The organism is Aeromonas sp. R7-1, from assembly GCF_040908115.1.
Taxonomy (GTDB): domain Bacteria; phylum Pseudomonadota; class Gammaproteobacteria; order Enterobacterales; family Aeromonadaceae; genus Aeromonas; species Aeromonas caviae.
Map to the genome: position 1 here is coordinate 81,688 of NZ_JBFODD010000053.1, position 102,328 is coordinate 184,015.

The window sequence follows — 102,328 nt, forward strand, 5'->3', positions numbered from 1 at the left end:
TTGTCCCGCTGGGCGGGGGGCAGTTTTTTCACCAGGATGGCGATGAAGACCAGGTTGTCTATCCCGAGAACGATTTCCAGGATGATCAGGGTAAGCAGACCGACCCAGATTGACGGGTCCAGCAAGAATTCCATGTGATTGACCTCAATGAAGACAGATGCAGTGAATCGTGGTCACGGCGTGGCCGTGGTGACGGAGACGATCGCTTCAGAGGCGTTGGTTGAGCAGGTACAGATAGGCTTTGATGGGAAAAGACGAAGGGCTACTTCGGGGATTGTCCATGATGGGCAATAAAACCTCGGGTCAAAAGTGAGCCCTGATGATAACGACTCGCCGCCATTTGGCAAGGGGGCTGTCAGGGGGACGCGACGAGGGGATTGCCGACGGGAGAGGCAAGGGAAAGGGGCATTGATGCGAAGCCAAGTTTGGCTGGAGATAAAAGAGCGACACATTGACACGACCACAAACATAGGTGCTGAACAAGGAAAATAAACGATCTGATACCAACAACCGGATTCATCAGGCTCATATATATCCATTATTTTTGTAATAATTTGTTTCAGGGGGAAATATTTCGGCGGTGTCATGGGAGAAAGAAGAAATAGAGGGGGTTATGGTGTTTGATATGGAGTTATTATTCTAAATTCAACTTGTTCGCCACCAACTAATTCACATGAATCATATATTCAGCGTATAAAAAGCAAGGAGACCCAGGCCTCCTCGTTTGCGCTCACACGGGTTGTTTCAGGGGACGTTAACCCTGGTCGTCAGGTCAATTGCCGGTATAGGCCGCACCCTGAACATGCCCTTTTTTGTCGCTCAGACAGGACCAGGGGGCATCGGCACCCGGCACCTTGATGGTCACGCCCACCCCTGCCTCGGAGTCCATCACATCGGTCACCTGGAGCTGCTGCTGTGCCACGTCTGTCTTGTCGGAGACCGCCTTGAGACAGGCTTTCTCTGCGGGGCTGGCCTTGTGGGCAGGGGCTGAGGAAATGGCTGCAGCAGGGGCCGCAGAGGAGCCTGGCTGGCAGGTACCCGAGCCTTTCTTGCTGGTGTAGGAGACATCGTACTGGCCCCCGGTGTTGCTGATGGAGAGGGTGACGCCGACGCCCTTGGCCTCGTAGAACTCCTCGCTGTACTTCTTGAGTTTGGCCTCCTTGCCATTGATATAGACGGGGCCACCTTCATCGCTGTGCATCTGGATTTGACCCGGGCACTCATAATTCAACTGGGGAATGGCGGCGCTTGCCGCACCCGCCATGGCCAGGGTTATGGCAGCGATCAGTACTTTCTTCATGGACATTACCTCAACTGTTTAATGATACGAGATTTATTATTTTATTTTTCCGGTTAACAACAATTCCATTGCCAGGCAGGAAATAGCCTTCATCCCTGATCGGAATAAATAGCGGCGGCACTTTATTTTAGCAACGAATTTTTATTCTTTTTCCCTGGGATGAAAGTGAATCTTGATCCGGAAGGGGTGGCAAACGTTTTCCCCTTGCGGGCTGAACGGGACAGGGGGAAGGCGCGAGGAGTGAGGGGGCAAGCAGGATGGGGCCTCGACAGAGGAGGGAACTTGGCGGCGGTTGCGCCGGGAGTCATGACGCGGGGCGACTGGGCCCCGCGTTGCAGCGCGATGACGAGCGCCGGGTCAGAGCCAGCGTTTTTCCCGGGTGAAGCAGACCGAGAGCCAGGCATCCCCCAGGGTATCGCCGAGGCGGGACCAGAGCTCCTGGCGCAGGGCATCCTGGCGTTCGACGGGCCACTCCTGGCCGGGGGCCACCAGGATGTTGAGCTCGAGATCGAAGCGGCGGCCGCTTTTTGCCAGGTGGCTGTAGCACTCGACCCCATGGCGCAGGCGCAGGGCCTCGACTTCGCTGGCCACCAGCCGGGAGACATCCCCCTTGGGGGCAATCTTCAGCACTTCCCGCAGGTTGCGACCGAGCACCTTGATGGGAATAAGGGTGGCACACAGGGCCAGCAGCGAGACCAGCACCGGGTCTATGTAGCGGTTGTAGTGGCCGTAACCCAGGGTATCGAGCCCGATGGCGACCAGAAAGCCGATGAGCAGGGTGGCGCTGAGCAGGGTATCCACCAGCCACTCCTTGGAGTCCACCCGCACCAGCTCGGAGTTGACCCGCTCGGCCACGTCGGCCTCGATGAGATAGAGGATGCCGCAGAAGAAGGTGGAGACGACGGCATAGATGAGGGCGTGGCCGAGATCGATCTCCCGTCCTCCTGCCAGCAGGGAGGTGATGCCGCCATAGAGGGCGCCGAGGCAGAGCAGCAGAATGATGGCGCCGTTGATGACGTTGGCGATGGGTTCGAAGTGGGCGTAGCCGTATTGGAAACGGGCGTCGGAGGGGCGGGTAACCAGGTAGGCGGTGATGAGCCCAAGGCCCGTCATGCCCATGCTGAACAGGGTGAAGATGCCGTCCAGCATGATGGCGTTGGAACCGACGAACAGACCATAGCCGATCCCGAAAATGGCAAAGGTGATGCAACCAAACAGCGACAGGGTCAGCGCCTGTTTTTCGGTGCGAATAAGCGTACTGATAACATGGCTGTAGTGAGCCATAAAAGTCCTCCTTTCAAATGGTGAAGATTGCGCGCGCAAGCGGTTTTCTAGCTGATATACTGCCCGCTCACATGTGAGCGGACTGGTTCGGACACCCGCAAAGAGGCAGGTCCGAACGGTCGTTGTCGCCGGAATGCCGGCATCAAGCAAAGGATGGGAACAAGGATTCATGATCCCGAGACTCGATTACCAGGACAGTTTGTCACCTACAACCCTGCAGTTTCTTGAGTTGCTGGCGCGATCAGCATTTCGTGGTGATATCGAAAAGTCTTATGCAAGCCGGTTGGCGATGGCGACGGATAACAGCGTCTATCAGGTCGTACCTCAGGCGGTTCTCTATCCGCGCAGTGCGGACGATATTGCGGTGATGCTCAAGCTGGCCCAGGGGCCCGAGTACGCAACCTTGAGTTTCTTCCCTCGTGGTGGCGGTACCGGCACCAATGGCCAATCCTTGGGCGGCGGCATTATCGTCGATCTCTCGCGCCATATGAACCAGATCATGGAAATTAATCTGGAAGAGGGCTGGGTGCGGGCCCAGGCCGGGGTGGTCAAGGATCAGCTCAACGCCTTTTTGAAGCCCCACGGCTACTTCTTCTCGCCGGATCTCTCCACTTCCAACCGGGCCACCTTAGGGGGCATGGTCAACACCGATGCCTCGGGGCAGGGCTCCTTGGTGTACGGCAAGACCTCGGATCATGTGCTCGGCCTCAAGGCCGTGCTGGAAAACGGTGATATCATGGCCACCGAGCCGGTGACCGGCCAGCGTCTGGCGGACAAGCTGGCGCTGGAGAACCGGGAGGGGGAGATCTATCGCACCCTCTATCGCATCGGCCGCGAGCGGCGCGCCGACATTGAGGCCACCTTCCCCAAGCTCAACCGCTTTCTGACCGGTTACGATCTCAAGCACCTTTATATCCCCGAGAGCGACACCCTGGACGTCAGCCGTGTGCTGTGCGGTTCGGAAGGCTCCTTGGGTTTTATCACCGAAGCTAGGCTCAACATCACCCCTATCCCGCACTACCGCACACTTGTCAACGTCAAGTACGACAGCTTCCCCTCCGCGCTCAGAAACGCCCCCTTTATGGTACAGGCCCATGCGCTGTCGGTGGAAACGGTGGACTCCCGGGTGCTGGGACTGGCCCGCGCCGACATCATCTGGCACTCGGTAAAGGATCTCATCCAGGATGTGCCGGGCAAGGATCTGCAGGGGCTCAACATCGTCGAGTTTGCCGACACCGACGAGAATGAGCACAAGGCCAAGGTGGCGGAGCTGTGCCGGCGCATCGACGGCCTGCTGGCGCGTGGTGAAGCCGGGGTCATTGGCTATCAGGTGTGCGACCACCTGCCGAGCATCGAGACCATCTATGGCATGCGCAAGAAGTCGGTGGGGCTGCTCGGCAACGCCGAGGGGCGCAAAAAGCCGGTGGCCTTCACCGAAGACACCGCCGTGCCGCCGGAATCCCTGGCGGACTTCATCATGGAGTTTCGCGCCCTGCTGGACGCCCATGGCCTTGACTACGGCATGTTCGGCCACGTCGACGCCGGGGTGCTGCACGTGCGCCCGGCGCTGGACTTGTGCGATCCGGAGCAGGAGGTGCTGCTGCGGCGCATCTCGGATCAGGTGGTGGCGCTCACCGCCAAATACGGCGGCCTGATGTGGGGGGAGCACGGCAAGGGCTTTCGCTCCGAATACAGCCCCGCCTTCTTCGGCGAGCTGTGGGAAGAGCTGCAACGGGTCAAGGGGGCATTTGACCCGGCCAACCGCATCAACCCGGGCAAGATCTGCATGCCTTATGGCAGCGGCGCCGAACTGGTGTCGGTGGACGGGCCCAAGCGCGGCACGTTCGACCGCCAGATCCCGATTGCCGTGCGCGAGAGCTATACCCGGGCCCTCGATTGCAACGGCAATGGCCTCTGTTTCACCTTCGAGACCGACTCCCCCATGTGCCCCTCGGTCAAGATCAGCCGCGACCGCCGGCACTCCCCCAAGGGGCGGGCTGGCCTGATGCGTGAATGGCTGCGCCAGTTGTCGGAGCAGGGCTTCGATCCCCTTGCCGAAGAGGTGGCGCTGCAAAGCGGCGGTCTGCGCTTCAAGCAGATTGTCGACAAGTTCCGCAACACAGTGGCCCGCGCCCGGGGCGAGTATGACTTCTCCCACGAGGTGATGGAGGCGATGGAGGGGTGCCTTGCGTGCAAGGCATGCACCAGCCAGTGCCCCATCAAGGTGGATGTACCCACCTTCCGCGCCCGCTTCATGCAGCTCTATCACAGCCGATATCTGCGCGGCCCCAAGGATTACTTCGTGGGCACGGTAGAAAGCTATGCGCCCCTGCTGGCCAAGGCGCCGAAACTGGTCAACTTCTTCCTCGAAAAAGAGTGGGCCCAGAAGGCGACCGAGAAGAGCATCGGCATGGTGGATGTGCCGCTGCTCTCCGTGCCGACCCTGGCCGAGGAGCTGCGGGATCACCGCGCCCGCTATTTCGATCTGCCAGGCCTCGAGGCCATGAGCCCCGAGCAGCGCCAAAAAGTGGTGCTCATCGTGCAGGATCCCTTCACCAGCTACTACGACGCCCCCGTGGTGCGTGACCTGGTGAAGCTGGCCAGCAAGCTGGGTTATCAGCCCTACCTGCTGCCGTTCAAACCCAACGGCAAGCCTCAGCACGTGAAGGGATTCCTGCGCGCCTTCGCCCGCACTGCTGCCAGCAGCGCCCAGTTCCTCAACAAGGTGGCGGCCCTCGGCATCCCCATGGTGGGGGTGGACCCCTCTCTGGTGCTCTGCTACAGGGACGAGTACGTGAAGGCGCTCGGCCCCGCCCGCGGTGATTTCCAGGTGCTGCTGCCCCAGGAGTGGCTGCTCTCCCTGCCTGACGAGGCGCTGCCGCTGCGGGAAGAGGCTGGCACCGACCCCTGGTATCTGTTTGCCCACTGCACCGAGAAGACCGCCAAGCCCACCACCCACGGTGACTGGAGCACCCTGTTCGGCCGCTTCGGTGCGCGTTTGCAGCCGGTGTCGGTGGGTTGCTGCGGCATGGCGGGCACCTATGGTCACGACGCCAAACAGGTGGAGAACTCCAAGGGGATCTACGGTCTGAGCTGGGCCGAGCCCCTGGCTCGCCTGCCGCAAGCCCGTTGTCTGGCCACCGGTTATTCGTGCCGCAGCCAGGTCAAGCGGATGGAGGGGGAGAAGCTCAAGCACCCGCTGCAGGCCCTGCTGGAACTGCTCTGATGCTCCACTTTCCCAAGGGATTCCGGGTGCCGAAGGCCTATCGGCACCCGCATTTTCTGTTGCTCCCCACCACGCCGTCCCAGGCCGTGGTGGAGTTTGTCGCCATCCTGCGCGAGCGGGAGCAGCTCCATCAGCTGTTTCGCCCGGACGATGTGTGGCCCTCCGCCCATTTCAGCCTGAGTCAGCACGAGGCCGATTTGGAGTGGCAGCACTCCGAGTTTCTGGCCAAGCGCTCCTTTGCCTATGGCCTCTGGAGCCCGGACAGGGAGCCCCGCTTCTGGGGCGGGGTTTACCTCTATCCGTCGGTGCTGCCGGAGGTGCAGGTGGAGCTCTTCTTCTGGAAGGTGGTCGAGGCGCCGCTCACGGACAGCGAACTCGAAGCCGAACTGCGCGCCTGGCTCGGCAAGGTATGGCGCTGGTCCGAGCCGCGCCTGCCGGGGCGGGACGGCCCTTGGGCCGAGTGGCCAGGGGTGACCTATCCCTGGTGAGGGTCAATCTCGATGCAAGATGCCCCGGCGTGGGCATCTTTTTTTTTGCGCCCTTTTCGCCGACACTGCTGGCTTACCGCTACAGCGCAGCGATAACCCGTTGATCACGCAAGGAGTCCGCTCACCATGAGTCAAGAAAGCAGCCCCATCTGGCGCAAACCCATGAGCCTGGAGGGGCTCAATGCCAGCTCCCGCAACACCCTGATGGCCCACCTCGACATCGTCTACACCGCCTTTGGCCCCGACTGGCTGGAGGCCACCATGCCGGTGGATCACCGCACCCATCAACCGCTCGGCATGCTGCACGGCGGCGCCTCCGTGGTGCTGGCGGAAACGCTGGGATCGCTTGCGGCCAACATGGCGGTGGGGGAGGAGAGTTATTGCGTGGGGCTGGAGGTCAATGCCAATCACCTACGGGCCAAGCGGGAAGGGGTGGTGACGGGGCGCTGCGCGCCGCTGCATCTGGGGGCGACGACTCAGGTGTGGCAGATCGAGATTCGCGATGAACGTGGTCGTTTATTGTGCACCAGCCGATTGACCATGGCGGTGCTCAAGCACAAGCGGGACAAGGACTCTGGCGAAGCGTGATCCGCAATAACGCATCATGAGTGAAAAATAAGCAAGCCATAGTCGCGAGATCCCTCTATAATTGCCAACGTCTTGAGACACCTATCACATTTTTCAAGACAGCAGAACAAAGTGGCGCTATAATCGCCGCCTTTTTGCTATTCCGCGGTGTTAGCCGCCTGCCTTAATCTGGAAGAATCTATGTCTGATACCGAACAACTGCCCCTTTTTAGTGAGCTTGGACTGGCCGCGCCTGTATTGAAAGCGCTGCAGGACGTGGGCTATGAGCGCCCGTCTCCCATCCAGGCCGCAGCAATTCCCCACCTGATGGCGGGACACGATCTGCTGGGGCAGGCACAAACCGGTACAGGGAAGACCGCTGCTTTTGCCTTGCCTCTGTTGTCTCGTCTGGAAGCTGGTAACCGCAACACCCAGATCCTGGTGCTGGCCCCGACCCGCGAGCTGGCCCTGCAGGTGGCAGAGGCGTGTCAACGCTATGCCCACCACATGCCCGATTTCCACGTGCTGCCCATCTACGGCGGCGCTTCCTACGAAACCCAGACCCGCGCCCTGCGCCGCGGTGCCCAGGTTGTCGTGGGTACCCCGGGCCGCGTGATGGACCTGATCCGCCGCAAGAACCTGGACCTCTCCGGTCTGAAAGCCCTGGTGCTGGACGAAGCGGACGAAATGCTGCGCATGGGCTTCATCGACGACGTGGACTGGATCATGGATCAGTGCCCGGCCGGTCGTCAGGTTGCCCTGTTCTCTGCCACCATGCCGGAGCAGATCCGTCGTGTTGCCCAGAAGCACCTGAAGCAGCCCAAAGAGATCAAGATCGCCTCCAAGACCGCGACCGCCACCACCATTCGTCAGCGTTACTGGCAGGTGACCGGTCTGCACAAGCTGGACGCCATGACCCGTCTGCTGGAAGTGGAATCCTACGAAGCCCTGCTGGTGTTCGTGCGTACCAAGAACGCCGCCGAAGAGCTGGCAGGCAAGCTGGCTGCCCGTGGTCACGCCTGTGAAGCGCTGCACGGTGACATCCCGCAGAAGCTGCGTGAGCGTACCGTTGACAAGCTGCGTCAGGGCCAGCTGGACATTCTGATCGCCACCGACGTGGTCGCCCGCGGTCTGGACGTTGAGCGCATCACCCACGTGGTGAACTACGACATTCCCTACGACACCGAATCCTACGTTCACCGTATCGGCCGTACCGGCCGTGCCGGTCGCAAGGGTGAAGCCATCCTGTTCGTGGCGCCGCGCGAGCGTCGCATGCTGCGTGCCATCGAGCACGCCACTCGTCAAGCCATCGAGCCGATGAAGATGCCGAGCACCGAGGACATCAACCAGCACCGTCTGGCCAAGTTCAAGGAGCGCATCCGCGAAACCATGATGGGCGAAGAGCTCGAGATCTACCACAACCTGGTGAACGAGCTGATCGAAGAAGATTCTGCCGATCCGCTGGAGCTGGCTGCCGCACTGGCCAAGCTGGTACAGGGCGATCAACCGCTGCTGCTGGATGACTCCATTCCGGATCCGGTGTTCAACGCTGGTAACGATCGCGGTGGCTTCGAGCGTCGTGAGTTCAACGACCGTGGCGGTCGTGACTTCGGTGACCGTGGCGATCGTCCGGCCCGTCGCATGCCGTCCCTCGAACCGCGTCCGCTGAAAGACAACCCGGACGTGGAGATGGAGCGTTACCGTGTCGACGTGGGCGCCCATCACGGCGTCAAGCCGGGCCAGATCGTGGGTGCCATCGCCAACGAAGCGAACATCGAGAGCCGCTTCATCGGCAACATCGACATCGCCGATGACTTCTCCACCGTCGATCTGCCCAAGGGCATGAGCGCCGAGGTGCTGGAAGTGATCAAGAAGGCCCGTGTCTGCCAGCGTCCGCTGCAGATCACCCGTTACACCGAAGTGCCGGCCGGTGGCAACACTGCTCCCCGTCCGCCCCGTGGTGATCGTCCGTTCCGTGGCGACCGTCCTTTCAACAAGGATCGCCGTCCCCAGGGTGACCGTCCCTTCAACAAGGATCGCCGTGAAGGCGGTTTCGACAAGGGTCGCAAATTCGGTGGCAACAAGCGCCGCGACAGCTAAACCCTGACTGCACTGATGAGAAGGCCGCTCCATGGAGCGGCCTTTTTTGTGTCTGTTTTTCAGATGCCTAGCGAAGATTGTCACCTTTTCCGGCCGGGGTGGGCACCTGGCTTTATGAGGAGCCAGTGAAAAGAAAATGGTGCAATCCATTTGCCTGGGGGTGGCGCCTGGTGTCATTCTTTGGGAAGCGATTGGGTACTTTTGGAAGGGGCAGAGATAGTTGCTGGTTGCAAACGACTGCGACTTTGGTCTGAAGGTGCATTCTGTTGTTTGCATATGAGTCAGCAGAGTGAGATGAATAAATAAACCGTATGACAGGGAGGTGCGTGATGGGCAAGTGGCTTGGCAAGGTGTTGCTGATATCTGGATGGCTCGTGTCGGGTATGGTGTTGGCGGAGGAGCCCTTCTTCAGAATTGCGGGGGCGGGGTGCTGCAATGGCAAGGGGGAGGTGGTGCTGACCCGTGCAGAGTTTGAGGCCTTGCCGCAGACGGAGGTTAAGACAGGGACGCCCTGGACCGAGGGGGAGCACCTCTATCGCGGGGTGTTGCTGCGGGACCTGGTCAGGATCTACGGTCTCAAGAGCCAGGAGGTCAAGGCCCTCGCGGTCAATGAATACTGGGCCGCACTGCCGCTGGAAGACGGGGAGAAGTACCCGGTGCTGGTGGCCGAGAAGCAGGATGGCAAGGCGCTGACTCTGCGCAACAAGGGGCCGCTCTGGGTCATTTATCCCCTCACCGACCATCCCGAACTCAACAAGGAGCTCTATCACAGCCGAATGGTGTGGCAGCTGACGGCGCTGGAGAGCAAATAAGATGCTGCGCGGCAAGTTCTTGAGCCTGATCCTGATGGTGACCACCTTTTTGGGGGTGACCCTCTGGTCGGTCTGGAACTATGACCGCGCGTTCAATGCGGTGACGCGCTACACCCAGCTCTCCGCCTGGGCATTGGCCCAGCTCGAGCTGGAGATCCACGCCTTCGAGGAGGGCTTGCAGCTCTATCGTGCCGGTGCCGCCAGCCGGGAGGAGATGAACAAGCGCTTTGACATTGCCTGGAACCGGCTCGATGTCTTCCTGCACGGGGAGGAGGCAAAGTCGGTCAGGGCCCGATTCGGTGCGGACAAGGCGGTCGGCAAGATCCTCGCTCTCTTCGAACATTATGAGCAGGATGTGGTGCATGGGGAGCCGGATTCCCCCGCACTCAAGATGTTCACGGCCGCGCTCGATGACGAGATGCGCGGGGTGCGGGACGTGATGGTGAAAAACTTCACTGGGCCCTCTGCCATCGCCCAGCGCGAGCTGCTCAACGAGTCGAAAACCCAGAACTTCTTCATCCTGGGATTTCTGATGCTGGCGACCATGGTGATGTTGATGGTGCTGTTTCGCGAAGTGCGTCGCCAGCATTTTCTGGCGTGGAACGACCCTCTCACCCGTCTCCCCAACCGGGCGGCGCTCATCAAGCACCTCCAACAGTGGACCAGCCATCCCGGTCGGCGCAGCAGCATCACAGTCTGTCTCATGGATCTGGGGCATTTCAGGGAGGTCAATGACAGTCTGGGTTACGAAGTGGGGGACGCCTTGCTCAAACGGCTTGCGGCGCGGATCAAGGCCACCTCTGGCCAGGGGATCTTCGCTGCCCGTACCGGCAGTGACGAGTTCACCCTCATCATCACCGGCACCATGCCCACCTATCTGCGCTTCCCGTTTCTGGAGCAACTGCGCAGCGAGCTGGCGGATCTGGTGTTTGCTGCCGATCCGGCGCACCGGGTCCGGGTCTTCATGGGCACCAGCCAGTACGTGAAACCGGATCATTCACCGGAAGAGATGCTGTTGTTTGCCGATATCGCCCTCGACAGCGCCAAGCGCAAGCGGCTGAATCGCAATGTGCTCTTCTCCAGCAGCATGTATCAGCACTATCAGCGCAAACGCCGGCTGTCGACCGAGCTGCGGGAGCTTATCCACTGCCCGCAATGCCCGCAACTGGCCCTTTACTATCAGCCCATCGTACGCGGCCAGAGTGTGGTGAGGCTGGGGGCCGAGGCGCTGATCCGCTGGCATCATCCTGAATATGGCTTTATTGCCCCCCTCGACATCATCTCGCTGGCAGAAGAGAACGGGTTGGGCGAGGCGCTCGGGGGCTGGATCATCCGGCGCATGCAGCTCGATCTGTCCGGCTTCCCGAAGGAGGTACTAGAACCGCTCGAGATCTCCATCAACCTCTCCAACTCCATGTTCAACATGGGGTTGGCCAGGGAGATTGAAGAGAAGGTGGGTGATGGTCCGTTGGGATTGCACCAGTTGATAGTGGAGCTGACCGAAACCATCGCCCTCGATGACATCGCCCTGAGCAAGCAGATCATTCACTCCCTGCGCCAGATTGGGGTGCGGGTGGCCCTCGATGACTTCGGGACCGGCTGGTCCTCGTTCTCTTACCTGCGTGAACTCTATTTCGACAAGCTCAAGATAGACAGATCCTTTATCACCGCGATCGACAGTGACACCCGGCAGGCGCTCTTCGTCGAGACCATCACCACCCTCTCTCATCAGTTGGGGGTGCGCGTCGTGGCGGAAGGGGTGGAAAACAGCGATGAGCTCAAGGCGGTGCTCACCATAGGGGTGGATGAGATCCAGGGTTATTTCTACTCGCGTCCCTTGCCGCTGCCGGAGTTCATGCAGTTCTGTCACCGCTATTTCGCCCACAGCGCCGCCATTCAGGAAGTGGCACTGGGCTAGCCTTGGGGCAATCGAGCTCCTGTAGCCTTGTCTTCGAGTCCCTCTGTTCGATTGTTCCTGGTTGATATTTCATCCCGACACCTTTCTCCCATGGCAGTACCTCCCATTACGCGGTTTTCTTGTGCCTCCTGCCAGAACGAGGGTGCGAGAGGGCAGGCCCGGTGCTACCTTGTGCCACGAACAGTGCCACAGGGCAGAGGAGCCATAAATGGATCGCTTGGGGGTGATGGAGGTGTTCGTGCTGGCGGTGGAGACCGGCTCGTTTTCGGCGGTGGCCCGCCGACTGGGGATGGGGCAACCCACGGTTTCCAGATTGATTGCCCAGCTTGAGGCGCACCTTGGCAGCCGCCTGTTGCTGCGTTCGACCCGGGGGCTGGCGCCCACCGAGGCCGGAGAGGCCTACTATCTGCGGGCGAGAGAGATCCTGGCCCAGGTCAACGAGGCCGATGCCATGGTGCAGCAATGCCGGGCCGGGCTGAGCGGGCGTCTGCGGGTGAGCGCTCCCGTCACCTTCGCCCGCCTGCATATCATTCCCCATCTTGCCGGTTTTCTGGCGGCTCACCCGGGACTGGATCTGGAGATCCTGCTGGATGATGGCAATGTGGATCTCATTTCGGCGGGCATCGAGGTGGCTCTGCGGATCGGCAAACAGGCCGACTCGTCGCTGGTCGCCCGCTGCCTCGCCCGAAGCGACATGCGGGTGCTGGCGACGCCGGCCTATCTGGCCGCCAAAGGAGAGCCTGAGACCCCTCAGGCCCTGCAACAGCATGATCTGGTGCTTTACAGTCCACGGCCCGGGGTGGGGCAGCAGTGGCGATTTCGCCGCGGCGTCGAAGAGAAGGTGGTTTCCGGAGAAGGCAGGCTGACGGTCTCGGCGGCCGAAGGCATGCGCGCCGCCGTGCTGGCAGGACTGGGGCTCGGTATCGCCTCGGAGTGGATGTTTGCCCCCGAGCTTGCCCGCGGCGAGGTGGTGGCGGTGCTGCCCGAGTGGCAACTGCCCATGCAGGAGCTCTGGACCCTGCTCCCGGCAGGTCGCCAGCCCGGTGCCAAGGCGAGCGCCTTTCTGGCATTCGTGACCGGCCTGCCCGGCGTGGGGCATGCACCAGCGGAATAACTGTTATGGTCCCCACCGCTCTACTGGTGGCGACGCTCCCCGGGTAGGCTGTGCGCATGGGGCCCGTATCCTGGCGGGAGCCCTTCTACCACGAGGAGAAGATCATGAGTACATCGCCTTCTGCCGGAGGGGCCGCAATCCCCGGCCCCTCCCTGCTCTTCGCCATGGCCCTGTCATGCGGCCTGGCAGTTGCCAACATCTACTACAACCAGCCCATGCTGGCGGTGATGGCGCAGGACTTTCCCGGGCACTCGGGCATGCCATTGATCGCCATGCTGACCCAGCTTGGCTATGCCATGGGTCTGCTTTTGCTGGTGCCGCTTGGCGATGTGGTCGAGCGCCGCTGGCTCATTCCGGGGCAGTTTGCATTGATCGCGCTGGCCTCCCTGCTGGCGGCCACGGCCACGAGTGCCACCACCTTGATGCTGGCCTCCGTCCTGCTCGGCATCGGGGCCACGGCGGCCCAGCAGATAGTCCCGGTGGCGGCGACCCTGGCAGATCCCGCCCGCCGGGGTGCAGTGGTCGGCAGCGTGATGAGCGGCCTGCTGGCCGGAATACTGCTCAGCCGCACCGTCGCTGGCCTGGTCACCGCCTATGGCAGTTGGCGCGCCATGTTCTGGCTGGCCATTCCCCTGGCCCTGTCGGGGGCTCTGCTGATGGCCAGGATGATACCGTCCGGATTGCCGCGCTCTCCCCTCGGTTATGGCCGTCTGCTTCACTCTCTGGTCGGTCTGTGGCGCGAGGAGCCCGCCTTGCGCCGCGCGACCCTGACCCAGGCCTTGCTGTTTGCCTCCTTCAGCGCCTTCTGGACCGTGCTGGCGTTCTACCTGGCCGAACCTGCCTATGGGTTGGGGGCCGACATGGCGGGTCTGTTCGGCGTCATCGGGGTGGCTGGGGTGGTGGCGGCCCCTCTGGCAGGCCGGATGGCGGATCGGTTGGGGGCCAGACCAGTGGTATTGGCCGGTGCCGTGCTGGTGGTGCTTGCCTGGATCTGCTTCGAGCTGTGGCTCTCTCTGGCCGGGCTGGCGTGCGGGGTCATCTTGCTGGATCTCGGAGTGCAGAGCGCACTCATCGCCCATCAGCAGCGCATCTATGGTCTGAGACCTGAGGCCAGGGGGCGCATCAATACCCTCTTCATGACCGGCATGTTCCTGGGGGGAACCCTCGGCTCCAGCCTGGGGATGCTGGTCTGGCAACAGGGACACTGGCTCGGGGTGGGAGCAGCCGGCATGGGGTTGGCCCTGGTTGCCTGTCTCTGCGCCCTGGCCGGCAGGCGGGGGCTGCAACCGGCCATCTGAGGCATGTGCAAGACAAGAAAGGCGACCCCGGGGTCGCCTTTTGTCTGTCTGCTCGGCATGGACTCAGAGCACCATGGCGGCAATCCAGCCGAAGATCACCAGGGGGATGTTGTAGTGGATGAAGGTTGGCACCACGCTGTCCCAGATGTGGTCGTGCTGACCGTCCGCATTGAGGCCCGATGTGGGGCCGAGCGTCGAGTCGGAGGCGGGGGAGCCCGCGTCCCCCAGCGCGCCCGCGGTGCCCACCAGGGCGATGGTCGCCATGGGCGAGAAGCCGAGGTGGATGCACAGGGGCACATAGATGGTGGCGATGATGGGCACGGTGGAGAAGGAGGAGCCGATCCCCATGGTGATGAGCAGGCCCACCAGCAGCATCAGGAAGGCCGCCAGTCCCTTGTGACCTGCCATCATGGTTGAGACGGACTGCACCAGACTCTCCACCCCGTGGGTCTCCTTCATGACGGCGGCGAAGCCTGCGGCCGAGATCATGATAAAGCCGATGAGGGACATCATGCGCACACCCTGGGTGAAGGCATCCTGGCTCTCGCGGAATTTGATGACGCCGCCGCAGGTGAAGATGATGAAGCCTGCGAGCGCCCCCAGCACGATGCTGTTGGTCATCAGTTGCAGACCGAGTGCCACGGCGATGGCCAGCAGGGCGACCCAGATGTGGTTGAGATTGAGCTCGACCGTCTCGGGTTCGGCGGCCAGGATCTTCTCCAGATCATACTGACGCGGCTTGCGGTAGCTGAAGAAGACGGCGATGAGCAGGCCGAGGAACATGCCGAATACCGGGATGGCCATCGCCAGGGGCAACTGGCTGAATTCCACCGGTACGCCGTTGTCGACGAGATTCTTGGCCAGGATGTTGTTCAGGAAGATGCCGCCAAAGCCCACCGGCAGCAGCATGTAGGTAGCGGTCAGGCCGAAGGTGATGACGCAGGCCACCTGACGGCGGTCTATCTGCATCTGGGCCATGACATGCAGCAGCGGCGGGATCAGGATGGGAATGAAGGCGATGTGCACCGGGATCAGGTTCTGGGAGGAGATGGAGACCGCGAGCACCGAGGTGAGCAGCAGGCTCTTGACCCAGAGAATGCGGGTGCTGCTGGCATCCTTGCCGAGCTGGTTGATGACCTTGCGGGCCAGCAGATCGGTGATGCCGGAGCGGGAGATGGCTACCGCGAAAGCCCCCAGCATAGCGTAGGAGAGGGCGATTTCTGCACCGCCGCCCAGGCCGCCGGTGAAGGTGCTGAGGGTCTGCTCGAGGGAGAGTCCGCCGAGCAGGCCACCCACGATGGCACCGATGGCGAGGGAGACCACCACATTGATCCGCAGCAGGCTGAGCACCAGCATCAGCGCCACCGCGATAACAACAGGATTCATTTGATTTCCTTATGGATTGTGTTGCTGTCAGTCGTGTGAAAGCCAGCTAGTTTGCGAAAAACAGGCTAAATGTCGAGAAAAAAATCGGCAGATCCCGGCCAAGGGACGCATCTTCTGCTGGCGGTGAACGGGAACCGGGAAAATGGCCCTTCTTCCTTGCCCAGACAGGTCCCCTCATGCAGACAGGCTGCCATGGGCAGCCTGTCTGGGCAGGGGCTGGGAGTGTTCAGCCCTCGTCTTCGGTGTCCGTCGTTTCATCCGGGTTGGCCAGAGGCCAGCCTCCCAGGCTCTTCCAGCGATTGACGATGTGGCAGAAGAGCTCTGTGGTGCGCTCGGTATCGTAGAGGGCCGAGTGGGCCTCTTTGTTGTCAAAGGGAATATTGGCGCTCTGACAGGCCTTGGCCAGCACCGTCTGTCCCAGGGCAAGACCCGAGAGGGCGGCGGTGTCGAAGGTGGCGAAGGGGTGGAACGGATTGCGCTTGAGGCCGGCCCGCTCGGCGGCGGCCATCACGAAGCCGTGGTCGAAGGTGGCGTTGTGGGCCACTATGATGGCGCGACCACAATCCTGCTCCTTCATGCCCTTGCGCACCCCCTTGAAGATCTCGGTGAGTGCTTCCTTCTCGTCCACCGCGCCCCGCAGCGGGTTGAAGGGGTCGATGCCGGTGAACTCCAGCGCCGCTTTCTCCAGATTGGCGCCCTCAAAAGGCTGGACATGAAAATGGAAGATCTGGTCAGGGACGAGCCAGCCCTGCTCATCCATCTTGAGGGTGTGGGCGGCTATTTCCAGCAGGGCATCGGTCTTGGCATTGAATCCGGCGGTTTCAACATCGATGACGACGGGGTAAAAGCCGCGAAAACGGCCCTTGAGGGTGTGAACGGCGTCGGTCATGGTATCTCGGTCGGCGTGAAAGGAGGCGGCATTATGGCAAAAAAGCGTGCCCTTGTCCCTTATCTGCCGCCATGGGACGGCAAGAGGGCCATTTTGAAACACCTGTGCTTATAATGGGCGACGTCAACCATGGAGGGAGAGGACGATGAAGAAGCTGGGATTGGCACACAAGATGATGTTGGTGGTCTGTCTGCCGCTGTTGGCCCTGCTGTTTTTCTCCGGCCGGTACGTCTATGAACGTTATCGGGTCGAACAGGAGATGAGCGGCGCCCTGGTCGCGCTGGCGGTGGTGAAGGAGGCGGCGCAGCTGGCCCATGAGCTGCAACGGGAGCGCGGCATGTCGGCCGGTTTCCTCGGCTCTGGCGGCAACAAGTTTCGCGATGCGCTGCCTGCCCAGCGCAAGGTGGTGGACAGCCTGTTGCAGCGTTTTCATCAGGATCCTGCCTTGCTGGCGCTGACCGAGGTGCAGCAGGGAGTGGCCGGACTCACCGCCATGCGTGAGCGGGTCAGCGCCCTGGGGGTCGAGGTGGCAGAACAGGTCGGCTTCTATACCCGCCTCGTGACCGCCTTGCTGGCGGTGGTGGACAAGATAAGCGTCGACAGCATGGATGCCACCATCGCCCTGCAGACCAATGCCTACGCCGCCTTCCTGCAGAGCAAGGAGCGTGCGGGGCTGGAGCGGGCGACGCTCAGCAACGTCTTTGGCCGTGACAGCTTCACGCCAGCGCTGTTGCAGCAGTTCATCTCCCTGCTGGCGGCCCAGAATACCTATCTCGAACGTTTCCAGGCGGTGGCGAGTCCAGCCCAGCGTCAGTTGCTGAACGACAGCCTCGCCTCACCCGTGGTGGCCAAGGTGGCCGCCATGGAGAAACTGGCCCTGGACAAGGCGGCAAGCGGCGGTTTTGGTGTCGATGCAGAGGCCTGGTTTGCCTTGAGTACCGACAAGATAGGCCTGCTCAAGGAGATAGAAGACAGCCTCTATCAGCAGCTCTTCGAGCGGGTTGAACAGATGCGGGTCGGGAGTGCCAGTGACTTCTGGTGGGGGGCGGCTGGCGTGTTGCTGTGCATCGTCCTGACCACCTTCGTCTGCTGGCGGGTGGTGCGGGATCTGCATCTGGGCTTCATGGCCCTGCACCAGACCTTCAAGCGCCTGGTGCAGGAGAACGACCTGACCGTGCGGGTCGACTGGCGATCCGGGGATGAGCTGGGGGCCCTGGCGCGGGATCTGAACCATTTCCTCGGGCACCTGGAGAGTTTGCTGCTGGCTGTGCGCCACTCCTGTGACGTGCTGATACGCAGCGCCGCCAGCTCGGCCGAGGTCATTGCCGAGGTGAATGCCGGCGTAGTCAGGGGATGCGGGCAGGTGGATCTGGTGGCGACTGCCGCCACCGAGATGGCATCGACTGTCGCGGAGATTGCCCGTAACGCCACCCAGACCTCCCAGGCGACCCAGCAGGCCATCGGCCGGGCGAAGCAGGGTGACAAGGAGGTGGATCAGACCATCCACACTATCCAGCAGGTGGCGGGTACCCTGAGTGATACCCAGCAACTGGTGGACAGCCTGCATCAGGATACCGAGTCGGTGGGCGAAGCGCTCAACCTCATCAAGCAGATCTCGGACAGAACCAACCTGCTGGCCCTCAATGCCGCCATCGAGGCGGCCCGTGCCGGTGAATCCGGGCGCGGCTTTGCGGTGGTGGCCGACGAGGTGAGAGCGCTTGCCTCCCGTACCCAGCAGGCGGCGGACGACATAGAGCGGATGCTGGGCCGTTTGCGCCAGGGGGCCAACGAGGCGGTGGCTGCCATGCACACGGGCACCGAACAGGCCAGCCTTAGCGTGACGGAGGCCAAGCGGGCGGGGAGCGAGCTGACCGACATCGTCAACGAGGTGCGCAAGGTGAGCGACATGACGGCCCAGGTGGCCACCGCCACCGAGGAGCAGCGTTACGTGACCGACGACATCCAGCAAAACGTGATGACCATCCGTGACGTGTATGAAGCCCATCGCCAGCACTCCCATACCCTGCAACAACACAGTGCCGAACTGGATGCCCTGGCCCGGGATCTGGCGGGACGCATCGCCAGCTTCAAGCTGATGGCCCCTTCTTCCCCCCACTGAGCGTTTTGACCTAAAGCTTGTCCTGCCGCTGCCGATAGATAATTCGAGATAGTGTGGAGGACAAGCCGTTGAATGCTTGGGTGTTGGGGTTGATCAGCATATCAGTGAGTATGCAGTTGCAGGCGGGCGTGACCGAATTTGGCGCCGGTCTGGATCAATCCGTCTGGCGCCTGACCTCTGATACCCAGGTGGAGTGCAGGCTGGAGCATCCTATTCCCCGCTGGGGAACCGGCGCCTTTGTCAGCCGGGCCGGGCGCAAGATCAATCTGGATTTCGAGCTCAAGGGGCAGCGACCCCAGGCGCGTACCCAGACAGTGAGCCTCGGGATCATGCCCCCCAGCTGGCGTCCCGGGGTGGCCGGGCGACAGATCAGCCAGTTGCAGTTCTATCAGCAGTTTGACGGCCTGGTGGCGGGGCAGACCGCCTGGACCATGCTGGACGAGCTGGAAGGAGGGCGTATGCCGACTTTCCAGTATCGCGACTGGTATCGTCAGGACAGGCCGGTGCGGGTATCGCTTTCGTCGGTCAATTTCAGGGTCAAGTACCAGGCGTTCATGGACTGCCTGAGTGGCTTGCTGCCCTACAGCTTCAACGATATCGCCTTCAGCGTGCTCTCCTATGACAAGAACAGCGATCAGTTGTCACCGGCCTCCAAGCGGCGGCTGGCGATGATCGGTGACTATGTGAAGGCAGACAAGAGCATCGATGTGGTGGTGATCGACGCCTATAGCGACAGCTATGGCGGCCGCTGGCCAAACCAGAAGCTCTCCGAGAAGCGGGCGGATGCCATCAAGCAGGTGTTTGTGGATCTCGGCATCGAGGAGGGCAAGATCTCGGTGGAAGGGCACGGTGAGAAACAGCACGTGGCCTCCAACGAAACGGAAGCTGGCCGAGCCAAGAACCGCCGGGTGGTGATCAACATGGGACGCAACGGCACTATCTGATCCCGTTGAGTCATCGAGAGGGGCGGGATTTTCGCTGTAGTCAGGAATAAAAAATGCCAGTCGGCGAACCGACTGGCATTTTTTTCACGGGTATCAGGGATTACTTGGCCAGGGATTCCGGCAGGTTTTCGCGGATCTTGCCGAGCATCTCTTTCAGCACGCGGGGGTTGGCCACCACGATATTGCCGGAGTTTTCGTAGTTGTGACCACCGACGAAGTCGGTGACGATGGCGCCGGCTTCTTTGGCCAGCAGCTCACCGGCGGCGGTGTCCCAGGGTTTCAGGCCGATTTCCCAGAAACCGTCGACGCGGCCAGCGGCCACATAGGCGAGATCCAGCGCGGCGGAGCCAGCACGACGGATATCGGCACACTCGATGAACATGCTCTGGAACATCTTCAGGTAGGGTTCGATGTGGTGCTTCTGCTTGAACGGGAACCCGGTGGCCAGGATAGTGCCGGAGAGCTCTTTGGCCTTGCCGACACGGATGCGGTAGCCGTTCAGCTGGGCGCCGCTGCCGCGGGTGGCAGTGAACAGCTCGTCACGGATGGGATCGTAGACAACGGCTTGTTCGGTCTTGCCCTTGACGCGCAGAGCGATGGAAACGGCAAAGTGCGGAATGCCTTTGACCAGGTTGGTCGTGCCATCCAGTGGGTCGATGATCCATTGGTAGTCCGGATTGGTACCGGCAATCTCGCCAGACTCTTCAGCAACGATGCTGTGTTCCGGGTAAGATTTTTTGATGGTGTGAATGATGGCCGCTTCGGCGTCACGGTCAACGTTGGTCACGAAGTCATTGCTGCCTTTCTGGATAACCTCGATGTTCTCGGGTTGAGAAAAGGCTTTTACTACTACTTGACCGGCGTTGCGCGCAGCGCGCACGGCGATATTCAGCATCGGATGCATAGGTTCACCACTGGATGTTAAAGAACGGGGGATAAAAGGACGCGACATCTTACCAAGATATTCGGGAATAGCAACTGCTATGCCCTCATTCGGTCAGGGTGGTGACTGACAGATCTGACGGCTCCAATAAAGACCTGTAATCAACTAGTCTTATCGCGACAGCCGGATAACAGGCTGTGGTGAGCATAGGGATATGAGCCATGAATCTGTCATTAGTCAGTCAGAAACCGTCGTCGCCGACGACTCTGGGTGTGTTGGCCGCACTGCGTGCCGCCAGCGAAGAGAGCGATTATGTCACCGAGGTCCGGGTGGCGCAGCCCCAGCAGTGGCAACCGTCGAAGGACGAAGCGGCGATCCTGCTGCTGGAAGAAGAGGGGGCTGCCTGGCCTGTTCCGCTCTGGCCGGCAGGAGGCAGTGCACTGGGATTGCCGGTGCTTCCCCTGTTGGTGCATCGACAGTATGAACATCCTCCACAGGGGCCGGATGTCAGGGATCCGCATTTTTATTTCGTCTCCAACGGTATTCTGCTGGATGAGGCCGAACTGGCGGATCCTGCCTGCAGCCTGGTGCTGCAAAGCAAGTTTGAATCCTATTTTCCGCTGCTTTCCCGTCTTATTTTGCTGCGCCAGCGCCAACCAGGGGTACTGAGCAGCTAATCATCTCCCCCTCGATGCGGGCTGTTCAAGGGGCACAATATTTGTCATAACTGACCGATATTGTGCCGCTTTGCTATGGCCTGCGCAGCGGCTCACTGTGTGTTCGTCGACGGAGGTGACATGAAGGTTTATGAGCTGAGACGAGCCCCCAATGCCCGTCGGGTCAGAATGTTTCTGGCGGAGAAGGGGATCGAGATGGAATATCAACAGGTCGATCTGGGGGCGGGGGAAAACCTGGCGCCCGCCTTTTTGACCAAGAACCCGGCCGGGCGCATTCCTGTGCTGGAACTCGATGACGGAACCTGTCTGAGTGAAACCCTGGCCATCTGCCGCTATTTTGAAGAGCTCCACCCCGAGCCGAACCTGTTTGGCAGCACCGCGCTGGAGCGCGCCACCATAGAGATGTGGAGTCGCTTCATCGAGTTCAACCTCTGGTTGCCGACCGGTATGGCGTTTCGTCATATCACCGGTTTTTACAAAGACCGGGAGCGGGTCTTCCCCGAATGGGGGGAGGAGTGCAAGCAACAGGCTCAGATCTGGTTTGACAAGCTTGATGCCCGTCTTGCCGAGGTGCCCTATATTGCGGGGGAACGCTTCACCATCGCCGACATTCTTGCCCTCTGTACCATTGATTTTGGCAAGGTGGTCGGCCTGCGTATCACCCCCGAACAGCCCCGTTTGCAGGACTGGCATGAACGGGTGAGTGCCCGGTCCAGCGCCCAGGCCTGATCCTTTCCCCTGAACGTTCAAGGAGTCCAAGATGATAGAGTTGTACACTGCCGCCACGCCCAACGGGTTCAAGGTGTCGATCGCCCTCGAAGAGCTGGGGCTGCCCTACAAGGTCATTCCCCTTGATTTCGCGACCATGGAGCAGAAGAAGCCCGAGTTCCTGGCCATCAACCCCAATGGCCGCATCCCGGCCATCGTCGATCGGGACAATGGTGACTTCGCAGTGTTCGAGTCCGGCGCCATCCTTCTCTATCTGGCGGAAAAAACCGGCAAGTTGCTGCCACAGGATCCCAAGCGCCGCTCCCAGGCCATCCAGTGGCTGATGTTCCAGATGGGGGGCGTCGGTCCCATGATGGGGCAGGCCAACGTCTTCTATCGCTATTTCCCCGAGAAGATCCCGGCCGCCATCGAGCGTTACCAGAAGGAGGGGCGACGCCTGTTCGAGGTGCTCGACGGTCATCTGGCACACCATGAGTATCTGGCGGACGAGTACAGCATCGCCGACATCGCTACCTGGCCCTGGGTGCGCATCCACGACTGGAGTGGTATCTCCATCGAGGGGTTGGTGCATTTGCAGGCCTGGATGGCACGCATGGAAGCCAGGCCCGCCTGCCAGAAGGGCATCACCATTCCACCGCGCAATGAGAGCCCCGAGGATCAGGTCAAGCGGGCGCAGCAGATGGTGACTCGCTGACGCCATCATGATGGCCCTGACGGGCCATCTTTTTTATTCCCCTTTGACTCCCCGTTGTTTGACGATCTGCATCGCAGTCGCTTTTTGTCTTTCAAATAAGCCATTTATCAAAAATCAAAAGTCATTCTTCCCGATTAATTGTTATGTTATAACGCCATCTCTTTGGTTGATGAACATGAAGCTTGGATGGAAAGAATGACAAAAAAATGCACCGCAGCCGGGTGGTTCGCCCTGGCTCTGATGGCAGGAACGACTGCAGCCGACGGCAAACCGCTTGCCATGGTGGGGCCCTGGGAGATCCACAGTGTCGACCCCGCCAGCAACGGGGTCTTCTTTACTCGCATGCAGGTGGCGGAGACCCTGGTAGATGTCGATGGGAAAGGCAATCTGCAACCCGGGCTTGCCAGTGAGTGGTCGCGTAGCGATGACGGTCTGCAGTGGCGATTCACGTTGCGCCCCGGGGCCCGTTTTCACGATGGCAGCGAGGTGAGCGCCGAGCAGGCCGCTTTTGCCCTGCAACAGGCCTGGCGCAAGCCCGGCGTGATGACCAGCGCTCCCATTGCGTCCATCGGATCTGGAGATGGCGTCTTGAAGGTCACCCTGAGCGAACCCTTCGCCTCCCTGCCCGCCGTGCTGGCCCACCCCAGCACCCAGATCCTGGCGAAGGCCGCCTACGATGCCAAGGGCGAGGTAACCCAGGTGATAGGCTCTGGCCCCTACCGCATCACCCGCCTGCAACAACCCCAGCGGATAGAGACTGTGCGTTTCGACGGCTGGCAGGGGGCCAGGCCCGCAATCGAGGAGGTCAGCTACCTGACGGTGGGGCGTGCAGAGAGCCGCACCCTGATGGCCGAGAGCGGTCAGGCCGACATCGCCTGGGGGCTGGATCCGGTCAGCATCCGCCGCTTGCAGCAGGCGTCACGGGTCTCCATCGCCTCGGTTACCCTGCCACGGACCATCCAGCTCAAGCTCAATGGCGCCGATCCTCGTCTGAGCGATCCGGTGGTGCGCCGTGCCCTGAGTCTCGCCATCGATCGTCGTGGTATGGCAGCCGCCCTGCTGCGGGATCCCGAGATGGCGGCAACCCAGCTCTTTCCTCCCACTCTGGGGGAGTGGCACCAGCTCGGGTTGACGCCGCTTGCCTATGACGTCAAGGCGGCCCGGGCGGCCTTCGCGGCGGCAGGCTGGCAGCCGGGGGAGGACGGTGTGCTGCGCAAGGGGGAAGAGCGCTTCGCCCTGACCCTGCGCACCTTCCCTGACCGTCCGGAGCTGACGCTCCTTGCCACGGCACTGCAGGCGCAGTGGAAGGCGGTAGGGGTGGAGCTCAAGGTGGCGGTGGGCAACTCGAGCGAGATCCCGGCGGGCCATCAGGACGGCTCCCTCCAGCTTGGTCTCTACGCCCGCAATTATGCCCTGGTACCGGATCCCCTGGTCACTTTGCTGGGGGACTTGGCCCCTGCCGGTGCGGACTGGGGGGTGATGAACTGGCACTCCCCGGCCATGACGCAAACACTGACCCGCCTTGCCACGCAAGCCTTGTCGCCCACAGACGCCGCCGCGGCTCGCCGGGAGATAGCCACGACATTGCAACAGGAGTTGCCGCTCCTGCCCATCGCCTGGTACCGCCAGAGCGCGGCGGTCAGTCGGGGGCTGGAGGGGTTTGAACTCGATCCCCAGGAGCGCAGCTATGGTCTGGACAAGTTGACATGGAGCGCACGATGACAGCGACACCCTTGTCTCGCGTCATGGGGATACTGGGTCAGCGTCTGGTGCAGGCGCTGGTGGTTGCCCTGCTGGTGGCCGGACTCTGTTTTCTGATGGTGCAGTCCCTGCCCGGAGACATCGCCTTTCGCATCGCGGCGGGTCGTTATGGCTATGACTATGTCACCGCCGAGGCGGCCAACGCGGTGCGCAGTGAGCTGGGGCTGGCCGGCTCGGCCCTTGCCCGTTTTGGCGACTGGCTGTGGGCCTTGCTGCAAGGGGATCTCGGCAGCTCCCTGGTGACGGGCGCACCGGTCGCCACCGACGTGGGTCATCACCTGGGCGCCACCCTGACGCTCGCGAGCGCCTCCGTGGTGCTGGCGCTGGTGGTGGCGCTGCCGCTTGGCAGCCTGAGTGCGCTGCGCCCGGGGGGATGGTGTGATCGCCTGACCCTGGGCTGGAGCGTGCTGATGCGTGCGTTGCCCCCCTTCTTGCTCGGCCTGGTGCTCATGGTGATGCTCTCGGTGGAGCTGGGTTGGGTCAGTGCGGCAGGGCACGGGGAGGGGAGCAACCTGCTGCTGCCCGCCCTGACCCTGGGATTGGGGCTCTCCGGCGTGCTCTCCCGGGTGGTGCGTGAAAGCGTGCTCACCGTGGTGCAGTCCGGTTATTACCGATTTGCCCTCACCAAGGGGCTTTCGCCGGCCCGGGTTTTCTGGCGTCACGGTCTGCGCAACACCGGGGTCAGCATCATCGCCTATACCAGCGTGCAACTGGTGCTGCTCATCGAGGGGGTCGTGGTGGTCGAGAGCCTGTTTGCCTGGCCCGGGATCGGCCATGCGCTGGTGCACGCCATCTTCTGGCGCGACATCCCCATGGTTCAGGGGACAGTGCTGGTGCTGGCGGTGCTCTTCGTGCTGCTCAATACCCTCACCGATCTGCTTTGTCTTGCCATTGACCCCCGCGGTCCCAAGGAGTCCTGATCATGTCGTTGTCTGTCAAAACGGGGCTGGGCCTGCTCCTGCTGGTGGTGCTGTTTGCCCTGCTGGGCCCCGTGCTCTGGCCCGATCCGGCGGCTCAGGATCTGGCACAGTTTCTGGCTGATCCCTCCTGGCAGGAGCCCCTCGGGCGGGATCAGATGGGGCGCAGCCTGATGGCGCGCCTCGCGGCGGCGACCCGGCTCTCCCTGCTGCTGGGACTGCTGTGCGTCATCACGGCGGCGCTGCTGGGCTCATTGCTGGGCTGGCTTTCGGCCTGGCGCGGCGGCTGGGTCGACGGTCTGTTGCGCAGCCTGGCCGACGGCGTGCTGGCCCTGCCAGGCCTGTTGCTGGTGCTGCTCTTCTCCGCCATGGCCCAGGGTGGCTTTGCCATCCTCTATCTCGGGTTGGCCATGGCCCAGTGGGTGGAGTATTACCGGGTGGTGCGTGCCCGCAGCCGGGGGCTGCTCGCCTCGCCCCAGGTGGAGGCGTCCCGTTTGCTGGGATTCGGCCATGCCCATGTGGTGCGGCGCCATCTCTGGCCCGAGCTCGCCCCCCAGTTGCTCACCATGATGGCCTTCGGCCTAGCGGGTGCCATTCTAACCCTCTCTACCCTGGGCTTTGTCGGCGTCGGCATTCAGCCGCCAACGCCCGAGCTGGGGCTGATGATGACGGAGGCGCTGCCCCACTATCAGGAGGCTCCCCGTCTGCTACTGGCCCCCATTCTTGTCATGGGGCTGATGTTGCTGGCTCTGGTGCTGCTTCATCAGACGCGCGGCCTTGACATGCCATCTTCACAAGGAGCCACCTCATGACGGCCATTCATATCAAGGGGTTGCAGGTCGATGATGGCCAGAAAACCCTGTTGCAGGCGCTGGATTTCACCATTCATCCCGGCACCGCCGTGACCCTGATCGGGGAGAGCGGTTCGGGCAAATCCCTGTTGGCTCATGCCCTGATGGGGACCTTGCCAGCCCCTCTGACAGGCCGGGGTGAGATGGTGTCGGGTGGCCGCCATCACAACCTGGCCGACACGCCTCGCCTGCGTACTCTCTGGGGGAGGGAGCTGGCGATGCTACCCCAGGAGCCGGTGCTGGCGCTGGATCCCACCATGGGGTTGCTTGCCCAGGTGGAGGAAGGGTGGTTGCCAGGGGGCAAGGAGGCCCGATCGCGGGCCCGCGCCGCCCTCGAGCGGCTTGGACTGGCCGGGCGGGAGGGCGCCTTTGTACACCAGCTCTCGGGAGGCATGGCCCAGCGCGCGGCCTTTGCCGCCGCCACCCTGGGGGAGGCCCGTCTGCTGGTGGCCGACGAGCCCACCAAGGGGCTCGACAGCCGGGCCGCAGCCAGGCTGGGTGCCTTGTTGCTGGGCTACCTGGCCCGTGGACGCCATCTGCTGACCATCACCCATGATCTCTCCCTGGCTCGCGCATTGGGGGGCTGGGTGCTGGTGGTCAAGGGAGGAGAGATCGTGGAGCAGGGGCCCGCCGAGCGTGTGCTGCACACGCCATCCCATGCCTATACCCGGGCCCTGCTGGCGGCGGAGCCCTCCGCCTGGCCCGAGGCGGTCGTCCCTCCTACCGGTGACTGGCTCATCCGCGGGAAGGGGCTTGCCATGGGATATGGGGATCAACCCCTGTTCACGGGGCTCGACCTTGCCCTGGCGCAAGGGGAGCGAATGGCCATCATGGCGCCGAGCGGCGCGGGCAAGAGCACCCTCGGCAACGTGCTGCTGGGTCTGCAACGCCCCCTGCAAGGGGAGGTGCTGCGCCGGGAAGGGATAGCCCCCTGCCGCTGGCAGAAGCTCTATCAGGATCCGGTGCAGGCCTTTGCAAGCCGAGTGCGCCTCGCCACCCAGTTCGATGATGTGCTGCGTCTGCACAGGCTGCCTCGCCATCGGCTTGTCGACTATCTGGCCCGGTTGGGGCTGGATGAACGGCTGCTGACGCGCCTGCCAAACCAGGTCTCGGGAGGGGAGTTGCAGCGGCTGTCGCTTATCCGGGCCCTGCTGCTGCGCCCCGTGCTGCTGTTCGCCGATGAGCCCACGTCCCGGCTCGATCCCTTGAGCCAGCAACAGACCATTGCCTGTCTGCTGGAGGAATTGGGAGAGATAGGCTGCGCCCTGCTGCTGGTGACCCATGACGAGGGGCTGGCCGGCAAGGTTGCCCCTCGTTGTCTGAGACTGGGGGAGGTAGGTTCCCCCATGTTCGAAGGCGCGTCGGCCGAGGTGAGAAGAGTGGGGTAAAGAGGGGACAGGATGAATCCTTCCCCCATGATGAGATGACAGTGACGGGGCCTTGGGCCCCGTCGCATTAGAAAAACTTGGGTAAGCAGATTATAAAGTTTCGTTCGTTTTTTGTGATATGAATCACTAAGATTGTCGCAAGCCAGAGAGCGTCCTGCTGCTGGCGGGTGCGGGTCCTCCGCCTTGTTCCTCTTCAACGACCTATGTCAGACACCTCCTGCAGATCCCTGCCCGGAGGGTGGCGGCTTTTTGATCTTTTTCGGACGAGATATGTATCGGCACAGCTTCTATCCCCTGTTTTTCCTGACCATTCTAATGGTCGCCGTGGGTCAGATGACCCAGACCCTCTATGTGCCCTCCATTCCCATGATGGCGGGGGACTTCCATGTGGCCTCCGGCCAGCTGCAGGCGGTGATGGCCTGCTACCTCATTCCCTACGGCCTCTCCCAGTTCGTTTATGGCCCCTTGTCGGATCGCATCGGTCGTCGTCCTGTGCTCATCATCGGCATGATGATCTTCCTGGTCGGCACCCTCACCATCCAGCTGATCCCAAGCTTCACCGCCTTGCTGGCGGGCAGCCTGATCCAGGGGCTGGGCACCGGGGCAGGGGGCGCCATGAGCCGGACCGTGATGCGCGACCGTTACAGTGGCGCCGAGCTCAACCGTGCCAACAGCCTGGTGAGCATGGGGGTCATCTTCTCCCCTTTGCTGGCACCTGTGCTGGGCGGCTGGCTCACCGAGCTGTTCAACTGGCGTGCCGGCTACTGGTTCCTGTTCGGTTTTGGTGCCCTGACCACCCTGGCGCTGCTGGCCTGGTTTGGCGAGACGCTGCCAGCATCCGCCCGCCAGCATTCGCTGCGGGTGGGCGCCGCCTATCGTCATGTGCTCGGCAACCCGCGCTTTCAGGGCAACCTGCTCTGTCTGATGGCCACCTTTGCCGGCCTCGCGGTGTTCGAGGCGGCGGCCGGGGTGTTGTTGGGGGACGTGCTCAAGCTGAGTGCCCGCACCGTCAGCGTGCTGTTCGTGCTGCCGCTGCCCGGTTATCTTTTCGGCGCCTGGCTCTCCGCCAGACTGAGTTTTCGCCTGAGCCAGGGCAAGCTGATGCGCCTTGGCATCGCCTTCCTGGCCCTGGGGTCGCTCATCATCCTGGTACCCGGGCTGCTCGGCATGGTGAGCGCTGCCTCCCTGGTGGGCGGGGCTGCGGTCTACTTCATTGGCAGCGGCATCCTCTATCCGACCGCCACCTCCTGTGCCATCGAGCCCTTCCCGGGCCAGGCGGGCACCGCGGGAGCCGTGCTCGGGGGCATGCAGAATCTGGGGGCTGGCGTGGTAACCCTGCTGGCCGCCAGCTTCCCGATGACGGGGCAGGTGACCCTGGGGGCCATCATGACGGTGATGGTGCTGATCGTGGCCTTGAGCTTTGTGTGGCTGCGCCACCACGGTGCGCCCCACGAGCAGATGGCCGTCTGACACGGCCAAGAGCCCGCCCCGTTGGCGGGCTTTTTACTGCCTCCTGCCGGGTGGGGAGACGCCGCAGGCGAGTGGAAGGGGGTTGCCGCGCAGGCAAAGAAAAAGCCCGTCATGATGACGGGCTTTTTTGGGTAGGTACCCCGGAGATGCCGTTGCCGGTTTGGGCCCTTGAACCGTCGGTTCAAGGCGGAGATCTAATCTGGCCGCAGGCTTCTCGGTCGGGCCGAGCATGCTCAATAGCCAGAAGGCAGACCCCCTGTTTGGTATGAATATCGGCTCGGGGACTTGAACCGGCTGACAAACACTCCAGGGAATTTCAAAACTCGGTGCGATTAGGGCTGTTGCGCCTCTTCGCTGGATTCACCGTATTGTCCGTGCTCGATCAAGGCGGCTTCGATGGTGCGTTGCAGCATCTTGATCCGCTTGTCCATGGTCTCAGAGTATTGGTGGTTTTTCTCTTTTTCAAGGCAGAGCTCATGACAGAAATTGAGCGCTGCCATGACGGCCAGCTGTTCGTTGCTGGAGACCTTGGAACGTTGACGAAGCTCGATGAGCTTGTCGGTCAGCTGGTCGGCGGCCTGGCGCAGGGCATCTTGTTGTCCCAGGGGACAGGACACCTTGTAGGGACGTCCCAGAATGACGATTTCTACGGCCTCTATGCTCATGCCTTCCTCAATACGGCGGGGCTGATTTCCGCCTTTATCCACGTGGACAACTGGGCGGGACTATATAGCGCAGATGCAGAAGTTTCAAGGCCTTGCTGGCTCTGGCAGGGGGAGAATGCTAGGATCTCGGCCATAAATTCTGCATATTTGCCTGAACTTTGAGCGGATCCTAGATGAGCAAAACAAACCCCCTGAAATATGCCGCCGTGGCGGACCTGATGGCACAGCACGACCTCATGGCGACGGCCGTCGAGGCCCATGGCGTGATCTGCGGCCTGGTGTGCGGTGGCGTGGCCCTGGACGACAAAAGCTGGCAGCCCCATTTCAATGATCTGATCAACGACGGTTTCGGTCTGCCGGCACCGGTGCGCCAGGTGATGACCGACCTCTATCACGAGGTGATCGAGAGCCTGATGGCACAAAAGGGCGTCGAGCTGCTGCTGCCAAGCGACGAGGCGCCGCTCGATGAGCGCATCGACTCGCTGGTGGACTGGTCCCAGGCCTTCCTGGCCGGCTTTGGTGTGGTGCAACAGGAGCTCTCCAAGGCATCCGAAGAGCTGCAGGAGATGATTCAGGACATCGCCAGCATCACCCAGGTCTCTGCCGAGTTCGATCAGGAAGATGAAGAGAACGAAGCCTCCTTCCTGGTGCTCTATGAACACGTGCGCCTCGGAGTCATGATGGCGTTCGAGGAGTTTGGCAAGCGCCCGGCCGCGCCGAGCACGCCGCCGACCCTGCACTGATCTGCCCGCCCAGCGGGTCAATGAAAGAGCGCATCACGGCGCTCTTTCTGTTTTACAAGGGGTGAGAGCAGGGGAGGCACTCTGCTAACCCATGGTGCCAAAGCGGTTTTTTGCCCGTGGCTTCGCATCCCGTCCGCCACCTTTGTGGTAGGATTGGCCCACGTTTTTTCGCCTATGCCCTCTTCTCATGTCTCAATCTGATCTGGTTCACGTCGACGTGGCTATCGTCGGCGGTGGTATGAGCGGTGCCGTGCTGGCCCTCTCCCTTGCCGCCCTGAAAGGACAGGATGGCGCCCCCCTGCAGATCCTGCTGCTGGAGGCGAGTGCGCCCGAGCTCAATGCTCATCCCGGTTTCGATGCCCGTGCCATCGCGCTTTCCGCCGGTACCTGCGAGGCGCTGGCCCGTCACGGCCTCTGGCCGCACCTGGCGCCCCACTGCTCCCCCATCACCCATATCCATGTGTCGGATCGGGGCCACTGCGGCCAGACCCGGCTGTCGGCGGCGGAGTATGGCCTGCCCGCCCTCGGTCAGGTGATCGAGCTGTCGGCGGCGGGCATCGTGCTGCAAGAGGCGATCGCCGCCTGCCCGCAGATCCGTATGTTGTGCCCGGCCAGGCTTGAGGCCATCGACCCCGACGAGGGGGGAGTGACGCTCGCCCTGGAGGGGCGCGCGCGCTACCGCACCCGGCTGCTGGTGGCGGCCGACGGGGGCCACTCCTTCGTGCGCCAGCATTTCAAGATGCCGGTCAGTCGCCACGATTATGGCCAGAGCGCCATCATCGCCACCGTCAAGACCGCCGAGGATCCCGCCGGACGGGCCTTCGAGCGCTTTACCGACGGAGGGCCGCTGGCCCTGCTGCCCATGCAGGACGGCCTCTCCTCCCTGGTGTGGAGCGTCCCGCGGGACGAGGCACAGGGGCTGCTTGCACTGGATGACGCCGCCTTTCTCGCCCGTCTGCAGCAGGCTTTTGGCTGGCGCCTCGGGCGCATCGAGCGTACCGGCGTGCGCCACCTCTATCCGCTGGTGCTGACGGTGGCCGACTATCCCCTGGCCCAGCGTACCGTGCTGGTGGGCAACGCCGCTCACCTGCTGCATCCCATCGCCGGTCAGGGGTTCAACCTCGGCATGCGGGATCTGGACGTGCTGACCCGGACCCTGGCCCGTGCGCTTGCGGCGGGGGAAGACATCGGCGGCTTTGAGGTGCTAAGCGGCTACTGGCAGCAGCGGCGGGACGATCAGGCCCAGACCGTCTGGCTCACATCCTCCCTGGCCCAGCTCTTCTCAAACCATCACGCTCCCCTGGTGGTGGGCCGCAATCTGGCGCTCTCCCTGATGGGCAGAGTGCCCTGGCTCAAGGCACCGCTCGCCTCCCGCACCCTGGGATTCGTGGGCGAGGTGTGCGGCCAATAAGCGCTGTCGCCCTGGGCGGCAAAGACGATTTCGAGCAAGAGGCACGCCTGTGGGCGTCGCCTCGCAGATCCTGGCGACTCGCCCGGAAAGGACACAAGAGAATGCAGATGCAAGATGTGGATGTGGTGATCGTGGGGGGGGGCATGGTGGGCCTGGGGCTCGCTGCCGCCCTCAAGAACCGGGCGATCAAGGTGGCCATCGTGGAAGGCCTGCTGCCCGATGCAACGCTCGGTGAGACGCCGGACAACAGGGTCAGTGCCCTGAGCCTCGCGAGTCAGCACATCCTGCAAGGGGTCGGCGCCTGGGACGGCATAGTGGCGCGCCGCCTGCAGCCCTACGAGAAGATGCAGGTGTGGGAGCAGGACAGTTTCGGCCACATCGATTTCGATGCCGCCAGCCTGCGTCAGGGGGCCCTTGGCCACATCGTCGAGAACCGGGTGATCCAGCTTGCGCTGCTGGACGCCATCGCGGGGGCCAGCAATATCCAGATGCTGAGCCCGGCCCGGGCCACCAGCCTGCAGTGCGGGCCCGCGGGCGCCCTGCTGCTGCTGGAAGATGGCCGGGCCCTCTCGGCCAAGCTGGTGGTGGCCGCCGACGGCGCCCACTCCTGGGTGCGCCGTCAGGCAGACATTCCCCTCACCAGCTGGGATTACGGTCATCACGCCCTGGTGGCGACGGTGCGTTGTGCCGAGCCCCATGAGGCGGTGGCGCGCCAGATCTTCACCCCCCAGGGGCCGCTCGCCTTCCTGCCCCTGTGGCAGCCCGACCTCTGCTCCATCGTGTGGTCTGTGCCCGCGGCCCGCGCCGAGGCGCTCTGCGCCCTGGATGACGACGGCTTCAACCGCCAGCTCACCGCCGCCTTTGATGGGCGTCTCGGGCTGTGCAAGGTGGAGGGGGCTCGCAGCGCCATTCCGCTCACCGCCCGCTACGCCCGCGACTTTGCCCGCGAGCGCCTGGTGCTGGTGGGGGATGCGGCCCACACCATCCACCCGCTGGCGGGGCAGGGGGTGAATCTGGGCTTGCTGGATGCCGCCGCCCTGGCGGAGCAGATCCTCATTCATCACGGCAAGGGCGCGGACATCGGCCTGCTCGCCAACCTGCGGGGCTACGAGCGCTGGCGCAAGAGCGAGGCGGCGCGCATGCTGGCGGCCATGGAGGGGCTCAAGCGACTGTTTGCGGGCAGCAACCCCCTCAAGAAGCTGGTGCGCGGGGTGGGGCTTCGCGCCGTCGACGGTCTTGGTCCCCTCAAGCAGGGCATGATCCGGGCCGCCATGGGGCTGGATGGGGAGCTGCCCACCCTGGCCAAAGGTGAAAAAATCTAATATTACCCCGGGGTTTTAACAAAAAAACTAATCTGACAGGGCGAGATGCCCCTTCGGGGTGTCAGCCTTTAATGTTGGCGAGAAGCGAAACGTTTTTCTGTAAATTGTGACGGGACGGTAAAAATCAACATTAAATCCCGCAGTGGCGTGGTTTTGGCTGTTTTTATCACTGTTTTTGCCTTAGTGTCTGGTGTCAGTGAGTTGGGTGAGGATTAGTTTTTTTTGAGCGGTGCCCCGGCACGCTTGTCATATAATCCGCTCCGTTCAAGGAATCACTCCTGCCCGCCCGGGCGGGAACGAGCACAGAGCTTGTGGTCCGTAGTTCCCGACGAGCCGGGGCGGATTGCGAGTGTTGTCGCGAACGCTTAAGGAAACACAGCGATGATCCAGACTACTGTATTGCATCCGAAACACCTGGAAGCGGGTGCCAAGATGGTGGACTTCCACGGTTGGGAGATGCCCATCAACTACGGTTCCCAGTTGGAAGAGCACCATGTGGTGCGCACCGATGCAGGCATGTTCGATGTCTCCCACATGACCATCGTCGATTTGACCGGCGAGCGGGTCAAAGCCTTCCTGCAACACCTGCTGGCCAACGACGTGGCCAAACTCACCGTCCCCGGCAAGGCCCTCTACAGCGGCATGCTCAATCCGGAAGGCGGCGTCATCGATGACCTCATCACCTACTTCCTGACCGATACCTTCTACCGCCTGGTGGTGAACTCCGCCACCCGCGAGAAGGATCTGGCCTGGATCCGCCATCACGCCATCGACTTTGCCGTGAGCGTGACCGAGCGCCCCGAGCTTGCCATGATCGCGGTGCAGGGCCCCCACGCCAAGGCCAAGGCGGCCAAGGTGTTCACCCCCGAGCAGAATGCGGCGGTCGAAGGCATGAAGCCCTTCTTCGGTGTGCAGGCCGGGGATCTCTTCATCGCCACCACCGGCTACACCGGCGAAGATGGCTACGAGATCGTGGTCCCCCAAGAGAAGGCATGCGATCTGTGGCAGGCCCTGCTGGACAACGGCGTGGCCCCTTGTGGCCTGGGTGCCCGTGATACCCTGCGCCTGGAAGCGGGCATGAACCTCTACGGTCAGGACATGGACGAGTCAATCTCTCCGCTTGCCGCCAACATGGCCTGGACCCTGGCCTGGGAGCCTGCCTCCCGCCAATTCATCGGCCGCGCCGCCCTGGAAGCCCAGAAGGCCGCCGGCAACCAGCCCAAGCTGGTGGGTCTGGTGATGGAAGAAAAGGGCGTGCTGCGTGCCGGCATGCCGGTCACTTTCACCAGCGAGAGCGGCGAGACACGGGAAGGGGTGATCACCTCCGGCTCCTTCTCGCCCACCCTGGGTTACAGCATTGCCCTGGCGCGGGTGCCCCGCGATATCGGCGAGCAGGCCCAGGTGGAGATCCGCAAGAAGCAGGTCACCGTGAAAGTCACCAAGCCGGCCTTCGTGCGCAACGGCCAGCCGCTGGTGTAATCATTGATTGCGGCGAGGGTTGACCTTCGCCGCCCCATTTTTGTTGAAGCGATCCAAGAGCATAAAGGAAGCACAAATGAGCCATATCCCGAGCGAACTGAAATATGCCACCTCCCACGAGTGGGTCCGTGTTGAAGCCAACGGCGAAGCCGTGGTCGGCATCACCGAGCACGCCCAGGATCTGCTGGGGGACATGGTGTTCGTCGATCTGCCGGAAGTGGGCAAGCAGGTGAGCGCCGGTGAAGATTGCGCCGTGGCGGAGTCCGTCAAGGCCGCCTCCGACATCTACAGCCCGGTGAGCGGCGAGATCCTGGCCGTCAACGAAGAGCTGGAAGGCAGCCCCGAGCTGGTCAACTCCGACCCCTACGGCGCCGGCTGGCTGTTCCGCATCAAGCTGGACGACGCGGGCGAGCTCGCCAACCTGCTGGATGCCGAAGGCTACCAGAACGTGGTGGACGAAGAGTAATGCCCCCGGGCCCTGCCAACACAGCAGGGCCCACTTGTATGACTGCCATCCTGCGGCCATGGCGGTTGCAGGATGGGCGCAGCCTTTGCGCCTTCGGGATGCCTTGCCGCATTCCCCGTCTGCCCGCGGCGGACACAGAACATGAGTGGAGCCGGTATCGACCGGCTACAGGAACATCAGGTCTTGGTTATCAGGATGTCATGCCAGGACCTATTACCAGGAAATAGGGAAATGACCCAGTCACTGTTTGAACTCGAGCAAAAAACCGATTTCATCCGCCGTCACATCGGCCCGGGTGAGGAAGAACTGCGGGCCCTGCTCGCCACCGTGGGGGCCGAGAGCCTGGACGATCTGATTGAGCAGACGGTCCCCGCCGCCATCCGTCGTCCGGGGCCGCTTGGTATCGGCGCCCCCATGACCGAAGTGGAGGCCCTGGCCAAGCTCAAGGGCTATGCGGCCAAGAACCAGATCGCCAAGAGCTACATCGGCATGGGCTACCACGACACCCACGTGCCCCACGTCATCCTGCGCAACGTGCTGGAAAACCCGGGCTGGTACACCGCCTACACCCCCTATCAGCCCGAGCTGGCCCAGGGCCGTCTCGAAGCCCTGCTCAACTTCCAGCAGCTCACCCTGGATCTCACCGGCATGGATCTGGCGAGCGCCTCCCTGCTCGATGAAGCCACCGCCGCCGCCGAAGCCATGGCGCTGGCCAAGCGCATGGCCAAATCCAAATCCAACCTCTTCTTCGTGGCCGACGACGTTCACCCCCAGGTGATCGACGTGGTCAAGGAGCGCGCGGTCCACTTCGGTTTCGATGTGGTGGTCGGCCCTGCGGGCGAGGCCGTGAGCGAAGAGGTATTCGGTGCCATGTTCCAGTACCCGGGCACCACCGGCAATGTGACCGATCTGCGTTCCCTCATTGCCGCCGTCCAGGCCCAGAAGGGGCTGGCCTGCGTCGGGACCGACATGCTCTCCCTGCTGCTGCTCAAATCCCCGGGTGAACTGGGTGCCGACGTGGTGTTCGGCAGTGCCCAGCGCTTCGGTGTGCCCATGGGTTACGGTGGCCCCCACGCCGCCTTCTTCGCCACCCGCGACGCCTACAAGCGCTCCATGCCGGGTCGCATCATCGGCGTCTCCAAGGATGCCCGTGGCAAGAGCGCCCTGCGCATGGCCATGCAGACCCGCGAGCAGCACATCCGCCGCGAGAAGGCCAACTCCAACATCTGTACCGCCCAGGTGCTGCTGGCCAACATGGCGAGCTTCTACGCCGTTTACCACGGCCCGGTGGGGCTCAAGACCATCGCCTCCCGCGTGCACCGTCTGACCACCATCCTGGCGCTCGGCCTCACCGCCAAGGGCGTGGCCCTCAAGCACGGAAGCTGGTTCGATACCCTCACAGTACTGACGTCGGACAAGGCTGCACTCATTGCCAAGGCCGAAGGGCTCGGCATCAACTTGCGCGCGGATCTCGATGGTGCGGTCGGTGTGTCCCTCTCTGAAACCACCACCCGAGGCGACGTGGCCGAGCTGTTCGACCTGTTCCTTGGGGCGGGTCACGGCCTCGATGTGGAGACCCTCGACCAGGCCGCCCAGACTCATCACGCCATTCCGCAAGACCTGCTGCGCACCGACGCCGTGCTGACCCACGAGGTATTCAACAAGTACCACTCCGAGACCGAGATGCTGCGCTACATCCACCGTCTCGAAGCGAAAGATCTGGCCCTGAACTACGCCATGATTTCTCTCGGCTCCTGCACCATGAAGCTCAACGCCACCGCCGAGATGATCCCGGTGACCTGGCCTGAATTCGGCAAGCTGCACCCCTTCGCGCCGCTCAAGCAGACCCAGGGCTACCAGCTGCTGCTGGCAGATCTGGAAGACTGGCTGGTGAAGGTGACCGGCTACGATGCGGTCTGCATGCAGCCCAACTCCGGCGCGCAGGGGGAATACGCGGGCCTGCTCGCCATCAAAAAGTACCACGAGTCTCGCGGAGAGGGGCATCGCGATGTCTGCCTCATCCCGGCCTCTGCCCACGGCACCAACCCGGCCTCCGCCCAGATGGCGGGCCTCAAGGTCATCGTCACCGCCTGTGACAAGGCCGGCAACGTGGATCTGGACGACCTGCGCGCCAAGGCCGCCGAGGTCGGAGACCAGCTCTCCTGCCTGATGGTGACCTACCCCTCCACCCACGGGGTGTACGAGGAGACCATCAAGGAGGTGTGCGACATCGTTCACCAGTATGGTGGTCAGGTGTACCTCGACGGCGCCAACATGAACGCGCAGGTCGGGCTGACGGCACCAGGCTTTATCGGCGCGGACGTCTCTCACCTCAACCTGCACAAGACCTTCGCCATTCCTCATGGCGGTGGCGGTCCGGGCATGGGCCCCATCGGTGTGAAGAAACACCTGGCACCGTTTGTAGCCGGTCACGCCGTGGTCAAGACCGACAAGGAGAGCCGTGACAACGGCGCCGTGTCTGCCGCTCCGTTCGGTTCGGCCAGCATCCTGCCCATCAGCTGGATGTACATCGCCATGCTGGGGGACGAGGGGCTCAAGAAATCCACCCAGGTGGCCATCCTCAACGCCAACTACCTGGCCAAGAAGCTCGGCGAGTCCTTCCCCGTGCTCTATACAGGTCGCAACGGCCGGGTGGCCCACGAGTGCATCCTGGACATCCGCCCGCTCAAAGAAGCCAGTGGCATCAGCGAGATGGACGTGGCCAAGCGCCTGATGGACTACGGCTTCCACGCGCCGACCATGAGCTTCCCGGTAGCGGGCACCCTGATGGTCGAGCCGACCGAATCCGAATCCAAGCGCGAGCTGGATCGCTTCGTGGAAGCCATGACCGCCATCCGCGCCGAGATTGCCCGGGTGCAGGACGGCCACTGGAGTCTCGCCGACAACCCCCTGGTCCATGCGCCGCACACCCAGGACGACGTGATGGATGCAGAGTGGAACCGTGGCTACAGCCGCGCCGAGGCGGTCTTCCCGTCCGACGCGGTGCGCGCCAGCAAGTTGTGGCCGTCGGTCAACCGCATCGACGACGTCTATGGCGATCGCAACCTGTTCTGCTCCTGTATCCCGACTGAGGATTACGCCAAGTAAGTGGCGTTTAGGAGCTACAGTTAAGCCTTATAAACAACAGGGCCACCCAGACGGGTGGCCCTTTTTTCATGTAAATAACTCATTGCTTACGTTTTTGCTTTGAATCAATAGGTTATTGATTTAGCTATCGGTTATTCGAGATTTATTGCCCTCATCTTTCGTAAGATACGCTTGATACCGCCAGTGGCAATTTGAAGTTCTTTTCTCCGGTTATCACTGTCATCCATCTAGCAGCACTCAGCGAGTAGTCATGATCGAACGCACTTTCAAAGATATTGATGAACAACAAATATTTGATGCTGATAAGCAGAATTTTCTGACTCAGCTAGGTTGGTCTGACGGTCTCACATGGGAGGCGTTGTTACGCTCGAAACGTATCCTGCTTATTTCCGAGGCGGGGTCAGGCAAGACCCATGAGTGTCGCGAGCAGGCCTGTCTTTTGGCTGCAAAGGGCGAAGCCGCATTCTTTGTTGAGTTGGCCAGTCTGGCATCCACCCATTTGCGAGATCTGCTGGGTTATGAGGAGGAGACGCGTTTTGATCTATGGCTGGCCTCACAGTCTGAGATAGCCACCTTTTTTCTGGACTCTATCGACGAATTACAGCTGACCAGAGGCAGCTTCCGACAAGCGTTGGATCGTTTCGTAAGGGGTATTGAAAATAACTTGGGAAGGGTGCGTGTGGTGGTGACGACTCGCCCCATCCCTTTTGATATGCAACTTGTTCGCAGCAAACTGCCGGTACCGCTTCAGATAAAGCCTCGGTCGACGGAAGAAAAGGAAAGAGAATTTGCCAGCATGGCATTGGGCGAGCATATGCCTATCTCCTCTGGGCAATCGAATGAAAAGCCCATTCCCGATTGGCGCACTGTTGCGCTGATGCCGCTTTCTAATCCACAGATTGCCGAGTTAGCCGAGCTGAAAGGGGTCAAAAATACAGCCGAATTGCTTAGTGACATTGAGAGGCAAAACGCCTTTGAGTTTGCCAGACGTCCTCAAGATCTTATTGAACTCTGCGCTGATTGGCAGGCGGGATTTCAGCTTCGAACCCACCGCCAGCAAGTTGAAGCCAGTATTCGAATCAAACTTAAGCCCCGAGATAGGGAAGAGCGGCATGAGCTTGCCGAACTTTCTATAGATAAAGCTATCGAGGGGGCGAGCAGGCTAGCTCTGGCCATGTGGCTGACCCGTCGTTTGACGATTAGGCACAGCGCCAAATCGGATAATGGTCAACAGGGTGAGGCTGCGCTTGATCCGTCGATAATCCTGTCAGACTGGACACAAGAGGAACGACAAACGTTATTGGAGCGCCCCCTGTTTGGGTTTGCCTCCTATGGGCGAGTACGTTTTCACCATCGTTCAGTGTCAGAATTTCTTGCCGCAAAAAAATTGCAGGAAATGAGGGATAAAGGCATGTCGCTTCGTGCCCTCAAGCGGCTGCTCCTTATTGAGACCAAGGGTAATACCATTGTACTTCCTTCCAAACGGGCGATTGCGGGCTGGTTGGCAGCATTGAATGACGACATTTTTCAAGCAATTCGTGATCATGAGCCGACGCTGCTACTGGATGAAGGTGATCCTGCATCATTGACTCTTGCTCAGCGTAAACAAGCTCTTGGTGCATATATTCAGCGTTATGGAAAAGGAGGGAGGCGTGGTTTACACACTCCATCTATCCAAATTAAACGCTTTGCGACTCCTGAGTTGACTGATGAGATTAATCTGCAGTGGCAGCAAGATATCGATAATCAGGAAGTGCGATGTGTTTTGCTGGAGCTCATTGAGCGAGGAGTGATTTGTGGCTGTTCTGATCTTGTATATTCAGTTGCCACTGATTCAATGCTTGTTGAGGTGGAGCGTATTTATGCAATTCATGCACTGCAAGCGCTGAACGACCCAAGATTGGGTGAAATAGCTGCACTTATGGTTTCTCAACATCCTGACTGGCCTGATGAAATAGTGCGTGAAGCAATTCTTGCTCTGTTTCCAAGTTATCTTTCTGTGTCACAGCTCTGTCAGTCATTAGGCTGGCTGCAATGGAAAAAGCTGTCAGTTAGCAACCTGAGTTGGCGACTGCCATCGCTAATCAAAAATGCACCACTAGTCATGTCACAACTGGAGGAGCTGCGGGACAAATTAGTAACCCTCATCTCGGATGGGTTGCAATGGCGGCAAGAGCAATGGCCACATATGGTGTCTCCTCGCCAGTACCTGAGCAGTACATTAGCTGCTGTTTGTATTCGCGGACTCGATCACCAGTGTTCCGAACAATGGATTCATGCTTGCGTACTTGCATTGCGTCTGCGTCAAAATGAATACGATGATGACAAAATTCATAATGAGTTGTCACAGCGAATAAATGAACTTGATAGCAAAAATAGAAAGCAGGTTTTTTGGGCAATAGATGCCTTGGTGCAATCTTTATGTCCAATCGATGATATATGGAAACGTGTGGTTGAAATCATTCCTTATGATTCGCTTATTAAGCTCACGGTACAGCTGGATCAGGCTTGGGTAGTCAATGAGCTTCAAGATAAAAATAAGCCATCTTTTGAGCATCAGATACTCATGCATATTGCGATCTATCGATTGCGAATCCCATTATCAGATTTGCGAGAGTTAGTTGCAGACCAACCAGATTTGCTCTCATTACTTGATGAAGCAATAAAGCCCTCCGAGCATGATAAAGCCAGTGAAGAGTTACAGCGCCAAGATGCGGAACTGCGTAAACAGCAAGAGATGGATGCAGCAGAGATTCGAGCCAGTTGGATGATGTTGCATCGTGAGATCTCAGAATATACTGATAATGTATTCTCAGATGAACATTATAAAAATATGGTGTGGGACTTATTCAGGGTAATGATAATAACCGCTGATGATAATAATTTATCTGGTTGGAACCGTCCCTTCCTTGAATCTCATTTTGGAGGCATAGTCACCGACCGGCTTCGTACGCTTTTTATGGCTTCTTGGCGAGAGCATCGCCCGACGCTGATTTGTGAGAGACCAGAAGATCAGCGAAGCACATATCTGGAGATATGGCGACTCGGCTTGGCCGGACTCTATGCAGAAGCAGAGGATACTGACTGGGCGAGCCCGCTGACTCAGGAGGAGGCAATGCTAGCCGCACGTTATTCATTACTTGAACTGAATAAATTACCGGACTGGATTAATGACTTGGTGAGGTATCACCCATCTGCTGTCAGTGATATTTTTGGTAAAGAACTTGAGTGGGTACTATCTACCTCTACCCATGAACTTCATCACTCCATGCTGTTGCAACGCCTCCATCATGCCCCCAACTCAGTGACTATGCTTTTTGTTCCTCGCCTTGTTACATGGTTGAGTGAAATTGGACTTCTGATCGATGATGAACCGCAATCATCAGGTTTTATATCTCGTTATTCTCGAGTGATTGAATTAATTTTAATCCACGGTGATGTTGACCACCAAGCCAAGTTATGTTTCATGGCTAAGGAATATGTAAGTAAAGAGCTGGCGGAGCCGGTTATGCTGATCTGGTTATCAACCTTGATACGTTTAAATCCTGAGTCGGGTGTTGATGTACTTGAAGGGAAATTACGAGATATTGAACCTGAACCCTTAAGCAAGCCCGTGGAATGGTTTACAAAATTATTTAATGAACGCCATGATGGCATTAATATAAGAAATACTGGTTTCACACCTATGTTATTGCTCAGGCTAGCCCGCCTGGCTTACCAACATATAAGGCGTCAGGATGATGCTGAACATGAAGGCTGCTATACACCGGATATGCGTGATAATGCCGAATATGCACGCAATGCAATTCTGACTGCATTATTGGAGTCACAAGGAGAAGAGGGATGGCAAGTTAAACATGATATGGCCATTGACCCCCTATTTTCTCATTTTAAAGATCGTATTCTGGCATTGGCTCAGGAAGCATGGGCCAAAGAAATTGATTCGGTACTCTTGGATGAGCAGCAATGTCGTGAACTCGAACATAAAGGTGAACTTCCACTGACTACTAATACGGCTATGTTCACCTTGCTGCGTGATCGCTTGGCTGATCTTGATGAATTATTAAATAGCGATGAGTCGCCACGTGAACTGTGGGCTGAAATACATCAAGAAAAGTTAATGCGGCGTGCAATCGCACAGGAATTACAGCATGTTGCCAATGGGCTTTATAAGGTTGTTCAAGAAGCAGTAACTGCAGATGAAAAAGAGACCGATATTCGTCTTTGCTCACTTGCATCCAATTATGAAGCTGTAATCGAGTTAAAAATTGAGGATGGTAACAGGTGGTCAGCCAACGTCTTACGAGAAACTATTGGGGAGCAGTTGGCAATTAAATACCTTTCTCTGGAGACCCGTTGCTCAGGTGCCTTAGTTATAACTATATCCAAGAATCGGTATTGGCAGCATCCTGATAGCGGGGAAAGAATCGGCTTAGAAGAGCTCAAGGAGCTGTTGGATGATGAAGCCAGACGTGTAGAGCGGGAAATGGGAGGTGCAGTTTCATTGACCATACATGTGCTGGATCTTAGACCGAGGCTGCTGACAGAAAAGCAGTCTCGGTCTGGGGTGATGAAGAAAAGGGTTAATCCTGCGTAAAGTTGCCAGTCTTTTGAACAGGATTTATCTCAGGCTGCAGTGAGAAATAGCTTCCAACCAGTACCTTTGGTAGGGTTTTTTCAGCACAATCTCCCACGGTGTTAGCTTTTGATCAATTAGCGAGATGTCGATGGTTATGGTCACTTCAACCACGGCGCGCCGCCTCGATGGTGGCAATGTCAATCTTGTCCATCTGCATCATGGCCTCGAAGACGCGTCTCGCTGCCTCGGGGTCGGGATCGCTTATCGCCTCGATGAGGACCTGAGGGGTGATCTGCCAGGAGATGCCCCACTTGTCCTGGCACCAGCCGCACTCGCTCGCCTGACCGCCGTTGTCGATGATGGCGTGCCAGTAGCGATCCGTCTCGGCCTGGTCCTGGGTAGCCACCTGAAACGAGAACGCCCAGTTGTGGCGGACCCCGGGCCCGCCGTTGAGGCCGAGGCAGGGGATCCCCATCACCCTGAACTCGACCGTCAGCACATCCCCTTCCTTGCCGGCGGGATAGTCGGCCGGGGCCCGGTGTACGGCACCGACGGCGGAGTCGGGGAAGAGGCTGGCGTAAAACCGTGCAGCCTCCTCGGCATCCCCGTCATACCAGAGGCAAATCCTGTTCTTGACTGGTCTCATTGTGTCGCAGCTCCATCCTGGTGTTTGTCCTTCGACGCCCGTGAGCGGGCGCCCCGATGGGTATCCTGCCGCCCGCAGCGCTTGCTGCTTCGCTGGGTGACAAGCCAGCCTGTACGCCGTTTGCCACCCGCTTGGGGCTTGCATGATGGGGTCAAGTGTAGTGGCATGGGGATCCTGGTCACCAGGCCGGGAGCCGGCATGAAGGCCGCATCAAGAGAGGAGTCTGCCATGGACAGTACCCAGCGATTCTCGACCCGGGTCGAAGCCTATGTGAAATATCGACCCGGTTATCCCGTCGCCATGCTGGATTTTCTGGCAAGGGAGCTGGCCATGGGGCCAGAGGCTCAGGTGGCTGACATCGGCGCGGGCACCGGCATCCTGACCGCCCTGCTGGCCCCCCGGGTCGCGCGGGTCTGGGCGGTGGAGCCCAATGACGATATGCGGGCTGCCGCCAAACGGCTGCTCGCTCAGGTGGGGAACATCGGCTGGCTGCACGGCAGTGCGGAAGCCACGGGCCTGCCCACGGGGGCGATGGATCTGGTGACGGTCGCCCAGGCGTTTCACTGGTTCGATCGCGCGGCTTTTCGGCAGGAGTGCCAGCGGCTGCTCAAGCCCGGTGGCCAGGTCGCCCTCATCTGGAATGACAGGCTGACGAACACCCCGTTTCTCAAGGCCTATGAAGAGGGGCTGCACGCCTACTCGGGGGATTACGAGGAGGTCAATCATCGCAACCTCGGCGAGGCGGATTTTCGCGCCTTCTTCACCGGGGAGTACCGGCTCGATCGCTTCGAGAACAGCCAGCTGTTCGATCTTGACGGGGTGCTTGGACGGCTCAACTCCTCCTCCTATGCGCCTGTGGCGGGCACGCCGGCCCACGATCAGATGACGGCGCTCGTTCGCCGCGAGTTTGCTCGCCATGCCGTTGACGGCAAGATAGCCTTCAACTATTGCACCCTGGTCTACAGTGGCCGGGTGTAGCCCCGTTCAGCGCTGACATCCGCAGTGAAAAGGCCCCCGCCAGTGATGGTGAGGGCCTTGTTTCATTTTGGCGGTCTGTATCCGGGCGATGCGAAAGAGACCGTCGCGCGGCGAAGGGGCGGTATCAGCCCTGATCGATGCCGAGAATGGCCATGGCCTTGGCCAGTGTATCGACCGATTCCTGATGCTTGCCCGCGTTGTGCAGGGTCTCTCCGTCCGCTCTCAACTGTTTTACCTCGGCCAGTTGCTCGGCACTGAGGGCGGGGCCTGCGGCCAGGGCGTCGTCTATCTTCTTCATGTCCATGGGGCAGTGGAAGGCGAGGGCGCTGCCGCAAAAGAGCAGGGCGGACAACAACAGCATGAGTCTCATCTTTCGGATCTCCATGTGGGGTTCCCGTCAAGCATAGCCCCGCAGGGGGAGGGCATTCGGGTTGAAGGGGGCGGGAGGCAGGGGCTACCATGACCCTTTTGTTGCGAGGAGGCTCCATGGCACTGACAAGGTTGCTGTCCCCCCTGACCAGTCTGGTGATCTTCATTCTGGGTCACGGTCTGTTCAATACCCTGCTGACGGTGCGTCTCTCCGCCGAGCAGGTGTCCGCCCAGGCCATCGGTCTGGTGTCGGCTGCCTATTTCGGCGGCCTGGTGCTGGGGACCTTCATCAATGCCCGACTCATCATCCGGGTGGGTCATATCCGGGCCTATGCGGCTTACGCCTCCCTGCTCTGTTTTCTGTTTCTGCTGCACGGCATGGTGGTGGAGCCTGTCACCTGGGCGGCGCTGCGGCTGATCGGGGGGTTTGCCACCGGCGGCCTGTTCGTGGTGCTGGAGTCCTGGATGCTGGTCTCAAGCACCCCGGCGAACCGGGGGCGGTTGATGTCCCTCTACATGATCCTGCTGTACGGCTCACTCGCCCTGGGCCAGCTGCTGCTCAAGCAGGTGGACCCCATGGTGCTGACGCCGTTCGCCCTGTGCGCCATGGCGGCGACCCTCTCCGTGGTGCCTCTGGCTCTCTCCCGGGTGGCGACGCCGGCCATGGTGGCTCCCCAGCCGGTGGGAGTGCTGGAGCTGGTGCGCCTCACTCCGGCGGGAATGGGCAGCAGCTTTACCTCGGGCCTCATCCTCGGGGCCATCTATGGGCTGTTGCCGCTCTATTTCACCGACAGCGGCGCCTCCCTTTCCCAGGTGGCGGACATGATGGCGCTGGTGATCCTGGGGGGGATGTGTCTGCAATATCCCATCGGGCGTGCATCTGATCGTTACGACAGACGGTTGGTGATCCTGCTGCTCTGCGCCCTGCTGACCCTGATCGCGTTGCTGATGGTGCTGCTGCCGGAGCCCTGGCGCGAGCCAATCGAGGGGACTCTTGTCTTCCTGCTGGGGGGCATGGCGTTCTCCATCTATCCCTTGAGCCTCAGCCATGCTTGCGATGAACTGCGCCCGGATCAGGTGCTGGGGGCAAACCAGGGGCTGCTGCTTGCCTACAGCCTGGGAGCCATGACGGGTCCGCTGCTGGCCCCCTTTACCATGGCGACGTTCGGACCACAGGGGCTGTTCGTCTACTTTGCCCTGTGCGGTCTGCTGCTGTCGGCCTATCTCGGCTGGCGCAGGCGTAAGCGAGCCCCCATTCCGTTGACGGAGCACCAGGTCTTCATGCCGGTGCCCCCCAACACCCCCATGACGGCGGAGCTGGAGCCAAGAACGGATCTGGAAGGGGAGACAGTGCCGGCGAGCTATGCCGCGCCTGACGCAGAAGAGAGAGCGGTGAGTGAAGAGGGGCAGGAGAGGGACGCGCCGCAAGGACGTTGAAGGCTGCCGACCCAACGACAGGGATAAAAAAACCGACTCCAGGGAGTCGGTTTTTTGTTGGGCGGTTATCAGGCGGTCACGGCATCGGCCTGGGTAGCTTGTGCTTCCGGCGCCGGGTTGCGAATGAGGTAATCAAACGCACCCAGGGCGGCGGTGGCACCTGCCCCCATGGAAATGATGATCTGCTTGAACGGTACCGTGGTGGCATCCCCTGCGGCATAGACGCCGGGCAGGGAGGTGGCACCCTTGGTGTCGATCTCGATTTCGCCAAAGCGGGTCAGGGCCACTTCGCTCCCCTTGAGGAACTCGGTGTTCGGCACCAGACCGATCTGGACGAAGATGCCGGCCACCGCCAGATGCTTGATCTCGCCGGTAGTGCGATCTTCGTAGTCCATGCCCACCACCTTGCTGCCGTCGCCGATCACTTCGGTGGTGCGGGCGCTCATGATGATGTCGATATTGCCCATGGAACGGGCCTTCTTCTGCAGCACGTCGTCGGCACGCAGGGTATCGGCGAACTCCACCACGGTGACGTGCTCGACGATGCCGGCCAGATCGATGGCCGCCTCGATGCCGGAGTTGCCGCCACCGATCACCGCCACGCGCTTGCCCTTGAAGAAGGGGCCGTCACAGTGGGGGCAGTAGGCCACACCCTTGGTACGGTACTCGAGTTCACCCGGCACGTTCAGGTCGCGCCAGCGGGCACCGGTCGCCAGGATCACGGCGCGGCTCTTCAAGGTGGCACCGGAGGCGAGGTCCACGTTGACGTAACCATCCTTGCTGATGGCGGCGGCACGCTGCTCGGTGATCACTTCCACGCCGTACTGCTTGACGTGCTGCTCCAGGCTGGCGGCCAGCTTGGGGCCCTCGGTGTAGGGCACGGAGATGAAGTTCTCGATGCCGACGGTGTCCATCACCTGGCCACCGAAACGTTCGGCGACAATGGCAGTGCGAATGCCTTTGCGGGCGGCATAGATGGCCGCGGCGGCGCCGGCTGGGCCACCGCCCACCACCAGCACGTCATAAGGCGCTTTTTCGCTCAGCTCTTGCGCCTTGCGCTCGGCAGCGCCGGTGTCGAGTTTGGCGACGATCTCTTCCAGCGAGATGCGGCCCTGGCTGAACGGCTGACCGTTCAGGTAGACGTTCGGGACCGCCATGATTTGACGCTCGTTCACCTCATCCTGGAACAGGGCTCCGTCGATCATGGTGTGGGTGATGCCGGGGTTCAGGGTGGACATCAGGTTCAGGGCCTGTACCACGTCCGGACAGTTGTGGCAGGAGAGGGAAATATAGGTCTCGAAGTGGAACTCGCCCTTGAGGTTCTTCACCTGCTCCAGCACGGCCGGATCGGCCTTGGAGGGGTGACCGCCGCTTTGCAGCAGGGCGAGCACCAGGGAGGTGAATTCATGACCCATGGGAATGCCGGCAAAGTGCACGCGCGGGGCCTGGCCCTGGGGCGCGATGCTCATGGAAGGCTTGCGGGCATTGGTGCCATCGGTCAGGGAAATTTTGGGGGACATCTCGGCAATCTCGCTGGCCAATGCCAGGAGTTCGGCGGATTTGTCGCTGTCATTGCCGGACACGCTGATCTCGATGGGATTGACGATGTACTGCAAGTAACCGTTGAGTTGTTGTTTGAGGTTGGTATCTAACATGGTCGAATTCCTTCTTGCTGAATGCGGGTCGGCACGATGACCGGATACAGAAAACAGAGGTCCACACAGCAGACCGGCGCATTTTCTGAGGGCCGTAAACAAGACCGGCCCTTGAACGGGCCGGTCTTCAGAGCGGGGAGGCTTAGATTTTGCCTACCAGATCCAGGGACGGGGCCAGGGTGGCGTCGCCTTCTTTCCACTTGGCCGGGCACACTTCACCCGGGTGGGAAGCAACGTACTGGGCAGCCTTGACCTTGCGCAGCAGTTCCAGTGCGTCACGGCCGATGCCGCCAGCGTTGATTTCAACGATCTGGATGACGCCTTGCGGGTCGATGACGAAGGTACCGCGGTCAGCCAGGCCAGCTTCTTCGATCATCACGCCGAAGTTGCGAGTGATGGTGCCGGTGGGGTCGCCGATCATCGGGTACTGGATCTTCTGGATGGTGTCAGAAGTGTCGTGCCAGGCCTTGTGGGTGAAGTGGGTGTCGGTGGAGACGGCGTAGATCTCGACGCCCAGCTTCTGGAATTCGGCGTAGTTGTCGGCCAGGTCGCCCAGCTCGGTCGGGCAGACGAAGGTGAAATCAGCCGGGTAGAAGAACACCACGGACCACTTGCCTTTCAGGTCAGCGTCAGACACCTGAACGAATTTGCCATTGTGGTAGGCGGTGGCGTTGAACGGCTTGATTTCAGTGTTGATGTAGGTAGACATGTATTTGCTCCTTGGTGATGTACATATGCCTGTCTGGTGTTGAAGAGTCGTGCCAGACGAGGCGCTTAACTTTCGATGGAGTCATCATAGTGACTTTTTCTAATCGGTCAAAGCCACAATTTTGAATCACATAAATCTATTTATTAGATAGACCATCACAACTGTACCTAACATGAATATCTCAGGCCTTCGGAGATAACTCATTGTCGAAGTTCAATTTCTGTCCTGCATGTCACATTTTCAAGGGCTGGGCCGGATTTGTTTTCATTGCGTGAGCAGAGAAGGGGGCAGACGAGGCGGCGCAGTAGAAAAAAGAGGGATAAAAAAATCCCGGCACCGTCGCACAGACAGAGCCGGGTCATCAAACAAGGAATGGCGATAAATATGCTTTACAGCAAAGACTAACTACGGGGTGTGCAAACTTGCAGACATATGAAGAGAAGATGGCGGGTGCACAATCCTCATCTCCTCTTCGGCAACCATTGCATGGTGGGCATCATAGTGTGATGAATGTCACAACGCAAGTTTTGTGGTGTAATTTTACAGTCAAATTGAAAGTGTTTCACTTGAATAGCCGTTTAATTAGACTGAAAACGCTTTTATTGTAATTTTATTACATAATTTCAAGATCAAAAGTCGGTTGGGGGCTCCTGCTCCTCCATCAGCTCCAGCAGATTGATGGCCACGGCGATGAAGTCCGACTCGGTGACGATGCCAACCAGCTTGCGCCCCTTGAGTACCGGCAGACAGCCATATTTGTGGCGCTGCAGATACAGAGCTGCCTCCTTGATGCCGGCGTGGGGATCCACGCTCGCCACCTGACGGGTCATGATCTCGTCGAGCTGGACGCTGTCGGTGAACTCCGCCTCCCGCTCGGGGTTGATCAGCAGCAGCTTGGACTCGCGGGTGGCCAGGATGTCCGAGAGGGTGACCAGACCGAGCAGATGCTGGTGTTCATCGACGATGGGAACGTGACGGATCCGCTCCTGCTGCATCAGCTCCATCGCCTGCTTGACGCTGTTTTCCGGACCCAGGGTAAAGGGGTGTTCAGTCATGATCTCGGAGAGGGTCATCATGGTGGGCCTCCTTGTGTGTCTGCTTCCACCCTAGCCCAGCCCCCGTCGCCAGAACATGATCGGGGTCAATACAAAACCTTAAAGGTTTTTTAACGGGCCCAGCCTCACAAAATGGCCCGCTATCCCTTGTCTTCCTTGGGTTTTTAGTCTTTTGGGTTGCCTTGGAAGAGGGGGATAACTAGACTAGCCGCCGATTCCCCCGAGGTGAAAGATGCAAGTATCCGATTTTCATTTTGATCTGCCAGACGAGCTGATTGCCCGCTATCCCATGGCGGAGCGTACCGCCAGCCGCCTGCTGCAGCTCGATGGTCAAACCGGCGCCCTGCGCCACGGTCATTTTGTCGATGTGCTTGACCAGCTCAACCCCGGCGATCTGCTGGTGTTCAACAATACCCGGGTCATTCCGGCCCGCATGTTTGGCCAGAAGGCCAGCGGCGGCAAGCTGGAGGTGCTGGTGGAGCGCATTCTGGACGAGCACAGCGTGCTGGCGCACGTCCGCTCGTCCAAGTCCCCCAAGCCAGGTGCCCGTCTCCTTCTGGATGGCGGTGCCGACGGCGTGCCCGTCGAGGCCGAGATGCGTGCCCGCCACGACGCTCTGTTCGAGATCCACTTCCTGGACCCGCGCCCTGTGCTGACCATTCTGGATGCCATCGGCCACATGCCGCTGCCTCCTTACATCGACCGTCCCGACGAGGATGCCGACAAGGAGCGCTACCAGACCGTCTACAACCAGAAGCCGGGTGCCGTGGCGGCGCCGACTGCCGGTCTGCACTTCGACGAGCCGTTGCTCGAGCAGATCCGTGCCAAGGGCGTGGAGATGGCCTTCGTGACCCTGCACGTGGGGGCGGGCACCTTCCAGCCGGTGCGCGTCGACAAGATTGAAGATCACCACATGCACTCGGAATACGCCGAAGTGCCCCAGGAGGTGGTGGATGCCATCGCGGCGACCCGCGCCCGCGGCGGTCGTGTGGTTGCGGTGGGGACCACGTCGGTACGATCCCTCGAGAGCGCAGCCAAGGCGACCCTGGCCCAGGGCAAGCCGCTGGCGCCCTTCTTCGATGACACCGACATCTTCATCTTCCCCGGTTACGAGTTCCAGGTGGTCGATGCCATGATCACCAACTTTCACCTGCCCGAATCCACCCTGATCATGCTGGTCAGCGCCTTTGCCGGCTATGACAACGTGATGGCCGCCTATCAGGCCGCCGTGGCGGGACAGTACCGTTTCTTCAGCTACGGGGACGCCATGTTCGTCACCCGTCGCCGGGTGCAGGGTTAAGCCTTGCCCTTCAGAAGTCGTTCAGGCTCTGCTTGTCAGTATGCCGGCCGGCTTCATATTACCGGGCCCCTCGGGCCCTTTGTTGTCAGACTGTTTCTCTGACTGAATAGAGGTAGCAATGAAATTTGAATTGAAAACCACCGATGGGCGTGCCCGTCGCGGTCAACTGGTGTTCGAGCGTGGCGTGGTCCAGACCCCGGCCTTCATGCCGGTCGGCACCTACGGCACCGTCAAGGGGATGACACCGGAAGAGGTACGTGAGACCGGTGCCCAGATCCTGCTTGGTAACACCTTCCACCTCTGGCTGCGCCCGGGTCAGGAAGTGATGCGCGCCCACGGCGATCTGCACGACTTCATGAACTGGCAGGGGCCGATCCTGACCGACTCCGGTGGTTTCCAGGTGTTCAGTCTGGGGCACATCCGCAAGATCACCGAGGAGGGGGTGCACTTCCGTCATCCCATCAACGGCGAGAAGATCTTCCTCGACCCCGAGAAGTCCATGGAGATCCAGTACGATCTGGGTTCCGACATCGTGATGATCTTCGACGAGTGCACCCCGTACCCGGCCACCTACGAGGAAGCGCGCAAGTCCATGGAGATGTCCCTGCGCTGGGCCAAGCGCTCCCGTGACAAGTTCGATGCGCTGGGCAACAAGAACGCCCTGTTCGGCATCATCCAGGGTTCTGTCTACGAACCGCTGCGGGATGTGTCGCTGGACGGTCTCCTTGAGATCGGCTTCGACGGTTACGCGGTCGGCGGTCTCGCCGTGGGTGAGCCCAAAGAGGACATGCATCGCATCCTTGACCATGTCTGCCCGAAAATTCCGGCCGACAAGCCGCGCTACCTGATGGGGGTGGGCAAGCCGGAGGATCTGGTGGAAGGGGTGCGCCGCGGTATCGACATGTTCGACTGCGTGATGCCGACCCGCAACGCCCGCAACGGTCATCTCTTTACCACCGATGGCGTGGTCAAGATCCGCAACGCCAAGTACCGGGAAGACACCAGCACCCTGGATGCGGACTGCGATTGCTACACCTGCAAGAACTACACCCGCAGCTATCTGTACCATCTGGACAAGTGCAACGAGATCCTCGGTGCCCGTCTGAATACCATCCACAACCTGCGTTATTACCAGCGCGTGATGCAGGGTTTGCGGGACGCGATCGAGCAGGGTAAATTAGACGACTTTGTAACTGAGTTTTACCGTCGGCAAGGGAAGCCTGTGCCTCCACTGGCTGAAAATGACGTGAAATAACAACGACATATAAGTTAGTATTCAAATTTACATCAATAAGAGGTTGTTAAATGAGCATTATCTCCAAGGCGTATGCAGAAGGCGCGGCTCCGGCAGCACAGGGTGGTGGCATGGAAATGATCATCATGCTGGCCGTGTTCGGTCTCATCTTCTACTTCATGATCTACCGTCCCCAGGCCAAGCGTGCCAAGGAGCATCGCAATCTGATGAGCTCCCTCTCCAAGGGCGACGAAGTGCTCACTTCCGGTGGCCTGGTCGGCAAGATCGCCAAGGTTTCCGCCGACAGCGACTACATTGTGCTGGCCCTGAACGATCAGACCCAGGTCACCATCAAGCGTGACTTCGTCTCTGCCGTTCTGCCCAAGGGTTCTATCCAGTCCCTCTAATCTCCCGAGGAGCACAGCGTGTTAAATCGCTATCCGCTGTGGAAATACCTGATGGTGATCGTCGTGATCGCCATCGGTTTTCTATATGCAGCCCCCAATCTTTACGGCGAAGACCCGGCCTTGCAGGTCTCTGCCAGCCGTGGTGCCGAAGTCAAACTAGAAACCCTCGATCAGGTGAAGGAAACCCTCGACGAGGCGAAGATCCCGGTCAAGCATGCGGCGTTCGAGCACGGCTTCATCCTGATCCGTTTCAACAACACCGAAGACCAGCTCAAGGCGCGCGACATCGTGGCCAACAAGCTGGGCGACAATTTCATCACCGCCCTCAACCTGGCACCCTCCACCCCCGCCTGGCTTGAGGCCATCGGCGCGGCGCCCCTGAAGCTCGGTCTTGACCTGCGGGGCGGTGTGCACTTCCTGATGGAAGTGGACATGGCCGAAGCGCTGGCCAAGCAGCAGGAACAGATGGTGCAGGATTTCCGCGCCGAGCTGCGCACCCAGAAGATCCGCTACTCCGGTGTACGCCGGGTCGGGGAACAGGTGCAGGTGGTCTTCCGTGACGAGGCCGATCAGGCCAAGGCACTCTCCTTCCTGCGTCGCCAGAATGCGGATCTTGTCTTCACCACCGACCAGAAAGGGGATGACTTCATCCTGCTGGCCAGTCTGAGCGAAGCCAAGGTCAAAGAGGTGAAGAAGTATGCCCTCGAGCAGAACATCACCATCATCCGCAACCGGGTGAACGAACTGGGTGTGGCCGAGCCGCTGGTCCAGCAGCAGGGCGGTGAGCGTATCATCGTCGAGCTGCCAGGGATCCAGGACACCGCCCGTGCCAAGGAGATCCTGGGTGCCACCGCGACCCTGGAGTTCCACATGGTCGATGAGGCTGCCGATATCCAGGCCGCTGCCGCAGGCCGCGTGCCGCCGAGCTCCAAGGTCTACAACGATCGCAACGGTCGTCCCGTGGTACTGCAAAAGCGCGTGATCCTGACCGGTGACCACATCGTGGGTGCCCAGTCCGGTTTCGATGAATACAGCCGTCCCCAGGTCAACATCAAGCTCGATGGTCAGGGTGGCAACAAGATGGCCAACTTTACCAAGGACAACGTTGGCAAAGGCATGGCGACCGTCTTCATCGAGTACAAGCCGGTGGGTCAGCCTGGTCCGGACGGCAAGCGCAAGTTCCGCAAGCAGGAGGAGGTGATCAACGTCGCCACCATCCAGTCTCGCCTGGGTAGCCAGTTCCGCATCACCGGGATCGACAACGCCAACGAAGCCCACAACCTGGCGCTGCTGCTGCGTGCCGGTGCCCTGATTGCCCCCATCCAGATCGTCGAAGAGCGCACCATAGGCCCGAGCCTGGGTCAGCAGAACATCGACAGCGGGATGGAAGCCATCGGCTGGGCCATGCTGGTGATCGTGCTCTTCATGGGGATCTACTACCGTGCCTTCGGCTGGGTGGCCAATCTGGCGCTGACCATGAACCTGGTGCTCATCGTCGGTATCATGTCGATGATCCCGGGGGCCACCATGACCCTGCCGGGCATCGCCGGTATCGTGTTGACGCTGGGCATGGCGGTGGATGCGAACGTGCTGATCTACGAGCGTATTCGTGAAGAGATCCGCAATGGTCGCGGGGTGCAGCAAGCCATTCACCTGGGCTTTGATCGCGCCTTCTCCACCATCGCCGACTCCAACGTGACCTCGCTCATCACCTGCGTGATCCTGTTCGGTATCGGTACCGGTGCCATCAAGGGCTTCGCCCTGACCCTCGGGATCGGCCTGACGGCGTCCATGTTCACTGCCATCACGGTATCCCGCGCCATCATCAACCTGGCCTGGGGTGGACGGCGCATCGACAAGCTGCCGATCTAAGGAAGAGACATGTTTCAAATTCTACATTTTGAAAAGCCCATCCCCTTCATGCGTTTCGCCAAGCTGGGTATGGTCCTCTCTGCTCTGGTGACGGTGCTCGCCCTCTACGTTCTGTACGATCGTGGCCTGAACTGGGGGCTGGACTTCACCGGCGGTACCACCATCGAGGTGGGGTTCCAGCAGTCGGTGAGCCTGGACAAGATGCACGAGGCGCTGGATCAGCAGAAGATTGACGGGGCGACCCTGCAGTTCTTCGGCTCCAGCCGTGATGTGCTGGTGCGCATGGCCCCGCAAGAGGGCGTCAAGGTCGAGCAGCAGGGCAACGAGGTCCTGGCGGCCGCCAAGTTGGTCGACGAGAGCGCCGTGCTCAAGCGTGTCGAGTTCGTCGGTCCCTCCGTGGGTGACGAGCTGGCCACCGACGGTGCCCTGGCCATGCTGGCCTCCATCCTCTGTATCCTGATCTACGTGGCGGTGCGCTTCGAGTGGCGTCTGGCCACGGGGGGCATCCTCTCCCTGGCTCACGACGTGATCATCACCCTCGGCATCTTCGCCTACTTCCAGTACGAGTTCGACCTGACCGTGCTGGCGGCGCTGATGACGCTGGTGGGGTACTCCCTGAACGACACCATCGTTGTGTTCGACCGGGTGCGGGAGAATTTCCGCAAGGTACGCCGTGGGGACACCGCGGAGATCATGGATCTCTCCATGACCGAGACCCTGAGCCGGACCATCATCACCTCGGGGTTGACCTTCGTGGTGGTGGTGGCGCTGCTGCTCAAGGGCGGACCTCTGATCCACGGTTTCTCCATCGCCATGGTGATCGGGGTGGCCTTCGGGACCTACTCCTCCATCTATGTGGCGAGCGCCTCAGCCATGTTCCTCGGGATCAAGCGGGAGCACATGCTGCCGACCCAGGTGGAAAAAGAGGGCGCGGATCAGCAAGAGATCCTGCCGTAACAGACAAGGGCGCCGCAAGGCGCCCTTTCTCTTGTGGCCGGGGTGAGTCATGATGCTCCCCACAACCCAGCATCCATTACCCAAAGCAAGGAGCAAGCCCATGCAACACAATCCCCGTTTTTTGGCCCTGGTAGAGGCCATCCGCCCGCAGGTGCAGGAAACCGATGTGCACCAGATCAAGCGCTGGCAGGATGAGGGCCGAGCATTTCATCTGATCGACGTGCGCGAAGAGAGCGAGTGGGCCAGGGGCCATCTGCCGGGGGCCACCTATCTCGGGCGCGGGGTGATAGAGCGTGACATCGAGACCCGGTATCCGGATCCCGACACCGAACTCTACCTCTATTGTGGTGGGGGATTTCGCTCCATCCTGGTGGCGGATAACCTGCAGAAGATGGGTTATTCCCGGGTCGTCAGCGTCGATGGAGGCTTTCGCGGCTGGAGCGATGCCGGATACCCTGTCGAATCCTGATTTATTTGAGGGAGAGGGGCTGCGCCACATGACAAACGGCCCCGTGATCTTTACCATATGCGGGGTCAAGCGTAAGCGTCGGAGTGTTCATTGAACGTCAGGATAGGGATTGGATACCTCACGGGTATCCTGTTGTTGCTCCCCTTGTGGGGTTGCAGCAGTAGCAGTCAGGTAAAAGCGCCTCAAGTTCCCAAGCCGCAACCCGCTTCACTGGTATTGGCGACCCCCTTGCAGGTCTCCTACCAGAGCGAGTTGGCGTTGGCGCGACTCGGGCAGATGCTCAGTGAAATGGAATTGACGACCGAACAGCGGGCAGAACTCTTCTATGAGCGTGCCGTGGTGTTTGACCGGGTGGGCTTGCGTTCCCTGGCGCGACTCGACTTCAACCGCGCCCTGCGGGAGAAGCCGGATTTTGCCGAGGCCTACAACTTCATCGGTGTCTATCTGGTTCAACAGCAGAACTACGACGAGGCCTATGAGGCGTTCGACTCCGCCCTGGAGCTCGCCCCGGATTACGACTACGCCTATCTCAACCGGGGAATCGCGCTCTATTACGGCAATCGCCCCGAGCTTGCCGCGGCGGATATGAAGCGCTTCTACGAGGCGCAACCGGAAGACCCTTATCGGGTGATCTGGCTCTATCTGGCCGAGCAGAAGCTCAACGGACCGGCGGCCATGAGCCGGATGCGCGAGCGGCTCAACAAGTATGACGACGACGCCTGGAACTGGGATCTGGTGCGCCTCTATACGGGCGACATCAATGCCACCCAGTTGATGAGCAACGTGGTGAAAGGGGTCAAGGACAACAGGGAGCTCGCCGAGCGCCTGTGCGAGACCTACTTCTACCTCGGCAAGTTCGAGCTGGCCAAGGGTAACCGCAAGGAAGCCATCAGCTACTTCAAGCTGGCGCTGGCCAACAACGTCTATGACTTCATCGAGCATCGCTATGCCTTGCTGGAGCTGGAACTGATGGCGCGCAAGCCCCAGCCACCCGGAGCCCAGGGCAAGAGCGGCAAAGCGTGACTAAACGGGTTTGAACCCCATGAAAAAGGCCTCTTGACGAGGCCTTTTTGCTGTCCGGTGACACGGGGTGTACCGCTACTCCACCAGGCTCATGCCGGGGATCTGGCGCCAGTAACCGTTGCAGTCCCGCTCCTGCTGCAGGGGCAGGGGGGCCATCCCCTGTTCGTTGGCCTTGAAGCGCTCCAGCATCGTCAGGGTCTCCATGCCTTCGGGCGAGAGGCGCACCACATCCACCAGGCCCTCCATCCCCTTGAGCTCGTTACCCAGGTTGTAGCAGTAACCGGACTGGGTCTGGATGCCGTTGAGGTTGAACACCTTCTGCCCCTCGCGACTGCTGGCAAGTCGCCCGGTGGGGTAGTCGATGCAGGCCAGTTCGCAGTTGTCCTTGGGCCGGTCGAGGGAGCGGGCGGTGAAGCAGCGTGCCGAGTAGGCGAGCGGCAGATGACCATAGGCGAACACCTCCACCTCGAACTGCTGGCGCTCCCTGCCCAGATCCTGATTGAGCTGCATCAGCCAGTCGCGGGAGAGCTCCACCGGCATCACCCAGCGCTGCATCCCCTGTTGAAGCAGCATGCGCAGCACGTCGGCGTTGTAGGCGTTGATGGCGGGGCCGCAGACGAACGGCAGCCCGGCTTCACTGGCGAGCTGGACCGCCCCCAGATCGTTGGCCTCGATCATCAGCTCGCCGTTGTCGACCAGCCGCTTTACCTCCTTGAGCTCGGAGGGGGCTGAGATCAGCGCCAGCGTGGAGAGTACCGCCTGCTTGCCGGAGCCCGCCACCTGACGGGCGAGGGCAATCCAGTCATCCACTTTCAGTTCGCGCCGCTTGCTGCAGACGGTTTCCCCCAGATAGACGATGTCGGCCTGGCTGGCGGCCGCCGCCTGATAGAAGGCCTGGGTGTCGGCCTTGGGCCAGTAGAAGAGCAGGGGGCCGAGAGAGAATTTCATGAACAGGGCTCCTTATTGCCACTGGCGATGATAGGCACCGAGGGTGGTCTGGCTCCCCTCGGAGACACGGGCGAGCTGGGCATCCCACTCAGCCTTGACCTGATAGGCCTCGGGGTTGGCCTGATAGGCGTCGATGGCGGCGCGCCAGACCCGTGTCACCTGCTCCACATAGGCGGGGCTGCGCTGGCGTCCCTCGATCTTGACTGACTGGATACCGGTCTGGAACAGCTCGGGCAGTAGGCCGAGGGTGTTGAGGCTGGTGGGCTCCTCCAGCGCGTGATAGGTCTGGCCATCCACCTCGAAGCGCCCCTTGCACAGGGTCGGGTAGCCGGCGTTTTCCCCCGGGCCGTAACGATCGATCAGCACCTCGTTGAGGCGGGATTCGAGGCCGCTCGGGGTCTCTTCCCAGCGCACGAACTTGGCCGGTGAACAGGCGCCGACGGTGTTGGGGCTCTCGCCGGTCATGTAGGAGGAGAGGTAGCAGCGCCCTTCCGCCATGATGCAGAGGCTGCCGAAGGCGAACACCTCGAGGCCGACGTCGGTCTCGCGGGCAAGCTGCTTCACCTGATGCATGGAGAGCACCCGCGGCAGCACCACCCGGCCGACGTTGAAGTGCTGTTGGTAGAAGCGGATGGCGGCGGCGTTGGTGGCGCTGGCCTGGACCGAGACATGCAGCTCCATGTCGGGATGGCGGCGGCTGGCATAATCGAGCACGGCGAGATCGGCGATGATCAGGGCATCGGCACCGAGCGCCACCCCTTTGTCCACGGCCTGCTTCCAACGGGCATCGGAGCCCGGGTGGGCAAAGGTATTGATGGCGATGTGCAGCTTGCGGCCATGCTGGTGCACGTAGTCAACCGCTCTTTCCAGCTTGCTGTCGGTGAAGTTGAGCCCGGCGAAGTGGCGGGCATTGGTGTCATCCTTGAAGCCGATGTAGACCGCATCGGCCCCGTTATCCACGGCTGTCTTCAGTGCCGGCAGGCTGCCTGCCGGGCAGAGTAATTCCATCGGGTACGCTCCGAGAGGGCAAAAATGCAAAAGTGGCCCGATTGTATGCATGCTTGCCCTCCCGCTTTTTGACCTGAGGCAGCTTTAGGTGGCTTTACCCTTCTTGAGGTAAGTGGGCACAAGTTTGATTTTCAACAGGATCTTGCCGAAGGGGCTGTGCTTGAATGCGCAAAAAACTGGGAGTTTATCGTGTTTCAACATCTGCAACGTCGCCTGGTTGAACAGGCACCCCGTCTCTTGCGCCACCCCCTCAAGCTGGTGCCCTTCCCGCTGCAACAAAACCTGATGGAGGCCCTGCTGGGCAGGGTATTCCGGGAGGCCATCGAAGAGGGGGAATTTGCGTTTCTTGCGGGCAAGTGGCTGAAAGTGGAAGTCAGCGATCTGGGGCTATGCTGGTTTATCAGCGAGCGGGAGGGCAAATTGGTGGTGGCAAGGAAGAGTGAGCACGCCGATGTCTGTTTCAGCGGCAATAGCCAGGATCTTGTTCTGATCGCCGGGCGCCGTGAAGACCCGGATTCCCTCTTTTTCCAGCGCCGGCTGAAGATAGAGGGGGATACCGAGCTGGGCCTGGAGGTGAAAAATCTGATGGACAGCCTGGATCTGGACGGGCTGGGATTGATGAAATTCCCCCTGATGGATCTGGCGACCTTTATCGAGCGGGCCCGCGAGACGCACGTGCCCACTGCCGCGACAATGAGCTGAGCCGTTTTCTTGCCCGAGTGCTGCGGAACAAGTGAACTTGAGCCGCAGTACCCCATTGTCAGCGTGACCACGCAGGGTGGGGATGTATCATCTGCCTGTTTGTGCAGAAATGCCTAGTCGGAAGCGGTGCCAAAATAGCGATTGGTTATGTTACAATTGCGCGCCATTTTTGACTGAAGATTGACTGGGCATGTTGGATCAGATTCGTATCGTGTTGGTAAACACCTCTCACACCGGCAACATGGGATCCGCGGCGCGGGCCATGAAGACCATGGGGCTGACTCAACTGGTGCTGGTCGATCCCCAGGCCCAGCCTGATGAGGAGGCCGTCGCCCTGGCGGCGGGGGCCAGCGATATCCTGGCTCGCGCTCGAATCGTGCCGACCCTGGACGAGGCCATTGCCGACTGTGGTCTGGTCATCGGCACCAGTGCCCGTTCCCGGACCTTGAGCTGGCCCATGCTGGATCCCCGTGAAGCGGGCGAGAAGCTGGTTGCCGAGGGCATGGAGCACCCGGTCGCGCTGGTGTTTGGCCGTGAACGCACCGGCCTCACCAATGACGAACTGCAAAAATGCCACTTCCATGTGGCCATTCCCGCCAATCCAGAATACAGCTCCCTCAATCTGGCCATGGCAGTGCAGACCCTTTGTTACGAGGTGCGGATGCGCTGGCTGGAAGTACAGAACCAGGAGCATTCGGCCCCGGAGGATGAGCGGGTCGAGTACCCCAGCGCCCAGCAACTGGAAGGGTTTTATCAGCATCTGGAGCAGACGTTGCAAAAGACGGGATTCATTGCCGATGACCACCCAGGCCATGTGATGAGCAAACTGCGTCGTCTGTTCAATCGGGCCAGACCCGAAGCGGTGGAGTTGAACATCCTGCGGGGCATTCTCACCTCTGTCCAGAAGTCCAGGGCACAGGATTAATCCCGACTGATTTACTCAAGCATATACTTGACTGATTTAGTCGGGTATGTGACCATATGCCACATATTGATTGGTTCGCAAGACGGTAAGGCATATGAGACTGACCTCAAAAGGACGTTACGCGGTGACAGCCATGCTCGACGTGGCGTTGCATGCAGAGCAGGGGCCCGTGCCCCTGGCTGATATTTCAGAGCGCCAGGGCATCTCCTTGTCCTATCTGGAACAACTGTTTGCTCGTCTGCGCAAACATGGTCTGGTGAGCAGCGTACGTGGCCCCGGTGGCGGCTATCGCCTCGGTCTGGCCCCTGGCGAGATTTCGGTCGGTCAGGTGATCACCGCGGTCGATGAATCGGTCGATGCGACCAAGTGCCTCGGCAAAGGGGGCTGCCACGGTGGTACCCAGTGCCTGACCCACTCCTTGTGGCGGGATCTGAGCGAACGCATCTCCAGTTTCCTGGGGGATATCACCCTGGCCGAGCTGGTTGGTCAGGCCGATGTGCGCCGTATCGCCGGCAAGCAAGATGAACAAATGAAGACCGTGTTGTCCCTGGTTGATCGGGCCGAACGCGGTGATGTGAGCTTGAAAGTCCAACTATAAACGTGCTTTCCACGACGAGTCGCTGTGTGACCCCGTCGTAACGGAGAAAAAGATGAAACTGCCTATTTACCTTGATTATTCGGCAACCTGTCCGGTGGACCCGCGTGTCGCAGAAAAAATGATGCAGTGCCTCACCATGGACGGCCTGTTCGGCAACCCAGCCTCCCGTTCCCACCGTTTCGGCTGGCAGGCCGAAGAGGCGGTGGATCTGGCCCGTAATCAAGTGGCAGAGCTGATCGGCGCGGATCCGCGCGAGATCGTCTTTACCTCCGGTGCGACCGAGTCAAACAACCTGGCCATCAAGGGCATCGCCCATTTCTACGCCGGCAAGGGCAAGCACATCGTCACCTCCAAGACCGAGCACAAAGCCGTGCTGGATACCTGCCGCCAACTGGAGCGTGAAGGCTATGAGGTGACCTACCTCGAGCCCATGCCCAACGGCCTGTTCACTCTTGAGCAGATCGAAGGCGCCCTGCGTGATGACACCATCCTGGTCAGCATCATGCACGCCAACAACGAGATCGGGGTGGTGCAAGACATCGCTGCCATCGGCGAGCTGTGCCGTTCCCGCAAGATCCTGCTGCACGTGGACGCCGTCCAGAGCGTGGGCAAGATCCCGGTCGACGTGGAAGCACTCAAGGTTGATCTGCTCTCCATGTCCGCCCACAAGGTATACGGCCCGAAAGGCATTGGCGCCCTGTATGTACGCCGCAAGCCCCGTGTGCGCCTGGAAGCCCAGATGCACGGCGGTGGTCACGAGCGCGGCATGCGCTCCGGCACCCTGGCAACCCACCAGATCGTCGGCATGGGTGAAGCCTTCCGCATCGCCAAGGAAGAGATGGCGAGCGAGAGCCAGCACATCATGGCCCTGCGCCAGCGTCTGTGGGATGGCATCAAGAACATCGAAGAAGTCTATATCAACGGGGATCTGGACCAGCGTGTACCGGGCAACCTGAACGTGAGCTTCGCCTATGTGGAAGGGGAATCCCTCATCATGGCACTGAAGGATCTGGCGGTCTCTTCCGGTTCTGCCTGTACTTCGGCCAGCCTGGAACCTTCCTACGTGCTGCGCGCCCTGGGTCTGAACGACGAGCTGGCACACAGCTCCATCCGTTTCAGCATCGGTCGCTTCACCACCGAAGAAGAGATCGACTACGCAATCAAGCTCATCTGCGACTCCATCGGTCGTCTGCGCGAGATGTCCCCCCTGTGGGAGATGTTCAAGGATGGCGTCGATCTGAACACGGTCGAATGGGCACATCACTGATCCTTGCCAGCATGGCAAGGATCTGGTGAACAACGGAATTAGCAGGAGTTAGATATGGCTTACAGTGAAAAAGTAATCGACCACTACGAGAATCCCCGCAACGTCGGTGGTTTTGACAAGAACGATCCCAGCGTCGCCACCGGTATGGTCGGTGCACCGGCCTGTGGTGACGTCATGAAGCTGCAACTGAAAATCAGCGACGATGGCATCATCGAAGATGCCAAGTTCAAGACCTACGGCTGTGGTTCCGCCATCGCCTCCAGCTCCCTGGTGACCGAGTGGGTCAAGGGCAAGACCCTGGACGAAGCGGCCGGTATCAAGAACACCGACATCGCCGAAGAGCTGGCGCTGCCGCCGGTGAAGATCCACTGCTCCATTCTGGCGGAGGATGCCATCAAGGCCGCCATCGCCGATTACAAGCAGAAGAAAGGTCTTTAAGGTCCGGAGAGCAGTATGGCCATAACCATGACAGATGCCGCAGCGGCGCGGGTTTCCTCCTTCATGATCAACCGGGGCAAGGGCATCGGCCTGCGCCTCGGCGTCAAGACGACCGGCTGTTCTGGCCTTGCCTATGTGCTCGAGTTCGTGGATGAGCTGGCTGCCGAGGATCAGGTATTCGAGCAGAAAGGCGTCAAGATCATTGTGGATGCCAAGAGCCTGATCCACCTGGATGGCACCGAGCTGGACTTCGTTAAGGAAGGCCTCAACGAGGGCTTCCAGTTCAACAACCCGAATGCCAAGGGCGAATGTGGTTGTGGCGAAAGCTTCAGCGTGTAAGTGGTTCGATTGACCGATCGCCCATGTTTACAACGCCTCGCAGCCCCAAGGGTGAGCCCTGTTGCGGCGAGTCTCTTGTGATCAACACCTTGCTCATCAACACAGTGGTGTGGACGCCAGTCCATGCCACTGCTCTCAAGTTCAAGACGAGTGTGGTTGCACTCCCAGCGCTATTGTCTGAGGACGAAGGATGAATCATTTCGAGCTGTTCGGGCTAGCTGAGGGCTTCGAGCTCGATACTCGCCAACTGGCTGACACCTATCGTCAGCTGCAGACCCAGTTCCATCCCGATCGTTTTGCGACTGCCCCCGAGCGGGAGCAGCTTGCTGCCGTGCAGCGTGCTGCCCAGATCAACGATGCGTTTACCACCCTCAAGGCCCCCTTGCGCCGAGCCGAGTACCTGCTCTTCTTGCGGGGCACCGATATTCGCGGCGAGCAGCAGACATTGCAAGATCCTGCCTTTCTGATGCAACAGCTGGAGTGGCGAGAGCGGCTGGCTGATCTCAAGGGCGACGCCGACCCTGAGGGGGCCATCAAGGATTTTCGCCAGGAGATCAGGCATGATCACCAGGCGTTGATGCAACGGCTGACCGACTCTCTCACCAGGGGTGAGGATCTGCAGGCGGCGGATTGCGTTCGCAAGCTCAAATTTGTCGACAAGCTTCTCGAGGAGCTGGAACGATTCGAAGACTCGCTGTTCGAGTCTTGACCCTCTAACGCAGGAATTGTGATTACCCATGGCATTACTGCAAATTGCCGAGCCAGGCCAGAGCGCCGCGCCTCACCAGCATAAACGTGCCGTCGGCATCGATCTTGGCACCACCAACTCCCTGGTCGCCGCCGTGCGCAGCGGCCAGGCCGACACCCTCTGTGACGAGCAGGGGCGTGATCTGCTGCCTTCCGTGGTCCATTACCAGGCCGATACCATCCGGGTTGGCTTCGATGCCAAGCGTGAGGCGGCCCTCGATCCCCACAACACCATCGTCTCGGTCAAGCGGATGATGGGCAAGGCGCTGGCCGACATCGATACCCGCCAGCAGCCTTACGAGTTCGTAGCTACCGAGACGGGTATGCCTCAGTTGCGGACCCGCCAGGGGCTGGTCAATCCGGTGCAGGTCTCGGCCGAGATCCTGAAAAAACTGGCCGACCGCGGTGCCGCGTCCCTCGGGGGAGACCTCGACGGCGTGGTCATCACGGTGCCCGCCTATTTTGACGATGCCCAGCGTCAGGGTACCAAGGACGCGGCCAGACTGGCCGGTCTGCATGTGCTGCGCCTGCTGAACGAGCCCACCGCGGCGGCCATCGCCTATGGCCTCGACTCCGGTCAGGAAGGGGTGATCGCCGTCTATGACCTGGGTGGCGGAACCTTCGATATCTCCATCCTGCGTCTGCATCGCGGGGTGTTTGAGGTGATGGCCACCGGTGGCGACTCGGCACTCGGTGGTGACGATTTTGACCATCTGCTGGCGGACTGGCTCAAAGAGCAAGCCGGGTTGTCCGGTCAGCTCGATGCCCGTACCCAGCGCGAGTTACTGGATGCGGCGGCCAGCATCAAGCACGGCCTCACCGATGCCGATGCCGTTACCTGCACCTTTGCCGGCTGGCAGGGTACCGTCACCCGCAGCCAGTTTGACGAGCTGATCCAGCCCCTGGTCAAACGCACCCTGCAGGCCTGTCGGCGCGCCCTGCGCGATGCGGGTCTCGAGCAGGAAGAGGTGCTGGAAGTGGTGATGGTCGGCGGCTCGACCCGGGTGCCGCTGGTGCGCGAGCGGGTGGGCGAGTTCTTCGGCCGCACCCCCTTGACCAGCATCGACCCTGACAAGGTGGTGGCCATCGGTGCCGCCATCCAGGCCGACATCCTGGTGGGCAACAAGCCCGATGCCGAGATGCTGCTGCTGGACGTCATCCCGCTTTCCTTAGGGTTAGAGACCATGGGCGGCCTCGCCGAGAAGGTGATCCCGCGTAATACCACCATTCCGGTGGCCCGCGCCCAGGAGTTCACCACCTTCAAGGATGGCCAGACCGCGATGGCCATCCACGTGGTGCAGGGGGAGCGCGAGCTGGTGGCGGATTGCCGCTCCCTGGCCCGCTTCACCCTGACCGGCATTCCGCCCATGGCGGCCGGCGCCGCCCACATTCGCGTCACCTTCCAGGTGGATGCGGACGGTCTGCTGTCGGTCAGCGCCATGGAGAAATCCTCCGGCGTGCAGGCCGAGATCCAGGTCAAGCCCTCCTACGGGCTGGGTGAGGATGACATCCTCAACATGCTGAGCGCCTCCATCGCCAATGCCCAGCAGGACATGGACGCCCGCATGCTGGCGGAGCAGCAGGTGGAGGCTGACCGGGTGGTCGAGAGCCTCAACGCCGCCCTGGCCGCCGATGGCGAGGCGTTGCTGAGCCCCGCCGAGCGGGCCGAGCTGGATGCCGCCATTGCCCATCTGCTGACCATGCGCAGCACGGGCACCACCAACCAGATCAAAGAGGCCATCGAGGCGGCGGACGCTGCCAGTGGCGAATTTGCAGCCCGCCGGATGGATGCCTCCATCCGCAAGGTGCTGACCGGACAAAACGTCAACAAGGTGTGATATGCCAAAACTGATTATTCTGCCCCATCCCGAGCTCTGTCCGGACGGCGCGGCCCTCGAAGGTGCGACCGGTGAAACCATTCTGGATATCGCGCTGCGCAACGGCATCGAGATCGAGCACGCTTGCGAGAAGTCCTGTGCTTGTACTACCTGCCACTGCGTGGTGCGGGAAGGGTTCGACTCCCTCGAGCCGAGCGACGAGCTGGAAGACGACATGCTGGACAAGGCGTGGGGGCTGGAGCCGGAATCCCGTCTCAGCTGCCAGGCCAGACTGGCGGACGAGGATCTGGTGGTGGAACTGCCCAAGTACACCCTGAATCTGGCGTCCGAGCGCCACTGATGACCCCTTAATTACACATGAGTGAATTGCGCGTGCAGCATCTCATGGTGCAGTAATGATATGGTGAAGGCCGTGACCCTTGAGGGAGCGGCCTTTTTTGTGCCCGTGATTTCCCTATTCGTTGATGAAAGTGCCAATAAAAAGGAAGCAAGAGAACATGGCTGACATGATGAACGTAAGGTTGTCGTCCCAGGCTGCCGCCGCCCAGTGGGGTGAGGGTGCCCTGCTCAGTTTCAACGGGGACGAGGCCCATCTCCATCTGGCCGCTGGCCAGGAGAAGGAGGCGCTGCGCGCCATCCAGCGCGGGGCCAGACGCCTCGAGTCGAGCGGCATCAAGCGCATCAAGCTGGTGGGCGAGGGGTGGAATGGGGAGCGTCGTTACGCCTTTGCCCAGGGCTTCTATGCCGCCAAGGGGGTTCGCGAGCTCGATTTTGGTGAACAGAGCGAGCAGGAAGCGGCCGAACTCGCCGCCTTGCTCAAGGCGACCCACTGGGTGCGCGAGGTGACCAACGGCTGCCCGGAAGCCATCTACCCCATGAGCCTGGCGGAGTCCGCTCTGCTGCTCATTCGCAGCCTCGGCGGTGACAAGGTGACCGCCCGCATCACCGCTGGCGAAGCCTTGCGTGAATCGGGTCATATCGGGATCTGGTCGGTGGGCCGTGGCAGCGAGCGCGAGCCGGTGCTGCTGGAGCTCGACTACAACCCGACCGGGGATGCCAACGCCCCTGTGGTCGCGGCGCTGGTGGGCAAGGGGATCACTTTTGATTCCGGCGGCTACTCCATGAAGTCCTCCGACAACATGCTGCCGATGAAATCCGACATGGGCGGCGCCGCCATGGTGACCGGCGCCCTGGCGCTGGCCATCAGCCGTGGCCTGAACAAGCGGGTCAAGCTCATCCTCTGCTGCGCCGAGAACCTGGTCTCCGGCCATGCCTTCAAGCTCGGCGACATACTCACCTATCGCAACGGCATCTCGGTCGAGATCCAGAACACCGATGCGGAAGGTCGCCTGGTGTTGGCAGACGGCCTGCTGGCTGCGAGCGAAAGCGGGGCTGCCTACATCCTCGACGCTGCCACCCTGACCGGCGCCGCCAAGACCGCGCTGGGCCGCGACTACAATGCCGTGTTTGCCCTCGATGAGGCGGAGCAGGTGCGCGCGCTGGCTGCCGCCAACGCCGAAAACGAGAAGGCCTGGCCGCTGCCGCTCGAACCCTGGCACGCAGGCCAGCTCACCTCGGCCTTTGCCGAGCTGGGCAACGTGGCGTCCGCCGAAGGCACTGCCGGTGCCACCACCGCAGCGGCTTTCCTGTCGTGCTTTGTCCGTGACGAAGGCAAGGGCTGGGTGCACCTGGATCTGGCCGCTTCCTATCAGAAGTCGGGCAATGAGCTCTGGGCGACCGGTGCCAAGGGCCATGGTCTTCGCACGATTGCCCGCTGGTTGCAGGAGGTGTGCGCATGAACGTCTGGTTGAGCCGAGAGTTTGCACCGGCCGAGTGGGGGGAGGGGGCACTGCTCTCCCACCGTGCCGACGGCATGGTGATCCATCTGGTGAGCGCCACTCCCTTGCTGGATATCCAGCAGGCGGCGCGGCGCCTGTGCAGCCAGGGGATCCAGCAGGTGGTCCTGGCTGGCCACTGGGAGCGGGAGCAGCAGTGGGCCTTTGCCCAGGGGCTGCAGACGCCCAAGGCGGAAGTGGGGTTGCAGTGGGCCACTTCGTCCGAGGAGGACAGGGAGGAGCTGGAGGCGCGCTGGCTGTGCGGGCGTTGGGTGCGGGAGATGACCAACGCCACCCCGGAGCAGCTGGGGCCGCTGGAGTTGGCGGTCGAAGCCGCTGCCTTCCTCACCGAGCTGGCACCGGACCGGATCAGCCATCGCATCCTCAAGGGAGAGGCGCTGCAACAGGCGGGCTGGGTCGGTCTCTATCAAGTGGGTCGTGGCAGTGACCGCGAGCCCGTGATGCTGGAGCTGGATTTCAATCCGGGCAAGGATCCCAAGGCGCCGGTAGCTGCCGCCCTGGTGGGCAAGGGGATCACCTTCGATTCCGGCGGCTACTCCATGAAGACCTCCCAGGGCATGCTGACCATGAAACACGACATGGGCGGTGCCGCCATCGTCACCGGCGCGCTGGCGCTGGCCATTCTGCGTGGCCTCGACAAGCGGGTGAAGCTCATCCTCTGCTGCGCCGAGAACCTGGTATCCGGCCATGCCTACAAGCTGGGTGACATCCTCACCTACAAGAACGGCACCACGGTGGAGGTGGTCAATACCGACGCCGAAGGGCGTCTGATCCTGGCCGACGGCTTGCAACTGGCCGGCGAGTCTGGTGCGCCGCTCATCATCGACGCCGCCACCCTCACCGGGGCGGCCGTGATGGCGCTGGGAGGGCGTTACAACGCCCTGTTTGGCCTCGACAAGGGGCTGGTGAGCCGCGCCATGGCCTATTCGGATGCGGAACAGGAGCCAGCATGGCCGCTGCCGCTGGAGCCCTGGCATCGCCAGCAGTGCCCGTCCCACTATGCCGACACCGCCAACAGCCGCCCCGTGCCGGGCGGCGGACCGGGGGGCGCCTCCAACGCGGCGGGCTTCCTCTCCCGCTTTGTCCCTGATGAGGGAAGAGGGTGGCTGCATGTCGATCTCGCCGCCTGCTTCAGCGAAAACGGCGATAGTCTGTGGGCGCCCGGGGCCAATACCCTGGGGATGCGCACCATCGCCCATACCCTGCTGGCGGAGACGCGCTGAGTCAGTGAGCGGCATCACAAGGGCACCTCAGGGTGCCCTTTCCAGTGCTGCTTTGCTGAGCAATTGATACGGTTTTGAGGCATTAGCATGCCGATCGTGCGCAAGCGCACATTTTTTCTCTCTGCCCTGGCACAAGATGAGTCACCATGTTGTTTCAAGGATTCTTTTGTTTAACAAAAAGTTGATTTTTTGTGTGTTATTTCGTTTTTTGTTTACGTATAATCGCCGCCGAACATGGATTCCTACAATAAAACTCTGTAGTTAAGGAAAGAACTCAATGGCTATCGAACGTACCTTCTCCATCGTCAAGCCGGATGCGGTCAGCAAGAACCTGATTGGTGCCATTTACAGCCGCTTCGAAAGCGCCGGCCTGAAAGTGGTTGCCGCCAAGATGCTGCACCTGACCAGCGAACAGGCCGCCGGTTTCTACGCCGAGCACCAGGGCAAGCCGTTTTATGATGCTCTGGTCGGTTTCATGACCTCTGGCCCCGTCATGGTACAGGTGCTGGAAGGTGAAGACGCCATCCGCCGTCACCGTGAAATCATGGGCGCCACCAACCCGAAAGAGGCTCTGGCCGGCACCCTGCGCGCCTGCTACGCCGAGAGCATCGATCGCAACGCCGTCCACGGCTCCGATGCCCCGGCCTCTGCCGCCCGTGAAATCGCCTACTTCTTCTCCGACGACGAGATCTGCCCGCGCGGCTAATGTTGTCTGCTGGTGACCAAGGGAGCTTCGGCTCCCTTTTGTTTTTTGGTCATCCTGCCAATATCCACTTATTCTCCAGGTGGAAAGCCAGACCCATTATTTGTACAATGCCGCCCCCTGACGTAGGTCAGCCGATAATTTATGAAGTGTGTGAGCTGAGGCCCCTGATGAGCGAAACAAAAACCAACCTGCTGGATCTCGACCGGGATGCCATGCGTGCCTTCTTCGTCGAGTTGGGCGAGAAGCCGTTCCGGGCAGACCAGATAATGAAGTGGATCTATCACTTCGGTTGTGATGATTTCGATCAGATGAGCAACGTCAACAAGGCGCTGCGCGAGCGGCTCAAGGCCATTGCCGAGATCCGTGCCCCCGAGATCAGCCGTGAACAGCGCTCCGCCGATGGCACCATCAAATGGGCGCTGCAGGTGGGCGATCAGGAGGTGGAGACCGTCTACATTCCGGAAGCGGACCGCGCTACCCTGTGCGTCTCCTCTCAGGTGGGCTGCGCCCTGGCGTGCACCTTCTGCTCCACCGCCCAGCAAGGCTTCAACCGCAACCTGAAAGTCTCCGAGATCATCGGCCAGGTGTGGCGTGCCGCCAAAGTGGTGGGCGGCAAGCGCCCCATCACCAACGTGGTGATGATGGGCATGGGTGAGCCGCTGCTCAACCTCGCCAACGTGGTACCCGCCATGAAGCTGATGATGGATGACTTCGGCTTCAGCATCTCCAAGCGCCGCGTCACTCTCTCCACCTCCGGTGTGGTGCCGGCGCTGGATATGCTGGGGGACCAGATCGACGTTGCCCTGGCCATCTCCCTGCATGCGCCGAACGATGCGCTTCGCTCCGAGATCATGCCGATCAACGACAAGTACAACATCGAGTCCTTCCTTGCCGGGGTACGCCGCTATCTGGCCAAGTCCAACGCCAACGGCGGCCGGGTGACCGTGGAGTATGTGCTGCTCGATCACATCAACGACGACATGCAGCATGCCCATGAGCTGGCCAAGGTCCTCAAGGAAACCCCTTGCAAGATCAACCTGATCCCGTTCAACCCCTTCCCGGGCAACCCGTTTGGCAAGCCGAGCAACAGCCGTATCGACCGTTTCTCCAAGGTGTTGATGGAATACGGCCTGACCGTCATCGTGCGCAAGACCCGTGGTGACGACATCGACGCCGCCTGTGGGCAGCTGGTGGGGGAGGTGATCGACCGCACCAAGCGCACCATGAAAAATCGGATGCAACAGGATGGGATTTCCGTCAAAATGGTTTAACTCCTAAGCCATTGTATAGACAGGAAATGGATATCCGTACATTGATCGTAGTGGCAGCGCTCTGTGCGCTGCCAGGCTGTGTCACAGAGACCACTTACGCTGGCCAGAATTCGACCCAGCGTGAAGTGGGTCCCGACCTCAAGGCTGCCGCCCAGACTCGTCTCGATCTGGGTATCCAGTATCTGCGCCAGGGCAATGCCGAGCAGGCCAAATTCAACCTCGACCGCGCCCTTCAGTACGATCCCAACAATCCTCAGGTCTACATCGGTTTTGCCTATTTCTATCAGCAGGTGTCGGATTTCAAGGCCGCCGAGGCGAGCTACAAGAAAGCGCTGGCCATGGATCCGTCCAATGCTGACGCGATGAACAACTATGGCGCCTTCCTCTGCAACCGTGGCCGCTTCGACGAAGCGGAAAAGGCGTTCTTGCAGGCCGTCAGCCAGCCCGATTACGTGAAGATCGCCGATACCTACGAGAATGCGGCGCTCTGCTCGATGCAAAATCACAGAAATGACAAGGCCGGCGAGTATTATCGTCTGGCCTTGGGGTATAATCCCCGCAATCCTAGGTTATTGCTGGACATGGCCGAGCTTTCCATGAAAGATGGCAAGCTTCCTGATGTCCAGTCTTACCTCGCGCGCTTTGCCGACGTGGCAGAGGAGAACGAGGAGAGCCTCTGGCTCCGGCTGCGGCTGGCCCAGGCCATGGACAAACCGGCATTACTTCACCAATTCGGGACTGAGCTGGTAAGGCAATATCCCACTTCGCAACAAGCCAAGCGTTACTTAGCCAATGACTACTGAACAGCCACACGATTTCCAAGACGACTCCCAGGCAGCGGGCCCAGGCCAGCTGCTGCGCAACGCCCGTGAACAGCTCGGCTGGACCCGGGAACAGGTTGCGTCCCGCATTCACCTTCGTCTGACCCTGATCGCCGCCATCGAAGCGGATACCTATGACAAGCACACGTCCCATACCTTCATTCGTGGCTATCTGCGGGCCTATGCCAAGCTCGTGGGCATTCCCGAGGAGACCATCCTCGCCGCCTACGAGAAGCTGGGACTGACTCCCCCCGACAACATCGACATGCAGAGCTTCTCCCGTCGCTCCCGCCAGCAGGCCAATGACAGCCGGCTCAAGGTGGTGACCTGGCTTGTGATCCTGGTGCTGATCGGGCTCTCCGTCGCCTGGTGGTGGCAGAGCACGGCGCGCCGCTCCGCCGGTGACGACGCCCTGGCGGCGACCGAGATGAGCGCGACCGTCAATACGCCGGAAGCGAATGTTGCCCCCGCCGTGGAGGTCGCCGAGCCCGTGCTGCCCGCAGCGTCCGATGCCGTGTCCACCCAGGTTGTGGTGAGCGGTGCCACCGCGACCCTGCCTGTGGTCGCTACGGATGCCAGCGCAGCCGTCCCGACGAACGTTTCCGGTGCGGTCTCGACTGCCGAGAGCACGACCACCGAGCCCGCCAAGGCGCCCCAGCTCAAGATGAGCTTCACCGCCGATTGCTGGCTGGACGTCAAGGATGCCAACGGCAAGACCCTGTTCAGCGGTCTGAAGAAGGCGAACGACGAACTGGTACTGGAAGGACCCGAGCCACTCAGATTCATCATTGGCGCGCCCATGGCGGTCAATCTCGAATATCAGGGCAAGTCCTTCGACATGAGCCGTTACAACAACGGCCGGACTGCCCGCTTCTCACTGCCGCAGGAGTAATCAGTCCGCCATGTCTGTTCACGAAAAGCCCGCACACGAATCACCCATCGTTCGTCGCAAATCCAGACAGATCATGGTCGGCAACGTGCCGGTTGGGGGCGATGCCCCCATCACGGTACAGACCATGACCAACACCAAGACCACTGACGTGGCCGCTACCGTCGAGCAGATCCAGCGGATCGAGCGGGTCGGCGCCGACATCGTCCGGGTCTCCGTCCCCACCATGGAGGCGGCGGAAGCGTTCAAGCTCATCAAGCAGCAGACCCGCATCCCCATCGTGGCCGACATCCACTTCGACTACCGCATCGCCCTCAAAGTGGCCGAGTACGGGGCCGACTGCCTGCGCATCAACCCGGGCAACATCGGCAACGAGGAGCGGGTGCGTGCGGTGGTGGATTGCGCCCGTCACTACAACATCCCCATCCGCATCGGCGTCAACGGCGGTTCCCTTGAGCGTGATCTCCAGGAGAAATACGGCGAGCCGACCCCGGAGGCGCTGCTGGAGTCCGCCATGCGCCACGTGGATTACCTGGATCGCCTCGACTTCCAGAACTTCAAGGTGAGCGTCAAGGCGTCCGATGTCTTCCTGGCGGTCGGTGCCTATCGCCTGCTGGCCAAGCAGATCGATCAACCCCTGCATCTGGGCATCACGGAAGCGGGCGGTTTTCGCGCCGGCGCGGTCAAGTCCGCCATCGGCCTTGGCATGTTGCTGAGCGAAGGGATTGGCGACACCCTGCGCATCTCCCTGGCCGCCGATCCGGTGGAAGAGGTGAAGGTGGGCTTCGACATCCTCAAATCCCTGCGCATCCGTTCCCGCGGCATCAACTTCATCGCCTGTCCCTCCTGCTCCCGTCAGGAGTTCGACGTCATCGGCACGGTCAATGCCCTGGAAGAGCGGCTCGAAGACATCATCACCCCGATGGATGTCTCCATCATCGGCTGTGTGGTGAACGGTCCGGGGGAGGCGCTGGTCTCCGATCTCGGCCTTGCGGGCGCCGCCAACAAGAGTGCCTTCTACGAGGGGGGTCAGCGGGTCGACCGGCTCGACAACAAGGATTTGATCCCGACCCTGGAGCGTCGCATCCGTGCCCGGGCTGCCATGCTGGATCCGGCCAACCAGATCCAGGTGGACAAAGGTTGAACCATGACGGGGCCACCTGGGGTGGCCCCGGCTTTAGGTTGTTGATTTTACATCCCGCATCCGGGCACCCGATTTTACCTCGGGGTCGAAAATCCCTATAATGCGGCCAAATTTTACCTCTTTTTCTCGAGTATCAACGTGGCAAAACAGATCCAAGCTATTCGCGGTATGAATGATTGCCTGCCGGAGCAGAGCCCGGTATGGCAGAAAGTAGAACAGATCCTGCGCCAGGTCGTTGCCAGCTATGGCTACAGCGAAGTGCGCATGCCCATCGTCGAGCAGACCCATCTGTTCAAGCGCGCCATCGGTGAAGTGACCGACGTGGTCGAAAAAGAGATGTACACCTTTGAAGACCGCAACGGCGACAGCCTGAGCCTGCGTCCGGAAGGGACCGCCAGTTGCGTGCGTGCCGGCATCGAGCACGGTCTGCTTTACAACCAGGAACGCCGGATGTGGTACATGGGCCCCATGTTCCGCCACGAGCGTCCCCAGAAAGGTCGCTATCGCCAGTTCCACCAGTTCGGGGTCGAGCTGTTCGGCATCAACGGGCCGGACATCGATGCCGAGCTCATCATGCTGACCCACCGCCTGTGGCGTCTGTTCGGCATCAGCGATCACGTCACCCTGCAGCTCAACACCCTCGGCCAGAGCAGCGAACGTGCCGCCTATCGCGATGCGCTGGTGGCCTATCTGGAACAGTACAAGAGCGAGCTGGACGAAGAGAGCCAGCGCCGCATGTACAGCAACCCCCTGCGGGTGCTCGACTCCAAGGACGAGAAAGTGCAGGCCATCCTGGCAGGTGCCCCCCGTCTGTTCGACCACCTGGGCGAAGAGAGCCTGGCTCACTTTGAAGGGCTCAAGCGCCTGCTCACGGCGGCCGGCATCCAGTTCGAGGTGAACGAGCGTCTGGTGCGCGGCCTCGACTACTACAACCTGACCGTGTTCGAGTGGGTGACCAACAGCCTGGGGGCCCAGGGCACCGTCTGTGCCGGTGGTCGCTACGACGGCCTGGTGGAGCAGCTCGGTGGCCAGCCGACGCCAGCGGTCGGGTTTGCCATGGGCATGGAGCGTCTGGTGCTGATGCTTGAAACCCTCGAACTCAATGCTGACATCCGCCCGGCGGTGGATGTCTATCTCTGCATGGTGGGTGAGGGGACCGAGCAGGCTGGTTTTGCCCTGGCAGAGCGCCTGCGCGATGCCCTGCCGGACTTGCGCCTCATGAGCCACTGCGGCGGCGGCAACTTCAAGAAACAACTCAAGCGTGCCGACAAGAGCGGCGCGGCCATTGCCCTGATCCTTGGGGAGACCGAGGTGCAAAGCGGGGAGATCACCATCAAATATCTGCGTGGCCAGGCCGAGCAACAGACCGTCTCGGTCGATGCCGCCATCGCCCTGCTGGCAGCGAAAGGAGAGTAAGCTGTGGAAGTGTATACCACTGAAGAACAACAGGTTGAGGTCATCAAGAGCTGGTGGAAAGAGAACGGTACCTCGGTGATCGCCGGGACCGTGATCGGTCTGGTCGGCCTCTTTGGCTGGCGCTACTACAACGAGATGCAGCAGAACAACCAGGAAGCCGCCTCCCAGGCTTACAACGAGATGACCGCCCAGCTCGCCAAGGGGGACGACGCCGCCCTGGAGCTGGCAAAGAGCTTCATTACCGCCCACAAGGGTGACGCCTATGCCGAGCTGGCCGCTCTGCAACTGGCTGCGGCCGCCGTCAAGGCGGGCAAGCTGGATCTGGCTGCCGAGCAGCTGACCCAGGTGGCCGCCAGTGGCGACGACAGCATCAAGCCTATCGCCGCCCTGCGTCTGGCCCGGGTCCTGAGCGATCAGGGCAAGGCAGACGAGGCCCTGGCCCAGCTTGGCAAGATCAACAACGACGCCTTCAAGGCCCAGGTGGCGGAAGTGCGCGGCGACATCCTGCAAAAGCAGGGCAAGGCCGAAGAAGCGCGCGATGCCTATCAGGCGGCGGCGGATGCCGGCGGCCTGCAGAGCAGCGCCGAACTCAAGCTGAAAATGGATGATCTGGCGCTGCCAGCCGTCACTGCGGGCGAGGCTCCGGATGCGTAATCTGTACAAGCGAATGGCGCTGGGGGTGGCTGTCTCCTTCGCCTTGCAGGGCTGCTCCCTGTTCAGTTCGGAAGAAGATCTCAACCCCATGGCGCCCCTGCCCAAGGTCGAGTCCGCGTTCACTGCCGATACCGCCTGGTCCTCCTCGGTCGGGGATGGCATCGGCGACTTCTACTCCCAGCTCAAGCCGGTGGTGGAAGAGGACCGCATCTATGCAGCGGCCCGCGATGGCGATGTGACCGCCTTCGAGCGCGAGAGCGGCAAGGAGCTGTGGAGCGTGGATCTGGCGGATCTGCCCATCAACGCCGACAAGCGCAGTGCCCGTCTCTCCGGTGGTCTGGTCTCCCGCTACGGCAAGCTGTTCCTCGGGTCCGAAAACGGGGTGGTCTACGCCCTGAACGAGGCCAACGGCGAAGTGCTGTGGCAGACCACGGTGCCGGGTGAAGTGGTGGCGAGCCCCGCCGTCGAGGATGGCCGCGTGGTGGTGCTGACCACCTCCGGTCGTCTGGTGGCGCTCGATACCGACGAGGGCAAGCTGCAGTGGACCCTGTCCGAAGAGCAGCCGCCCCTGACCCTGCGCAGTGCCGGCGCCCCCATCATCACCAACGGTGCCGTCATCTATGGTCGCGCCGATGGCAAGGTGGGCATCGCTCTGCTGAGCAACGGCCAGCCGGTGCGTCAATCCAAGGTGGCTGACCCGCGCGGCGCCACCGAACTGGATCGGATGGTGGACGTCGATGCCAGCCCGCTGATTGCCGGTGATGAGCTCTACGCCATCGCCTACAACGGCCAGTTGATGGCGCGCAAGCTGATGAGCGGCGACGAAGTGTGGAAGCGCAAGTATTCCGGTTATCGCGATATGGCGGTGACCGGCAATGCCATCGTGCTGACCGACAGCCGCAGCCATCTGTTTGCGGTCGATCGTCGCAACGGTCTCGAGCTGTGGTCCAACACCCAGCTGGAAAACCGCACTGTGACCGCCCCCGTCATCCTGGGTGACTATGTGGTGGTCGGCGATGTGGAAGGTTACCTGTATTGGCTGGACCGTACCGACGGGACCATCAAGGCCATGCAGCAGCTCGACAGCAGTGGTCTCTATGCCGCTCCGCTGGTGGAGGGTGACACCCTGTATGTGCAGAGCCGTGACGGCAAGTTGTACGCCCTCAAGCGTCCTTGATCGTCCGATAATGTGAATATCCGGCTCCTGGTCTTCGGACCCGGAGCCTTTGTCGTCTTGAGAATGAGGCTTTTATGACTCCTGTAGTTGCCCTGGTGGGCCGCCCCAACGTGGGGAAATCCACCCTGTTTAACCGCCTGACCCGTACCCGGGATGCCCTGGTTGCCGACTTCCCCGGCCTGACCCGGGACCGCAAATATGGCCAGGCGAAGCTGGGCGAGCTGGAATTTATCGTGGTCGATACCGGCGGTATCGATGGCACCGAGGAGGGGATCGAGCTGAAGATGGCCGAGCAGTCCCTGCTGGCCATCGAAGAGGCCGATGTGGTGCTCTTCATGGTGGATGCGCGCGCCGGTCTCACCGCGGCGGATCAGGCCATCGCCGAGCACCTGCGCAAGACCCACAAGAAGGTGTTTCTGGTGGCCAACAAGACCGACGGCATCGACGGTGACTCCGCGGTGTCCGAGTTCTACGGTCTGGCCCTGGGCGAGGTCTACCAGATGGCGGCCGCCCACGGCCGTGGCGTACTGAGCCTGCTGGAGCTGGCCTTGGCCCCCCACCTCGAGACTCTGGTCGGCTCTGCCACCGAGGCACAAGAGGAAGAGGAGCTGGAGGAGTTCGACGAAGAGGCCCTGCTGCGCATGGTGGCTGCCGGTGAGCTCGACACCCGGGAAGACACCAAGGAGACGCCGTTCGCCGACCTGCCCATCAAGTTCGCCATCGTCGGTCGTCCCAACGTTGGCAAATCCACCCTGACCAACCGCATGCTGGGTGAAGATCGGGTCATCGTCTACGACATGCCGGGTACCACCCGCGACTCCGTCTACATCCCCATGGAGCGCGACGATCAGAAATACGTGGTCATCGACACCGCCGGCGTGCGTCGCCGTGGCAAGGTGCACGAGACGGTGGAGAAGTTCTCCGTCATCAAGACGCTCAAGGCGATTGAAGATGCCAACGTCTGCCTGCTGGTCATTGACGCCCGGGAGACCATCACCGATCAGGACTTGAGCATCCTCGGCTTCGTGCTCAACAGCGGCCGCTCCGTGGTACTGGTGGTCAACAAGTGGGACGGTCTGGATCAGAAGGTGAAAGAGGACGTCAAGAACGAGCTGGACAGACGTCTGGGCTTCATCGACTTCGCCCGGGTGCACTTCATCTCCGCCCTGCACGGCAGTGGCGTCGGTCACCTGTTCGAATCCATCAACGAGGCTTACGAGTCCGCGACCCGCCGCACCAGCACCGCCATGCTGACCCGCATCATGCAGATGGCCCAGGAAGATCACCAGCCGCCCATGGTGAACGGTCGCCGGGTCAAGCTGAAGTATGCCCACGCCGGTGGTTACAACCCGCCGCGCATCGTGATCCACGGCAACCAGCTCAACGACCTGCCGGACTCCTACAAGCGCTACCTCATCAACTACTTCCGCAAGTCGTTGAAGATCATGGGGACGCCGATCCGGGTGGAGTTCCAGGAGTCGGTCAACCCGTTCGAGGGCAAGAAGAACACCCTGACCCTGAGCCAGGAGCGCCAGCGCAAGCGCCTGCTCAAGGCCAAAGCGAAGAAATAAAGCCCTGCGGCTGCCCTTACCGGCAGCCGTTTTTCTTGGTGGCCCTCCTCAGGGCAGACAAACCGGGGGAGGGGCTGCGGGTAATGCCGGTGCACAGTGACGTAAAGAGGAGAAGAGAATGAACACGCTGACCTGCCCTGCCTGTCAGGGCGAACTGGACAGCCGCAGCCGCGAGACGACGTGTGGCCAGTGTCAGGCCCGTTATCGCATCCGGGCCCTGTGTCCTGCCTGCGGGCAGGAGCTGGAGCGGCTTCGGGCTTGCGGCGCGGTGGATTATTTTTGCAACCACTGCAACACCCTGGTCTCCAAACGCACCGTTCTGTTTGAGGTGCAGCCTGACAAGGCATAAAAAAACCCGGCTGATGCCGGGTTTATACTGTGTGCTCCGCTATCAGCAGCGTGAAGGAGCGGTTTCTGTGCCAGATCTTGCGTTTCATGTCGGCCAGCTTGAGCTTGCGTCTCGGGCTCCAGGCACATTTGGTTTTTCGGGCCAACATGGCTCTTCTGCGTGCTCGCATCCTGTTCTCCTCCCTGGTCTTGCGTGGGGCCGAAAGGGCCCTTGGCAGGAACTGCAACGCAATGAATACATTGCAATAAGTTCGCTCCAGCGCCCTTCGTATACCCAAGGATGGTAACAGAGAACAGGGCAGGAAAACACACCCCCGGCGAGGCTAGGGGGTGATGATCTGTTTGACCACTTCGGCGATGATGGCCGGACGCTGTGCCGGCACGTCCGGCTCGCTGCTGTCGTCCTCGTCCAGCTCCTCCCGACGATGGGCCTTCTGCTGTTCGTTGTCGAGCCAGAGCAGGCTCTGGTAGTACTGGCGCACGTTGTTGACATAGTTGCGCGCCTCGCCGCCACGGGCATAGCCATAGCGTACCTTGCGATGCCAGCGTGACTGCTGCAGCAGCGGCAACACCTCTTTCACGTCGCTCCAGGCGTCCGGGTTCTTGCCCAGCTCTTTGGTCAGGCGGCGGGCATCCATCATGTGGCCGTAGCCGATGTTGTAGGCGGTGAGGGCAAACCACACTTTCTCGTCCGCCGGGACCGAGTCGGGCACCTTCGCCATCATCTCCTGCAGGTAGCGGGCGCCCCCCTTGATGCTCTCTTCCGGGTGGGTGCGATCGTTTACCCCCATCGCCTTGGCGGTCGGACCGGTGAGCATCATCATGCCGCGCACCCCGGTGTAGGAGCGTGCCTGGGGATCCCAGTGGGATTCCTGATAGCTGATGGCGGCCAGCAGCCGCCAGTCGATATCCTTGGCGTGGGTCTGGAACAGCGCCTGGTACTTGGGCAGCAGGCTCTTGGCCCGTTGCAGGAAGGTACGGGTGTCGACGAAGTCGAAGTTCTGCACGTGGCCGAAGTACTTCTCGTCGAGCTTGGCGATGGCGCCATCCATGAAGCGCTGACCGAAGAAGTCGATGATGCTGGCGTAGAGGCTGTCGTCGGGCAGCTTGGTCATGGCCCAGGCCACGGTCTGCTTGCTGGCGAGGGTCAAGCCTTCGGTGAGTTCGGGGTAGTAGCGCTGGGTACGGGCCAGTATGGTGTCCTGCACCACCGTGTAGTCCACCTTGCCGTCGGCGACCTGCTTGAGCAGCTCCTCCACGTCCGCATCCCGATTGGTGCTCCACTTCAGGTTGGGGTACTGCTTGGCCAGCTCCTTCATCAGGTCCTCGCCGGTAGAGCCCGCCGGCACCACTATGTTGCCCTTGATGTCACCGAGGTTCTTGGGCCTGGAGGAGCCGTTGCGATAGACCAGCTTGGGGGAGACCTGGTAGAAGCCAGGGCCGAAGCGGAACAGCTTGCGCCGCTCCGGGGTCACGACGATGGCGGCGGCGGCGAGATCCAGCTTGCCCTTTTGCAGTTGCTCGACCAGCTCGGCGGTGCTGTAGGCCGGTACTATGGTCAGCTTGACCCCCAGCCAGTCGGCGTAAAGCTGCGCCAGCTCGTAGTCGAACCCCAGTGCGGTGTCGTCACGCTGGTAATAGGAAGTGGGGCCATAGAGGGTGCCAACCCGGATCTCGCCTCGCTGGCGGATCTGCTCCAGTTGGCTGGAGGGGTGGTAGAAGTCGCAACCGGCCAGGGCCAGCGTCAACATCATCCCGATGAACAGTCGAAAAATGCAGCGCAAGTAGGTGAGTACCCTTGTTGAAAAAATCGGCATTTGTCAAAAAAGAGGCACCTTTATACCAGAGAGTATGAAGGGAGTCACACCGCGCGAGATGAGAAAAACGTTTGTTCAGGATGGGCCTGATCCCTATAATACGCGCGTCTCAAATCCCCCCACACTCTAAAACTTGGTGAGAAAGGTATATGGAAATCTTGCGTGGTGCCCCAGCACTGTCTGAGTTTCGTGTCCACAAGCTGCTGCAGAGCTGCGCACAGAGAGGAGTAGAGATAGCAAGCGTCTATGCGGAATACGTGCATTTTGCCGAGCTGACGAGCCCGCTGTCGCCCCCCGAGCGAGCGACCTTGGGCCAGCTTCTGCGCTACGGCCCGACCATCCCGGAACACACCCCCAGCGGTCAGCTGTTCCTCGTTACCCCCCGCCCCGGCACTATCTCCCCCTGGTCTTCCAAAGCAACCGACATCGCCCACAACTGCGGCCTGAAACAGGTCAAGCGGCTGGAGCGCGGCATTGCCTATTACGTGCAGGCCAAGGGTGAGCTGAGCGTGGCCCAGCGCAGCGAGATCGCGGCCCTGCTGCACGATCGCATGATGGAAGTGGTCTTTGCCGAGATGAACGAGGCCGCCGCCCTGTTTGCTCACCACGAGCCGCGCCCCTTTACCCAGGTAGATGTGCTGGGTGGTGGTCGCGCCGCCCTGGAAGAGGCCAACGTGACCCTGGGTCTGGCCCTGGCCGATGACGAAATAGATTACCTGGTGACCAACTTCACCCGGTTGGGTCGCAATCCCAACGACATCGAGCTCTACATGTTTGCCCAGGCGAACTCCGAGCACTGCCGTCACAAGATCTTCAACGCCGACTGGACCATCGACGGGCAGCAGCAGCCCAAGTCGCTGTTCAAGATGATCAAGAACACCTTCGAGCAGACGCCGGATCATGTCCTGTCTGCCTACAAAGACAACGCCGCGGTGATGGAAGGCAGCCAGGGTGGCCGCTTCTTCCCGAGCCCCGCCAACGGTGAGTACCAGTATCACCAGGAGCGCGTCGACATCCTGATGAAGGTGGAGACCCACAACCACCCGACCGCCATCTCTCCCTTCCCGGGTGCCGCCACCGGCTCCGGCGGCGAAATCCGCGACGAGGGTGCGACAGGCCGTGGCGCCAAACCCAAGGCGGGCCTGGTGGGCTTCTCCGTCTCCAACCTGCGCATCCCCGGTTTCGAGCAGCCCTGGGAGCAGGACTTCGGCAAGCCGAGCCGCATCGTCAGCGCCTTTGACATCATGCAGGAAGGGCCCCTTGGCGGCGCCGCCTTCAACAACGAATTCGGTCGCCCTGCCATCCTGGGTTACTTCCGTACCTTCGAAGAGCAGGTGCCGAGCCACAACGGCGTCGAGGTGCGCGGCTACCACAAGCCCATCATGCTGGCGGGTGGTATCGGCAACATCCGCAGCGAGCACGTTCAGAAAGGGGAGATCCCGGTGGGGGCGGCCCTCATCGTGCTGGGTGGTCCGGCCATGAACATCGGCCTGGGTGGCGGCGCAGCCTCCTCCATGGCTTCCGGTCAGTCTGCCGAAGATCTCGACTTCGCCTCCGTGCAGCGTGACAACCCCGAGATGGAGCGTCGTTGCCAGGAAGTGATTGACCGCTGCTGGCAACTGGGGGACGACAACCCCATTGTCTTCATCCACGACGTGGGCGCCGGTGGGCTCTCCAACGCCATGCCGGAGCTGGTGAGCGACGGGGAGCGCGGTGGTCGCTTCGACTTGCGTGCCATTCCGAACGACGAGCCGGGCATGAGCCCGCTGGAAGTCTGGTGCAACGAATCCCAGGAGCGCTATGTGCTGGCCGTGGCCCAGGACAAGCTGCCTCTGTTCAAGGCCTTGTGCGAGCGCGAACGCGCCCCCTATGCCGTCATCGGCACCGCCACCGAAGAGAAGCATCTCACTCTCTCTGATGATCACTTTGACAACCAGCCCATCGATCTGCCGCTGGACGTGCTGCTTGGCAAGGCGCCCAAGATGCACCGCGACGTGCAGAGCCTGCCCGCCCAGGGCAAGGCGCTGCAACTGGACGGCATCACCCTCAGCGACGCCGCCGAGCGCGTGCTGCGCCTGCCGACCGTGGCGGAGAAGTCCTTCCTCATCACCATCGGCGATCGCACCGTAACGGGCCTCGTCAACCGCGACCAGATGGTCGGCCCCTGGCAGATCCCGGTGGCTGACTGCGCCGTCACCGCCGCGACCTACGACAGCTACCACGGTGAAGCCATGTCCATGGGCGAGCGCACCCCGGTGGCGCTGCTCTCTCATGCCGCCTCCGCCCGCATGGCGGTGGCCGAGGCCCTGACCAACCTGGCACCGGCCAATATCGGCTCCCTCAAGCGGGTCAAGCTCTCCGCCAACTGGATGTCCGCAGCCGGGCACCCGGGGGAAGATGCGGGTCTCTACGAAGCCGTGAAAGCGGTGGGCGAAGAGCTCTGCCCGGCCCTTGGCATCACCATCCCGGTGGGCAAGGACTCCATGTCCATGAAGACCCGCTGGCAGCAGGACGGCGAGGAGCGCAGCGTCACCTCGCCGCTCTCCCTGCTCATCTCGGCGTTTGCCCGGGTCGAGGACGTGCGCAATACCGTGACGCCGCAACTGCGTACCGATCTCGGTGAGACTGACCTTATCCTGATCGACCTTGGCAACGGCAAGCAGCGCCTCGGCGCCTCCGCCCTGGCCCAGGTCTATCGCCAGCTTGGGCAAAGCGCCCCGGATCTGGACAACCCGGTCCAGCTCAAGGGCTTCTTCAACGCCATCCAGGCGCTGGTGGCGGATCGCAAGCTGATTGCCTACCACGACCGCTCCGACGGCGGCCTCTTCGTCACCCTGACCGAGATGGCGTTTGCCGGTCACTGCGGCCTCGACATCCAGCTCGATCGCGTGGGTGGCGACCTGCTGCCGGCCCTGTTCAACGAGGAGCTGGGTGCCGTCATCCAGGTTCGTCGCGAAGACAAGGAAGCGGTGCTGACCCTGCTGGCCGGTCACGGTCTGGCAGCCTGCTCCCACGTGCTGGGCACGGTGCGCGAAGACGACCTCATCCTGTTCCAGCGCGCCGGCAGCGAGGTTTATCGCGCTAGCCGCACCGCCCTTCGCACCATCTGGGGCGAGACCAGCTGGCAGATGCAGCGCCTGCGGGACAACCCGGAGTGCGCCGATCAGGAGCATGCCGCCCGCCAGGACGCCACTGATCCGGGTCTGCAGGCCAGGCTCACCTATAACCCGTCCGACGACGTGGCCGCGCCCTATATCGCTCGCGGGGTTTCTCCCCGTCTGGCGGTGCTGCGCGAGCAGGGGGTCAACTCCCACGTGGAGATGGCGGCCGCCTTTGACCGCGCCGGCTTCACCGCTGTCGACGTGCACATGAGCGACATCCTCGAGGGGCGTATCAAGCTGGAAGATTTCCAGACCCTGGTGGCCTGTGGCGGCTTCTCCTACGGCGACGTGCTGGGGGCGGGGGAAGGCTGGGCCAAGTCCATCCTGTTCAACGACAACGCCCGTGAGCAGTTCCAGCGCTTCTTCGAGCGCGGCGATACCCTCTCCCTGGGGGTGTGCAACGGCTGCCAGATGATGTCCAACCTGCGTGACCTCATCCCGGGGGCGGATCTCTGGCCGCGCTTCGTGCGCAACCGCTCCGAGCGCTTCGAGGCGCGCTTCAGCCTGGTGGAAGTGCAGGACTCCCCGTCCGCCTTCTTCGCCGGGATGGCGGGCTCCGTGATGCCGATTGCCGTCTCCCACGGGGAAGGGCGCGTGGAAGTGCGCGATGCCGCTCACCTGGCTGCGCTGCAACAGAGCGGTCTGGTGGGGCTGCGTTTCGTGGACAACCGCGGCAACGTCACCGTGCAATACCCGGCCAACCCCAACGGCTCCCCTGACGGTATCACCGCGGTGACCAGTGCGGACGGCCGCGCCACCATCATGATGCCGCACCCGGAGCGGGTGTTCCGCACCGTGGCCAACTCCTGGCACCCGGACAACTGGGGTGAGGATGGCGCCTGGATGCGCATGTTCAGAAACGCGAGAGTCCGTCTGGGCTAAGCGCCAGCAAGAAACCAAAAACCGGCCCTTGTGGCCGGTTTTTTTATGGGCGTGGATCTGAGAATAGGGAGGGCAGGAGGAGACGAGCACGATGGGGGCGAGGCCGTCTTCAGCTCGCTGCTCCGCCAGCCGCTTGCTGGAGGATAGGGGATGGATTGAGGGGAGGGATCTGGTATCGCCTGCCAGACGGGCAAGCCGGAGCGGGCCTTGGCGGACATAAAAAAACCGGCCACGGAGGCCGGTTTTGCTGTGTGAGCTGAACCTGAGGCTAGCGCAGCACCACGTGCTGGAAGCCCTGCACCAGGCTGATGACAGGCTGGGGGTAGATGCCGAGCAATACCACCAGAATGGCGGAGAGCAGCACCACCAAGCCCCCGGAGGAGAAGGCCCAGTCGGCCCTGGCATCGCGCAGTTGCATGCCGGGTTCACGCAGGTAGAGGGTGACCATGACCCGCAGGTAGTAGTAGAGCCCCAGGGCACTGCCGAGCACGATGGCGCCACTGAGCCACCACAGCTTGGCATCGACGGTGACACCGATGAGGTAGAACTTGCCGATGAAGCCCAGCGTCATGGGGATACCCGCGAGGGAGAGCATCATCACCGTCATCACGGCCGTCAGATAGGGGCGCTTCCAGAACAGACCGCGATAACTGTGCAGGGAGTCCGCATCCTTGCCGCGATAGGGGCTGGACATCATGCTGATGACGCCGAAGGCCCCCAGGCTGGTGAACAGGTACATCAGCAGGTAGACACCCGCCGCTTCCACCGGCATCTCGCCGAGGCGGCTTGCCACCACCACTGCCAGCAGATAGCCGAAGTGAGAGATGGAGGAGTAACCCATCATCCGCTTGATGTTGGTCTGGATCAGCGCCAGGAGGTTGCCGACCACGATGGAGATGACTGCCATGGCCGCCAGCAGCCAGTGGATCATGGGATCCGAGGTGGCGGGTACCGCCAGGTAGAAGCGCAGCAGCACGCAGAACACGGCTATCTTGCTCACGGTGGCGAGGAAGGTGGCCACCGGTGCCGGCGCCCCTTCATAGACGTCCGGGGTCCAGAGGTGGAAGGGGGCGAGGGACAGCTTGAACGCAAAGCCGACCAGCATCAGGCCAAAGCCCCCCATCAGCAGCGGATGGTGAGCCGGGCTCTGGGCCAGGGTCACACCGAGATCGCTGAAGCTCAGGCTTCCGGCCTGGGCGTAGAGCAGTGCCATGCCGAACAGCAGGAAGGCGGTGGCACTGGCGGAGAGCACCATGTACTTGATGCTGGCTTCCAGCGAGTGCCGCTCGCGATAGGCATACCCCACCAGACCGAACATGGGCAGGGTCAGCATCTCGATCCCGATGAAGAGCGAGGCGAGGTGACGGGAGGCCGCCAGCACCAGACCACCGGCGGTGGCGATGAGCAGCAGCAGGTAGAACTCTTCCCGGTTGTCCGGATAGCCCTTGAGCCAGGTGCGACCGAAGGTGCAGGTGGCCAGGGCCCCGATGAGCACCAGCCCCATGTAGAAGACCGCGTAAGCGTCCACTTGCAGCAGGGGAGTGACCCCCTGATCCCCCTGGGCCATCACGATGGGCAGGGAGAAGAGCGCGAGGTTGAGGCCGATGATGGTGACCACGAAGGCGGTGTCGTCACAGCGCTTCCAGGCGATGGCCAGCATCAGGGCCACCATGGCCCCCGTGGTCAGCAACAGGGGCAGCAGGGCCAGCAGTTGAGAAACAGTAAACGTCATGACAGTGCTCCCGACATGGACAAGGAAGGCGAAAGAGAAAGCATCATTGCAGCGCCCCCGTGCCCGGCAGCGCGTACCAGTGCAGCACGCTCAGGAGGCTGCTGCTGGCGGTGTCGAGCACCGGCTGGGGATAGAGACCGAGCAGCACCAAGAGGCCGGCGATGGTCAGCATCATGGTGAGTTCCCGGGTATCGAGCCCCTTGAGCATGCTCTCCTCCCGGGGCGTCCCGAAGCAGGCCCGTTGCAGCATGATGAGGGAGTAGACCGAGGCCAGCACCAGCCCGAAGGTGGCGATGACGGTGATGACGGGGGCCACCTGGAAGCTGCCGATGAGGATCAGGAACTCGCCGACGAAGTTGCCGGTCCCCGGCATCCCGAGGGATGCAACGGAGAAGAACAGCATCACGCCGGGCAGGTAGCGCAGCCGTCCCCAGAGACCGCCCATCTGGCGCAGATCCCGGGTGTGCAGACGCTCGTAGAGCTGACCGCACAGGATGAAGAGGCCAGCGGCCGAGAGCCCGTGGGCAATCATCTGTACTACTGCCCCTTGCAGGGCCAGCTCGCTGCCCGAGTAGATGGCGATCATCACGAAGCCCATGTGGGAGATGCTGGTGTAGGCAACCAGCCGCTTGATGTCGGTCTGGGCAAAGGCCAGCAGGGCGCCATAGACGATGCCGATGAGGCCGAGCACCATGGCGTAGGGGGCAAACTCGGCGGACGCCTCGGGGAAGAGCGGCAGGGTAAAGCGCAGCAGGCCGTAGGCCGCGGTTTTCAGCAAGATGCCCGCGAGATCCACGGAGCCTGCGGTGGGCGCCTGGCTGTGGGCATCAGGGAGCCAGCCATGGAGCGGCACCAGGGGCATCTTGACCGCGAAGGCGATGAAGAAGCCCAGCATCAGCAGCCACTGTACCGTGCTGCTCATGGGGGTGTTGAGCAGTTCCTGATAGTTGAAGGTGAAGACTCCGGTGGCGGCGTGGTGGGTCAGTACCAGGCCCAGGATGGCCACCAGCATGATGAGGCCGCTCGCCTGGGTGTAGATGAAGAACTTGGTGGCGGCGTTGATGCGCGACTTGCCATCGGTGACCGAGTGGCCCCAGAGCGCGATCAGGAAGTACATCGGCACCAGCATCATCTCCCAGAAGAAGAAGAAGAGGAACAGATCCACCGCCATGAAGACGCCGAGCACGCCCCCCAGGATCCACAGCAGGTTGAGGTGGAAGAAGCCGATGCGCTGGACGATCTCCTTCCAGGAACAGAGGATGGCCAGCACGCCGATGAAGCTGGTGAGGATCACCATCAGGAGCGACAGCCCGTCCACGGCGAGGTGCAGGGAGATGCCGAAGCGGGGGATCCAGGGTTGTTGCCACTCGGCTGCCCAGACGGGGAGGCCGGGGTTGGCGAGGGTGAAGTCACCACCGAGCCAGATGGCGCTGGAGAGCACCAGACAGGCGCTCATGGAGGCGAGGGCCACCCAGCGGACAAACTGTCCGCCGAGCCGCTCCATCTGCCAGCAGAGCAAGCCGCCGATGAAGGGAATTAGCAAGATCCAGAGTAAGGTCACGATATCAGCTCTCATCTAGGTTCTAGTCGGGCAGGCGCTGAGCCTGCCACACAATATTGGGCTCATGGATCAGCCGAGCAGCAGCAGGGCCAGGATCAGGGCGGCGCCCATCCCCATGGAGGCCGCGTACCAGCGCAACTTGCCGGAGACGGTCCAGGCCAGCAGCTGATGCCCCCCCTGGGCCAGCACGGCGGGCAGGTTCATCATCCTGTCCAGCGGATCCTTGCCGAGCAGGCGAGTCGCCAGCAGGTAGGGCTTGACCCAAATCAGGTCATAAAGCCAGTCAAAGCCCCAGGCATTGAACCAGAGGGTGGACAGAGCCCGCCCCGGCGCACTCTGTGCGATCCCCTTCGCCAGGCGACGTTCGCCGAGGAAGAGGAAGGCGGCCAGCGCAATGCCTGCCACGGCGATGACGCCGGAGAGGATCTCGAGGCCATGGCGTCCCTCTTCGATGTGATCCCCGGGGCCGGCCGGCAGCACTCCTGCCAGCGGTGGCACGATGAGGGCGCCGACTCCGGTGGAGAGCACCAGCAGCACCAGCAGTGGCAAATGGTGGGCCAGGCCGTGTCCGGCGTGAGCCTGGGTCTGCTCCTTGCCGTGGAAGGCGATGAAGATGAGGCGGAAGGTGTAGAGGGAGGTGAGGAAGGCACCACCCAGACCGGCCCACAGCAGGGCGCTCTGGCCGCTGGCCTGCACCTGCCAGAGGATGGCGTCTTTACTGTAGAAACCGGCGGTCACCAGCGGCAGCGCGGCCAGGGCCGAGCCCCCCACCAGGAAGCAGGCATAGACCAGTGGCAGCGATTTGCGCAGCCCCCCCATCTTGAAGATGTTCTGCTCGTGGTGGGTCGCAACAATGACGGCCCCGGCGGAGAGGAACAACAGCGCCTTGAAGAAGGCGTGGGTCATCAAGTGGAAGATGGCCCCTTCCCAGGCGCCGACCCCCAGGGCCAGGAACATGTAGCCTATCTGGCTCATGGTGGAGTAGGCCAGGATCCGCTTGATGTCGGTCTGCACCAGCGCCGCAAAGCCTGCCAGCACTAGCGTGATGGCACCGACCAGCGCCACCAGATGGAGGATCTCCGGGGCCAGCAGGAAGAGGCCGTGGGTGCGGGCTATCAGGTAGACGCCGGCAGTCACCATGGTGGCCGCGTGGATCAGCGCCGAAACCGGGGTCGGACCCGCCATGGCGTCCGCCAGCCAGGTCTGCAGCGGCAGCTGGGCTGACTTGCCGACCGCGCCGCCGAGCAGCATCAGGCAGGCAAACGACAGGGCAGGGGAGCCGTCGGCAAACATCGCAGGGGCGCGCACCAGCAGCTCGTGAATGTTGAGGGTGCCGAGCTCGCGGTAGAGCACGAAGAGCCCGATGGCGAGGAAGACGTCGCCGACCCGGGTCACCACGAACGCCTTGAGGGCGGCGGCGCCGTTGTTGCGATCCTTGTAGTAGAAGCCGATCAGCAGGTAGCTGCACAGCCCCACTCCTTCCCAGCCCAGATAGACGAACAGCAGGTCATCGGCCAGCACCAGGAACAGCATGCTGGCGATGAAGAGGTTGGTGTAGGTGAAGAAGCGCGAATACCCCTCTTCCCCGCGCATGTACCAGGAGGCGAACAGGTGGATGAAGAAGCCCACCCCGGTCACGACCCCCAGCATGGTCAGCGACAGCCCATCCAGGGAGAGACGGAAGGCGGGCTGGAACTCGCCCACCGTCATCCACTGCCACAGGGTCTGGGTATAGACGCCGCCTTCCGGCATGGTATTGAGAAAATCGATGCCGACCCACAGGGTAGTGAGGGCCGAGAGACCGATGCTGCCGACACCGATGAGCGCCGAGGTGCGCTCGCCGAGGCGGCCGAGGGAGAAGGCCAGCAGCAGCCATCCCAGCAGCGGGAACAGGAAAGTCAGATATAGGAGGCTCATCCGCGCATCTCGCTCACAGTGTCCACGTTCAGGGTGTGGTAACGACGATAGAGCAGCAGTAACAGGGCGAGGCCGATACTGGCCTCCGCTGCCGCCAGAGAAATCACCAGTATGTACATGATCTGGCCGTCGGCCTGGGCCCAGCGGCTACCCGCCACCACGAACGCCAGGGCGGACGCGTTCATCATGATTTCGATACTCATGAGGATAAACAACAGGTTGCGGCGTATCAGCAGGCCGCACAGGCCGATGGCAAACAAAATGGCCGCCAGCAGGAGGCCGTGCTCCATGGGAATTCCACTCATCGCCATGCTCCTTGTGCTTGCTGGATGGAAAGGGGGCGGGCTGCCGGCAGCGAGCCATGCATCACCACGGGGATGTCGCTCATTGCTGACCTCCTTCCTGTGTGGTGCGAGGCACGGAGAGCACTTCCCCGCTCTTGTCCTCGCGGCCCAGGTGATAGGCGGTGACCAGACCCGCCAGCAGCAGGATGGAGGCGAGCTCCACCGCCAGCACATAGGGGCCGAACAGGGCAATACCGACCTCCTTGGCGCTGACCTCGGTCAGACCCAGTTCACCGCCGGTCACGCCGAGAATGCCGTGGGCCAGAAAGCCCAGCAAAATGAGGGAGAGCAGGGCCGGGCCACCCCAGGTCATCGGGGTGAGCCACTTCTTCTCCTGATCCTGGGCGCTCCCCAGGTTCAGCATCATCACCACGAACACGAACAGCACCATGATGGCGCCAGCGTAGACGATCACCTGCAGGGCCCCCGCAAAGGCGGCGCCCAGGCAGAAGAAGATCATGGCCACGGCGATGAGGGAGATGATGAGATTGAGCAGCGCATGCATGGGGTTGCTGGTGCTGATCACCCGCAGCGTGCTGTAAACGGCGACCAGGGCCGCGGCATAGAATGCCAGTTCCATGATTGACTCCTAGGGCAGCAGGCTCTTGACATCGATGGGCTTGGCTTCGTTCTCGGCATCCCCTTTGGGTTTGCCGTCGATGGCCATCCCGCTCATGCGGTAGAAGTTGTAGTCCGGGTATTTGCCGGGGCCGCTTATCAGCAGATCTTCCTTCTCGTACACCAGATCCTGGCGACGATACTCCCCCATCTCGAAATCCGGCGTCAGCTGGATGGCGGTGGTGGGGCAGGCCTCCTCGCACAGGCCGCAGAAGATGCAGCGGGAGAAGTTGATGCGAAAGAACTCCGGGTACCAGCGACCATCTTCCCGCTCCGACTTCTGCAAGGAGATGCAACCGACCGGGCAGGCGACCGCACACAGGTTGCACGCCACGCAGCGTTCGTCCCCATCGGGATCCCGGGTCAGTACGATGCGACCGCGAAAACGGGGGGCGGCGTAGACCGGCTGCTCCGGGTAGCTCAAGGTTTCACGGGGGCGCCAGGCATGGGAGAAGACCATCCCAAGACTGCGCAACTGGGTGCCAACACCCTTGATAATGCTCGTAATTTTCATAGGTGCCTCACTGCACATTTATCAGCACTGGCGTCTGGGCGTTTCCTTGCCGCAGACCGCCGAATCATCGTCATGTCCATCTCGTTTTGCTTACGCATTCATCAGCACCACGGCAGCGGTGACCAGCATGTTGAGCAGGGTCAGGGGCAGGCACACTTTCCAGCCAAAGGACATCACCTGGTCGAAGCGCGGGCGGGGCAGGGAGGCCCGCAGCAGGATGAAGAACACCATGAAACAGGCGGTCTTCAGGGCGAACCAGATGAAGGGCGGCAGCCAGGGGCCGTGCCAGCCACCGAAGAAGAGGGTCACGATGAGGGAAGAGATCAGCACGATGCCGATGTACTCGCCCACGAAGAAGAGACCCCACTTCATGCCCGCGTACTCGATGTGATAACCGTCGGCGAGCTCCTGCTCGGCCTCCGGCTGGTCAAACGGGTGGCGGTGGGTGACGGCGACCCCGGCAAACAGGAAGGTGACGAAGCCCAGGATCTGGGGGATCACGTTCCACATGCCGGCCTGGGCCTCGACGATGTCACGCAGGTTGAAACTGCCGGTCTGGATGACGATGCCCATGAGCGAGAGGCCAAGGAACACCTCGTAGGAGAGGGTCTGGGCCGAGGCGCGCAGGCTGCCGAGCAGGGAGTACTTGTTGTTGCTCGACCAGCCGGCGAACAGCACGGCATAGACCGCCAGCCCGGCGATCGCCAGGATATAGAGCAGCCCCACGTTGAGATCCGCCACGCCCCAGGTGGGGGTGATGGGCACCACCGCAAACGCCAGGATGAAGGCGGTGAAGGCGATGATGGGGGCCAGCACGAAGATCCGGCGATCCGCAAAGGGCGGGATCCAGTCCTCCTTGAAGAACATCTTGACCATGTCGGCGGCCAGTTGCAGCAGGCCGAAGGGGCCAACCCGGTTGGGGCCGTAACGGTCCTGCCACAGTGCCAGCAGTCGGCGCTCGATGAAGCTCATGAAGGCACCAGCCCCCACGATCCCCACGAGCACGACCAGGGCCTTGCCGACCTCGATCAGCAGATCCATCAGAGAGTCGCTCATGCGATGACCTCCTGCAGGTTATCGATCAGGGCGTGGTGCAGGGCGGTCGGCAGGCCGTTCACCCCGAGTGGTAACCCTGCCAGGCCCGGAGCCAGCGCATCGCTCAGGCGCAGACGCAGGCGCCAGTGGTTGCCACCCCAGGAGAAGGCCACCAGCGCGTCAGGGGACAGTGCCAGGCGCGCGGCATCCGCCGGGTTCAGTACCAGGGTGGGTTCCCCCATGCGAGCCTGGATGACCGGGCTTCTGGCGGAGAGCTCCTCGCCACCGAACAGCTGGTCATAGCTCACCACCTGCAGGGATGCGGCGGGCTGGAAGGGGGCCGGGATGGCGCCAAACCAGCCCAGGTTGCCTTCGCCCGGCTCCAGCAGGCGGCGACCGGGATCCCCGGCACGCAGGTTGCCACCCACCTCGTCCTGGAACTTGTTCCAGGCGGAGGGGGAGTTCCAGCCCGGCGCCCAGGCAAACGGTACCTGGGAGAGGGGCTGGCGGGCACCGGCGTAGCCTTCCATGGAGAAGGCGAACGGCGAATCGGGATCCTGGGCGACTCTGGGCTCGCTCACGTTCTGGTTCGCCAGCATGGAGGTGCGACCACTGTAGCGGTGCGGCTCCCGGGCGAGCTTCATGCCGCGAATGCGCAGGCCGGCGTTGGGTGCAGCTTCACCCATGGTGGTGAGCAGCGGGGCGCTGGCGGCACAATCGCGACTCACATCGTCGAAGGTGCTCCAGCGAACCGAACGCGGTTGCTGGCTCCCTTGCAGGGCATCCAGCCAGCGCCAGCTTTCGCGCACCTGGATATCGGCGTTGTAGAAGGCGGGAGCATAGACCTGGAAGAAGCGCTGGGCGCGGCCTTCCATGTTGACCAGGGTGCCATCGCCTTCGGCAAAACTGGCGGCAGGCAGCACCAGATCCGCCTTCTTCGCGGTGGCCGTCTCCTGATGGTCGATGACCAGCAGGTGTTGCAGGCGATCCAGGGCGGCGTCCACTCGGCTGCGGGGGGCTCGGCGGTAGAGGTCGTTCTCAAGAACGACCAGGGCAAGCCTCTCTTCCCCTTCCATGCGCTCGAGGGCTGCCTCCAGCGGGGCGGCATGCCGGGCCAGCATGGCCAGTCCCAGGCTGTTGGCTTCCTGAGCCACCAGGGCAAGCTCCGCGGCCTGGCCACGGCCCTTGAGGGCGCGGGCGATGTTGCTGGCCGCTTCGATCAGCGCCTCGTTGCGGGCACCATTGCCTGCGATGATGAGGGGCTTTTTGGCGTTGCCAAGCAGATCGGCCCATTGGGCGGCGAGGGCCTGCTGTTCGGGGGAGAGAGCCGTTGGCGCCGGTGCACTGGCATCCAGCAGGTGGGCGATGGCAAACCCGAGGCGCGCCTGATCCGCGTGGGGGGCGTGCAGGGTGCTGCTCGCCACGTCATCCAGGCGGGTGGCATCCAGACTGGTGATGAGCAAGGGGTAGCGCTGGTTCTGGGCCAGGGTCTGCACGGCGGCGACCTGCCAGAGATCCACCTTCAGCTTGCGGGCAATTTCGCGCCCCTTGCCTTTCACCGCCTGGCGCAGGGCCAGGGCGATGCGTGCGGCGGTCTGGGTGACATCTTCCCCGAGCACCAGCACGGCGTCGGCCTCTTCCATGTCGCGCAGGCTGGGAGTACGCACGCCGCCGTGCTCCAGAATGTCCAGCATCTTCTGCAGGCATTTCCATTCGCTCTGCTCGACCCCGGAGTAGAAGTTGGCGGCCCCCACCAGTTCGCGCAGGGCGAAGTTGCTCTCCAAGGAGGCGCGGGGTGAGCCGATGCCGATGACGCCGCTGGCGGTGCGCAGCGCATCCGCGGCCCGGTTCAGGGCACCATCCACCGTGATGGCCAGCTTGTCACTGCCATCTTGCAGCAGGGGTTGGCGCGGGCGGTCGGTCAGATTGACGTGACCGTAGCCAAAGCGGCCGCGATCGCAGAGGAAATAGTGGTTCAGGGCGCCGTGGAAACGGTTCTCGATGCGGCGCAGCTCGCCGTAGCGCTCACCCGGGCTGATGTTGCAGCCGACCGAGCACCCCTGGCAGATACTGGGGGCGAACTGCATGTCCCACTTGCGGTTGTAACGCTCGGAGTGGGTCTTGTCGGTGAAGACGCCGGTGGGACAGACCTCCACCAGGTTGCCGGAGAATTCGCTCTCCAGAGTGCCATCCTCGACCCGGCCGAAGTAGACGTTGTCATGGGCGCCATAGACCCCGAGATCCTCGCCACCGGCGTAATCCTTGTAATAGCGCACGCAGCGGTAGCAGGCGATGCAGCGGTTCATCTCGTGGTTGATGAAGGGGCCCAGATCCTGATTCTGGTGGGTGCGCTTGGTGAAACGGTAGCGGCGGCTGTTGTGGCCCGTCATTACCGTCATGTCCTGCAGGTGGCAGGCGCCACCCTCTTCGCACACCGGGCAGTCGTGGGGATGGTTGGTCATCTGCCACTCCACCACCGTCTTGCGAAACTCCTTCGCCTCTTCATCCTCGATGGAGATATAGGTGCCATCGGTGGAGGGGGTCATGCAGGACATGACCAGGCGGCCGCGCTTGTCGTCGGCATTCTGATACTGTTTGACCGCGCACTGGCGGCAGGCACCGACGCTACCCAGCGCCGGGTGCCAGCAAAAATAGGGGACGTCCAGACCCAGCGACAGACAGGCTTGCAGCAGGTTGTCTGCCCCGTCTACCTCGTACTCTTTACCGTCTACATGAATGGTTGCCATACAACTTCCCTGAAACCTGTTTTATGAAATCGGCTATTGCCCGATGCGTCCTGGCGCTTACCAGCGCTCGCCCAGCAGGTTGGGCTGGATACCCTTGAACAGCTTGTGATTGTCATGGGGGGCCTTGACCCCGGCCTCGAACTCGGACCGGAAATACTTCATCGCACTGCCAAGGGGCTCGACGGCGCCGGGGGCATGGGCACAGAAGGTCTTGCCCGGGCCCAGGAAACTGACGAGCTGTTCCAGAGTCGCGAGATCCTCGGGTTGGCCCTCGCCCCGCTCCAGCGCCCGCAGGATCTTGACGCTCCAGGGCAGGCCGTCGCGGCAGGGGGTGCACCAGCCGCAGGATTCGCGGGCAAAGAACTCCTCCATGTTGCGCAGCAGTGAGACCATGTTGATGCTGTCATCCACCGCCATGGCAAGGCCCGTACCCATGCGGGTGCCCACCTTGCCGATGCCGCCAGCGTACATCTGGGCATCCAGGTGCTCGGGCAGCAGGAAGCCGGTGCCGGCGCCGCCCGGTTGCCAGGTTTTCAGGCGATAGCCGGGCTTCATGCCGCCTGCGTACTCCTCGAACAGCTCGCGGGCGGTGATGCCAAAGGGCAGCTCCCACAGGCCGGGATTGTTGACCTTGCCGGAGAAGCCCATCAGCTTGGTGCCGTGATCTTCCGAACCCGGCAGTGCCAGCCCCTGATACCAGGCCACACCGTTGCCGATGATGGCGGGGACGTTGCACAGGGTTTCGACGTTGTTGACGCAGGTGGGCTTGCCCCAGACGCCGGAGACGGCGGGGAAGGGGGGTTTGGCCCGCGGGTTGGCGCGCCGTCCTTCCAGGGAGTTGATGAGGGCCGTCTCTTCGCCGCAGATGTAGCGACCTGCGCCGGTGTGGACGAACAGCTCGAAGTCAAAGCCCGAGCCCAGGATGTTCTTGCCAAGGAGCCCCGCGGCCTTGGCCTCTTCCACGGCGCGGCGCAGGTGGATGGCGGCATCCACGTACTCGCCGCGCAGGAAGATGTAGCCGCGATAGGCCTTGAGAGCCCGGGCACTGATGATCATCCCCTCGATCAGCAGGTGAGGCAGCTGCTCCATCAGCATGCGGTCTTTGTAGGTATTGGGTTCCATCTCGTCGGCGTTGCAGAGCAGGTAACGGATGTTCATGCTCTCGTCTTTGGGCATCAGGCCCCACTTCACGCCGGTGGAGAAACCGGCGCCGCCGCGTCCCTTGAGGCCGGCGTCCTTGACGGTGCTGACGATGTCATCCGGGCTCATCTGGCCAAGGGCCTTGCGGGCGGCCTCATAGCCCTGTTTTGCCTGATACTCCTCGAGCCACACCGGCTGGCCATCGTCCCGCAGGCGCCAGGTGAGAGGGTGAGTCTCGGCGGTGCGGGGGATGCGATTGGCGGTGCCGAGGGAGGCAAGCGTCTTGCCTGGCTGAATGCTCATGGGTAAGCCTCCAGGGTTTTCAGCAGGCTGACGGCATCGAGTCCGCCATAGGTATCGTCATCGATCATGATGGCCGGCCCCTTGTCGCAGTTGCCGAGGCAGCAGACGGGCAACAGGGTGAAGCGGCCATCCGGGGAAGTCTGACCGGGGGCCAGATTGACGACCTCTTTCAGACCGGCAAGCAACTGCTCGTGGCCGTTGATGTAGCAGACCATGCTGTCGCAGACACGGATGATGTGACGACCCACCGGCTGGCGGAAGATCTGGCTGTAGAAGGTGGCGACCCCTTCCACGTCGCTGGCGGGGATGCCGAGCTCGGCGCCGATGGCGTGAATGGCGCCGTCAGGCACCCAGCCACGGGCCTGTTGCACTATCTTGAGCGCTTCGATGCTGGCTGCACGGGGATCTTCGTAGTGGTGTTTCTCGTGTTCGATGGCATCGCGCTCAGCCTGGCTCAGGACGAAATCTCCCTGCTGGCTGCTGCATGCCCCTTGCCCTTGTGGGGTCTGGTTATTGTGACACTGACATTGGCTCATGACTTGACCTTTTGTGGCTTGTCCCTTTACTGCGCGTCTTGCCCTTCGCCCCGGCTGCCGGGGCGAGAGGACTCAACGATCCACATCTGACATAACGAAATCGATACTGCCCAGGTAGACGATAAGATCCGACACCATCTGGCCGCGGATCACCGAGGGGATCTGCTGCAGGTGGGCGAAGCTCGGGGTGCGGATCCGCGTCCGGTAGCTCATGGTGGATCCGTCGCTGGTCAGGTAATAGCTATTGACCCCCTTGGTCGCCTCTATCATCTGGAAGGACTCGGCGGCCGGCATGACAGGCCCCCAGGAGACTTGCAGGAAGTGGGTGATCAGGGTTTCGATGTCCTGCAGGGTGCGCTCTTTGGGCGGTGGCGTGGTGAGCGGGTGATCCGCCTTGAAGGGGCCCTCAGGCATGTTTTTCATGCACTGCTCGATAATCGACAGGCTCTGGCGGATCTCCTCGATGCGTACGGTGGCGCGGTCGTAGGCGTCCCCGTTGCTGCCCACCGGCACCTCGAACTCGAACTGATCGTAACCGGAATAGGGGCGCCATTTGCGCACGTCAAAGTTGAGCCCCGTGGCCCGCAGACCGCCCCCCGTGGTGCCCCAGGCCAGGGCCTGGGCCGTGTTGTAGGCGGCGACGCCGATGGTGCGGCCCCGCAGTATGCTGTTGCGCATGGCCGCCTTTTCATACTCCATCAACCGCTTGGGCAGCCAGCTCAACAGGTTGTCCTGGATGAGGCGGGTCCAGCCGGCAGGCAGATCGTGGGCCACGCCGCCGATGCGGAACCAGGCCGGGTGCATGCGGGCTCCGGTGATGGCCTCGATGATGGTGTAGATCTTCTGGCGGTCCGTGAAGGTGAAGAAGACCGGGGTCATGGCCCCCACGTCCTGAATGTAGGTGCCAAGGAACAGCAGGTGGCTCTGGATGCGGAACAGCTCCGCCATCATCACCCGGATCATGTCGACCCGCGCCGGCACCTTGATGCCGGCCAGCTTCTCGACCGCCAGCACATAGGGCAGGTTGTTCATCACGCCGCCCAGGTATTCGACCCGGTCGGTGTAGGGGATGTAGCTGTGCCAGGACTGGCGCTCGCCCATCTTCTCGGCGCCGCGGTGGTGATAGCCGATGTCGGGCACGCAGTCGCGGATCTCTTCCCCGTCGAGTTGCAGCACCAGGCGGAAGGCGCCGTGGGCGGAGGGGTGGTTCGGCCCGAGGTTCAGGAACATGTAGTCCTCGTTCTCGTTGCCGCGGGCCATGCCCCACTCTTCCGGCTTGAACAGCAGGTTGTCCTGCTCCTGATCCTGCTTGACCGCATCGAGCATGAAGGGATCAAACTCGGTGGCGCGCGCCGGGTAGTCCTTGCGCAAGGGGTGCCCTTGCCAGCTCTTGGGCATCATGATGCGGGTCAGATGGGGGTGGCCATCGAAGGTGATCCCCATCAGATCCCACACTTCCCGCTCGTACCAGTTGGCGTTGGGGAAGTGGCGGCTGACGGTGGGCAGATGGAGATCACTCTCCTTGAGCGCCACCTTCAGCATCACGTCGGCGTTACGGTCGATGGAGATGAGGTGATAGAAGACGGTAAAGTCGCTCTCTGGCAGGCCGTGGCGATGGCTGCGCATCCGTTCGTCGGTGGCGCTGAGATCGAACAGCATCACGAAGGGGGAGGGCAGCTTTTGCAAGAAGCCCATCACGTCCAGCAGCAGATCCCGGGAGAGCCAGATGACCGGCACGCCGGTACGGGTGCTCTGCACGGTGAAGCGCTCGGCACCGAAGTGGGCGAACAGCTCGCCGACCACCTGGGCATCGGCGTGATCGGCGGTTTGCCACTGGGCCATGGTGTAATTGCTTGGGAATTCTCGAGTCAGTTTCATGATCAGATCTCATCCGGCGTGCGCAGGTTGGTCACGTTGATCCGCTCGCCGCGCTTGCGTTCCTTCTCGGATTGCATCTGGGGACGGTAGATCCCCTGATCCCCCACCACCCAGGAGAGGGGGCGGCGTTCCTTGCCGATGGACTCCTGCAGCAGCATCAGGGCTTGCAGGAAGGCCTCGGGGCGGGGCGGGCAGCCCGGAATGTAGACATCGACCGGCAGGAACTTGTCCACCCCCTGTACCACGGAGTAGATGTCATACATACCGCCGGAGTTGGCGCAGGCCCCCATGGAGATGACCCACTTGGGCTCGAGCAACTGCTCATAGAGCCGCTGGATGACAGGGGCCATCTTGATGAAGGGGGTGCCGGCAATCACCATGAAGTCGGCCTGACGGGGGGAGGCTCGTATGACCTCAGCACCGAAGCGAGCCACGTCGTGGGGAGAGGTGAAGGCGGTACACATCTCCACGTAGCAGCAGGAGATGCCGAAGTTGTAGGGCCAGAGGGAGTTCTTGCGGCCCCAGTTGACGGTGTCTTGCAGCACCTCTTCGAGGCGCCCGATCATGATGCCGCGGGTCGCTTGCTGCGCCAGTGGATCATCGACGGTCTGGCGCTGTTCCTGGGGGTAGCGCTCAACGGGCGCATCCGGGTCAATCCGGGTCAGGGTGTACTTCATGGTGCAACCTCAAAGAGATAATCGGTAGTTCAGTCTGGTTTCTTGTCAGTCAGGACACGCTTTTTCGGGGCCCAGTCGAGGGCACCAATGCGCCACAGGTAGAGGAGGCCTACCAGCAGCAGGGTGATGAAGATGGTGGCTTCGATGAAGCCGACCCAGCCGCTCTCCCGAACGGAGACGGACCAGGCAAAGAGATAGAGGGCTTCGACATCGAAGATGACGAAGAACATGGCGACCAGGTAGAACTTGGCGGAGAAGCGCAGGCGGGCGTTGCCGACGGAATCCACCCCGGATTCGAAGGGTTTGTTCTTGGCACGGCCATAGGCGCGTCCCCCCAGCAAGGCCGCCAGGCCTATCATGGTCAAGCAGATACAGATGGCGCCAATGACATAGACAGCAAAAGCCCAGTGCTGGACGGCAATATCAGCAAACATATAGGTTTTTCCCTAACCAAATTAATCATGTGACTTAACAATGACGTTACGTAGTATGCCACTTTCGTACTGATTTACATGTCATTTCAAAGGATTAATTATTAATCAACGGGATGAAAATTGTGTTTTGCTAGCGGGGTCAACTTTCTCGTTTGAGAATTGTTTTCAATCGTTTGTATTTAGCAGAAAAAAACCGGATAGTTTGAAAATCCGGTGGATGGCAGGAAACAAAAGACCCCGCATGGCGGGGTCTGTTTCAGGGTTGGAGAACGGGGAGGCTCTGCTCTGCCGCCTTGCCCTGGGAGAGCACGATCTCCACCCGGCGGTTGGCCTGGCGGTGAGCCGTGGTATCGTTTGGATAACGGGGTTGGGTATCCGCCACCCCCTGGGCGATCAGCCGTCGTGAATCCAGCTTGGGGTTGGTCAGCAGGGTGTGGGTGATGGTGGCCGCCCGCAGCACCGACAGCTCCCAGTTGTTGCGATAGAGCTCCACCGGCGCCTGGGAGTTGTCGGTGTGACCGGTGACCACCACCATGCCGGGGATGTCCGCCAGCACGTCCGAGACCTTGTTGACCAGCGGAATGAACTGGGGCTGCAAGAAGGCGGAGTCGGCGGGGAACAAGGTCTTTTCGCCGATGCGGATCACCAGTTGGCTGCCAAGCTGCTCCACCTCGATCTCCTTGGACTCGATTTGGCTCTTGAGCTGCTGATCCAGCTTCTGCTTGGTGACCGTGACCCAATCCTGCTCCTTGGTTTTGTGGGGCCAGGACTCCGTGGCCGTAGGTTTCTCCGAGGAGCCGATGGTCTCGTTGAAAGGGTCGGCCGCCGCTGCGGGCGTCTGGGTATCCAGCACCTGCTCTTTCTGGGAGGTATTGGGGGTGGTCTTGGACTCGGGTTCCAGTATACCTGTGCCCCCCTGCATCACGGGGGAGCCGGCGGGAAGGGAAACCAGCCCTATCTTGCCAAGAGATTCGATAAAGCCCTGAATGAGCACGCGAGTCTCCGACTGTTTGGCCATGGCGAAGGAGTAGAGCACCACGAACAGGGCGAACAGCAGTGTCATGAAGTCGGCGTAGGAGACCAGCCAGCGTTCGTGGTTCTCCGGCGCCTCAGCCTTTTTCTTTTTCGCCACTGTGGCCTCCGAGGTAAGGCTCAAGGGTCACTTGCAGCCGTTGCTGTGACTCGCCGTCCACGATGCAGAGGATGCCGGTGAGGGTCATCTCCTTGTAGTGGCGGATCTGGTGGGCAAACGACTTGTAGCGGTTGCCGAAGGGCAGGAAGATGAGGTTAGCGGCCGACACCCCGTAGATGGTGGCGATAAAGGCCACCGCGATGGCGCCCCCCAGCTTGTCGGGGGCATCCAGCAGGCCCATGGCGTGAATGAGGCCAAATACGGCCCCGACGATCCCCATGGTCGGGCAGTAGCCCCCCATGGCCTCGTAGAATTTGACGGTCTGTTCGATATCTTCCTGCTCGAACTCGATCTCGTTTTCCAGTACCTCGTGGATTTTGGTCTTCTCGTAGCCATCGACCATCATCTGTACCCCTTTTTGCAGGAAGGGATCCTTGATGTCGTCGATCATGCCCTCCAGTGCCAGCATGCCACTGCGCCGTGCATTGCCCGCCAGGGTTTCAAGCAGTTGGGCCTGCTCCAGCATGTCGAGGCGCAGGGGAGTGATGAGCCACTTGAAGCGCTTGAGGGTTTTACCAACCACGGAGAAAGGAAACTGGGTCAGTGCGGCACCGACGGTACCGCCGATCACGATGAGAAAGGCGGGCAGATCGAGCAGGGCGCTGGGGTGCCCCCCTTCTATCATGTTGCCACCCAGAATGGCTGCCAGGGCCAGCAGCAAGCCAATAAGACTCATTTGTCCATATCCCTATGCGATGTGTGAGGCTAGTGTAGCCATTTAACTATCAGTTTTTCAAAACGATATCCAATCGGTGAGCAATATCCGAGAGGTTGCGCAGACCCGGTAGTGTCCGGTGGCATCGGCCTGTGCCGCCTGATCTGCAGAGCAGGTTGACGGTGCCGACATGGCAGGACGAGGCGGTTATCCAAGTGATATCACAATATACTGTGCTATCCGTGATAGGATATTGGTTATTTATATCGTCACTTTCTCTTTGATTGGCGTAATGCGCTATCAACGAGAGAGGGCTGGCTGCCCTCGGGGCATATCCCTTGTCGGCAGAGAGCAGAGAGGCGGAAGGGGTGGGATTGGCTGGGTGGCACTTGGCCAGGTATCGCGGCAAGCCGTTTTTTCTGGCCCCGCAGATGACGGGTTTCTCTTGTCAGGGGGCTGGCAGACGCCTTGAAGCAAAAAACCGACCCTGAGGTCGGTTTTTACAATTTGGCGGTGAGGGAGGGATTCGAACCCTCGATACGTTGCCGTATACACACTTTCCAGGCGTGCTCCTTCAGCCACTCGGACACCTCACCAAAT

The 102,328-nt window shown here is 61.4% G+C and carries 86 protein-coding genes, 1 tRNA gene and 1 other RNA gene (1 of these 88 cut by a window edge); 56 read left to right on the plus strand and 32 right to left on the minus strand.

The annotated features are described in order from the left end of the window. The 3 genes from AB5Y51_RS15270 to AB5Y51_RS15280 form a co-directional block, all read right to left on the minus strand. On the minus strand, positions 1-134 hold the 5' end (the start) of the coding sequence (locus AB5Y51_RS15270) for a TerC family protein (protein WP_039038766.1). Its footprint begins 1,408 nt before the window's first position; 134 of the gene's 1,542 nt are visible here — the first part of the coding sequence; its start codon is at positions 132-134; the stop codon falls past the left edge of the window. Positions 135-772: 638 nt separating this feature from the next. Then, positions 773-1,300, minus strand: a complete 528-nt coding sequence (locus AB5Y51_RS15275) for a hypothetical protein (RefSeq protein ID WP_042864016.1) — start codon at positions 1,298-1,300, stop codon at positions 773-775. A gap of 357 nt (positions 1,301-1,657) precedes the next feature. Then, on the minus strand, positions 1,658-2,584 hold the full coding sequence (locus AB5Y51_RS15280; protein WP_041214996.1) for a cation diffusion facilitator family transporter: 927 nt from the start codon (positions 2,582-2,584) through the stop codon (positions 1,658-1,660). A gap of 169 nt (positions 2,585-2,753) precedes the next feature. On the opposite strand from AB5Y51_RS15280, the gene AB5Y51_RS15285 reads away from it, so the two are divergent. The 8 genes from AB5Y51_RS15285 (at position 2,754) to AB5Y51_RS15320 (ending at position 14,107) form a co-directional block, all read left to right on the plus strand. Then, positions 2,754-5,810 (plus strand): FAD-binding and (Fe-S)-binding domain-containing protein, encoded by a 3,057-nt coding sequence (locus AB5Y51_RS15285; RefSeq protein ID WP_368178696.1) that lies wholly within the window; start codon positions 2,754-2,756, stop codon positions 5,808-5,810. Beyond that, positions 5,810-6,298, plus strand: coding sequence for a hypothetical protein (locus AB5Y51_RS15290; RefSeq protein ID WP_042864014.1), 489 nt, complete (start codon positions 5,810-5,812; stop codon positions 6,296-6,298). Before AB5Y51_RS15285 ends, AB5Y51_RS15290 begins: the two co-directional genes overlap by 1 nt. 126 nt (positions 6,299-6,424) lie before the next feature. Continuing rightward, a complete protein-coding gene (locus AB5Y51_RS15295) occupies positions 6,425-6,886 on the plus strand; it encodes a hotdog fold thioesterase (protein ID WP_039038762.1) in 462 nt (153 codons plus the stop codon). A gap of 180 nt (positions 6,887-7,066) precedes the next feature. Beyond that, a complete protein-coding gene (locus AB5Y51_RS15300; RefSeq protein ID WP_029314717.1) occupies positions 7,067-8,965 on the plus strand; it encodes a DEAD/DEAH box helicase in 1,899 nt (632 codons plus the stop codon). 329 nt (positions 8,966-9,294) lie between these two features. Beyond that, the gene (locus AB5Y51_RS15305) at positions 9,295-9,777 is read left to right on the plus strand and encodes a molybdopterin-binding oxidoreductase (RefSeq protein ID WP_039038761.1); all 483 of its coding nucleotides are present in this window, start codon (positions 9,295-9,297) and stop codon (positions 9,775-9,777) included. A gap of 1 nt (position 9,778) precedes the next feature. After that, positions 9,779-11,695 carry a putative bifunctional diguanylate cyclase/phosphodiesterase gene (locus tag AB5Y51_RS15310; protein ID WP_368178697.1) on the plus strand — a complete coding sequence of 639 codons (1,917 nt, stop codon included), beginning with the start codon at positions 9,779-9,781 and terminating at the stop codon, positions 11,693-11,695. Positions 11,696-11,903: 208 nt separating this feature from the next. Further along, the gene (locus AB5Y51_RS15315; protein WP_042864011.1) at positions 11,904-12,809 is read left to right on the plus strand and encodes a LysR family transcriptional regulator; all 906 of its coding nucleotides are present in this window, start codon (positions 11,904-11,906) and stop codon (positions 12,807-12,809) included. A gap of 104 nt (positions 12,810-12,913) precedes the next feature. Then, on the plus strand, positions 12,914-14,107 hold the full coding sequence (locus tag AB5Y51_RS15320) for an MFS transporter (RefSeq protein WP_368178698.1): 1,194 nt from the start codon (positions 12,914-12,916) through the stop codon (positions 14,105-14,107). A gap of 63 nt (positions 14,108-14,170) precedes the next feature. Here AB5Y51_RS15320 and AB5Y51_RS15325 read toward each other — a convergent pair whose 3' ends face one another. After that, positions 14,171-15,493 carry a Na+/H+ antiporter family protein gene (locus tag AB5Y51_RS15325; RefSeq protein ID WP_041213040.1) on the minus strand — a complete coding sequence of 441 codons (1,323 nt, stop codon included), beginning with the start codon at positions 15,491-15,493 and terminating at the stop codon, positions 14,171-14,173. 226 nt (positions 15,494-15,719) lie between these two features. Then, complete coding sequence (gene rnt, locus AB5Y51_RS15330; RefSeq protein ID WP_010675098.1) at positions 15,720-16,382, minus strand: ribonuclease T; 663 nt, start codon at positions 16,380-16,382, stop codon at positions 15,720-15,722. Positions 16,383-16,527: 145 nt separating this feature from the next. Between rnt and AB5Y51_RS15335 the strand changes: the two genes are divergently transcribed. Next, a complete protein-coding gene (locus tag AB5Y51_RS15335; RefSeq protein ID WP_042864010.1) occupies positions 16,528-18,501 on the plus strand; it encodes a methyl-accepting chemotaxis protein in 1,974 nt (657 codons plus the stop codon). 68 nt (positions 18,502-18,569) lie between these two features. Further along, complete coding sequence (locus AB5Y51_RS15340; protein ID WP_039038755.1) at positions 18,570-19,445, plus strand: OmpA family protein; 876 nt, start codon at positions 18,570-18,572, stop codon at positions 19,443-19,445. A 100-nt stretch (positions 19,446-19,545) separates the two neighbouring features. Here AB5Y51_RS15340 and suhB read toward each other — a convergent pair whose 3' ends face one another. Further along, complete coding sequence (gene suhB / locus AB5Y51_RS15345) at positions 19,546-20,349, minus strand: inositol-1-monophosphatase (RefSeq protein WP_039038754.1); 804 nt, start codon at positions 20,347-20,349, stop codon at positions 19,546-19,548. Between the two features lie 200 nt (positions 20,350-20,549). Between suhB and AB5Y51_RS15350 the strand changes: the two genes are divergently transcribed. From AB5Y51_RS15350 to emrD, 8 genes are all read left to right on the plus strand, one after another. Next, a complete protein-coding gene (locus AB5Y51_RS15350) occupies positions 20,550-21,005 on the plus strand; it encodes a hypothetical protein (protein WP_048207895.1) in 456 nt (151 codons plus the stop codon). Between the two features lie 120 nt (positions 21,006-21,125). Beyond that, positions 21,126-21,734, plus strand: coding sequence for a glutathione S-transferase family protein (locus tag AB5Y51_RS15355; RefSeq protein ID WP_324044873.1), 609 nt, complete (start codon positions 21,126-21,128; stop codon positions 21,732-21,734). Between the two features lie 31 nt (positions 21,735-21,765). Then, a complete protein-coding gene (locus tag AB5Y51_RS15360) occupies positions 21,766-22,428 on the plus strand; it encodes a glutathione S-transferase family protein (RefSeq protein ID WP_041215003.1) in 663 nt (220 codons plus the stop codon). 195 nt (positions 22,429-22,623) lie between these two features. Continuing rightward, positions 22,624-24,150, plus strand: coding sequence for an ABC transporter substrate-binding protein (locus AB5Y51_RS15365; protein WP_368178699.1), 1,527 nt, complete (start codon positions 22,624-22,626; stop codon positions 24,148-24,150). Then, positions 24,147-25,109 carry an ABC transporter permease gene (locus AB5Y51_RS15370; RefSeq protein WP_039038749.1) on the plus strand — a complete coding sequence of 321 codons (963 nt, stop codon included), beginning with the start codon at positions 24,147-24,149 and terminating at the stop codon, positions 25,107-25,109. Before AB5Y51_RS15365 ends, AB5Y51_RS15370 begins: the two co-directional genes overlap by 4 nt. A 2-nt stretch (positions 25,110-25,111) precedes the next feature. Next, on the plus strand, positions 25,112-25,918 hold the full coding sequence (locus AB5Y51_RS15375) for an ABC transporter permease (RefSeq protein ID WP_010675089.1): 807 nt from the start codon (positions 25,112-25,114) through the stop codon (positions 25,916-25,918). Continuing rightward, positions 25,915-27,345: an ABC transporter ATP-binding protein gene (locus AB5Y51_RS15380; protein WP_368178700.1), complete on the plus strand. Its 1,431-nt coding sequence runs from the start codon at positions 25,915-25,917 to the stop codon at positions 27,343-27,345. Before AB5Y51_RS15375 ends, AB5Y51_RS15380 begins: the two co-directional genes overlap by 4 nt. A 270-nt stretch (positions 27,346-27,615) precedes the next feature. Next, positions 27,616-28,815 carry a multidrug efflux MFS transporter EmrD gene (emrD, locus tag AB5Y51_RS15385; protein WP_039038746.1) on the plus strand — a complete coding sequence of 400 codons (1,200 nt, stop codon included), beginning with the start codon at positions 27,616-27,618 and terminating at the stop codon, positions 28,813-28,815. A gap of 133 nt (positions 28,816-28,948) precedes the next feature. Here the strand turns inward: emrD and ssrS are convergent. Together ssrS and zapA are read right to left on the minus strand one after the other, a co-directional pair. Further along, a non-coding RNA gene (gene ssrS / locus AB5Y51_RS15390) (6S RNA) lies at positions 28,949-29,131 on the minus strand. A 16-nt stretch (positions 29,132-29,147) separates the two neighbouring features. Then, the gene (zapA, locus tag AB5Y51_RS15395; protein ID WP_010675086.1) at positions 29,148-29,480 is read right to left on the minus strand and encodes a cell division protein ZapA; all 333 of its coding nucleotides are present in this window, start codon (positions 29,478-29,480) and stop codon (positions 29,148-29,150) included. A 173-nt stretch (positions 29,481-29,653) separates the two neighbouring features. Between zapA and AB5Y51_RS15400 the strand changes: the two genes are divergently transcribed. The 7 genes from AB5Y51_RS15400 (at position 29,654) to AB5Y51_RS15430 (ending at position 42,606) form a co-directional block, all read left to right on the plus strand. Further along, a complete protein-coding gene (locus tag AB5Y51_RS15400; RefSeq protein WP_042864005.1) occupies positions 29,654-30,223 on the plus strand; it encodes a UPF0149 family protein in 570 nt (189 codons plus the stop codon). A gap of 187 nt (positions 30,224-30,410) precedes the next feature. After that, on the plus strand, positions 30,411-31,634 hold the full coding sequence (gene ubiH, locus AB5Y51_RS15405) for a 2-octaprenyl-6-methoxyphenyl hydroxylase (protein ID WP_323881255.1): 1,224 nt from the start codon (positions 30,411-30,413) through the stop codon (positions 31,632-31,634). Positions 31,635-31,735: 101 nt separating this feature from the next. After that, positions 31,736-32,956 carry an FAD-dependent 2-octaprenylphenol hydroxylase gene (locus tag AB5Y51_RS15410; protein ID WP_368178701.1) on the plus strand — a complete coding sequence of 407 codons (1,221 nt, stop codon included), beginning with the start codon at positions 31,736-31,738 and terminating at the stop codon, positions 32,954-32,956. 381 nt (positions 32,957-33,337) lie between these two features. Continuing rightward, a complete protein-coding gene (gcvT, locus tag AB5Y51_RS15415) occupies positions 33,338-34,435 on the plus strand; it encodes a glycine cleavage system aminomethyltransferase GcvT (RefSeq protein ID WP_010675082.1) in 1,098 nt (365 codons plus the stop codon). 76 nt (positions 34,436-34,511) lie between these two features. Continuing rightward, entirely contained in the window at positions 34,512-34,901 is a 390-nt protein-coding gene (gene gcvH, locus AB5Y51_RS15420) for a glycine cleavage system protein GcvH (protein ID WP_010675081.1), read from the plus strand. A gap of 231 nt (positions 34,902-35,132) precedes the next feature. Continuing rightward, on the plus strand, positions 35,133-38,009 hold the full coding sequence (gcvP, locus tag AB5Y51_RS15425; protein ID WP_368178702.1) for an aminomethyl-transferring glycine dehydrogenase: 2,877 nt from the start codon (positions 35,133-35,135) through the stop codon (positions 38,007-38,009). 250 nt (positions 38,010-38,259) lie between these two features. Beyond that, a complete protein-coding gene (locus AB5Y51_RS15430; protein ID WP_368178703.1) occupies positions 38,260-42,606 on the plus strand; it encodes an NACHT domain-containing NTPase in 4,347 nt (1,448 codons plus the stop codon). A 145-nt stretch (positions 42,607-42,751) separates the two neighbouring features. On the opposite strand, the gene AB5Y51_RS15435 is transcribed toward AB5Y51_RS15430, so the two are convergent. Then, a complete protein-coding gene (locus AB5Y51_RS15435) occupies positions 42,752-43,234 on the minus strand; it encodes a VOC family protein (protein ID WP_368178704.1) in 483 nt (160 codons plus the stop codon). Positions 43,235-43,462: 228 nt separating this feature from the next. Between AB5Y51_RS15435 and AB5Y51_RS15440 the strand changes: the two genes are divergently transcribed. Next, on the plus strand, positions 43,463-44,212 hold the full coding sequence (locus AB5Y51_RS15440; protein ID WP_223919278.1) for a class I SAM-dependent methyltransferase: 750 nt from the start codon (positions 43,463-43,465) through the stop codon (positions 44,210-44,212). A 124-nt stretch (positions 44,213-44,336) separates the two neighbouring features. Here AB5Y51_RS15440 and AB5Y51_RS15445 read toward each other — a convergent pair whose 3' ends face one another. After that, entirely contained in the window at positions 44,337-44,582 is a 246-nt protein-coding gene (locus AB5Y51_RS15445) for a hypothetical protein (protein ID WP_039038816.1), read from the minus strand. A gap of 116 nt (positions 44,583-44,698) precedes the next feature. On the opposite strand from AB5Y51_RS15445, the gene AB5Y51_RS15450 reads away from it, so the two are divergent. Beyond that, positions 44,699-46,018, plus strand: coding sequence for an MFS transporter (locus AB5Y51_RS15450; RefSeq protein ID WP_039038740.1), 1,320 nt, complete (start codon positions 44,699-44,701; stop codon positions 46,016-46,018). Between the two features lie 68 nt (positions 46,019-46,086). Here the strand turns inward: AB5Y51_RS15450 and ahpF are convergent, their stop codons facing one another. From ahpF to AB5Y51_RS15465, 3 genes are all read right to left on the minus strand, one after another. Then, the gene (gene ahpF / locus AB5Y51_RS15455) at positions 46,087-47,673 is read right to left on the minus strand and encodes an alkyl hydroperoxide reductase subunit F (RefSeq protein ID WP_039038739.1); all 1,587 of its coding nucleotides are present in this window, start codon (positions 47,671-47,673) and stop codon (positions 46,087-46,089) included. Between the two features lie 142 nt (positions 47,674-47,815). Further along, positions 47,816-48,382 (minus strand): alkyl hydroperoxide reductase subunit C, encoded by a 567-nt coding sequence (gene ahpC, locus AB5Y51_RS15460; protein WP_010675074.1) that lies wholly within the window; start codon positions 48,380-48,382, stop codon positions 47,816-47,818. Positions 48,383-49,011: 629 nt separating this feature from the next. Next, a complete protein-coding gene (locus AB5Y51_RS15465; protein WP_010675073.1) occupies positions 49,012-49,458 on the minus strand; it encodes a CBS domain-containing protein in 447 nt (148 codons plus the stop codon). Between the two features lie 211 nt (positions 49,459-49,669). Here AB5Y51_RS15465 and queA point away from each other — a divergent pair, with 211 nt between their 5' ends. The 7 genes from queA to nlpI all read left to right on the plus strand — a co-directional run bounded on the left by queA (position 49,670) and on the right by nlpI (position 56,699). Beyond that, positions 49,670-50,737 carry a tRNA preQ1(34) S-adenosylmethionine ribosyltransferase-isomerase QueA gene (gene queA, locus AB5Y51_RS15470; RefSeq protein WP_368178705.1) on the plus strand — a complete coding sequence of 356 codons (1,068 nt, stop codon included), beginning with the start codon at positions 49,670-49,672 and terminating at the stop codon, positions 50,735-50,737. Between the two features lie 118 nt (positions 50,738-50,855). Beyond that, positions 50,856-51,992 carry a tRNA guanosine(34) transglycosylase Tgt gene (gene tgt, locus AB5Y51_RS15475; protein WP_010675071.1) on the plus strand — a complete coding sequence of 379 codons (1,137 nt, stop codon included), beginning with the start codon at positions 50,856-50,858 and terminating at the stop codon, positions 51,990-51,992. A 50-nt stretch (positions 51,993-52,042) separates the two neighbouring features. Continuing rightward, positions 52,043-52,378 (plus strand): preprotein translocase subunit YajC, encoded by a 336-nt coding sequence (yajC, locus tag AB5Y51_RS15480; RefSeq protein ID WP_010675070.1) that lies wholly within the window; start codon positions 52,043-52,045, stop codon positions 52,376-52,378. Between the two features lie 18 nt (positions 52,379-52,396). Then, a complete protein-coding gene (gene secD, locus AB5Y51_RS15485; RefSeq protein ID WP_048207866.1) occupies positions 52,397-54,250 on the plus strand; it encodes a protein translocase subunit SecD in 1,854 nt (617 codons plus the stop codon). 9 nt (positions 54,251-54,259) lie between these two features. Beyond that, a complete protein-coding gene (gene secF, locus AB5Y51_RS15490; RefSeq protein ID WP_039038736.1) occupies positions 54,260-55,207 on the plus strand; it encodes a protein translocase subunit SecF in 948 nt (315 codons plus the stop codon). A gap of 100 nt (positions 55,208-55,307) precedes the next feature. Beyond that, positions 55,308-55,676: a rhodanese-like domain-containing protein gene (locus tag AB5Y51_RS15495; protein WP_039038735.1), complete on the plus strand. Its 369-nt coding sequence runs from the start codon at positions 55,308-55,310 to the stop codon at positions 55,674-55,676. A gap of 90 nt (positions 55,677-55,766) precedes the next feature. After that, on the plus strand, positions 55,767-56,699 hold the full coding sequence (gene nlpI / locus AB5Y51_RS15500) for a lipoprotein NlpI (RefSeq protein ID WP_280520777.1): 933 nt from the start codon (positions 55,767-55,769) through the stop codon (positions 56,697-56,699). 75 nt (positions 56,700-56,774) lie between these two features. Here the strand turns inward: nlpI and AB5Y51_RS15505 are convergent, their stop codons facing one another. Both AB5Y51_RS15505 and AB5Y51_RS15510 read right to left on the minus strand, forming a co-directional pair. After that, positions 56,775-57,647, minus strand: coding sequence for a U32 family peptidase (locus AB5Y51_RS15505; protein WP_368178706.1), 873 nt, complete (start codon positions 57,645-57,647; stop codon positions 56,775-56,777). Positions 57,648-57,659: 12 nt separating this feature from the next. Beyond that, a complete protein-coding gene (locus AB5Y51_RS15510) occupies positions 57,660-58,655 on the minus strand; it encodes a peptidase U32 family protein (protein ID WP_128271750.1) in 996 nt (331 codons plus the stop codon). A 189-nt stretch (positions 58,656-58,844) separates the two neighbouring features. Here AB5Y51_RS15510 and AB5Y51_RS15515 point away from each other — a divergent pair, with 189 nt between their 5' ends. The 21 genes from AB5Y51_RS15515 (at position 58,845) to AB5Y51_RS15615 (ending at position 78,586) form a co-directional block, all read left to right on the plus strand. Next, entirely contained in the window at positions 58,845-59,357 is a 513-nt protein-coding gene (locus AB5Y51_RS15515) for an SCP2 domain-containing protein (RefSeq protein ID WP_128342279.1), read from the plus strand. 190 nt (positions 59,358-59,547) lie between these two features. After that, the gene (trmJ, locus tag AB5Y51_RS15520) at positions 59,548-60,282 is read left to right on the plus strand and encodes a tRNA (cytosine(32)/uridine(32)-2'-O)-methyltransferase TrmJ (RefSeq protein ID WP_041215017.1); all 735 of its coding nucleotides are present in this window, start codon (positions 59,548-59,550) and stop codon (positions 60,280-60,282) included. A gap of 94 nt (positions 60,283-60,376) precedes the next feature. Further along, positions 60,377-60,880, plus strand: a complete 504-nt coding sequence (gene iscR / locus AB5Y51_RS15525) for a Fe-S cluster assembly transcriptional regulator IscR (RefSeq protein ID WP_025327241.1) — start codon at positions 60,377-60,379, stop codon at positions 60,878-60,880. A gap of 52 nt (positions 60,881-60,932) precedes the next feature. Continuing rightward, the gene (locus AB5Y51_RS15530) at positions 60,933-62,147 is read left to right on the plus strand and encodes an IscS subfamily cysteine desulfurase (protein ID WP_010675060.1); all 1,215 of its coding nucleotides are present in this window, start codon (positions 60,933-60,935) and stop codon (positions 62,145-62,147) included. A 54-nt stretch (positions 62,148-62,201) separates the two neighbouring features. Then, the gene (gene iscU, locus AB5Y51_RS15535) at positions 62,202-62,585 is read left to right on the plus strand and encodes a Fe-S cluster assembly scaffold IscU (RefSeq protein WP_010675059.1); all 384 of its coding nucleotides are present in this window, start codon (positions 62,202-62,204) and stop codon (positions 62,583-62,585) included. A gap of 15 nt (positions 62,586-62,600) precedes the next feature. Then, positions 62,601-62,924 carry an iron-sulfur cluster assembly protein IscA gene (iscA, locus tag AB5Y51_RS15540; protein ID WP_010675058.1) on the plus strand — a complete coding sequence of 108 codons (324 nt, stop codon included), beginning with the start codon at positions 62,601-62,603 and terminating at the stop codon, positions 62,922-62,924. 190 nt (positions 62,925-63,114) lie between these two features. After that, on the plus strand, positions 63,115-63,633 hold the full coding sequence (gene hscB, locus AB5Y51_RS15545) for a co-chaperone HscB (protein WP_219603706.1): 519 nt from the start codon (positions 63,115-63,117) through the stop codon (positions 63,631-63,633). Between the two features lie 28 nt (positions 63,634-63,661). Then, positions 63,662-65,509 carry a Fe-S protein assembly chaperone HscA gene (gene hscA, locus AB5Y51_RS15550; protein WP_368178707.1) on the plus strand — a complete coding sequence of 616 codons (1,848 nt, stop codon included), beginning with the start codon at positions 63,662-63,664 and terminating at the stop codon, positions 65,507-65,509. 1 nt (position 65,510) lies between these two features. Further along, the gene (fdx, locus tag AB5Y51_RS15555) at positions 65,511-65,849 is read left to right on the plus strand and encodes an ISC system 2Fe-2S type ferredoxin (protein ID WP_005299781.1); all 339 of its coding nucleotides are present in this window, start codon (positions 65,511-65,513) and stop codon (positions 65,847-65,849) included. 157 nt (positions 65,850-66,006) lie between these two features. After that, complete coding sequence (pepB, locus tag AB5Y51_RS15560; RefSeq protein ID WP_368178708.1) at positions 66,007-67,308, plus strand: aminopeptidase PepB; 1,302 nt, start codon at positions 66,007-66,009, stop codon at positions 67,306-67,308. Further along, on the plus strand, positions 67,305-68,588 hold the full coding sequence (gene pepB / locus AB5Y51_RS15565; protein WP_041213015.1) for an aminopeptidase PepB: 1,284 nt from the start codon (positions 67,305-67,307) through the stop codon (positions 68,586-68,588). Before pepB (AB5Y51_RS15560) ends, pepB (AB5Y51_RS15565) begins: the two co-directional genes overlap by 4 nt. A 277-nt stretch (positions 68,589-68,865) precedes the next feature. Then, a complete protein-coding gene (gene ndk, locus AB5Y51_RS15570) occupies positions 68,866-69,294 on the plus strand; it encodes a nucleoside-diphosphate kinase (RefSeq protein ID WP_039038725.1) in 429 nt (142 codons plus the stop codon). Positions 69,295-69,461: 167 nt separating this feature from the next. Beyond that, positions 69,462-70,565: a bifunctional tRNA (adenosine(37)-C2)-methyltransferase TrmG/ribosomal RNA large subunit methyltransferase RlmN gene (locus AB5Y51_RS15575; protein WP_039038724.1), complete on the plus strand. Its 1,104-nt coding sequence runs from the start codon at positions 69,462-69,464 to the stop codon at positions 70,563-70,565. A gap of 11 nt (positions 70,566-70,576) precedes the next feature. Then, positions 70,577-71,368 carry a PilW family type IVa pilus biogenesis/stability lipoprotein TapF gene (gene tapF, locus AB5Y51_RS15580; RefSeq protein ID WP_080768047.1) on the plus strand — a complete coding sequence of 264 codons (792 nt, stop codon included), beginning with the start codon at positions 70,577-70,579 and terminating at the stop codon, positions 71,366-71,368. Continuing rightward, the gene (locus AB5Y51_RS15585; RefSeq protein WP_039038722.1) at positions 71,358-72,278 is read left to right on the plus strand and encodes a RodZ domain-containing protein; all 921 of its coding nucleotides are present in this window, start codon (positions 71,358-71,360) and stop codon (positions 72,276-72,278) included. Before tapF ends, AB5Y51_RS15585 begins: the two co-directional genes overlap by 11 nt. A gap of 10 nt (positions 72,279-72,288) precedes the next feature. Beyond that, complete coding sequence (gene ispG, locus AB5Y51_RS15590; protein ID WP_010675049.1) at positions 72,289-73,419, plus strand: flavodoxin-dependent (E)-4-hydroxy-3-methylbut-2-enyl-diphosphate synthase; 1,131 nt, start codon at positions 72,289-72,291, stop codon at positions 73,417-73,419. A 138-nt stretch (positions 73,420-73,557) separates the two neighbouring features. Next, positions 73,558-74,835, plus strand: a complete 1,278-nt coding sequence (hisS, locus tag AB5Y51_RS15595) for a histidine--tRNA ligase (protein WP_039038721.1) — start codon at positions 73,558-73,560, stop codon at positions 74,833-74,835. A gap of 3 nt (positions 74,836-74,838) precedes the next feature. Then, complete coding sequence (locus tag AB5Y51_RS15600) at positions 74,839-75,489, plus strand: tetratricopeptide repeat protein (protein ID WP_202041366.1); 651 nt, start codon at positions 74,839-74,841, stop codon at positions 75,487-75,489. Continuing rightward, the gene (gene bamB, locus AB5Y51_RS15605) at positions 75,482-76,666 is read left to right on the plus strand and encodes an outer membrane protein assembly factor BamB (protein WP_029314685.1); all 1,185 of its coding nucleotides are present in this window, start codon (positions 75,482-75,484) and stop codon (positions 76,664-76,666) included. The genes AB5Y51_RS15600 and bamB overlap by 8 nt, the downstream gene beginning before the upstream one ends. Before the next feature lie 74 nt (positions 76,667-76,740). After that, positions 76,741-78,237, plus strand: a complete 1,497-nt coding sequence (der, locus tag AB5Y51_RS15610; protein ID WP_010675045.1) for a ribosome biogenesis GTPase Der — start codon at positions 76,741-76,743, stop codon at positions 78,235-78,237. 118 nt (positions 78,238-78,355) lie between these two features. After that, entirely contained in the window at positions 78,356-78,586 is a 231-nt protein-coding gene (locus tag AB5Y51_RS15615; RefSeq protein WP_368178709.1) for a zinc ribbon domain-containing protein, read from the plus strand. A 322-nt stretch (positions 78,587-78,908) separates the two neighbouring features. On the opposite strand, the gene mltF is transcribed toward AB5Y51_RS15615, so the two are convergent. Beyond that, positions 78,909-80,402: a membrane-bound lytic murein transglycosylase MltF gene (gene mltF, locus AB5Y51_RS15620; protein WP_109112009.1), complete on the minus strand. Its 1,494-nt coding sequence runs from the start codon at positions 80,400-80,402 to the stop codon at positions 78,909-78,911. Positions 80,403-80,551: 149 nt separating this feature from the next. On the opposite strand from mltF, the gene purL reads away from it, so the two are divergent. Then, positions 80,552-84,445 carry a phosphoribosylformylglycinamidine synthase gene (gene purL / locus AB5Y51_RS15625; RefSeq protein ID WP_368178710.1) on the plus strand — a complete coding sequence of 1,298 codons (3,894 nt, stop codon included), beginning with the start codon at positions 80,552-80,554 and terminating at the stop codon, positions 84,443-84,445. A gap of 268 nt (positions 84,446-84,713) precedes the next feature. On the opposite strand, the gene nuoN is transcribed toward purL, so the two are convergent. From nuoN to AB5Y51_RS15705, 16 genes are all read right to left on the minus strand, one after another. Further along, a complete protein-coding gene (gene nuoN, locus AB5Y51_RS15630; RefSeq protein WP_039038715.1) occupies positions 84,714-86,177 on the minus strand; it encodes an NADH-quinone oxidoreductase subunit NuoN in 1,464 nt (487 codons plus the stop codon). A gap of 43 nt (positions 86,178-86,220) precedes the next feature. Beyond that, entirely contained in the window at positions 86,221-87,738 is a 1,518-nt protein-coding gene (nuoM, locus tag AB5Y51_RS15635) for an NADH-quinone oxidoreductase subunit M (RefSeq protein WP_010675038.1), read from the minus strand. Positions 87,739-87,807: 69 nt separating this feature from the next. Then, entirely contained in the window at positions 87,808-89,655 is a 1,848-nt protein-coding gene (nuoL, locus tag AB5Y51_RS15640; protein WP_368178711.1) for an NADH-quinone oxidoreductase subunit L, read from the minus strand. Beyond that, positions 89,652-89,960: an NADH-quinone oxidoreductase subunit NuoK gene (nuoK, locus tag AB5Y51_RS15645; protein ID WP_010675036.1), complete on the minus strand. Its 309-nt coding sequence runs from the start codon at positions 89,958-89,960 to the stop codon at positions 89,652-89,654. The genes nuoL and nuoK overlap by 4 nt, the downstream gene beginning before the upstream one ends. Positions 89,961-90,039: 79 nt before the next feature. After that, positions 90,040-90,579: an NADH-quinone oxidoreductase subunit J gene (gene nuoJ / locus AB5Y51_RS15650; protein ID WP_010675035.1), complete on the minus strand. Its 540-nt coding sequence runs from the start codon at positions 90,577-90,579 to the stop codon at positions 90,040-90,042. 9 nt (positions 90,580-90,588) lie between these two features. Further along, a complete protein-coding gene (nuoI, locus tag AB5Y51_RS15655) occupies positions 90,589-91,131 on the minus strand; it encodes an NADH-quinone oxidoreductase subunit NuoI (RefSeq protein ID WP_010675034.1) in 543 nt (180 codons plus the stop codon). 90 nt (positions 91,132-91,221) lie between these two features. Continuing rightward, the gene (gene nuoH, locus AB5Y51_RS15660) at positions 91,222-92,187 is read right to left on the minus strand and encodes an NADH-quinone oxidoreductase subunit NuoH (protein ID WP_010675033.1); all 966 of its coding nucleotides are present in this window, start codon (positions 92,185-92,187) and stop codon (positions 91,222-91,224) included. Next, positions 92,184-94,913: an NADH-quinone oxidoreductase subunit NuoG gene (gene nuoG / locus AB5Y51_RS15665; protein ID WP_266136456.1), complete on the minus strand. Its 2,730-nt coding sequence runs from the start codon at positions 94,911-94,913 to the stop codon at positions 92,184-92,186. Before nuoG ends, nuoH begins: the two co-directional genes overlap by 4 nt. A 57-nt stretch (positions 94,914-94,970) precedes the next feature. Beyond that, on the minus strand, positions 94,971-96,356 hold the full coding sequence (gene nuoF, locus AB5Y51_RS15670; protein ID WP_041211564.1) for an NADH-quinone oxidoreductase subunit NuoF: 1,386 nt from the start codon (positions 96,354-96,356) through the stop codon (positions 94,971-94,973). Then, positions 96,353-96,892 (minus strand): NADH-quinone oxidoreductase subunit NuoE, encoded by a 540-nt coding sequence (gene nuoE / locus AB5Y51_RS15675; protein ID WP_010675030.1) that lies wholly within the window; start codon positions 96,890-96,892, stop codon positions 96,353-96,355. The genes nuoF and nuoE overlap by 4 nt, the downstream gene beginning before the upstream one ends. 72 nt (positions 96,893-96,964) lie before the next feature. Then, complete coding sequence (gene nuoC / locus AB5Y51_RS15680; RefSeq protein ID WP_197713285.1) at positions 96,965-98,734, minus strand: NADH-quinone oxidoreductase subunit C/D; 1,770 nt, start codon at positions 98,732-98,734, stop codon at positions 96,965-96,967. Between the two features lie 38 nt (positions 98,735-98,772). Then, positions 98,773-99,447, minus strand: a complete 675-nt coding sequence (locus AB5Y51_RS15685) for an NADH-quinone oxidoreductase subunit B family protein (RefSeq protein WP_010675028.1) — start codon at positions 99,445-99,447, stop codon at positions 98,773-98,775. Between the two features lie 29 nt (positions 99,448-99,476). Further along, entirely contained in the window at positions 99,477-99,881 is a 405-nt protein-coding gene (locus AB5Y51_RS15690) for an NADH-quinone oxidoreductase subunit A (protein WP_039038710.1), read from the minus strand. A gap of 256 nt (positions 99,882-100,137) precedes the next feature. Then, positions 100,138-101,013 carry a flagellar motor protein MotB gene (locus AB5Y51_RS15695; protein ID WP_041211562.1) on the minus strand — a complete coding sequence of 292 codons (876 nt, stop codon included), beginning with the start codon at positions 101,011-101,013 and terminating at the stop codon, positions 100,138-100,140. Beyond that, entirely contained in the window at positions 100,991-101,749 is a 759-nt protein-coding gene (locus AB5Y51_RS15700) for a flagellar motor protein (RefSeq protein WP_039038709.1), read from the minus strand. Before AB5Y51_RS15700 ends, AB5Y51_RS15695 begins: the two co-directional genes overlap by 23 nt. 487 nt (positions 101,750-102,236) lie before the next feature. Continuing rightward, positions 102,237-102,324, minus strand: a tRNA-Ser gene (locus tag AB5Y51_RS15705). Between the last annotated feature and the right edge of the window lie 4 nt (positions 102,325-102,328).

Coding starts and splice junctions, on each gene's coding strand:
- trmJ (WP_041215017.1), top strand. CDS start 59,548: ATGTTGGATCAGATTCGTATCGTGTTGGTAAACACCTCTCACACCGGC.
- ndk (WP_039038725.1), top strand. CDS start 68,866: ATGGCTATCGAACGTACCTTCTCCATCGTCAAGCCGGATGCGGTCAGC.
- AB5Y51_RS15285 (WP_368178696.1), top strand. CDS start 2,754: ATGATCCCGAGACTCGATTACCAGGACAGTTTGTCACCTACAACCCTG.
- nuoJ (WP_010675035.1), bottom strand. CDS start 90,579: ATGGAACTGGCATTCTATGCCGCGGCCCTGGTCGCCGTTTACAGCACG.
- ahpC (WP_010675074.1), bottom strand. CDS start 48,382: ATGTCTACCTACATCAACACTGAAATCAAGCCGTTCAACGCCACCGCC.
- nuoL (WP_368178711.1), bottom strand. CDS start 89,655: ATGAGCCTCCTATATCTGACTTTCCTGTTCCCGCTGCTGGGATGGCTG.
- AB5Y51_RS15375 (WP_010675089.1), top strand. CDS start 25,112: ATGTCGTTGTCTGTCAAAACGGGGCTGGGCCTGCTCCTGCTGGTGGTG.
- iscR (WP_025327241.1), top strand. CDS start 60,377: ATGAGACTGACCTCAAAAGGACGTTACGCGGTGACAGCCATGCTCGAC.
- queA (WP_368178705.1), top strand. CDS start 49,670: ATGCAAGTATCCGATTTTCATTTTGATCTGCCAGACGAGCTGATTGCC.
- AB5Y51_RS15275 (WP_042864016.1), bottom strand. CDS start 1,300: ATGAAGAAAGTACTGATCGCTGCCATAACCCTGGCCATGGCGGGTGCG.
- gcvH (WP_010675081.1), top strand. CDS start 34,512: ATGAGCCATATCCCGAGCGAACTGAAATATGCCACCTCCCACGAGTGG.
- AB5Y51_RS15440 (WP_223919278.1), top strand. CDS start 43,463: ATGGACAGTACCCAGCGATTCTCGACCCGGGTCGAAGCCTATGTGAAA.
- bamB (WP_029314685.1), top strand. CDS start 75,482: ATGCGTAATCTGTACAAGCGAATGGCGCTGGGGGTGGCTGTCTCCTTC.
- AB5Y51_RS15495 (WP_039038735.1), top strand. CDS start 55,308: ATGCAACACAATCCCCGTTTTTTGGCCCTGGTAGAGGCCATCCGCCCG.
- AB5Y51_RS15295 (WP_039038762.1), top strand. CDS start 6,425: ATGAGTCAAGAAAGCAGCCCCATCTGGCGCAAACCCATGAGCCTGGAG.
- AB5Y51_RS15435 (WP_368178704.1), bottom strand. CDS start 43,234: ATGAGACCAGTCAAGAACAGGATTTGCCTCTGGTATGACGGGGATGCC.
- gcvT (WP_010675082.1), top strand. CDS start 33,338: ATGATCCAGACTACTGTATTGCATCCGAAACACCTGGAAGCGGGTGCC.
- AB5Y51_RS15585 (WP_039038722.1), top strand. CDS start 71,358: ATGACTACTGAACAGCCACACGATTTCCAAGACGACTCCCAGGCAGCG.
- AB5Y51_RS15325 (WP_041213040.1), bottom strand. CDS start 15,493: ATGAATCCTGTTGTTATCGCGGTGGCGCTGATGCTGGTGCTCAGCCTG.
- iscA (WP_010675058.1), top strand. CDS start 62,601: ATGGCCATAACCATGACAGATGCCGCAGCGGCGCGGGTTTCCTCCTTC.
- mltF (WP_109112009.1), bottom strand. CDS start 80,402: ATGCCGATTTTTTCAACAAGGGTACTCACCTACTTGCGCTGCATTTTT.
- AB5Y51_RS15685 (WP_010675028.1), bottom strand. CDS start 99,447: ATGAAGTACACCCTGACCCGGATTGACCCGGATGCGCCCGTTGAGCGC.
- AB5Y51_RS15450 (WP_039038740.1), top strand. CDS start 44,699: ATGGCACTGACAAGGTTGCTGTCCCCCCTGACCAGTCTGGTGATCTTC.
- zapA (WP_010675086.1), bottom strand. CDS start 29,480: ATGAGCATAGAGGCCGTAGAAATCGTCATTCTGGGACGTCCCTACAAG.
- pepB (WP_041213015.1), top strand. CDS start 67,305: ATGAACGTCTGGTTGAGCCGAGAGTTTGCACCGGCCGAGTGGGGGGAG.
- AB5Y51_RS15305 (WP_039038761.1), top strand. CDS start 9,295: ATGGGCAAGTGGCTTGGCAAGGTGTTGCTGATATCTGGATGGCTCGTG.
- nuoI (WP_010675034.1), bottom strand. CDS start 91,131: ATGAAAATTACGAGCATTATCAAGGGTGTTGGCACCCAGTTGCGCAGT.
- AB5Y51_RS15335 (WP_042864010.1), top strand. CDS start 16,528: ATGAAGAAGCTGGGATTGGCACACAAGATGATGTTGGTGGTCTGTCTG.
- rnt (WP_010675098.1), bottom strand. CDS start 16,382: ATGACCGACGCCGTTCACACCCTCAAGGGCCGTTTTCGCGGCTTTTAC.
- iscU (WP_010675059.1), top strand. CDS start 62,202: ATGGCTTACAGTGAAAAAGTAATCGACCACTACGAGAATCCCCGCAAC.
- ahpF (WP_039038739.1), bottom strand. CDS start 47,673: ATGTTAGATACCAACCTCAAACAACAACTCAACGGTTACTTGCAGTAC.
- purL (WP_368178710.1), top strand. CDS start 80,552: ATGGAAATCTTGCGTGGTGCCCCAGCACTGTCTGAGTTTCGTGTCCAC.
- AB5Y51_RS15370 (WP_039038749.1), top strand. CDS start 24,147: ATGACAGCGACACCCTTGTCTCGCGTCATGGGGATACTGGGTCAGCGT.
- AB5Y51_RS15505 (WP_368178706.1), bottom strand. CDS start 57,647: ATGAAATTCTCTCTCGGCCCCCTGCTCTTCTACTGGCCCAAGGCCGAC.
- hscB (WP_219603706.1), top strand. CDS start 63,115: ATGAATCATTTCGAGCTGTTCGGGCTAGCTGAGGGCTTCGAGCTCGAT.
- AB5Y51_RS15510 (WP_128271750.1), bottom strand. CDS start 58,655: ATGGAATTACTCTGCCCGGCAGGCAGCCTGCCGGCACTGAAGACAGCC.
- ispG (WP_010675049.1), top strand. CDS start 72,289: ATGTCTGTTCACGAAAAGCCCGCACACGAATCACCCATCGTTCGTCGC.
- AB5Y51_RS15360 (WP_041215003.1), top strand. CDS start 21,766: ATGATAGAGTTGTACACTGCCGCCACGCCCAACGGGTTCAAGGTGTCG.
- AB5Y51_RS15300 (WP_029314717.1), top strand. CDS start 7,067: ATGTCTGATACCGAACAACTGCCCCTTTTTAGTGAGCTTGGACTGGCC.
- AB5Y51_RS15400 (WP_042864005.1), top strand. CDS start 29,654: ATGAGCAAAACAAACCCCCTGAAATATGCCGCCGTGGCGGACCTGATG.
- suhB (WP_039038754.1), bottom strand. CDS start 20,349: ATGCATCCGATGCTGAATATCGCCGTGCGCGCTGCGCGCAACGCCGGT.
- AB5Y51_RS15350 (WP_048207895.1), top strand. CDS start 20,550: ATGAATCTGTCATTAGTCAGTCAGAAACCGTCGTCGCCGACGACTCTG.
- tgt (WP_010675071.1), top strand. CDS start 50,856: ATGAAATTTGAATTGAAAACCACCGATGGGCGTGCCCGTCGCGGTCAA.
- emrD (WP_039038746.1), top strand. CDS start 27,616: ATGTATCGGCACAGCTTCTATCCCCTGTTTTTCCTGACCATTCTAATG.
- AB5Y51_RS15355 (WP_324044873.1), top strand. CDS start 21,126: ATGAAGGTTTATGAGCTGAGACGAGCCCCCAATGCCCGTCGGGTCAGA.
- AB5Y51_RS15690 (WP_039038710.1), bottom strand. CDS start 99,881: ATGTTTGCTGATATTGCCGTCCAGCACTGGGCTTTTGCTGTCTATGTC.
- AB5Y51_RS15445 (WP_039038816.1), bottom strand. CDS start 44,582: ATGAGACTCATGCTGTTGTTGTCCGCCCTGCTCTTTTGCGGCAGCGCC.
- nuoG (WP_266136456.1), bottom strand. CDS start 94,913: ATGGCAACCATTCATGTAGACGGTAAAGAGTACGAGGTAGACGGGGCA.
- fdx (WP_005299781.1), top strand. CDS start 65,511: ATGCCAAAACTGATTATTCTGCCCCATCCCGAGCTCTGTCCGGACGGC.
- ubiH (WP_323881255.1), top strand. CDS start 30,411: ATGTCTCAATCTGATCTGGTTCACGTCGACGTGGCTATCGTCGGCGGT.
- nuoE (WP_010675030.1), bottom strand. CDS start 96,892: ATGAGCCAATGTCAGTGTCACAATAACCAGACCCCACAAGGGCAAGGG.
- AB5Y51_RS15365 (WP_368178699.1), top strand. CDS start 22,624: ATGACAAAAAAATGCACCGCAGCCGGGTGGTTCGCCCTGGCTCTGATG.
- AB5Y51_RS15410 (WP_368178701.1), top strand. CDS start 31,736: ATGCAGATGCAAGATGTGGATGTGGTGATCGTGGGGGGGGGCATGGTG.
- AB5Y51_RS15700 (WP_039038709.1), bottom strand. CDS start 101,749: ATGAGTCTTATTGGCTTGCTGCTGGCCCTGGCAGCCATTCTGGGTGGC.
- AB5Y51_RS15310 (WP_368178697.1), top strand. CDS start 9,779: ATGCTGCGCGGCAAGTTCTTGAGCCTGATCCTGATGGTGACCACCTTT.
- AB5Y51_RS15575 (WP_039038724.1), top strand. CDS start 69,462: ATGAGCGAAACAAAAACCAACCTGCTGGATCTCGACCGGGATGCCATG.
- hscA (WP_368178707.1), top strand. CDS start 63,662: ATGGCATTACTGCAAATTGCCGAGCCAGGCCAGAGCGCCGCGCCTCAC.
- der (WP_010675045.1), top strand. CDS start 76,741: ATGACTCCTGTAGTTGCCCTGGTGGGCCGCCCCAACGTGGGGAAATCC.
- nuoK (WP_010675036.1), bottom strand. CDS start 89,960: ATGAGTGGAATTCCCATGGAGCACGGCCTCCTGCTGGCGGCCATTTTG.
- yajC (WP_010675070.1), top strand. CDS start 52,043: ATGAGCATTATCTCCAAGGCGTATGCAGAAGGCGCGGCTCCGGCAGCA.
- gcvP (WP_368178702.1), top strand. CDS start 35,133: ATGACCCAGTCACTGTTTGAACTCGAGCAAAAAACCGATTTCATCCGC.
- nuoF (WP_041211564.1), bottom strand. CDS start 96,356: ATGAGCATTCAGCCAGGCAAGACGCTTGCCTCCCTCGGCACCGCCAAT.
- secF (WP_039038736.1), top strand. CDS start 54,260: ATGTTTCAAATTCTACATTTTGAAAAGCCCATCCCCTTCATGCGTTTC.
- AB5Y51_RS15615 (WP_368178709.1), top strand. CDS start 78,356: ATGAACACGCTGACCTGCCCTGCCTGTCAGGGCGAACTGGACAGCCGC.
- AB5Y51_RS15380 (WP_368178700.1), top strand. CDS start 25,915: ATGACGGCCATTCATATCAAGGGGTTGCAGGTCGATGATGGCCAGAAA.
- AB5Y51_RS15280 (WP_041214996.1), bottom strand. CDS start 2,584: ATGGCTCACTACAGCCATGTTATCAGTACGCTTATTCGCACCGAAAAA.
- AB5Y51_RS15530 (WP_010675060.1), top strand. CDS start 60,933: ATGAAACTGCCTATTTACCTTGATTATTCGGCAACCTGTCCGGTGGAC.
- AB5Y51_RS15320 (WP_368178698.1), top strand. CDS start 12,914: ATGAGTACATCGCCTTCTGCCGGAGGGGCCGCAATCCCCGGCCCCTCC.
- AB5Y51_RS15290 (WP_042864014.1), top strand. CDS start 5,810: ATGCTCCACTTTCCCAAGGGATTCCGGGTGCCGAAGGCCTATCGGCAC.
- nuoC (WP_197713285.1), bottom strand. CDS start 98,734: ATGGCCCAGTGGCAAACCGCCGATCACGCCGATGCCCAGGTGGTCGGC.
- nuoN (WP_039038715.1), bottom strand. CDS start 86,177: ATGACGTTTACTGTTTCTCAACTGCTGGCCCTGCTGCCCCTGTTGCTG.
- AB5Y51_RS15430 (WP_368178703.1), top strand. CDS start 38,260: ATGATCGAACGCACTTTCAAAGATATTGATGAACAACAAATATTTGAT.
- AB5Y51_RS15315 (WP_042864011.1), top strand. CDS start 11,904: ATGGATCGCTTGGGGGTGATGGAGGTGTTCGTGCTGGCGGTGGAGACC.
- nuoH (WP_010675033.1), bottom strand. CDS start 92,187: ATGAGCGACTCTCTGATGGATCTGCTGATCGAGGTCGGCAAGGCCCTG.
- AB5Y51_RS15465 (WP_010675073.1), bottom strand. CDS start 49,458: ATGATGACCCTCTCCGAGATCATGACTGAACACCCCTTTACCCTGGGT.
- pepB (WP_368178708.1), top strand. CDS start 66,007: ATGGCTGACATGATGAACGTAAGGTTGTCGTCCCAGGCTGCCGCCGCC.